Raw genomic sequence first — 111,493 nt, forward strand, 5'->3', positions numbered from 1 at the left:
GGGTGGGGCGGGGGTCGGGGTCGTGGGGGCGGCGGCCGGTGATGGGGACGCGGCGGACCAGGGCTTGCAGGGCGGCGGCGATTTCGGCGGTGGCGACGTCGGGTTGGAAGCAGGCGTCGGCGCCGCAGTGCAGGCCCAGGATGCGGTTTTCGGGAGAATCGAAGGTGGAGACGGCGACGATGCCGGCGGTGGTGTCCATGGCGCGCAGACCTGCGACGGCCATGCAAAGGTCGGTGAGTTCGGCTTCCATGACCAGCAGCGGGGTGCGGCGGGCCTGGAACAGGCGGAACAGGCCGTTGGAATCTTCGCAGCAGCGGGGCGAGAAGCCCATGCCGGCCAGGGCGTCGCTACGGCGGGTACGTTGGCGGGAATCGGGCGAGAAGACGATGAGGTCTAGTAGGTCATTCATGAATCGTTGTCGAGATCTGTGCAGCTTCAGCGCATGCATGATGCATCGGATACAACGGATTCCTAAACGTCGCTCAACACCACTTTCTGACCCGAATTCTCGGACATGGCCTCGCAAGGCCTGATTTGGCGCGGGTTTGCGGGCTATTGCGAAGATTTTGCGGCGGCCTGGGCGGGGGGCGTTTCGTTCCACCAGCCGCCGCCCAGCGCTTGCAGCAGGGCGGCGGTGTCGGCGTAGCGCGCAGCGTCGGCGGCGCTGCGCGACAGTTGGGTCTGCAGCAGCTGGCGCTGGCTGTCGAGCAGGCTCAGGTGGCTGATGCCGCCGGCCTGGTAACGGCCCTGGGCGATGCGGTCGGCGTCCGCCGCGCGGCGCCAGGCGGCGTCGTAGGCGTCGAAGGCGTGCGCATCGGTCTGCACGGCGCGCAGCGCGTCGGCAACCTGGCGGAATCCGTCCAGCACGGTCTGGCGGTAGGCGGCCTGGGCGGCGTCATAGGCGGCTTGCGCCGAACGCGTGCGGGCGCGCAGTTCACCGCCACGAAACAGCGGTTGCACCACGCCCAGCCCCAGGTTCCATACGTTGACGCCATCGGTGATATCGCCGGCCCGCGTGCGTTGCGACCCGAAGCTGGCGGTCAGGGTGAACCGGGGATACTGGTTGGCCGTGGCCACGCCGACGTCGGCCGAGGCCTGGTGCAGCAAGGCCTCGGCGGCCAGGATGTCGGGCCGCTGGCGGGTCAGCGCCGACGGCACGCCGGTGGGAATCTCGGCGGGCAGCGTCAGGTCGGCCAGGCGCAGCGGCGGGGCCTGCCAATCCGCGGGCAGTTGGCCCAGGTAGGTGGCCAGCTGGTGGGTGGCCTGGGCCAGCTGGTATTGCAGCGGCGGCAAGGTGGCCTGGGTCTGGGCCAGCAGCAGTTCCTGGTTGCGCAGATCGGCTTCGGCGATGCCGCCCGCGGCCAGGCGCTGGCGCATGATGTCCTGCTGGCGTTGCTGCGCGGCCAGCAGCTCGCGCGTGACGGCGATGCGCTCGGCCAGGTCGGCCTGGCGGATGGCCGTGGTGACCACGTTGGCGGCCAGCGTCATGCGGGCCGCCTGCCATTCGTGCGACTGGTAGTCCACCTGGGCGGCCAGGCCTTCCAGCGCGCGGCGGTTGCCGCCAAAGACGTCCAGCGTGTAGGACACGTCGATGGACGCGTTGTACAGCGTGAACGGGGCCGGTTGTTCGGTCACGGGCACGCCATAGGCCGACGGGTCGACCTTCTGGCGGGTGGCGGACAGGTTGGCATCCACGGCGGGCAGCAGGCGGCCGCCGGTCTCGGCGCTCAGGTCTTCGCCGGCCTGGCGCAGGCGGGCGCGGGCCTGGTCCAGCGTGGGGCTGGCGTCCAGCGCCTGGCGCACCAGCGCGTCCAGCGCGGGCGATTGAAACAGCTGCCACCACTGCGCGGGAATGTCGGCGGCGGTAAGGCGCGGCTGCGCGCCAGCGTCGGCGTCTTGCGGCGCGGCGTAGGCCGACACGGCGGGCGCGGCGGGGCGGCTGAAATCGGGGCCGACGGCGCAGCCGGGCAGCAGGGCGCAGGCGGCCAGCGCCGCGGCGCGGCGGGCGAGGGGCAGGCGAGGGCGGGGGCAGGACATGGCGGCCTTCAATCCAGGGTGCGGCGGTAGAACTTCACGGCGGCGGTCATGACGATGACGGTGAACAGCAGCATGGGCCAGATAGTGGGCCACAGGTCCCACCAGCCGTTGCCCTTGAGCAGGATGCCGCGGATCAGCCGGTTGAAGTGGGTCAGCGGCAGCAGGTTGCCCAGGTACTGCGCCCATTGGGGCATGCCCAGGAACGGGAACATGAAGCCGGACAGCAGCATGTTGGGCAGGAAATAGAACATCGTCAGCTGCATGGCCTGCAACTGGTTCTGCGCCAGCGACGACAGCGTGATGCCCACGGTCAGGTTGGCGGCCACGAAGATCAGCGCGCCCAGGTACACCGTCAACAGGCTGCCCAGGAACGGCACATGGAAGACGAAATACGCGGCCAGCAGGATGATGGTGGCCTGGATCAGGCCGATGGCGATATACGGCACGATCTTGCCGGTCATGACCTCCAGCGGCCGCACCGGCATGGCCAGCAGGTTTTCCATGGTGCCGCGTTCCCGCTCGCGCGTCATGGCCAAGCCGGTCATCATCACCAATGTCATGGTCAGGATCACGCCCATCAGGCCGGGCACGGTGTTGTATTGCGAGATCTGCTCTTCGTTGTAGAGCTGGTGCACCCGCACGTCGAACGGCGGCTGGCCGCCCGCCAGATGCGCCAGCGGACCGGTCAGGTCCTTTTGCGCCACGGCCTGCGCCAGCTGGTTGGCCGAGCCGATCGCCAGGCCGGTCGCCATGGGGTCGGTGGCGTCGGCCTCGATCAGCAGCGCCGGGCGCTCGCCGCGCAAGAGCTTGCGGGTGAAGTCGGGCGGAATGGTCACCACGAACAGCACGCGGCCCTGCGCCAGCGCTGCGCGGCCGGCTTCTTCGTCGGCCAGTTCTTCCACGATGTTGAAGTAGTCCGACGACTTCATCGCCGCCACGAAACTGCGGGTGAACGGGCTGTGGTCCGCCACGATGACGGCGGTGGGCAGCTGCTTGGGGTTGGTGTTGATGGCGTAGCCGAACAGCGCCAGCTGCATGATGGGAATGCCCACGATCATGCCGAAGGTGATGCGGTCGCGCCGCAATTGCAGGAATTCCTTGAGCACCATGCTCCACCAGCGCGACCACGAGAAACCCTCCAGGTGGCGTCTCATGCCGGACTCGCGAAGTTGTCGGAAGAACGGTTCATCAGATAGATGAAGACGTCTTCCAGGCTGGTGTCGATGCGTTCCAGCCGCAGGTCCTGGCCGGCCACGGCGTCGTTCAGCGTGCGTTCGAGCTGCGCCGCGTCGCGCCCGCTGATGTGCAGCGCCGACCCGAAGGCCACCGTCTGGTCCACGCCCGGCGCACCGCGCAACTGCTGCGCCAGCGGCACCAGGTTGTGGCCGTGGATGGCCCAGGTGGTCAGGTGCTGTTCGGCAATGACCTCGTCGGCCGTGCCCTGGGTCAACAGCTTGCCGTAGGAAATGTAGGCCAGCTTGTGGCAGCGTTCGGCTTCGTCCATGTAGTGGGTGCTGACCAGCACCGAGATGCCGCGCGCGGCCAGCTCGTGCAGCTGTTCCCAGAAGTCGCGCCGCGCGGTCGGGTCCACGCCCGCGGTGGGTTCGTCCAGCAGCAACAGGCGCGGCTGGTGCAGCAGGCAGGCGGCCAGCGCCAGCCGCTGTTTCCAGCCGCCCGACAGCGACCCCGTCAATTGCCCGGCGCGGCTTTGCAACCCCAGGTCTTGCAGCGCACGGTCGACGGTTTCGCGGCGCTGGGGCATGCCGTACATGCGGGCCACGAAATCCAGGTTCTCGCGGATGGTCAGGTCGTCCCAGTAAGAGAACTTCTGGGTCATGTAGCCGACCTGGCGCTTGATCTGCGCGCTGTCCTTGATGATGTCGTAGCCCAGGCAGGTGCCGCTGCCCGAATCCGGCGTCAACAGGCCGCACATCAGGCGGATGCTGGTGGTCTTGCCGCTGCCATTGGGGCCCAGGAAGCCGAAGATCTCGCCTTCGCGCACTTGCAGCGACACGTCGTTGACCACGTGCTTGTCGCCGAAGTGCTTGTTCAGGCCGTGCACGTCGATGACGTAGCCGCCCGGCGCCGTGGGCGATGCGGTGGGGCCGTTCATTGCAGCGCCGCCTCGACCGGCTGGCCGGGATGCAGCCGCGTGGCGGCGTCGGGCGCGGGGCGCGCCTCGACCATGTACACCAGCTTGCCGCGGGTTTCGCGGCTGTAGATCACCGGCGGCGTGTATTCGGCCTGTGGCGAGATGTAGTCGATGCGTACCGGCACCGGGTCGCCGCAGCCATCGCAGCGCACGGTGGCGGCCTGGCCGGGTTTCAGCGCGCCGGCCACGGCCTCGGGCACGAAGAAACGCACCTTGATATTGCCCGGCGGCAACAGGCTGACGACCGGGCTGCCGGCCGGCACCCATTCCCCCACGCGGTACAGCGTGTCGAACACCAGCGCGGCGGTGGGGGCGGCCTGGCGCTTCTGGGCAAGCGTCCAGTCGGCCTGGGCCAGCGCGGCGCGGGCGGCCTCGACCTGGGCGGCCTGCGCCCGCCGTTGATCCTGGCGGCCGGGCAGGTTGGCCACGTCCAGCTGGGCGCGCAGTTCGCGCACGCGCGCCGCGTCCGACTGCGCCTGTTCACGGCTGTCGTCCAATTGCGCGCGGGCCACGCCGCCGATGCGGAACTGGGCGGTGTCGCGCGCCAACTGCGCGGCCGATCGCCGGCTGGCGGCTTCGGCCTGGGCCAGTTGGGCGCGGTTGACGTCGACTTCGGCCGGGCGCTTGCCGGTGGCGATGTCTTCCAGCTGCGCATCGGCCGCCGCCAACTGCGCGCCGGCCTGGTCGCGGGCGGCGGTTTCGCGGGTGGCTTCCAGCGCGAACAGCGGCGCGGCGGCGGCCACCTGCTGGCCGCGTTGCACTGCCAGGCTGTCCAGCCGGCCGGCCTCGGACGAGGCGATGTACAGGTACTCGCCTTCGACATAGCCCTGGTAGACCGCGTCATTGCCCTTGCCGCAGGCGGCCAGCAGCAACAGGCAAAGGGCGGCGGCGGTGGGGCGCGCAAGGCGCAAGGCAGGGTCGGTGCGCATGATCAGCGTCCTGGGGCGGGCGTGGGGGGAAGCAGGGTGTCGGCCATGGCGTCGGGCGGGGCCAGGTCGGCGGAATCGGCGGGGGCGGAATGCCTGGCGTCGGCGGGGGTGTCGGCGATGCCGGCGGTCAGCGGCGTGGTGGGCGTGAACAGCCCGCCCGTCAGCATGGCCACCGCGTGGGCCGCGATGGCCTCGTGGCCGATCGCCTGGGCGGTCGGGTCGTCCTGCCAGATGCGGCGCCACAGGCTGGATGTGGCCAGCGGCAGCAAGGTCAGCCCCAGGATCGACAGGAACACCAGCCGCGGCTCGACCCCGGGCGTGATGGCGCCGGCGCGCTGGCTGTCGGCGATCATGCCGGCAAACACCTGCAAGCGCTGCGACGGCAAGTGGCGCAGCACGCGTTCGCGCAGCTGGCCGCCTTCGTTGACCACCTCGTGCATCCACAACGCCGGCAGCCACGGCCGGTCGGCGGCGCAGCGCACCAGGCGCGAGACGATTTCGGTGATGACGGCGCGCGCGGTATCGGCCGGGCCGACCACGCGGCGGGCGGTCTGCGGCACCGGGCTCCAGACGAAGCTGATGACCGGCACCACGCGTTCCAGCACCACGGCATCCAGCAATTGGTCGCGGCTCTTGAAGTAGTAATGCAGCATGGCCGAGGTGACCCCGGCGCGCTCGGCGATGTGGGCGATGCGGGTCGCGGCCACCCCCTGGGCAGCGAACAGGTCGGTGGCAATGTCCAGCAGCTGGTCGCGGACGGCGGCGTTGTCGGGGCGGGGCGGGCGGCCCGGACGGCGGGCGGGGGCAGGCAAAGTCGGCATGCGGCAGATTTTAATTAAATATTTAATTAATTAAAAGGGGGGCGCGCGTCAGGGTTGGCGGACAGGCCGGCAGGCAACGATGGTGTAATGCCCTGAAGGCTTGCCAGCGCGGTTCGTTTTGCCGCGTTTCCCAGGGCTGGCCATGATCCGGAACAGAAGGAGCCTGCACGCCATGCCGCAATCGTCCTCCCTCAACCGCCGCGTCGTCCTGGCCGCCCGCCCGCAGGGCGAGCCTGCCGACAGCGATTTCCGCCTGGAAACCGACGCGGTGCCGCAACCCGGTCCCGGCCAGCTGCTGCTGCGCACGGTCTACCTGTCGCTCGACCCCTATATGCGCGGCCGCATGAGCGATGCGCCGTCCTACGCCGAACCCGTGAAAGTCGGCCAGCCCATGGTGGGCGGCACGGTGTCGCGGGTGGTGGCGTCCAACCACCCCGACTATCCGGTAGGCGAGTGGGTGCTGGGCCAATCAGGCTGGCAGGACTATGCCGTGTCCGACGGCACTGGCCTGCTCAAGCTGGGCCAGTCGCCCGACCGGCCGTCCTATTCGCTGGGCGTGCTGGGCATGCCGGGTTTTACCGGCTACATGGGCCTCCTGGATATCGGCCAGCCCAAGGCCGGCGAAACCGTGGTGGTGGCCGCGGCCAGCGGCGCGGTCGGCGCGGTGGTGGGCCAACTGGCCAAGATCCACGGCTGCCGCGCCGTGGGCATTGCCGGCGGCGCCGACAAGTGCCGCTATGTCGTGGACACGCTGGGCTTTGACGCCTGCATCGACCACAAGGCCCCCGATATGGCCGAACAGCTGGCGCGCGCCGTGCCGCAGGGCATCGACGTGTACTTCGAAAACGTCGGCGGCGCTGTGTTCGACGCCGTGCTGCCGCTGCTCAACCCGCGCGCCCGCGTGCCGGTGTGCGGCTTGATCTCGGCCTACAACGCCACGAGCCTGCCCGACGGTCCGGACCGCCTGCCGCTGCTGATGCGCACCATCCTCACCAAGCGCATCAAGATGCAGGGCTTCATCATCTTCAATGAATATGCGCACCGCTACGGCGAATTCCGCGAGGCCATGCAGGGCCTGTTGAAAGACGGCCGCATCCAGTACCGGGAAGACGTGGTCGACGGCCTGGAAAATGCGCCGCGCGGCCTGATGGGCCTGCTCAAGGGCGAAAACGCGGGCAAGCGCATCGTGCGCGTCGGGCCCGATGCATAGGAGCGCAACATGAATATCCTGATCGTGCTGACTTCCCACGACACGCTGGGCAACACGGGCCGCAAGACCGGCTTCTGGCTGGAAGAGTTTGCCGCGCCGTACTACGCCTTCCTGGACGCGGGCGCGACGCTGACGCTGGCCTCGCCGCAAGGCGGCCAGCCGCCGCTGGACCCCAAGAGCGACGACCCCGACGCCCAGACCGACGACACCCGCCGCTTTCGCCAGGACCCCGCCGCGCAGCAGCGCCTGGCCGCCACACGCCGCCTGGCCGAGGTGCAGGCGGCCGACTACGACGCGGTGTTCTATCCCGGCGGCCATGGGCCGCTGTGGGACCTGGCCGAAGACCCCAAGTCGGTCTCGCTGATCGAGACCATGCTGGCCGCCGGCAAGCCCGTGGCCGCGGTGTGCCATGCGCCCGGCGTGCTGCGCCACGCCAAGACCGCCGACGGCAAGCCGCTGGTCCAAGGCCGCCAGGTCACGGGCTTTTCCAACGCGGAAGAAGCGGCGGTGCAACTGACCGACGTGGTGCCTTTCCTGGTGGAAGACGAACTGGCCGCGCTGGGCGGGCTGTACACCAAAGGGCCGGACTGGCAGCCGTATGTCGTGTCCGACGGGCTCTTGATCACCGGGCAGAATCCCGCCTCGTCGGTGGGCGTGGCGCAGGCGTTGCTGGACCGCCTGAAGGCGTGATGCGCGGGCGCGTTGGCAGGCTGGCGGGATGCCCGCCGACGCCTTGTCGATGTCTGCATCGTTGTACGGCCCGATGCGCCGCGCAGGCCGCGCGCTTGTGTCAGAATTGATACTTTCTGACACAGGCGCGCGGTTCCGTTGCAACCGCGCGCGCCATGCCTAATGCCTCCAGACTTGCCCCCGCAGGACGCGTCCGCGCCTGCTGCCTGTTCCGCCGGTTCGTGTGAAGCCGCGCTGTTCGCCGCGATGCAGGCTCGCGATCTTGCCACCGGCCGTCATTGCCACCGCGTCGTCGCCCTGAGCGTGGCGCTGGCCCACGCCTGCGGCTTGCCCGAAGACGAACAACAGGCCGTTGCCGTGGCCGCCCGCCTGCACGACGTGGGCAAGATCGGCACCCCCGACCGCGTGCTGTTCTCGCCCAAGCGGCTGGAAAAAGAAGATTGGGAAATCATGAAGTCGCACGCCGCCGTCGGCGCCGACATCATCATGCATAGCGACATGCCGCAGCGCGAACGGATCGCGCTGGCCGTGCGCCATCACCACGAGCACTTCGATGGCTCAGGCTATCCCGACGGCCTGGCCGGGCACGACATTCCGCTGCATTCGCGCATCATCTCGCTGGCCGACTCCTACGATGCGCTGGGCGACGCGCGGCCCTATCACCCGGCGCGCACGCACGCCGAGATCCTGCGCATTCTGAATGTGGAAGCCGGGGCCAAGTGCGACCCGGACCTGCTGCGCGTCTTCGAGACGATGATCCAGCACAGCCCGCTGCGCGTGCCTTGACCGCAGAGGGTGAGGCGCGCGCCGCGTTGTCGGCGCGCGCGCAAGATCACTTCAGCTTGTAGTGCGCCGCCACGCCGGCCAGCGCTTGCAGCGTGCGCTGCTGCCAGGCGGCGTCGTGGCCCAGTTCTTCGGCCAGGATGCGCGCGACTTCCGGCGCGGCCATCAGGGCGGCGTCGGCGTCCAGGAACAGCGCGCGGTTGCGGCGCGCCAGCACGTCTTCGGCGCTGCGCGCCAACTCGAAACGCGCCGCGAAACGCACGTGCGCTTCGGACAGGCCGCTGCTTTTCACCAGCATGCGGTCCGCGCCGGGCAGGGCCTTGAGCGCGGGCAGGTCGCTGCCGTAGTAGCTGTCCGGCGTGCCGGCGTGTTCCTGCGAGGGCGCCAGGCCGTTCGCGCCGTGCAGCGCCAGCGATTCGGTGCGGCAGCTGGCCTGCGTCAGCAACTGATGCTGAATCGCCGTATCCACCACATCCTGCGCCATGCGGCGGTAGGTGGTCCACTTGCCGCCCGTGACCGTCACCAGCCCGGCCTGCGACACCAGGATGGTGTGCTCGCGCGACAGCGACTTGGTGGAGGCATCGCCGGTGGCCTTGACCAGCGGCCGCAGGCCCGCCCAGACGCTGGTGACATCGTCGCGCGTGGGCTTGCGGCTGAGGTAGCGCGCGGCCGTCTGCAGGATGAAATCCACGTCCTGCGCGCCGGCTTCCGGGTCCAGCGGCAGATCGTTGCGCGGTGAATCGGTGGTGCCCACGATGGTGTGGCCGTTCCAGGGCACCACGAACAGCACGCGGCCGTCGTCGGTCTTGGGAATCAAGATGGCGCGCTTGCCGGGCAGGAAGTCGTGCGGCAGCGTCAGGTGCACGCCCTGGCTGGGCGCCACCATGGTCGGCGCGTTCTTGTCTTCCATGCGGCGCACGCTGTCGACCCACACGCCGGTGGCGTTGATCACGCAGCGCGCGCGCAGCGTGAAGGTGGCCTCGCCCAGCGCGTCCTGCGCGGTCACGCCGTCGACCTTGCCGCCGGTGGTGGTCAGGCCCGTGGCGCGCACGTAGTTCACCGCCGTGCCGCCCAGGTCGAACAGGGTGCGCATCAGGCTGAGCGCCAGGCGCGCATCGTCGAACTGGCCGTCGTAGTACAGCACGCCGCCTTTCAGGCCGCGGCCGTTGACGTTTTCGGCCAGCGTGGGCGCATTGGCCAGCGTGTCGCGGCGCGACAGCCAGCGGCTGGGCGCCAGGTTCAGCTTGCCGGCCAGCATGTCGTACATCTTCAGGCCGATGCCGTAGAAGGGCTGGTCCAGCAGGTTGTAGGCCGGCACCACGAAGCCCAGCGGCCACACCAGGTGCGGCGCGTTCTGGTTGAGCAGGCCGCGTTCGTGCAGGGCCTCGCGCACCAGGCTGATGTTGCCTTGCGCCAGGTAGCGCACGCCGCCGTGGACCAGCTTGGTGGCCTTGCTGGACGTGCCCTTGGCAAAGTCGGCGGCTTCGATCAGCAGGGTGCGGTAGCCGCGGCTGGCGGCGTCGACGGCCGTGCCCAGGCCGGTGGCGCCGCCGCCGATGACGATCACGTCCCAGGCGGGCGTGTTGTCCAGTTGCGCCAGCAGGCGGTTGCGGTCGGGCGGGGTGACAGAGGCGGACGTTTGGTTCATATGCAAGGGGGCGGCTGGGCCGCTAGGTAATCAGTGCGGTGTTTCGTAGGGGCAGGGCGCCGCGTCAGGCGGCCTTGGCGGCGTTCGGTGCGGCGGCGACCTCGCAGCGCACGCCGGAATCCAGCAGCACCTGGGCCAGCGGTTCCTGCGGATGCGCGTCGGTGAAAAAGCGGTCGATCTGCGAAATGTGCGCCAGTTCCACCATGGCCTGGCGCTTGAACTTGCTGCTGTCGGCGGCCAGCCAGACCTCGCGCGATTGCTCGATGATCGTGCGCGCCACGCGCACTTCGCGAAAATCGTAGTCGCGCAGCGTGCCGTCGGCCTCGATGCCGGAAATGCCGATCAGGCCGATGTCGACCTTGAACTGGCGAATGAAGTCCATGGTGGCTTCGCCGACGATGCCGCGGTCGCGCGAGCGCACGACGCCGCCGGCCACGATGACCTCGCAATCGGGGTTGTCCGACAGGATGTCCGCCACGTGCAGGTTGTTGGTGATGACGCGCAGGCCGCGGTGGCGCAGCAGGGCGCGCGCGATGGCCTCGGTGGTGGTGCCGATGTTCAGGATCAGCGAACAGCCGTCGGGCACGGCGCGGGCCACGGCCTCGGCAATGCGTTGCTTGCCGGCCGCGTGCAGCCCCTGGCGCTTGCGGTAGGCGATGTTCTCGATGGTCGACGCTTCGATGCGCACGCCGCCATGAAAGCGCGACAGCAGGCCGGCTTCGGACAGGATGTTGACGTCGCGCCGCACGGTCTGCAGCGTGACGTCAAAGCGTTTGGCAAGCTCTTCGATCGTGGCCGAGCCTTGGGCTCGCACCATTTCGATCAAGGCGCTTTGTCTAGGATTCAGTGTCATGTTCGCATCATAAAACAACAAAAGCGAAAAATAATGACGCACTGCAAGATTGTTTTTTGTTCGCTTCTTCGGTAAAACGCACAAAAAACGAAAGCGATCTGAAAGATAAACCTGAAACGGCGCGTTCTTGCGCGCCGCGAGGGCCGCTGTACCCAAGTATCGATGCCCGATTGAGTAATCGGGGACGTATAAGAGGTAGGAGACCAGATGCAGCTGACCTTGGACAGGATAGGTTTGCGAGCCGGCTCGCAGACGCACCTGTATCCGATGACCCTGGCCCCGGTGCCGGGCGCCATGACCGTTTTGCTGGGGGCCACCCTGGCGGGCAAGACATCGCTGATGCGCATCATGGCCGGGCTGGACCGGCCTACCGAAGGCACGGTGCTGGCCGACGGCCGCGACGTGACCGGGGTGCCGGTGCGCCAGCGCAATGTCGCCATGGTCTACCAGCAATTCATCAACTATCCGTCCATGACGGTGTTCGACAACATCGCCTCGCCGCTCAAGCTGCGCGGCGAAGCGGGCATCGCCGACAAGGTCGGCGCCATGGCGGCGCGGCTGCACATCGATCACCTGCTGGCGCGCTATCCGTCGGAACTGTCCGGCGGCCAGCAGCAGCGGGTGGCCCTGGCCCGGGCCCTGGCCAAGAACGCGCCGCTGATCCTGCTGGACGAACCCCTGGTCAACCTGGACTACAAGCTGCGCGAAGAACTGCGCGACGAGCTGTCAGCCTTGTTCGCGCAGGGCCGTTCCACCGTGGTCTATGCCACCACCGAACCGGGCGAAGCCCTGTTGCTGGGCGGCCACACCGCGGTGCTCGATGCCGGCGAACTGTTGCAATACGGCCCCACGGCCGAGGTCTTTCACCGGCCCAATTCCATCCGCGTGGCGCGAGCGTTCAGCGATCCGCCCATGAATCTGTTCGCCGCGCACCGTAACGAACAGGGCTTTGCGTTGCAGGGCGGCATCACCGTGAACCGGCATCTGCCGCCCGGCACGGGCGCAGACCTGACCGCCGGCCTGCGCGCCGGGGCGCTGGACGTGACCCCGCGCCCCGGCCACATCGGCCTGGACGGCGTGGTCAAGCTGGCCGAGATCTCAGGGTCCGACACCTTCGTGCATGCCCGCACGGCGGCCGGCGACGTGGTCGCGCAGTTGCCCGGCGTGCATCGCTACACGCTGGACCAGCCGCTGACGCTGTATTTCGACCCGGCGCAGACCTACGCCTTTGGCGCCGACGGCATCTTGCTGGCCGCGCCCGCGCGCCGCACCGCGACAGGGGCCGACTGATGGCGCAGATCGAGCTGGACCTCTCTCATTCCTACGTCGCCCACCCCCAGGCCGACGAGGACTATGCGCTGCTGCCGCTGAAATTCACCTTCCGCGACGGCGGTGCCTACGCCTTGCTGGGCCCGTCGGGCTGCGGCAAGACCACCTTGCTCAATTGCGTATCGGGCCTTTTGCGCCCGTCGCACGGTCGCATCCTGTTCGACGGCCAGGACGTCACCGGCAAGACGCCGCAGGCGCGCAACATTGCCCAGGTGTTCCAGTTTCCGGTGGTGTACGACACCATGACGGTCGCCGAGAACCTGGCTTTTCCGCTGCGCAACCGCGGCGTGCCGCCCGAGCGCATCCGCGAACGCGTCGGCCGCATCGCCGAAATGCTGGAGATGTCGCACGTGCTGAATCGCCGCGCCAGCGGCCTGACCGCCGACGCCAAGCAGAAGATCTCGCTGGGCCGCGGCCTGGTGCGCAACGACGTGTCGGCCATTCTGTTCGACGAACCGCTCACCGTCATCGACCCCCAGCTCAAATGGGAACTGCGTAGAAAGCTCAAGGAAATCCACCACGAGTTCAAGCTCACGCTGATCTACGTCACGCATGACCAGACCGAGGCGCTGACCTTTGCCGACCAGGTGATGGTGATGGCGCGCGGCCGCGCCGTGCAGGTGGGCAGCGCCGATGACCTATTCGAACGCCCCGCGCATACCTTCGTGGGCCACTTCATCGGTTCGCCCGGCATGAACTTCCTGCCCGCGCAGTGGCGCGATGGCGCGCTGCGGGTGGGGCAATGCCGCGTCGATGGCGTATCCGATGCCCTGGCGGCCAGGCTGGCTCACGCCGGCCCGGTCAAGCTGGGCGTGCGCCCCGAATACCTGCGCCTGACCGACGCCCAGGCGCCCGGCGCCTTGCCGGTACGGGTGGACAGGGTGCAGGACGTGGGCACCTACACGCTGCTGGTGGCCGACTTCGAAGGCACGCCGCTGCGGGCCCGCCTGGGCGCCGACCTTCCCGCCATCGCGCCCGGCGCCACGGTCTGGCTGTCGGCCCTGAATCCGCACACGTGCTTCTATCGCGACGAGGAACTGATCCGATGAAACCGATCAATCACCGGGCCTGGTTCCTGGTTCTGCCCGTGGTGCTGTGCGTGGCGTTTTCGGCCATTCTGCCGCTGATGACCATCGTCAATTACTCGGTGCAGGACATCATCTCGCCCGAGCGCCGCGTGTTCGTCGGCACCGAATGGTTCGCCGCCGTGCTGCAGGACGAAGAACTGCACGGCGCGCTGTTTCGCCAGATCGGCTTTTCGCTGGCCGTGCTGGCCATCGAGATTCCGCTGGGCATCCTGCTGGCGCTGTCGATGCCGGCCAGCGGCTGGCGGGCGTCGGCGGTGCTGGTCATCATCGCGCTGTCGCTGCTGATTCCCTGGAACGTCGTGGGCACCATCTGGCAGGTGTTCGGCCGCACCGACATCGGCCTGCTGGGCGCGACGCTGTCGTGGCTGGGCGTGGACTACAACTACACCGGCAATGACGTCGACGCCTGGGTCACCGTGCTGGTGATGGACGTGTGGCACTGGACGCCCCTGGTGGCGCTGCTGTGCTATGCGGGCCTGCGCGCCATTCCCGACGCCTACTACCAGGCCGCCCGCATCGACGGCGCTTCGCGCCTGGCCGTGTTCCGCTTCATCCAGCTGCCCAAGATGCGCGGCGTGCTGATGATCGCGGTGCTGCTGCGCTTCATGGACAGCTTCATGATCTACACCGAACCCTTCGTCCTGACCGGCGGCGGGCCGGGCAACGCCACCACCTTCCTGTCGCAATACCTGACGCAGAAGGCCGTGGGCCAGTTCGACCTGGGGCCGGCCGCGGCGTTCTCGATCATCTACTTCCTGATCATCCTGCTCTTGTGCTTCATCCTCTACAACTGGATGCAGCGCGCCGGCACCACCGGCGGCTTTGACGAGGAGCGTGCCAATGCGTGACCTATCCACCTGGTGGCGCGGCGCCTTCCTGGCGCTGTATCTGGTGTTCGCCATCCTGCCGCTGTACTGGATGCTGAACATGTCGTTCAAGACCAATACTGAAATCGTCAGCACGCTGACGCTGTGGCCGCGGGATTTCACGCTGGAGCACTACCGCACCATCTTCACCGATCCGGCCTGGTATTCCGGCTACATCAACTCGCTGATCTACGTGGTCATCAACACGGTCATTTCGCTGGCCGTGGCGCTGCCCGCCGCCTACGCGTTCTCGCGCTATCGCTTCATCGGCGACAAGCACGTGTTCTTCTGGCTCTTGACCAACCGCATGACGCCGCCGGCCGTGTTCCTGCTGCCGTTCTTCCAGCTGTACAGCTCGTTCGGGCTGATGGACACCCACCTGGCCGTTGCCCTGGCGCACCTGGTATTCAACGTGCCGCTGGCCGTGTGGATCCTGGAAGGCTTCATGTCCGGCGTGCCGCGCGAAATCGACGAAACCGCGTATGTCGACGGCTACTCGTTCCCGCGCTTTTTCCTGACGATCTTCCTGCCGCTGATCAAGTCCGGCGTCGGGGTGGCGGCGTTCTTCTGCTTCATGTTCAGCTGGGTCGAACTGCTGCTGGCCCGCACGCTCACGTCCGTCAACGCCAAGCCTATCGTCGCCACCATGACCCGAACCGTCTCGGCATCAGGCATGGACTGGGGTGTGCTGGCGGCGGCGGGCGTGCTGACCATCGTGCCCGGCGGCATCGTCATCTGGTTCGTGCGGCACTACATCGCGAAGGGCTTCGCGATGGGCCGCGTCTAGGGGAGGGCGCACATGTTCAGCTGGATGGTATGGACCACCCCGGTCGCCGTGTTCTTCTCGTGCATCGTCCTGATGCTGATCGGCATGACGGTCTGGGAACTGAAGGCGCCCACGGTCGAGCGCAAGGGCTTTCTGCCCCTGCGCACCACCCGCGGCGACCGCCTGTTCATCGGCTTGATGGCCGCGGCCTGGCTCAACCTGGCGTTCCTGGGTTTCGGCCAGAAGGCGGTGGAATGGTTTTCGCTGGATGAGCCGCCATCAGTGTGGATCAGCTTCGTGCTGTCCATGCTGCTGCTGGCGTTCATCATGAGAAAAGGCTGAAAGGGGCAACAGAACCCCGCGCGACATCAGCGGTTTGGAAGGACTATCGGCCAGCGTCTTCCCCGGCCAGCGGTCCGCAGCACGATACGGGAAGACTTATCGAGGAGACAGGTCATGAAATTGCGCATGCACGCCATGGCGGCCGCCATCGCCCTGATCGGTACGTCAGGAGCCTGGGCCGGCGAGCCGGAAGCGAAAAAGTGGGTCGATTCGGAATTCCAGCCGTCGTCCCTGTCCAAAGACCAGCAGATGGCCGAGATGAAGTGGTTCATCGAAACCGCTGCCAAGCTCAAGGCCAAGGGCGTCACCGAAATCAACGTGGTGTCCGAAACCATCACCACGCATGAATACGAGTCCAAGACCCTGGCAAAGGCCTTCACGGAAATCACCGGCATCAAGGTCAACCACGACCTGATCCAGGAAGGCGACGTGGTCGAGAAGCTGCAGACCTCGATGCAGTCCGGCAAATCCATCTACGACGGCTGGATCTCTGATTCCGACCTGATCGGCACCCACTACCGCTACGGCGCCATCTTGCCGCTGTCCGACTACATGGCCGGCGCCGGCAAGGAATGGACCAACCCGGGCCTGGACCTGAAGGACTTCATCGGCACCAAGTTCACCACCGCGCCGGACGGCAAGCTGTACCAGCTGCCCGACCAGCAATTCGCCAACGTCTACTGGTTCCGCGCCGACTGGTTCGCCCGGCAAGACCTGAAAGACAAGTTCAAGGCCAAGTACGGCTACGACCTGGGCGTGCCCACCAACTGGTCCGCCTACGAAGACATCGCCGACTTCTTCTCCAACGACGTCAAGGAAATCGACGGCAAGAAGGTCTATGGCCACATGGACTACGGCAAGAAAGACCCGTCGCTGGGCTGGCGCTTCACCGACGCGTGGCTGTCCATGGCCGGCGCCGCCGACAAGGGCCTGCCCAACGGCCTGCCAGTGGACGAATGGGGCATCCGCGTCGCCGACGACAAGTGCACCCCCGTGGGCGCGTCAGTCGCGCGCGGCGGCGCCACCAACAGCCCGGCCGCCGTCTACGCGCTGACCAAGTACGTCGACTGGATGAAGAAGTACGCGCCGCAGCAGGCCATGGGCATGACCTTCTCGGAATCTGGCCCCGTGCCCGCGCAAGGCCAGATCGCCCAGCAGATCTTCTGGTACACGGCCTTTACCGCCGACATGACCAAGAAGGGCCTGCCGGTCGTCAACGAAGACGGCACCCCCAAGTGGCGCATGGCCCCGTCGCCGTATGGCCCGTACTGGAAGGACGGCATGCAGAACGGCTACCAGGACGTCGGCTCGTGGACCTTCTTCAAGTCCACCAACCCCGACAAGATGGCCGCCGCCTGGCTGTACGCCCAGTTCGTCACGTCCAAGTCGGTCTCGCTCAAGAAGTCCATCACCGGCCTGACCTTCATTCGCGACAGCGACATCCACAGCGACTACTTCACCAAGAACGCGGCCAACTACGGCGGCCTGATCGAGTTCTACCGCAGCCCGGCACGCGTGGCCTGGACCCCCACCGGCAACAACGTGCCCGACTACCCCAAGCTGGCCCAGCTATGGTGGAAGAACGTCGCCACCGCTGTCACGGGCGAGAAGACCCCGCAGGCCGCCATGGACAACCTGGCCAATGAAATGGACCAGGTCATGGCCCGCCTGGAACGCGCCGGCATGGCCCAATGCGCGCCCAAGTTGAACGCCAAGGGCGATCCGAACAAGTGGCTGTCGGATCAACACGCGCCGTGGAAGAAGCTGGGCAATGAAAAGCCCAAGGGCGAGACGGTGGCTTATGAAAAGCTGCTGGAAGCCTGGAAGGAGGGCAAGGTGCGGTAGTGGGCCTATTCCTCGGTTAATCAAAGAAAACGCCACGGACTCGTGGCGTTTTCTTTGGTCGGAAATTACTGCTTGTATGTCGGCGGAGGGATGCAGACATGCGGATTAGCTTTTGTAATATGAAAAATATTACAAAATGTATGTTATTGTTTTTATTTTATATATTTTATTGGAAACGAAATGCCATTGCCGGAAGCCCTACAGGGCGAGCGCTGGACTGAAGATATTGCGCGAAAAATATTGCCTTTACTCGTCTGGTGTGCCGAGAACGAGAAGACAATTACCTACGGGCAATTGGACGAGGAACTGCAAAGAAGAGGTTGGGGACATCATGTCAACGTCGTGGTGTATGGGCATCCGGCAGGTGCCATTGGCGACGCAATGATAGAAACTGAACAAGAAACGGGTGTTAAACATCCGCCGATTAATGCGTTGATAGTCAATGCAAAGTCCGGCATACCTGGGAGTGGCTGCGACTACTACATTACTAATCATCTTCGTGGCATACCGAAACGTGGCCTCAGCGACAGTGATAGACAAACCATGGCGTGGGAGACGTTTGAGGAAGTATGGCGTTTTGATGGATGGCGCGATGTATTGAAAAGATATGGTCTGAAGCCTATTGTCGACGCAATTCCGGCGCTCGAGGATGTTGAGACTTCCGATCGAGAGCCAACCAAATCAGGATGGTCCAGTGAGCCGGAGAGCGAGGCTCATAGAAAATTAAAAGAATGGGTGGCTGATCATCCTGAAGTATTGGCTTCAAAAATAGAATTTCAGCGAGGAGAGACTGAGTGGCTGTTCGCTTCAGGTGATCGCGTGGATGTGTTGTTCCAGCATGGTGAGGGTTGCATTGCTGTTGAAGTCAAATCCGAAATATCTAATGATGCAGATTTGGAACGCGGAATTTATCAATGCGTAAAGTACCGAGCGTTACTGCGAGCCGAGCTGAAAATTAAAGGGTTGGTGCCGAATGGGCGCTCCGTCTTGGTGACGTCGAAAACGGTGCCAGCCGCATTGCAGGAGGACGCCGATAACCTTGGGGTGTCGATTATTTTTGTATCGAAGGACAGCTTGAAAATCTAATAGGTTTGGGGGCGATAATGCGTCCCTATTTTTTGTGCTACAGGTCAGGACGTGCCGTTTTTCCATCAAGAAGCTTCCTCTAGCGAGCCTATAGCTGACCTTTCAAAAACGTAATCTCCCTATCCGCTTTCTGTCTGCATCGCCTTCCTAGAATGAATTCCGTGCAGTACCCAACGTGATTCTTAGGAGTGTGAAGCATGCAGATTCTTCGTAAAACCGCTTTGTTCCTGGCCCTGGCGACGGGCGTGTCGGGCGCCGCGCTGGCGCAGCCGGTGGCATCGGCCGGGGCGCCGGCCACGGCGTTGACCAGTCCGTATGGCCAGTCGTTGACCCGCGCCGAAGTGCTGGCCGATCTGGCGCTGTGGAAGCGGGCCGGGGTGGACCGGTTCTGGCGCGGCGAGGCCACGCCGGATATCTACAGCCCGGAATACAAGGCCGCGTTCTCGGAATATGTGCGGCTGCGCACGGGGCCGGATTACCAGGCCGAGGTGCAGCGCCAGACCGACGCGCGCCGCTAGCCGCGAGAGGGCCTGGACGTGAGCCACATCCTGCTCACTGGCATGCCCGAGTCCGGCGACAGGCTGCAATTTGCGGACCTGGAGCTGGACCTGCTGCGCTTTCGGGCGTGGCGCGACGGCCAGGCGCTGCTGTTGACGCCCAAGGAATTCGGGCTGCTGGCCTTGCTGATGGGCAGCCCGGGCGCGGTGTTCACCAGCTGGCAGCTGGCCGAGCAGGTCTGGAAGACCAAGGCGCATGTCCACGGGCCACAGCACGTCAAGTGCCAGGCGGTGGCCATCGCCATGCGGCGGTTGCGCAAGAAGGTCGATGGCGGCTGCCGGCCGCGGCTGCTGCACGTGATCCGCGGCGGCAGCTTCATGCTGGCCGCCGGGCCGCTGTGACGGCGCGCGTCCGGCCCAGGTCGCGCGGCAGCCACCCGCCTGGTTATGGGGCCAGCTCATCGGCATCTTGGCAGGCCACGCCGCCTTCGGCTATATTCCTGCCAATGGAGATGGTGTTCCTCCTTTAACCACCGCGCCTTGCGCGGTTGATGACGCCTACAGAAACCTGACCAACGTCGGGGCTGTAGGCGTTCGCATTTTTGGCCTCTTTTTTGGCTTCATCTGCGGCTTCTGTTCAGCCTTGAACCATTGGTCAGCCCGAGTCCTTTCGAGCCATGACCCATGCCGCGATTTCCCCGTGTAGAACCCTTTGAACTCTTGCCCTACGCCGGCAAGTGGTTCGCGATTGCGTCCCTGGTCGGCGCGCTGGCCGGCTGCGCGTCGGCGATCTTCCTGGTTGCCCTGGACCTGGCCACCGGTTGGCGGCAAACCCACGCCTGGGTGATCTGGCTGCTGCCGGTGGCCGGCTTTGCGGTGGGCTACGTGTACCACCGGCTGGGCAAGTCGGTGGATGCCGGCAACAACCTCATCATCGATGAGATTCATGACCCCAAGAAGGTCGTGCCGCTGCGCATGGTGCCGCTGGTGCTGGGCGGCACGGTCGTGTCGCATCTGTTCGGTGCGTCGGTCGGGCGCGAAGGCACCGCGGTGCAGATGGGCGGCGCGCTGGCGGACCAGCTGACGCGCCTGCTCCGGCTGGAACGCGAAGACCGCCGGGTGTTGCTGATGTCGGGCATCAGCGCCGGCTTTTCGTCGGTGTTCGGCACGCCCCTGGCCGGCGCGGTGTTCGGGCTGGAGGTGCTGGCCATCGGCCGCATGCGCTACGACGCGCTGTTTCCCTGCCTGGTCGCCAGCATCGTGGCCGACCAGGTCTGCCTGGCCTGGGGCATTCACCACACGGCGTATGCGATCGGCGCGATCGCCCCCGTGGGCGTGGCCAGCGTGGCGGCGGTGTTTGCGGCGGGCATCGTATTTGGCCTGGTCGGCATGTTGTTTGCGGCGGCCGTGCACAAGCTGGCGGCCGCGGTCAGGCAGGCCATCGCCTACGCGCCGCTGCGCCCGGTGGCGGGCGGCGTCGTCATCGCGACGGCGGTGTGGGCACTGGACGCCTACCGCTACATCGGGCTGGGCATTCCCGACATCGTGCGTTCGTTTCAGGCGCCGATGGCGCCGTGGGACTTCCTGGGCAAGTTCGCCTTTACCGTAGCCTCGCTGGGCACGGGCTTCAAGGGCGGGGAAGTCACGCCACTGTTCTACATCGGCGCCACGCTGGGCAATGCGCTGGCGCCGCTCTTGCACATGCCGTTCGCGATGATGGCCGGTATCGGCTTCGTGGCGGTGTTTGCCGGCGCGGCCAACACACCGATCGCGACCACGCTGATGGCCATGGAACTGTTCGGCGCCGACATCGGCCCGCTGGCGGCCATCGGCTGCGTCACGGCCTATCTGTTTTCCGGGCACGCCGGCATCTACCGGGCCCAGCGTGTCGGCCATCGCAAGCATCACCGGCAAGGGCAGGGCGGCGGTTCGGCCGACTTATCCTTGTCAGACCCGCCGCCGGGCGTTCACGCTGTCGCCGCCAAGGCGGCATCGGCCCGGCCACTTTCGCGCCATCAACAGGAGAAGCGCACATGACCAAGATCATCCTGGCCCGCCATGGCCACGTCGACTGGATTTCACCGGAACGGTTCCGGGGCCGGGCAGAGGTGCCGCTGTCCGATCTGGGGCAGCGCCAGGCCCGTGCGTTGGGCGCACGCGTCGCCAAGTCGTGGCGGCCTGATGCCCTGTACACCAGCCCGCTGTCGCGCTGCGTGCGCACGGGCGCCGAAATCGCCAGCGCAACGGGTGCCAGCGCCGGCATTCTCGACGCCTTGGCCGACACCGATTACGGCGAATGGCAGGGGCTGACCCACGAAGAGGTGCGCGCCCGCTGGCCCGAGCAGCATCGGCTATGGCGGCAAGCGCCCGACCTGGCGGCGATTCCGGGTGGCGAGACGCTGGCTGGCGTGCTGGCGCGAGGCATCGGCGTGCTGCAGTACGTGATGCAGGCGCACGCCGGGCAGACCGTGGTGCTGGTGGGGCACGACAGCATCAACCGCATCCTGCTGTTGCAGGCGCTGGGGCTGCCCTTGTCGCGCTACTGGCGCATCAAGCAGCAGCCGTGCTGCGTCAATGAAATCGACATCGACGGCGAGACCTTCACGCTGCATCGGCTGAACGAGACCCTGCATACCGAGGGCATCGTGTAGCGGCCAGGGTGGCGTGGCCGTTCGGGATCAGGCGTGCTCGGCGCTGGCCTGCGGGGTCTCGCGGGCCGCCAACGCCGCCAGCGTGTCGGCCTGCCAGGCGAATTCGATGGTGAATGCGTCCGGGTCCGAGATTGCTCCGTAACCGCCCTGGCCGTACACGGCGGCGTAGGCGGCGTATTCCGCGGCGCGCAGCGCCTTGCCGGCCAGCGCGGCGGCGACGGCGTATGTCGCGGAGACGGCAGCATGGCCGCAGCCGTCAATGGAGGTCGAGCCGGGGTGATGGTTGGCCAGTTGCGCGGCCAGGGCAGAGGCGTCGGCCAATTGCACGTCGGTGGCGGCGCCCGCGAGATAGCGGCCCAGCGTCGCCAGGCAGGCGATGGCCTGCGGGTCTTCCAGCAGGTGTTCGACCCGCTGCGTACAGGCGTGGGCGAAGGCCAGGCGCAGGGGCGCGTGGGCGGGGGCGTCCAGGTCCAGCTGGCTGGCCAGGCGTTCCAGGGCGATGTTCATGGTGAGGCTCCTTGCAGGCGGGCAGGGCGGCGGGGGGCTGTCAGGCTTTGTCAAAAGCGCGGCGATGCAGACGGCGTGTTGATGTCGACGCCTCATTTTTACGCCGCTACCCGCTACAGGTGAAATGAAATAAATTCGCTGATTGATGAGAAAAATCGCTCAGAACCGCGACCGCGGTAACGGTATGCCATCGACCGCTTGCCCATGATGCCCTGCGGTATGCTGTGCGCTTTTCCCGCCTGCCGCCGCGGCCATTTGCTCCATGTTCAAGCGCACGCCCGCCACCACCGCCGCCATTGTCGAAGGCCGCATCGAGCAGATGCGTGTCGCCGTGCCGCTTGTCCGAGGCAACGTCCATATCGTGGTGAATGGGGTGTCGGTGTTTGGCGCCTTCGAGAGCGCCGCCGACATTCGTACGTTGCGGGGCCTGCAGGAGCAAGGCGTGCCCGTACGCGTCGGCGTGCTGGATGGCCCGCAGTCGCTGCGGCACTTTTCTTGGCTATCCGCCGCGCAAGGTCCGGGCATCCCGCCGCGCTACTACGTGGACCTGCGGCGCCGCGCCTGGCGCAGCATCGGCATCAGCACCGCGCTGGCGGCCGCGTTGATCGGGGGCTGCTTCCTGCTGGACCTGGGGTCCTTCGTGCAGGTGCTGATGCTGGTGGTGGCGTTGACGGTGGCGCTGTTCGCGCTGATCCTGGCGGGCAGTTCCCTATACGGCCTGTGGGACAACCGCCTGCACCGGCCGGCCATCTTGCAGAGCGAGGCGGGGTATCGCCAGCAACAGGGCAGGCCGGTCTCGCTGGGTGCCGCCGTTTCCGCCGCCGTTTCCGCCGCCGCCTCGGCGCTGCAGGCAGACAAGCAACGGCTTGCCGAACCGCAGGTCAGTGAACGACTCGTCGCCGATGCATCGCCCGAGATCCTCCATGTACACGGCGTATTGACGTCCTTGACTCACGAGGCGCGGCCCGGGACGCGGCACCGTCCCAGCGCCGGCGTCTACCGCTTTCAGGTCGGCCGTCAGCCCTACGCCTTGCATGTCGGCGAAGACCTGGGCAACGTCCAGCCTTTCCTGGCCGAGGGCGACCGCGTCGAATTGGCCGCCTACGCCGGCGAGATTCCCGGCGCAGGGCCGCACCGGCTGGTCTACGGCCTGCGCAATCGCGAAGATGACCGCGTCTATGTCTGTCATCGGCACTTTCGCGGTGCCCATACCCGGATCGGCCCGGTCGGCGTCGGCTTGAGTCAGCGCGTGCCGATGCTGGCGCTGCTGGGCAGCCTGCTGCTGGTCACCTGGCTGGTGGTCGTGGGCTTTCTTCATTTCGGCGGATCGCCGCAAGAGCATGCCGACCTGCCGGAGCTGGCGGCATTCCTGTTCGCGATCCTGCTGTTCGTCTGGGCCTGCTTCGCGGTGCCGCTGCTGTATCTGGACACGCGCTGGCGCCTGGGGCGTCCGACGCGGCGTCAGCGTATTCTGGAGCGCATCTACCGTACGCTGGATCTGGGTACGCCGTTCGCGCCCAAGGTGCGCATCGAAGAAGTGTAGTGACCGGTCACCGCCGTGTCAGCACAGGGCCGATGGCAGCGGATATAGTTGGCAGTTCCATTGACCCCACAGGTGTTTCGATGAAAAGCCATTACCCCACGTTCTGCGACGGCGCGGCGCCCGGTCTCGTGCACAAGCTGGGCGGCTTGCCGTGGGGGCTGCCCATCGCACACTGGCCGATATGCCGGGAATGCGGCCGGGCCATGAGCTTTCTGGCGCAAGCCCCGGGGCAATCGGCCGAGGCCAATGCGCCCGACCTGGATATCCCCGCGGGCGAAGTCCTGTTCGCCTTCAAGTGCGAATGGGACAGCATTTGCAGCTTCTGGGAAAGCGACGGCGGCGCCAATGCCGTCTTCAGCCTGCCGCGCGCCGCGCTGGGCGATGCCCCCACGGCCCCGCCCGAACACGCCGAAGACGGCTTGCCCGAACTGATCCCGGAATTGGGCATTGCCCGCTGGCGCATCGACGACGATGGCGCCCCGCCCGAACTGGAAGCGGATTTCTACGACTACGGTCGCCACGACGACCTGCCCGACGACATCGCGCATCCCCATGACTGGGCCACCGAGTGGCGCACCAAGTACAACGGCGTACCGTACTGGACCGCCAACGGCGCACAGGGCGTGCCGCCAGGGCGCCTGCTGTTGCAGATCGACAATTGCGTGCCGATGCAAGACGGCGGTTACCAGGAAGTCGCCAACTTCTGCTCGGACGGCACGGCCTTTGTCTTCGTCGACGCGACGCAGACGCCGCCCGTGTATTCGCTGCTGATCAATCGCTGAGGGCCGGGCAGGCGTTGCCGCTCCGTCCCGACTTCCCGGAACCTGAACATGTCCCACCCCGCTGCCGATGACGTGATTGCGCTGTATCAGGACCATGCCGCCGCGTTCGAGACACTGCGCCGCGCGCATGCCTTGATCGAACGGGCCTGGCTGGCGGACTTTCTTAGTCTGATGCCGGCGGGCGCCGCGCCACGGGTGCTGGACCTGGGTTGCGGCGCCGGCACCCCGATCGCACGGCACCTGATCGAGCAGGGCTGCCGCATCACGGGGGTGGATACGTCACAGCCGCTGCTGGATATCGCCCAGGCGACGTTTCCCGAACATCGCTGGATTGCCGCCGACATGCGGCAGTTTTCGTGTCCCGACACGTTCCAGGGCGTGATTGCCTGGCACAGCTTTTTCCATCTGACCCCCGACGACCAGCGGCCGATGTTCGCCCGGTTTCGCCGCCTGGCCGCACCGGGCGCGGCCTTGATGTTCACCAGCGGCCCCGCGCAGGGGCACGCCATCGGCCAGTTCGAAGGCCGGCCGCTTTACCACGGCAGCCTGGACCCGGCCGAGTATCGCCAACTGCTGGCCGACAATGGCTTTGATGTCGTGCGGCATGTGGCAAACGATCCGACCTGCGGCGGCGCGACGATCTGGCTGGCGCGGCAGGTTGATCGCCACGGATAGGAGCAACCCGATGACGGATGCGCCCTTGTTGGACCCGGTGCTGTTGCGCCGCCTGCTGCGCGCCAAAGACCGGATGGACGCGGCGTCGCATCAGGCGTGGCCCATCAACCGGCTGGCCGAGGTCAGCGGCGTGTCAGAAGCCTATTTCGCCCGTTCCTTCAAGCGCGCCTTCGGCCTGCCACCGCACCGCTACCTGCTGACGCGCCGCATCGAGCAGGCCACCGCCTTGTTGCGCGACACCGACCTGCCGATTACCGACATCGCGTTCGCCACCGGTTGGGAAAGCCTGGGCACATTTGGCCGCATTTTCCGCGACGTGACCGGCCGCACCCCCAGCGACCTGCGCGCCGAGGTCCGGGCCGGCATGGCCGAGCTGGACCAGGTTCCCGCCTGCGTCGTGAAGGCGGTGCTGCGTCCCGATCTCACCATGGCAGTTTTGGAGAAGCGCCGCCGCCTGGCCAGCAATACAGTGCGGTCTTTACCCAAGGAGCAATCATGAGCGAAGGCATCAATACTGCAGGCATCTACGTCGACGACCAGGACGAAGCGCTGAAATTCTATGTCGACAAGCTGGGGTTTCGCGTCCACACCGACGTGCGTAACGGCCCGTACCGCTGGCTGACCGTCCAGCACCCGGACCAGCCGTCGTTTCAGCTGGGCCTGCTGCGTCCGGGCCCGCCCGTTCACGACGAGGCCACCGCGCAAACCCTGCGGGCCATGGTCGCCAAGGGCGCCATGCCCACGCTGGTGCTGTCGGTGGCCGATTGCCGCGCCAGCTATGCCAAGTACAAGGCGTTGGGCGTGGAGTTCACCGAGGAACCGACAGAGCGGTATGGCAGCGTGGATGCGGGGTTTCGGGACCCGGCAGGCAATGGCTGGAAGATGATTCAGGCCCGGGGGTAGCTGTACGTGAGGGGATATCTGGAGGGCTAGCCAAGCAAAATTCGTTAGAAAATATATCCAATCATTTGCGAAATCGGAGTTGATGGCAAAAGCCCATTAACCCGATTATTTCTTGACGGATCAGCTAAATCCGGTTTCTGCACTCTATTGTTGTGACAATGGCCGTTCGGGCTACTCACTGCGCGCCCGGGCTCAAGACAACCACGCCTTTGGCAGTGTCAAAGAGACGCGCCGCATTTTACGCACACCGATGGCGGCAGCATTTCTCTAGGCCATTCTTTGGTCGTATGAACATTTCGTGCGTGTCACACGACACGACAGATCAATATAAAAAATCCATTTTGCACGCCTATCCGCCGCCTGTGGCTGCTAGCGCAGGGCTGGCCGCGGGCCTCAAGCTTCTCGGGGGGAGGGGGCGTTGCGCCTTTTGATCTGAAGACGCACTTGGACTATACCGAAACGTAGTGGGCTGGGCGTTACACCTACCATCTGACCACCTCATATAGCAGGGCGGAGCCGGAAAACTTGTCCGATACGCAAATCACTTAGTACAAGAGGGAGCCCAATGAAGCGGCCGAAGTGTTGGTCTATCTCGTCAAGCGCGATCTCAACGGTGAACTACCGGCTGCCGATAAGCGCGTGAGCTTCGGCAGTAGGAACTTGATCGGCTAGACGGTTCGGCATATACACTATGCCCGAAGAGCAACTCCTCCGTGATTCGCAAGTAGTTGAACGAACCGATGATTGACTGATGACCCTTGTTCCCGGATTGATCACTTTCACTGTATTTGGAGTGCGACGTATTGCAAAGAGCCAAATAAATGTGATGGCTTTGTATTGAAACCCGAATTTTAATTATCTCGAATTTGAGAAAATCGCTCTTGAGTGAAAGGCCGGTTGATGGTCGAGATGATTGAGAATTCATAAGTAGAGCAGTTCTCTCGAACCGTTGTTGGTAGTGAAAACCAAGCTCTTGAGAAATGGAATGCTAGAAATTAAGTGTTCCCTGGGTATAAGAATAAGTCATTGGATGGTTGTTTTTGGGGGGGGGTGAATGGGATAAATATTCGCGTAATAAGTGGCCATGCCTAAATAATGATATTCTTGGTGAATGGGCTTTGAATCCGCGTATTTTCGAGGGGCGTTTTTGAGGCCCAGGATATCAAAGTGACGCTATTGCAATGTTTGAAATTTTTCGAAATTGGAAATTTGATGTCGGGAAATTGAAAACAACACGTTTATGGCATATATCTCTATCTATGTAGGTCGACTAATGCTTTTTGATCTGTACGTGTGAACTGCGCAGGAGATGGCTAGTCCGAAATTGTTTGTAAATAAATAATTTATGAATATTTCCGGGGTAGTTGTTTTTTAAATAAAAAATTATAATTTGATTGGTTTATAAATAAAATGAAATTAATCGATAGCACCAAATGTGGTTCATTGGGAGTTCATTTTTTTTATGTCACTCTTATTTTGGGGGTGTCGGTTATTCTATTGGCTACTGTGAAGTTTACCGAGCAGCCAAAATTTACTGATTATTTAAGTACTGCGGCCACAATAACTTCGCTCGTTCTTGGGTTGTTGGCGATCATATATGCGTTTGTTTCTAATGATTCTCTGTCGAGAACAACTGGGGCACTAGTTAATTCAGTCGATCAGTCGAAAGAGGCCGCCTCGAAGCTGACGACTGTTTTACAGACTGTGGATGGTGTGGCGAACGAGTCAGCGGAAAGTAGTAAATCACTTTCGGGTCTTGTGGAAAGCTTGACCCTCGAGATATCGGAGTTATCGAAAACGGCAAGATCTTTGCAGGAGTCGACGCAGAGTATGGCATCGATACTTCCCAGCATTCCTGAGGAAATAGGCGCATTGGGAAAAAGATTTGATGAATTTTCTGCATCGAGTGGAGCTGGCCAATTACGCAATGAGGAAAAGAATGTAGTAAGTGAGGGCGCTCAGGCCGAGATTGCTACCTCTCTAATGGCACGTTCTTCGCCGTGGGGATATTTGGTTATGTATGCTTGTTTTTTATCCAAAAAAACTGGAAAACCTTTTGAGTTCTCGGCTCAGGTTTTTGGTAATGAAAAAGTTGATTATTTTTTTGGTTTTTTTGTTTGTCTCAGTTCTTGCGGGTTGATTGGATATAAGAGTGTTAAGCCGGAAGGCGGCGGGCGACGCGCGGTGGTCGTGGGGCGTCATCCTGAAATATTTTCTCAGGCTAAAGAAAGATTTCTTGTCAAGTCGAAGGCTGTGAGTAGTGATGCTGCGGTGGCTCAGTGGTTGGGTATGCTTGAGAAGTTGGAAAAATCTTTCGAATAAATTATTTTATATAATATTATTTTTATAATATATAAAGATACTTCGATTATTGGTGCCCGTTGCTGATGTCATTTTTAATGCACTTAATGAAAAAAAGCGCGCCCCGGTCCCCCGGCAGCGCGCGTCGACGCGCCATCCCTCCCTTCGCGGAGTCTGGCGTCATCAAATCAGCCTTCGCCATCAACAGCCTGTTATGACTTGCCGCCCCTAGAACCGGTGCCGGATGCCCATGTTGACTTCGGTGGCCTTGGCGTTGTCCAGGAATGCCCAGTTCGTCGTATACGACGCGACGGCATACAAGTCCGTGCGTTTGGACAGGTTGTAGTTGTAGCCCAGGCTGTAGGTGTTGCTGGCCGAATCTCCGCCGGTCAGCTGCTTGCTGTTGGCATCGGCCCGCTGCCACGACGCGAATGCGCCGCCGGATTTGCCCACGGGCGCGGCCACGGCCAGCATGTAGGAATTGGACCGGAAGCCCTTGGCGAATGCGTACGACGGCGTGCCGGTGAATGTGCCGATGCTGCCGCCGTTGGGCAGGCTCTTGCCGGCGAACCAGCCGTCGGTGATGCGGTTGTAGGCCAGCGCGACTTTGAAGACCTCGAAGTCGTACGAGCCGCCGACGATGTACGAGCGCGGCGTGGCGTCGACCTGGTTCTGGCTGAGCTGGTTGGATGCGTTGAGCTGGTCGTAGGTGGCAAAGCCCATGAGCGGGCCGTTGTCGTAGCGCAGCCCGGCCGTGATGGCGCGGGTGTTGTCGGCGGTGGCGAAGCCGGTCTGCGCGGTGCGGCGGTCGTCGGCGTTGAAGGCGTAGCCGACGGCGGCCTTGAAGCCGCCCAGGGATGGGGTTTCATAGACGACCAGGTTGTCGTAGCGCACGTAGTAGGCCGAGCTGAAGCCCAGGCCAGCGCCGGTGCTGAGCTGGTTGAAGCCGCCGCCGAACGACGACCCGAACATGCCCGAGAAGTAGCGCGCGGCCACGTTGTACTGGCGGCCCAGGCGGATTTCGCCCCACTCGGCGCTGCCCAGGCCGACGGTGGCTTCGCGGCCGAACAGGCGATTGTTCTGCAGCGAGCTGCCGTTGCGGCTGTCAAAGCCGGATTCCAGCTGGAACACGGCGTACAGGCCGTCGCCCAGGTCTTCCTTGCCGCGCAGGCCCCAGCGCGAGCCGGCGGTGGTGCCGGTGGTGGACCCGATGCGACTGTTGTCGATGCTGGTGCGGCGACCGGTGGCGGGGTCGGTGTAGGTGCCGTCGACGTTGGCGTAGCCGATGCCGGTGTCGATCAGGCCGTACAGCGTGACCGACGATTGCGCGGACGCCGCGCCGGACAGGGCGGTGGCGGCCGCGGCGACGAAGAGTTTTTTCATGAAGAGCTCCGGAGGCGGAAAGCAGGAAAGAAGCGGATGCGCCACGCAGACGGAAGGCTTGACGTCCTGCCGCGTGGCGAATCAAAGTCTGACCGCCGCGGACCGACAGTTCGCGAACATTAAAATGACAATTCCGATCGCGGCCCGTCTCACAGCGGGTCATGGTTTTCTGCTAGATCCTTCATCCAGACTCGTCGCCCCTATGTCCGCCGCAGCCGCTTTCGTTCATTCCCTTCGCCTCTGCCTGGCCCTGTTGCTGGCATCTGCCGGCGCTGCCCAGGCCGCGGGCTTTCAGCGCCTGAACCTGCCCATGGACATGAACGGGCCGGCCTTGCAGGGTGGCATCTGGTATCCCTGCGCGGCGCCGGCCGGCCAGGTCAAGATCGGCCGCGTCGAGATGGCGGCCACGCTGGACTGCCCGATGACCGAGGGCGCCAAGCCGCTGATCGTGATGTCGCACGGGTCGGCCGGATCATTCATTGGCCATCACGACACCGCGGTGGCGCTGGCGGACGCGGGCTTCGTGGTGGCGGCCATCAACCATGTGGGCGACAACGCGCTGGACAAGTCGCGCCAGGGGTATCTGTCGATCTTCTCGACCCGCCCGCGCGAAATGCGGCGGCTGATCGACTACCTGACCGGCGCCTGGCCGGGCAAGGCGCAACTGGATGGCCGGGTGGGGTTCTTCGGGTTCTCGCGGGGCGGCTATACGGGGCTGGTGCTGGCGGGGGCCGTGCCCGATTTCAAGCAGGGGCTGAGTCTTTGCGCGGGCGAACCGGGGCTGCCGATGTGCCGCGATATCCGCGACGGCAAGATTGCCGCGCAGCCGTATGTGCGCGATGAACGGATCCGCGCGGCGGTCATCGCGGACCCCCTCAATGCGTTCACGGCGGACACGCTCAAAGCGGTGTCGATTCCGGTGCAGTTATGGGCGTCGGCGCAAGGCGGCGATGGCGTCACGCCGGCCAGTGTGGATGCCGTGCGCGCGGGTTTGCCGCAGGCCGAGTTTCATCGGGTCGACGGCGCGGGGCATTTCGCCTTCCTGGCGCCTTGCTCGGCGGGGCAGGCCGAGGCCATGCCCGCGATCTGCGCCGATGCGCCCGGGTTCGACCGGGCGGCATGGCATCGTGAATTCAACGCGAAGGTGATCGCGTTCTTTCAGTCGGTACTGCGCTGACGCGAAGCGCGTCAGCGCGCCGGCCCCTGGCGGCGAGCCTGCTGCGCCGCCCGCTGCCGGGCCGCGGCCCGCGGGCCGTCGCGCTGGGTGACGTAATTGCGATAGTGCTGGAAATCCTTGCCGGCCAGCGCCAGGTACAGGCCGGTGGCGACCATGAAGCTGCTGAACACATAGACCTTCAGCCAATAGCCGATGGGTAAGTCCAGCAGCGAGATGCCCAGGTACATGTTCATGATGCCAAAGCCAAGCAGCACCAGCATCAGCAGCCAACGCGCCCATTCGCTACCGCGGTACAGCCAGATCAGCAAGGCCGCCGGCACGATCATCTTCTGCAAGACCGAGAAATCGCCCTGCAGCAAGGGCATGAACTGGTAGCTGGACGAGGCCACCGTGCCGCCCAGCGCGATGAACCAGAAGCGCTGGCTGGTGGGTGCGCGGCGCCGGGGCGTGCGACGGGATTCGCTATCGTTCTGAAGCATCGGGTCTCCTTGGCGAAGCGGCCAGTGTAGCGTGCGTGGCGCGCATGGCACGGGTAGACTGGCACCTGGCTTTTTTTCCGGAGCGCCGCCTTGGCTACCTCGTTGCGCCGATACACCGAGCTTCCCTATCTGATCGATTTTCTCCAGTCCGGCGAACTGGCACTGCTCAATCCGAAGGCGTGGGATGATCGCAACGATTCGTTCTACATCGAGGAATATGCGCGGGCCAAGCGCTTGCAGGGCATCTACGCCTTGTGCCTGGCCGAGGCGTCCGAAACCTACCATCACTGGCGCGTGTTCTCGCACGGCAGCGGCGGGGTCTGCATCGAATTCGACAAGGAAAAGCTGGTGGCGCAGGTGGCCGGTGTGCCCGATATGCGTGCCGAGACCGTGCAATACCGCACCATCAAGTCGCTGCGCGAGCAGCCGCCGGCCGACGCTGACCTGCCGTTTCTCAAACGCCACGCCTTTCGCGACGAAAAGGAATTCCGCCTGTTCGTGTGCCGCAAGACGCGCGACACGCCGGTGCTGCGGGTACCGGTGGAACTGGCGGCCATCAAGCGCGTCACCCTTAGCCCATGGCTGCCGGCCACGGTGTGCGACCAGGTCAAGAAGGTGCTCAAGGCCATCAAGGGCTGCGAGAAGCTGCGCGTGTTCCGGTCCACCCTGGTGGATAACGAAGACTGGAAGAAATTCGCCAGTGCGGGCCGCAAGGAGCCGGCATGACGGACATGCGGGCGGATGGCCTGATGTCGCCCTTTGAAATCGTAGAGGCATTCCAGCAACGAGGCTGGAAGAACAACGACCCCATGGGCCAGGTGCTGCGGCTGCGGCAGGAAGATCCCCTGGCTCTGGGCGAGCTGGTCCGATTGTTCCTGGACCGCGGCCTGGAACACGCCACCTTCATCGACGCTGCGCTGGACCTGATGGACGACGTCACGCAGGCCGACGTGCTGCGCCAGGCCTGGCAGCGGTCCCGGCGTGGCGAGACAGGCAGCGGCTTGTCCGAAGTGCTGGACTGCGCCGCGGCGCAATGGCCCGAGGTTTTCGCCGACGATTGGGATCATCTGCTCGCGGCCGCGCACCAGGGGCAGGGCGGCCCGCGCTTTGGCGTGGACCTGGCCTGGCGTGCGCTGGATGCCGACACGGCCCGCGCGTGGCTGGCGGATGTCGGTCCGCAGGCCGAAGACGGGTCATTGGAATACCTGAAGGCCCGCGCCGTGCTGCATTCGCGCCATCCGGATCTGGTGCTGCAGGCCTGGCGGCGCGTGTTCGCGCCGCAGGATGAATCCAACGGCATCTATTGGCTGATGGCGGTGGGCTATGCCGAGGACAACGGGCAGGCCCGGGCGCTGCATGGCGAACAGCCGCTGCACATTCGTTTCAGCGCGGCTCAGCGCAAATCGATGCTGGCTTCTCAGGCGGCCTGGCGGCGCGATATCCAGCGCCTGCATCCGACGTGGGGGGCCGTGAACGCTGCGCCGCCCGTCGCGGTTGTCGCGTCAGCCGCCGGGCACGTATCACAGGCCGAAGCGCCCGCGGTCGCCGCCGGCCGCATGGGCGGCACCCTGACCGCCACTTGTGGCCTGTGCCACGGCCCGCTGCACCGCCTGCTGGCCTTGCCGCAACCGGCGCAAGCCGGCATCGATTGCGCGACGCCTTTGGAATTGGCCACCTGCCTGTCGTGCCAAGGCTGGGAGGCGGATGCCGAAGTGCTGTTCTTTCTGCACGACGGTCAGGGCGCGCCGCAGGCGCATCCATCGCAGCGCCGGGACGACCCGCTTGTACCCGAGTTTCCGACCGGGCCGTTGCTGGAAGCGGACGTGACGCTGTTCCAGGCGCCCAAGCGCTGGACCTGGCAGGACTGGGGCGATTCCAACGGGCGCCAGAACCTGAGCCGCGTGGGCGGCCCGCCCAGCTGGGTGCAGCAGGGCGAATACCCGCCGTGTCCCGATTGCGACACCCGCATGGCGTTTGCGATGCAGCTGGATTCTGACCTGCCGCAGGAAGGCGGCGGCGAATGGTCGTGGGGCAGCGGCGGCTGCAACTACACCTTCTGGTGCGCGGATTGCCGCGTCAGCGGGCATCTTTGGCAGTGCACCTGAGCGGGCGCTGGGCGGCCCGATAACAACAACGCTGCCGCCAGACGCCTCTGCCTGACCCTTTGTCAGCCCAGGCTGCGCAGCGCGGCGCGCACCAGCGAATTGTGCACGCCGCCGCCCGCCATGACGCCCGAAGCGCTGGCAAGCGTAGCGTTGGCCATCGGCAAGGTGGCGTCCCCCGCCGCGAACACGCCCGGCACCGTCGTCTGCTTGAAGTCATCGACCCGCAGGTAAGGCCCCATCGGTCCTTCATCGAAGGCGCAGCCCAGCTGCATGGCCAGCGGGCTGGCCATGTGGACGCGCGCGGCCACGAAAATCGCATTGATCAGCAGGCGGCGGCCATCGGCCAACTGCACCGCGTCGATCTGCGGCGCCTGGCCCAGCAGGCCCACCACGGGCGTGCGTTCGATACGCACGCCGCGCGCCGCCAGCAGCGCCGCCTGTTCGGCGTCGGGTTCGAATTCGCCTTGCGTGAAATACGTGGTGGGGCCCCAGTCGGGCAGCAGCGCGGCCTGGTGGGCCGACAGCGGATGCGCCGCCAGCACGCCCAGCGGGCGGTCAGCCACTTCGTAGCCATGGCAGTAGGGGCAATGCAGCACCGTCTGGCCCCAGCGTTCCTGCAGGCCGGGCAGGGCCGGCAGTTCGTCTCGCATGCCGGTCGCCAGGACCAGACGGGACGCGTGCAGCACGCGGCCGTCATCCATCGTGACCAGGAAGCGCCCGGCCGATTCCTCGGCAAGGGTGGCGGTGCCATCGACGAAATCCACCGTGCCGTAGGCGGCCAGTTGATGGCGGCCGATGCGCACGATCTCGGCGGGCGATTTGCCGTCCAGGCCCAGGAAACCATGCGAATGCGCGGCGTAGCGGTTGCGCGGCAGGCCGGCGTCCACCAGCGCGATGCGGCGGCGGGCGCGGGCCAGTTGCATGGCGGCGGACAGGCCGGCGAAGCTGCCGCCGACGATGACGGCGTCGTAGCGCGGGGGCTGGATTTCCAGTTGCATGGCTTTCTCGATACTTTAAAAGTTGCATGATACGGCGGACTTTGCTTTTCACGCAACTTATAATGTTTCGATCAAAGGCCCAGGAACCTTCCCCGATGCGTAGCGACAACCGCCTGTCACGCATGCTGCACGTGCTGATCCACATGGCCGAGCACGATGCGCCGCTGACCTCCGAGACCATCGGCAAGATGCTCAATACCAACCCCGTGGTGGTGCGCCGGATGATGTCCGGCCTGCGCGAGCACGGCTACGTGCAGTCCGAAAAAGGCCATGGCGGCGGCTGGGTGCTGACGCGCAAGCTGGCCGACCTGACGCTGCTGGACGTCTACCAGGCGCTGGGCGAGCCGCCCATCTTCGCGCTGGGGCTGGCCGACAGCGAACCCGAATGCCTGGTCGAACAGGCGGTGAACGCCGGGCTGGAAGGCGCGCTGGTCGAATCGCGCCGCCTGCTTCTCGAACGTTTTGCGACGATCAGCATCGACCAGCTGGCGCGCGACTTCCAGGAACGCCTGAAGCAGCACCCGGAATGCGATCGGCGCCTGCCCGGCCATCACCCGGACGGCAAGCAGCACTGCGGCTAGGGCGCGATCAACCCCCGCACCACATCGGCCAGCGTCACCTGGCCCTTCAAGATGCTGTCGCGCGGGCCTGCGAAGTCGATCCAGCCTTCGTTGAAGCCATCGAGCATCTGAATGCGCGGCATCGGCTCTTTCATGCCCTGGGCGGTGAACAGAGCGCCCCAGGTTTCACGCGGCACGGCCTGCACCGACACGGGCGTGCCCAGCGCGTCGGCAAAGGCGCGGCCGGCATCGTTCGGGCTGATGCGCTGCGGGCCTTCCAGCTCGACCACGCGCAGGCCCGTCCAGGTGTCTTGCAGCAACTGCGCGGCGATGCGGCCGACGTCGGCGGTTGCCACCATCGGAATGGCGCGGTCCAGCGGTTGCAGGAAGGATGCGATCAGGCCGTCATCGCGCGCCGACGCCACGTCCCACGCGAAGTTCTCCATGAACCAGCCCGGCCGCAGAAAGGTCATGGGCACGGGCAGGCGCCGCAGCGCCTGTTCCATCAGCGTGCGCTGGGTCAGCAGGTTCTGCTGCGTCGATTGCGCGCCGATGGTCGACAGGCACACGACCTGGCGCGGCTGCCCCAGCGCGATGGCCGAGGCCACCGCGTCGATGGCGGCGCGCGCTTCGGGAAAGCCGGGCGCGGGGTCGAATTGGGGCGGCGGCAGGATGAACGCGCCGTCCACGTTTTCGAAGGCGCGGGCCAACGCCGCCGCGTCGGTCATGTCGGCGATGGCGATGTCGCAGCCGCGGGCGGCCCAGGCGGCAGCGTTGGCAGGGTTGCGCAGCACGGCGCGCACGGGCAGGCCTGCTTGCAGCAGGGTCTCGGCGACAACGCCGCCGACCTTGCCGCTGATTCCGGTAATGGCATACATGAGGGGTTCTCCAGACACTGGCGCGATGCGGATCGATCACGCCGGGGCAAATCGTAGTGCTCGGCCTTTGTTGAGAGAATGGCAATTCAGTCATAACATTGATGACTTCAGATCAGGAGTCTCGAACATGGCGCTGGATGGCCGGGTATTGGCAAACATCGGCGTGCTGACCGCCGTGGTGGAAAGCGGCAGCTTTGCGCGCGCCGCCGAGGCGCTGGGCATCACCGCGTCCGGGGTCAGCCGGGCGGTGGGGCGGCTGGAGGCCGGCGTGGGCGTGCGCCTGCTGGATCGCACCACCCGGGCCGTGGCGCTGACGGACGAGGGCCGCCGGCTGTACGAGCAGATCAATCCGCTGGTGGCGGGCATCGGCGAGGCCATCGCCACCGCCGGCGGTGCGTCGGCGGCGGTCAAGGGGCGCTTGCGCGTCAATGTAGACGCGTTCTTTGCCCGCCTGATCCTGGCCCCGCACCTGGCGCGCTTCCTGGAACGCCACCCGGACCTGACGCTGGACCTGGCCACGCGCGAACAACTGGGCGACCTGGTGTCCGACGGTTTCGACATCGCGGTGCGCTTCGGCGAACCGCCGTCGTCATCGCTGGTGTCCCGCAAGCTGCTCGATACGCGTTCGGTGACGGTGGCGGCGCCGTCGTACTTGCGCAAGCATGGCGTGCCCGCGACGCCGGCCGACCTGGCGCGCCACGCCTGCATCCAGATGCGCAGCACCATGACCGGCCAACTGCTGGAATGGAACTACCGCAAGAAAGGCCGGACCACGCGCGTGGAAACGTCGGGGCCGCTGCACCTGACCGACGGCTGGACGATGCTGGGCGCCTGCCTGGGCGGCGCGGGCATCGCCCGTTTCAAGGCCAGTGGCGTCCAGGCCCTGATTCGCCAGGGCAAGCTGGTCGAGCTGCTGCCCGACTACGTCGGCGACCGCTATGCGCTGTACGCGCTGTATCCGTCGCGCCATTTGCCGGCGGCCAAGGTGCGGGCTTTCATCGATTTCGTCAGCAGCATCCTGGACGATCCGGCGGGCTAGCAGGGGCGAGGGGCGGGCCGTCTGAAGGGGGGGGTAGCAGCGGGCGCAGATAGCCGCCGCCGGTGTATTCTCGCAATCGTGCCGCGCCCGCATCCCGGACGGCAGGCCCGCGCAAGAAAACACGGGCGGCGCCCACCCGCGCCAGCCCGGAACTGCCCGCACAGGAGACAACCATGCTATTGACCGAAGAACAGCTCAGCGTCCAGGACATGGCGCGCCGTTTCGCCCAGGAACGCCTGGCGCCCCAGTCCGAACGCTGGGACCGCGACCACCACTATCCGGCTGACGCCATTGCCGAGATGGCCCAGCTGGGTTTCTTCGGCATGCTGGTGCCCGAGGAATGGGACGGCAACGCCAGCGGCTACCTGTCGTACGCGGTGGCGCTGGAGGAAATCGCGGCCGGCAACGGCGCCTGCTCCACGATCATGAGCGTGCACAATTCGGTGGCCTGCATGCCGATCCTGAAATACGGCACCGACACGCAGAAAGACCAGTTCCTGCGGCCCCTGGCCACCGGCCAGCACATCGGCGGCTTTGCGCTGACCGAGCCGCAGGCCGGATCGGACGCCAGCAGCCTGCGCACGCGCGCGGTGCGCGACGGCGATCACTACGTCATCAACGGCGCCAAGCAATTCATCACCTCGGGCCGCACGGGCCAGACCGTGATCGTGTTCGCCGTGACCGACCCGCAGGCCGGCAAGCGCGGCATTTCGGCGTTCATCGTGCCCACCGATACGCCGGGCTACCAGGTGGTGCGGGTGGAAGACAAGCTGGGCCAGCATCTGTCGGATACCTGCCAGATTGCGTTTGAAGACATGCGCATTCCGGCCGCATGGCGCCTGGGCGACGAGGGCGAGGGCTACAAGATCGCGCTGTCGAACCTGGAGGGCGGCCGCATCGGCATCGCCTCGCAATCGGTGGGCATGGCGCGCGCGGCGTTCGAATGCGCGCGTGACTACGCCCGCGATCGCCAGGCGTTCGGCAAGCCCATCATGGAACACCAGGCGGTGTCGTTCCGCCTGGCCGACATGGCCACCCAGATTCACGCGGCCCGCCAGATGGTGCTGCACGCCGCGGCGCTGCGCGAGGCCGGTCGGCCAGCGCTGACCGAAGCGTCGATGGCCAAGCTGTTTGCGTCGGAAATGGCCGAAAAGGTGTGTTCGGCCGCGATCCAGACGCTGGGCGGCTATGGCTACCTGGCCGACTTTCCGGTGGAACGCATCTACCGTGACGTGCGGGTGTGCCAGATCTATGAGGGCACCAGCGACATCCAGCGCCTGGTGATCGCGCGGGCCCTGTAAAGGGTCAATCCAGCAAGGCCTGCACCGCCGCTTGCGCCTCGGGCGCCAGCGGCTGCTCACGCTGCAATAGCGCGATCTTGTCCTTGAATTCCTTGACCACGTCGGGCCGGATCTGCTTCATGGCGCGCACGGTCTGCGCCAGCAGCAGCCGGGCATTGACGCTGTGCGGGAAATCCAGGCACTGGCGCAGATTGCCGTCGAGGATCTCGCGTTCGCCGTTCAGGTGGCCGGGGTGCTTGTCGTCGGCGCCGTTGCAGCGCACGGCCAGCAGTTGCTCCAGCCGCAGCAGGTAGCGCGGGAAGGCCGCGCCGTCGGGCACCGTGTAATTGCGGGGCGCATTGCTGGGAGTCTGCGCCGTGGCGCGGGCCACCAGCGCCACCAGGTCTTCGGTCAGGCGCTGAAGGGCGGCCGTGGGGTCGGCCATGGGAAAACGGGCGCTCAAGGTGCCGACGCATTCCTCGTCATCCGTGCGCAGCACGCGCACCTGGGCCTGCCAGGGCTCGGTAGTGGTGACGAGGTGCGAGATCACCACGAAGTCGCTCTGGGCCTCGCATTGCTGGGCGTAGCGGATGGCATCGGCGTCGTCCCAGGCCACGCCGCTGAGCACGAAGCCCGGTTCGGGTTCCGTCAGCCACGGCACCAGGGTCTGCGTGCGCAGGCCGCAGCGCAGTGCCAATTGCTCGTTCAAGTACAGCGGCAGCGCGCGGCTCAGGCGGCCGGTGGCGTCGGCCAGCTGGCGTTCGGCGTGGTCGGGCGCGGCGTCGACTTCGGCCGAGCCGCCCAGGAATGACACCAGCGGACGATTCGGCGCAATCGGGTCGAACAGCGCGGCGGCGGGCGATTCGGGCGCGAGCCACACCGGGCCGCGGCCCAGCAGCATGGCAAAGCGCATTTCGGTGGATTCGGGCACGCTGCCATCGCCCAGCGCGGCGCGGGCCAGTTCGGTGTCCCAGTACGCCAGGTTTTCCTGCCAGTCGGGACGCTGCTGCGCGTAGAGCTGGTCGAGAATGCGGCGGGCGTCGTCGTACTGGCCCAGTTCGGCGTGGGCGCGGATCAGGTTGTTGCCGACCATGACGCCATGCGCCGCCGCGTCAAAGCGCGGTCCGGCCAGTTGCAGAATCGGTTCGATGGCGCCGGCGTTGCCCAGGTCGGCACTGAGCTGCATCAGCAGGCCGGCGGGCGTGGGCGTGCCGGCGCGGGCCAGGGCCTCGCGGTACAGCGCCAGCGCGCCGGCCAGGTTGTGCGCGCCCAGTTCGGCGTGCGCCAGCCACAGCTGCGCGCGCCAGCTGCCGGGCAGCGCCGCGACCTTGCGCATGGCGGTCACGCCGGCCACGTCGCCGCCGTATTCGCGGTGAATGGCCTCGTACCAGCCCAGGCCGTTTTCCTGGTTGGGGTCCCGTTCCAGCGCGCGCCACAGGGTGTCGCGGGCGCGGGCCTCGTCGCCGCGTTCGTCGTGGATCTTGGCCAGGTTGGTCAGGGTGACACCGGTTTCGCCGTGCTGCTGCATGTAGGCCAGCAGCAGGCGTTCGCTGTCGTCCAGCCGGCCGGTCTTCATGTAGACGATGGCCAGGAGCACCGCGGCGCGCTCGGCGGCGGGTTCCAGGGCGACCAGGCGTTCGGCCGGCTTGAGCATTTCATCGACGAAGCCATCGCCCAGCGACTGGATGATCAGGCTGGCCAGCGAATCGGCATCGTCCCAGTGGCGTTCGATGGCGCCGGCCAACACGTTGTCGCGCCATTGCTCGCGGGTCACGAAGATCTCGCGGCCGTAGGCGTCGTAGGCGCGGATCAGGTTGGAAGTGTCGTCGGCGTCGGGGGTGTCTTGGGGGTTCATGCGGGTGTCCGGTGATCTGGACACCCACTATACCTATACCCGAATCACCAGGCGTAACGCGCCGTCAGGTTCACGGACCGGCCGTAGCCGTAATAGCACCAGGTGATGCTGTTGCACGCCGTGATGTATTCCTTGTCGAACAGGTTGTTCACGGTCAGCAGCAGGCGCCAGTTGCCGCGGGTGTAGTGCGCCTGCGCGTCCACCAGCGTGTTCGAGCCGCTCTTCCATTGGTTGGCCGAATCGCCGTAGCTGCTGCCCGTGTAGCGCACGCCGCCGCCCAGGCCGAAGCCCGGCGCGATGTCCTGCGGGAAGCGGTAGTCCACCCACAACGCCGCCTGGTGGCGCGGCTGCGACTGGACCTGCTTGCCGACGGTGGCCGGGTCGGTGGATTGCTCGACCTTGGCATCGGTGAACGTGTAGCTGCCGATCACGGTGACGCCGGTGGTGACCTGGGCGCGGGCTTCGAGCTCGACGCCGCGCGAGCGGATTTTGCCCTGCTGGATTTCGTAGCCGAACACCGGCGCGTTCACGTCGGTGACCAGCACGTTCTTCTGGCGCAGGTCGAACACCGCCACGGTGTACAGCGATTCGCTGTTGGGCGGACGGTACTTGATGCCCGCTTCCACCTGCGACCCGGTCACGGGCACGAACGGCGTGCCCGAATAGGTGCGGCCGATGGCCGGTTCGAACGAGGTGGCGTACGAGATGTACGGCGACAGGCCGGATTCGAACAGGTAGTTCAGGCCCGCGCGGCCGGACCACTTGAGGTCCTGCTGGCTGCTGCGGGTGTTGGCCAGCTTGTCGTCGGTCTTGGTGTCGACCCAGTCGTGGCGGCCCGAGAACGTGCCGACCCAGCCGCCCCAGCGAACCTGGTCCTGCAGGTACACGCCCATCTGCTCCTGCACTTGCAGCGTGTGCTGGGTGTCGGCGGGCTTGGTGATGGGCTGGGTGCCGTAGACGGGGTTGAAGGCGTCCAGCGTGGGCGCGTCAAAGCCCATGCCCACGGCGTAGTCGTTGCGCGACCGCTTGTAGTCAAAGCCCGCCAGCAGGGTGTGCGACAGCGGGCCGGTGTCCAGCTTGTATTCGGCCTGGTTGTCGATGGCGAACATGCGCGAGTCTTCGCGCGGGGTGTAGGTGTAGCGGTTCAGCGTGGTCAGGCTGCCGGGGGCAAAGCCCAGCAGGCCGACCGACGGGTGGTTCACGTCGGCCCAGTTCATGCGGGCGTTCTGGCGCAGGGTCAGCTGCGAATTGACGCGGTGCGCGAACAGGTAGCCGATGGACTGGGTGTTCTTCTCGTAGCGGTCAAAGCCGGGTTCGCCGCCGTAGAAGCTGGGGCCGATCTTGCCGTTGGGGTTGGGCAGCAGGGTGCCCTGGGCGGGCAGGAAGCCGCCCCAGCCGCGCGAGCGCGCGCCTTGCAGCATCGCCAGCACGGTCAGGCTGGTGTCGGCGGTGGGGTTCCAGGTCAGGGACGGGGCCAGCAGGTAGCGGCGGTCGTAGCCGTAGTCGCTGGGTGTGCCGCTGTCGCGCGCCAGGCCCACCACGCGGTACAGCACCTTGCCGTCTTCGGTCAGCGGGCCGGTGAAGTCGCCGGTCAGTTCCTTGCGGTCGTCGGTGCCGTAGGACAGGCCCAGTTCACGCGCGGCCTCGGCCTGTGGGCGCTTGCTGACGGCGTTGATGAAGCCGCTGGGCGGCAGCGCGCCGTACATGACCGACGACGGGCCTTTCAGGACCTCGATGCGTTCGAGCGCATAGGGTTCGTAGCGGGTGTTGGCGGTCCAGGCGCCGGCAGGTAGCGGCAGGCCGTCCAGGTACTTGGCGGGGGCGAAGCCGCGCACGCGGATCCAGTCGCCGCGCGGGTCCTGGCCGTAGGCGGCGGCCACCACGCCCGAGGTGTAGCGCAGCGATTCGTCGATGCCGGTGGCGCCTTGCAGTTCGATCTGTTCGCGCGTGACCACCGAGACGGACTGCGGCGTTTCCAGCAGGTCGCTGTCGGTCTTGATGCCGGTGGACGTGCGCCGGGCCACCGCGCCGTAGACGGGGCTGGTGGCGGTTTCTTCGCTGCCGGTGACGGTGATCTGGTCCATCTGCTGCACCGGCGCGGCGGCATCGCGCGAGATCACCACGGCGCCGCCGTCGATGCGCGCCGACAGGCCGCTGCCCGCCAGCACCCGGTCAAAGGCCTCGCGCACCGTCAGGTTGCCGGACACGGCGGGGGCCGTCAGCCCCTGCACCAGGTCGCCGCCCACGATCAGGTCCAGGCCGGCCTGGCGCGCCACGGCGTTCAGCGACTGGCCCAGCGGCTGGGCCGACAGCGCGGTCTGGATGCGCACGTCGCCCGCTGGGGACTGGGCGTGCGCGGCGGGGCCGGCCAGGCCCAGGCAGAGCGCCAGGGTCAGGGGCGCGAGAGTAAACCGGGGGTGTTGCATGCAAGTCCTCGTCAGAGCATGAGAATGGGTACATTTCTCATGTAGACGCGGCAGCCGAAAAAAACCCTAGGTCCGGCGCGCATCATCGGACCGATTCGATGACGGCGGGGCTATCGCGGGTGTCGACCCGCAGGGGCAGGGCCTGCGGCAGGATGCGGTAGAAGCTGGCCAGGTTGCGGCTGTCGAAGCTGCCGGTCAGCCGCAGGGCGGCCACGCGCGGGTCGTTCAGCGCCGGCACGGGGTGGCCGTAGCGGCCGAATTCGGCCAGCGCCTGGGCCAGGGTGGCGTTGTCGAAGGTCAGCCGATGGTCCAGCCAGGGCGCGACGGCGGCGGCGTCGATCGGCGCAATGCGCCCCGGCATGCCGGCGGCGTTGATGGCCAGGCGCTGCCCCGCGGTCAGGTCGGCGGTGTAGCGACGGCTGTCGGGCAGCCAGAACTGCCACCAACTGGCCGGGTGGGCCGGCGCCACGCGCACATGGCCGGCGGCCACGTCCACCTGCACGCCGGGATAGCCGGGCACCGCCGGGGTGTGGCGCACGTTGAAACGGGTGCCCACGACCGTCACGCGCACGTCGCCGGTCACCACGTCGAACGGCCGCTGCGCATCGCCATGCACCTGGAACATGGCCTGGCCCTCGGCCATCGTCACCTCGCGGCGGTGCGGATAGAACGCCACGTCGATTCGGGTGGACGAATCCAGGGTCAGGCGGCTGCCGTCGGGCAGCGCGATTTCCTGCTGCTCGCCGGGCGCGGTGGCGTACTGGGCGCGGTATTGCGGGGCGGCGGGAACCAGGGCAAACAGGGCAATGGCCAGGGCGGCACAGGCGGCCAGCAGCGCGGGGGCGAATTGCCAGAAGCGGCGGCGCGGAGGCGTGGGGCGTCGAGGCTGGGCGTGGGCGGCAGGCGCGGCGTCCATCGCGCGCAAGCGGGCGAGCGCCGTGTCGGGCAGGGCATCGAGCCCGTTCCAGTCGGCGTCCCAACGGGCATAGGCGTCGGCGTGGCGCGGGGATTCGGCCAGCCAGGCCTGAAAGGCGGCCTGCATGGCGGCGTCGGGCTGGTCTTTGCGGCGCACCAGCCAGTCCAGCGCGGCGGCATCGACCGCGGCGTCCTGGTCGGGGGTGGACTCGGGCATCGGGTTCATGGCTGCAACGATTCCTGGCGGACGTCCGGCGCGGCGCCGGCGCGGGCATCCCAATCGGACTTGCCGCGGCGGCAGGCCTGCATCGCCAGCTTGATGTGCTGTTCGACCATCTTGCGCGAGATGCCCATCTGGTCGGCGATCTCGGTGTGCGACAACCCGTCGAAACGATGCAGCACGAAGGCCTGGCGGCAGCGCGGGGGCAGGGCGGCGATCACGGCCAGCATGGCGTCGACCGCCTGGGCCGACATGGCGGCCGTTTCGGGTTGGCAGGCCGCGGGCGCGGCGATATCGTCCAGGCCGGTGTCATCGGCATCGGGGTCATGCGGCTGGGCCTGGCCGCGCACCACGTTGCGGCGGTGCTGGTCGGTCAAGAGATTGCGCGCGGTGCGGTAGAGCAGGGCGCGCGGTTCCAGCAGTTCGCGTTCGCCTTGCTGGGCCGACAGCACGCGGGCGTAGGTTTCCTGCACGGCATCCGCTGCCGCATCCGAATTCCTGATGGCTCGGTTGCAGAAGTTCAGCAGTTCGCGGTAGTAGCGCTCCAGCACGGCAAGTCAGACGGATCGGGTCGGGCAAGCCATGGGCCAGGAGATTCCGGCAGGCGCATCGCTTCAGTGGGTTGTAATGAGAATTGATACTCATTATTACACAACCCGGCCAATCAGGCAGGCGTGCGTTGCAAGGCGCGGGCGGCGCGGCGACGGCGCAGCCACAGGGTGTAGATCACGACATTGCCCACCACCAGCAGGGCGGCCAGCACCATCTGGATGTTGCGCGTCAGGCCGTCCGGGTAGATCACGGCCAGGATGTAGTGTTCGATGAAGCCGCCGCCATAGCCTTCCTGGCCGGCCTGCTGGCGCAGCGACACTTCCAGCGGCGTCAGCGGGCAGATCCAGCCCATGCCGATGACCATCGCGCCCCAGGCCAGCGCGGGCAGGTGCAGGTAGGCCAGGCGCCAGCGCCACAGCGCCAGCAGCCCGCCGAACACGACGAAGGCCACGAACAGGCCGTGCAGCACCAGCACCGCGTCGGCCAACAGGCGATAGATCATGCGAGGCAACTCCAGGTTCAAGCACCGGGCGCCGGCCAGGGCGGCCGGGCGCGGATCAGGGCTTCAGGTCGCGCAGCAGCTTGGCCAGTTCGGGTGCCGTCATCAGCGACACGCCCTGGGCGCGGGCATATTGCAGGGCGTTGTCCGACACGTCGCCCAAGGCGATGTAGATGGCTTCGCGCGCGCCGCGTTTGTCCCGCACGGCCTGCAGTTCGCGCAGCGGCTCGACGCCGGTGCGGGCGGCCTTCCAGCGCTTGGCGCTGACCAGGGCCACGTGGCCATCCTTGCTGAGGGCGAAGTCGGCCCCCGGCGCGTTCAGCCGTTCGACCTCGCAGCCGTCGCGGCGAAAGCCCGCTTCGACGACCGCGGCGAATTCGGTCCAGGACATGGCCGCGGTGGCTTGCGCCACGGCCTCGACCCGGGCGCCCGACGGGGCGCGCAACTGCTTGTAGGCCGCCATGATGGCAATGACCGCGAACGGCACGGCCGCAAACACGCCCATGGCCGCGTACTCCAGCGGCAGGGCGGCGAAACCGCCCACGGCCAGCACCAGGGCTACCCCGGCGCTCATCCACCACGGCGAGCGCAACAGCACCGCGAAGATGGAATTCTGCGACATCTTGAGCTTCATGCTTCGCGCACCACGATGCGGACGTCGCCACAGGTGACGATCTGGCCGGGGCGGATCTTGGCCGTCTTGCGGCTTTCGACCACGCCGCCGACGCTGACGTGGCCATCGGCCACCAGCATCTTGCCGGCGCCGCCGCTGTCGCACACGCCGGTGGCTTTCAGCAGCTGGTTCACTTCGATATAGGGGCTGCCTTCGGCAAGCGTGAATTCAATGATGGGCATGTCGCGAACAAACAGTGGAAAGAGAAAACGGGCCGATCAGCCCTGGCTGCCGGGCGGGTTGCCACCGGGGGGATTGGCGCGGGCGTCGCCTGTATTGGGGGCGGCCGGGGGCGCGACCGGCGCCGTCGGGACTACGCCCGCCAGGTCGACCGGGGCCGTCCGGACATTGCCGGATTCGGCGCGCGCCATCCAGGCGATCAGCGACGAGCGCATGGCTTCTTCGACCGACATCTGGATGGGCTGCACCCATTCCTGCGGCACGAACACGGTGTAGCCGCCGATCATATAGCCCATGGGCAGGTACACCGCCACGCGGTCGCCCTGGGTGAAGCCTTCGGGCAGGCCGTCCAGGTTGCGCCGTGTGATCAGGCCCACCAATTCCAGCTGCTGGCCGGGAATGCGCAGCACCACCACCTGCTGCGCGGTGCTCTTGGAACCGGGCGAGAAGTAATCGGCAAAGCTCTTGAGCGACGAATAGATGCTCTTGACCACGGGCAGGTTGGTGAACGGCATTTCCACCAGCAGCAGCACACGCTTGACGCGCTCTTTGGACACCAGGTAACCGATCGCCAGGATGCCCAGGATGCCCAGCAACAGGCCCAGCCCCGGGAAATAGAAGCCGCCGATGAACGGACGCAGGAACGTCAGCGCCACCGCTTCCGTCCATGCCAGGAAGATATAGAGCACGTAGATGGTCAGGGCCAGCGGCAGGACGGTGATCAGGCCGCGGAAGAAGTATTTGTAAAGACGCGTCATAGTCGAGAAAAAGCAAGAAAATCGGGGGCGGTCCATGCCGGGCTGGAACCAGAACGGCCGCCAGCATAGCAGCCGACGGCGCGGGCGCCGGTAACAAGGCGCGGGAAGCGTTACCGGTCGACGGGCAGGTACAGGGTCTCCTTGATTTCCTCCATCACCACATAGCTGCGCGATTCCGCCGAGGCGGGCAGGCGCTTGAGGATTTCACCAAGCAGACGCCGGTATTCGTTCATTTCGGTCAGGCGGGCCTTGACCAGGTAGTCGAAGTCGCCCGACACCAGGTGGCATTCCATGACCTCGGGCACATACAGCAGTTCTTTTTTCACCTTGTCGAACACGTCGCCCGACTTGGCGGACAGCTTGATTTCCAGGAACACCAGCAGGTTCTTGCCGAGCGCGGCCGGATTGACGCGCGCATGGTAACCGGTGATGACGCCTTCGCGTTCCATGCGCTTGACCCGGTCCGAGCAGGGGGTGGCCGACAGGCTGACCCGCTCGGCCAATTCGGTGACCGACATGCGGCCTTCCCGCTGCAGGATATCCAGGATTTTCAGGTCGATACGGTCCAGGTCGCGCATTTCACTTTTGGGTGGCAAAAAAGCGGGGGTGTCCGAGAAAAAGCACTGCCAAAGAAAAATAATCAGTGTTTTTCACTGCGATGAGGCTCATAGACTACCGAAATTCCTGACCAAAACCAAACTTCGGAAAGAATCATGCATGTGATCGTCCTCGGCAGCGGCGTCATCGGCACCACGACCGCCTACTATCTGGCCCGCCAGGGCGCCAAGGTGACGGTGCTGGATCGCCAGCCCGGCGCCGCCCAGGAAACCAGCTACGCCAATGCCGGCCAGGTCTCGCCGGGCTATTCGACGCCCTGGGCCGCGCCCGGCATTCCGCTCAAGGCGATCAAGTGGCTGTTCAAGAAGCACGCGCCCCTGGCGATCCGCCTGGACGGCAGCCTGTACCAGCTGAAATGGATGGCGGCCATGCTGGCCAACTGTTCGGCCGAGCGCTACGCCGTCAACAAGGAACGCATGCTGCGCCTGGCTGAATATAGCCGCGACTGCCTGCGCGAACTGCGCATCGACACCGGCATCCACTACGAAGAACGCACCCGCGGCACGCTGCAGCTGTTCCGTACCGATGCCCAGATGGAAGCCGCGCGCCGCGACATCGCCGTGCTCGAAGAAGTCGGCGTGCCCTACGAACTGCTGGACCGCAACCGCCTGGTCAGCGCCGAACCGGCGCTGGCGCGCTCGCTGCACAAGCTGGCCGGCGGGCTGCGCCTGCCCAATGACGAAACCGGCGATTGCCGTCTGTTCACCACCCGCCTGGCCGACATGGCCGCAGCCCTGGGCGTGGACTTCCGCTACAACCAGCCGGTGGCCGGCCTGACCACGGCCGGCGGGCAGGTGACCGGCGTGCGCGTCGGCGACCAGGTGCTGACCGCCGACCGTTATGTCGCCGCCTTCGGCAGCTACACCCGCGGCTTCCTGGAACCGCTGGGGCTGGACCTGCCGGTGTACCCGGTCAAGGGCTATTCGCTGACCATTCCCATGAAGGACGAGGCCGCCGCACCGGTGTCCACCATCCTGGACGAAACCTACAAGATCGCCGTCACGCGTTTCGAGAACCGCATCCGCGTGGGCGGCATGGCCGAATTGTCGGGCTTTGACCTGCGCCTGAAAGACGCGCGCCGCAAGACGCTGGAACTGGTCGTCAACGACCTGTTCCCCGGCAGCGGCGACGTGCCCCGCGCCGAATTCTGGACCGGCCTGCGGCCCATGACGCCGGACAGCACGCCCGTCGTCGGCCCCACCCGCTACGGCAACCTGTTCCTGAACACCGGCCACGGCACCCTGGGTTGGACCATGGCCTGCGGCTCGGGCAAGCTGGTGGCCGACCAGGTCATGGGCCAGCGTCCGCAGATCCGCACCGACGGCCTGGACCTGTCGCGCTACGACCGCCACACGGCGGCCCACCGGCCGCTGGTGCTGGACGGCAAGGGCGCCTGACGCCCGCCGGTTTTCCGCTTTTTCCGGCCGCCGGCCATAAGCCGGCGCCTCAATGGCCCGCTCGGCGCAAAATGCCGGCCGGGCCATTGTTCTTTGGCGGGCCGCCGGCCTCTACAATCCGAGCATGACTCATTTCCTGCATACCGCCGATTGGCAGATCGGCCGTCAGTACGGCCAGTTCGAGACCGACGATGCCGCCTTGCTGGCCGAGGCCCGTTTCGATGTCGTGGCCCGCATCGCCGCGCTGGCCGCCGAGCGCCAGGTGGACGCGGTGCTGGTGGCCGGCGATGTCTTCGACACGCAGGGCGTGTCCGATCGCACCATCCGCCGCCTGTTCGCCGCGCTGGCCGCCTACAGCGGGCCGTGGGTCATGATTGCCGGCAACCACGACGCCGCGCTGGCCGACAGCGTCTGGAGCCGCGCCGCGCAACTGGACTGCATTCCCCCCAACGTGCACGTGCCGCTGCGTCCGGGCGTGGTGGACCTGCCCGCGCAGAACCTGGCCGTGCTGGCCGCGCCGCTGACCCAGCGGCACACCTATGACGACGTGACGCAGGCCTTCGACGCCATGGACACCGAGCCGGGCCGCCTGCGCATCGGCCTGGCGCACGGCAGCGTGGCGGGCCGGCTGCCCGACACCATCGACGCCACCAACCCCATCGCACCCGACCGCGCCGCCCGTGCGCGGCTGGACTACCTGGCCCTGGGCGACTGGCACGGCTGCCTGGCCATCGACGAACGCACCTGGTATGCCGGCACGCCCGAACAGGATCGCTTTCGCGGCAACGAGCCGGGCTATGCGCTGGACGTGCGCATCGCGGCGCCGGGGGCGGTGCCTGTGGTGGAACGCGTGGCCACCGGCAAGTACCGCTGGTCGGCCTGGACCGAAACGCTCAGCCTGCCCACCGATGCCCAGGCATTGGCGCAGCGCCTGGCGGGCCTGCGGGCCGAAGACGTGCTGCGCCTGGAATTGCAGGGCCACGTCAACGTGCCCACCTGGGAAGCGCTGCAACGGGCGGTAGACCAGGCCGCCGCCCAGGCGCGCGCCGTGCTGCCGGACTTCTCTGGCCTGCTGCTCGAGCCCGACGAGGCCGACCTGGCGCAACTGGGCGCCAGCGGCTACGTGGGCGAAGTGGCAACGCAATTGCAGGCGATGCAGGCCGACCCGGAACAGGCGGCCGTTGCCAGCGAGGCGTTGCGCTTGCTGCTGCGGTTCCAGCGCGACGGGGTAGCGGGCAGTGCCGCGCCCCGGGACGCCGCCGGCCGTGACGCTGCAACCCAGGGGAGCCTGCAATGAAGCTCTCGCGCATCGCCCTGGAAGAATTCCGCAAGTTCCGCCAGCCCCTGGTGCTGGACGGTCTGCAAGACGGCCTGAACCTGTTCGTCGGCCCCAACGAGGCCGGCAAAAGCACGGTGGCCGCCGCCATTCGCGCGGCGTTCCTGGAACGCTACAGCACCCGCACCGTGGCCGACCTGGCGCCGCGCGGCGAATCCGGCGCGCGCCCTAGCGTGGAACTGGCGTTCGCCCATGCGGGCCACGACTATTTCTTGAAAAAGCAGTTCCTGTCGCGCGCCCGCTGCGAATTGCTGATCGACAATGGCGCCCAGCGCCTGGAAGGCGAAGAGGCCGAGAACGCGCTGGCCGCCTTGCTGGGCTTTGAATTGGCCACGCGCGGGCAGAGCAAGCCCGACCTGGCTGGCGTGCCCGGGCTGCTGTGGATCCAGCAGGGCGACGGCCAGAACCTGCAAGCGGCCGCGGGCCATGCCGGCGGCCACCTGCGCGAGGCGTTGACGCAGCTGTCGGGCGAACTGGCCTCGGGCGATGGCGACCGGCTGTACGAACGCGTGGCCGCCGAACGCGCCGCGCTGCTCGATGCGCGCAACGGCCGCCCCAAGGGCATCTACAAGGACGCCGAAGACGCCCTGGCCAGCGCCCAGGCCGAGCGCGACACCTGCGCGGCCGCCAAGGCCCAGCTGGACGCCGACGTCGACCGCCTGGCCAGCCTGCGCGCCGAGCACGCGCGCGCCGATGCGGGCCAGCCCTGGAAAGACTTCGAGGCCCGCGCCGCCGATGCCCGGGCTCGCCTGGCGGCGGTCGCCAAAGAGCGCGAAGCTTTCGACGGCCTGCAACGCGAACAGCGTCAGGCCGCGCAGACGCTGGCGGTGCTGCAAGAGCAGGTGCGCCGCGATCAGCAGGACGAGGCCGATCTGCGCGCCCTGACAGACGAAGCCGCCGCCGCGCGCGCCCGCGTGCAGGACGCCCAAGAGCCGCTGGCCCGCGCCCGCAAGCAGCGCGACACGCATGCCGCCGCGGCCGAACAGGCCCGCCAGCGTGTCGCTGCAGTCCAGGCCGTGGCTGACCGGCACGACCTGGAACACCAGCTGCAACAGCTGGACCGCGACGTCGAACGGCTGGACGGCGCGCTGAAAGAAGCCACCACCTTGATCGAACAAGGCTCGGCCCTGAAGGCCGAAGCCGTGCGCATCGAGATCGCCGATGCCGACATCCAGGCGCTGCGCAAAAGCGAACGCGCCCTGGGCGACCTGCAATTGCAGCAACAGGCCATCGCCACGCGCGTGGCCTACACGTTCGAACCCGGGCACCAGGCGCGGCTGGACGGCGCGGCGCTGTCGGGCAACGGGGAAGTGCTGCTGACCAGCGCGGCCGAGCTTGATCTGCCCGGCGTGGGCCGCCTGCGCATCGAACCGGGCGGCAAGGACCTGCCGGCGCTGATGCGCGAGCTGGCCGACGCGCGCGCCGCCAGCGCCGCGCTGCTGTCGCGCCTGGGCGTGGCCACTGCCGCCGATGCCGAAGAACGCCACGCCCGCAGCACCGCCTTGCAGCGCGAGCTGGACGCCATGCGCAAGACCCTGGCCATTCATGCGCCCAAGGGCATCGACGTGTTGCGTGGCCAACGTGACGACGCCTTGGCCCGCCGCAGCGCCTTGCGCGAGCGGCTGGCGGCGCTGCCGCCCGCGGCCGACGCAGGCGATGTTGACCTGCCCGCCGCGCGCCAGGCGCTGCGCGATGCCGAGAGCAGCGCAGCCCAGGCGACAGAAGCGCTCGCAGCAGCCCAGCGTGCGCTGGACGCCGACAGCGCGCGTGCCCAATTGCTGGAAACCCAGGCCGCGGCACGCGGCGCCGATCTGCAATCGCCCGAACGCGCGGCGCAGCGCCAGGCCCGCGCCGGCCGGCTGGCCGAGGCGCGCAGCGGCCACGACCTGCTCGAACAGCGCCTGCAAGCCGCGCAGGCGGCGCTGGCAGCGCTGCGCCCCGAGCTGCTGGAACAGGATGCGCTGCGGTTTGAAAAGTCCGCGGCAATCGAGCGCGATGCGCAGCACAAGCGCCATAGCGACATCCAGCAACTGCTGGGCAAGCTGGAGCAGGCCGGCGCGCAGGGCCTGGGCGAACGGCTGTCCGAGGCGCAAGCCGCCTGCGAACGCTTGCAACGCCGCCGCGATGAATTCCTGCGCCGCGCGCAGGCGCTGGACCTTTTGTCTACCTTGCTGGCCGGCAAGCGCGATGCCGCTACCCAACGCCTGCAAGCCCCGCTGGCGCGCCGCCTGGGCCACTACCTGGGCCTGCTGTTTCCGGATTCCGCGCTGCGGCTGGACGACGCGCTGCTGCCTGCCGCCTTGCAACGCGCCGGCGCGGAAGACCCGCTGGATGCGCTCAGCTTCGGCACCCGCGAACAGCTGGGCATCCTGGCGCGCTTTGCCTACGCCGACCTGCTGCGCGAGGCGGGGCGGCCGACCCTGCTGGTGCTGGACGACGCGCTGGTGCATACCGACGACGCCCGCCGCGACCTGATGAAGCGCGCGCTGTTCGATGCCGCGACGCGCCATCAGGTGCTGATGTTCACCTGCCATGGCGACGCCTGGCGCGACCTGGGCGTAGAGCAGCGGCGCATCGGCGCGATGGAGACCCCGTGAAAGCCCGACAGCAGATCATCGACGGCTTCGACAGCCTCAGCCCGCGGCTGCAAGTGGCCGCGCGCTTTGTCATCGACCATCCCAACGAAGTCGTCATCGGCTCGATGCGCACGCTGGCCGAACGCGCGGGCGTGCCGCCCGCCACGCTGGTGCGGCTGGCGCAGCAGTTGGGCTATGGCGGTTGGCCCGAATTGAAGTCGGCGTTTGCCGGCGATCTGGGGCTGAACGGGCAAGGCTACGGCGAACGCGCCCGCAGCCTCGCCCAGCGCAGCCGCCGGCCGGACTTGCTGGATGACCTGTTCCGCGCACAGCAGGCGGCGCTGGCCGCCACCGCCGAGCAATGCCTGCCGTCGCTCAAGGCCGCTGCCAAGCTGCTCAAGCAGGCGCGCCAGGTGCACGTGGCGGGCTTTCGCGCCAGTTTTTCCATCGCCCATTCGCTCGTCTACGGCTACCGGTTGTTCCGCAACAGCGTGCACCTGGTCGACGGCCTGGGCGGCAATCTGCAGATGCGGTTGCGCGCCATCGAACCGCGCGACGTGGTGGTCGCCATCAGCTTTGCGCCGTATTCCAGCGAAAGCCTGGCGGTGGCGGATGCGGCGCGCGCCGCGGGGGCATCGCTGATCGCGCTGACCGACAGCGACGCCTCGCCGCTTGCGCGCGCGGCGCAGGTGACGGTGCTGTATTCCGTGGCTGGCGCCTCGTTCTTCCCGTCGGTCACCGCGGCCATGGGCGTGACCGAAGCGCTGCTGGGCTTGCTCGTTGCCGAGGGCGGCGACGACGTGGTGGCGCGCCTGAAGCGCAACGAACAGGACCTGGTGGAATCCGGCGCCTATCTGCCGTTGGGTACGCGCTATTGACCGTTGCCCGTGCAAACCCGGGATTGCGCCGGGAGGGTGCCTTTGTTAAGGTGTTTTGAAACAAACGTTTCTTATAAATAAATATAGATTCGTTTGTTTCTTTCCGCTGAAGCCACTTTGCCAAAGCCACTTTGCTGAAGCCCATTCCGCTGCAACCAAGGACACACCCAACATGAACAAGCCCTGGCGCGTTGCCATCGCAGGGTTCCATATCGAATCGGTCAGCTTCCTGCCGATCGAGGCCACCAAGGCGGATTTCGACGCCGTTGCGCTGCGCGGTGCGCACATCCTGACCGAACTGCGCGGCACCAACACGGTGATCGGCGGTTTCATCCAGGTCTGCGAGGCCCAGGGCATCGAGATGGTCCCGCTGGTGCACTCCGCGCTGGGCGCGGTGGGGCCCGCGTCGGACGAGGCCGTGGCCTGCTACGCCGATGAGATCGCGCAGGGCGTGCGGCAGCACGCCGACTCGCTCGATGGCGTGCTGCTGTTCCTGCATGGCGCCTGCTGGGCGCCGTCGTACCCCGACCCCGAACGCCATTTCCTGCGGCTTGTGCGCCAGGCCCTGGGCCCGGACAAGCCGCTGATGGTGGCGTTCGACTATCACGGCAACCTGGACGCCGACACGCTCGAGGGCGTCACCGCGCCGTTCGCCTACCGCCGTTCGCCCCACACCGATACCGGCGAAACCGGCGCGCGCGCGGCCGATTGCCTGGCGCGCACGCTGCGCGGCGAGATCGCGCCGGTGTGGGCCATCGCCAAACCCGACGTGCTGGTGCCCAGCATCTTCAGCGCCACCGCCTTGCAGCCGCTCGCGGGCATCATCGACGCCGGCAAGCAGCGGGACGCGGCCTGCGCCGGCTACAGCGATACGTCCGTCATGGCGGGCTTTTCCTATGCCGACGCGCACAACACGGGTTTTTCGGTGCTGTGTGTGCGCGACGCCGACCGCGCGGGCGCGCAGGCTGCGGCCGATGCACTGGCTGGGCAGATCCACGCGCAACGCCATGCCTTGTATCGGCCATTGCCGGTGTACGAGATCGACGCGGCGGTCGACCAGGTGCTGGCGCAATTGCGCCGCGAACCGGCCGCCGGCCGGCCTTACGTGTTGCTCGAGCATGCCGACCGCATGAACGATTCAACCTACCTGCTGGACGCGTTGCTGCAGCGGGGCGTGACGCGCGCGGCGGTGCCCTTCATCTGGGACGCAGCCGCCGCGCAGCAAGCGGCCCAGGCCGGCGCGGGCCAATGCATCCGGATGCGGCTGGGCGCGCACAGCTCGGACAAGGCCGGCCCCAAGCTCGAGGTCGACGCCCGCGTGCTGTGGGCCGGGCCGAAGCAGTACCGGGTATCGGGCGACTACATGCGCGGCATGCCGGTGGACCTGGGCGTCAGCGCCTTGCTGGACGTGAACGGCATCTCGGTCAGCGTGGTCAGCCATTTCGCGTTCGCGGTCGACGGCGACGCCTTCACGCAGTTCGGCCTGCGGCCCGAGGATTTCGACATCATCGTGCTGCGTTCCAAAACCCATTTCCGCGCCTTCTACGAACCCCTGGCGCGCGACATCCTCATCGTCGACACGCCCGACTATGGCGTGGCGGACCTGCGCAAGTTGCCGTACCGGCATGTCGACGTCACGCGCGCCTTTCCGTTTGTGGATGTGCCTCACGCGGGCGCGTTCCCGGCAGGCGATGCGCCAGCCGCCAGCGCCGGCCCGGCTTGACGGCAGCCGGCCGCGCCGGTAGCCTGTGCGGGTTCCTTCTCGAACGTCTATCGATCCCCATGCCCGACGTCACGCTTCTCGCCGATTCCGCTTTCGCTGCCCATGCAGCGGCTGCCGGCGCGCGTGCCCGCCGTTGGCATGCGGCATCGCCTCCTGTCTTTTCTCCTGTCGTCTGCACGGTCGTTTCGCCGCCGCAGTCGCCGCCCAGGGCTGTCCGGCCGGTCTTTGTCCGGCCCATGGCATCGCCGCCGGTGGCGCCGCCGCGCGCCGTCGTGACGGGTGTATCGGGCGCTTATCCGCCGGTTGCTCCGGTTGCGCCTGTAACTCCCGTCGTCGGCTGATCGCCGCAGACTTCCCGCTCCCGCCTCGTTGCCCGTTTCATCCGCGCTGATGCGCCGACGCCTGTGCGTCCGCCGCGCGCCTGACGGTGCCTGGCCCGCTTGTGCCTCTTGACTCGTAAGTCCGGACTCGTGCGTCCTGACCTATGCGTCCTGAAGCGCCTGCCGGCCGCGGGAGCCTGTTCCCTTCCTGACAGGTAGAACCCTTCATGTCTTTCAATCGCAATACGTGGACCGCCTATGGGTCCACCACCTTGTTCGTGCTGCTGTGGAGCGGCGGCGCGATCTTCGCCAAGTGGGGCCTGGCGCATGCCTCGGCCTTCGGCTTCCTGCTGGCGCGCTTCATCCTGGCCCTGGCCGTGCTGGGCGTGCTGGTGCGGCTGCGGCGCGGGGCGCTGCTGCCCGCGCCGGGCACGCGCGGCATCGTCGCGCTGACGGGCCTCTTGTTGATCGGCAGCTACTCCATCTGCTATCTGCTGGCGCTGGACTACGGCATCACGCCGGGCGTGTTGGCCACGCTGCTGGGCGCGCAGCCCATCCTGACCCTGGCGCTGATGGAACGGCGCTATCCGCCCGCGCGGCTGGCGGGCTTGTTCCTGGCGCTGTGCGGCCTGGTGATGGTGGTGTACCAGAGCATCGGCATGGCGCGCTTTTCGGTGGCCGGCATGGTGTTCGCGTTTGCCGCGCTGGCCAGCATGACGGCCGGCGCGATCCTGCAAAAGCGCGTGCGCCAGGCGCCGATGGACGTCATGCCGCTGCAGTACGCCGTCAGCCTGGCGCTGTGCCTGCTGTTCGTGCCGTTCCAGCCGATCCGCGTGGAATGGAACATCGGCTTCATCGTGCCGCTGCTGTGGATGGGCCTGGTGATCTCGGTGGGCGCGACGCTGCTGTTCTACCGCATGATCCAGGCGGGCAACCTCGTCAACGTCACCAGCCTGTTCTACCTGGTGCCGGCCGGCACGGCGGCGCTGGACTACCTGGTGCTGGGCAACCGCCTGTCCGCGCTGAGCCTGGCGGGCATGGCAGCGATCCTGCTGGGATTGATGCTGGTGCTGCGCACGCCCGCGGCGGCTCGGCCTGCGGGCTGAGGTAGCGTGCGGCGCGGTGTCGTCGGACGACATCGCGCCGCGTTTGTCTGCATTCGGCAGGGTCCGGCGCCGCGCGCAAGAGGGCGCGTTACGCGTGTTCGGCCTGTTCCTGGCCGGCCCAGTGGCCGCTGACCAGCTGGGCAGGCCGCTCGCAGGCTTGAACCCGCGCGCACACGGACCATGCATCGAGCCGCACGTTCAGCCCGGCATATACGCCATGGCCGGCACCGGCTTCGATCCGCCCCTCGGCGCACACGCCTTCGCCTGCGCGGATCGAGCCTTCCGCACAGATATCCTCGCCCGCGATCAAGCCCCAGCCCGTGGCCAGGTGGCCGCCGCAGCGAATGGTGGCGCCGGCCTGGATGCCGCTGGCCGCGTCGATGTCCTTGCCCGCCTGCACGTCGCCGCCGGCCTTGATGCCCTGGCCGCATTTCAGGGCGCCTTGCACCTGGATGTCCTGGCCGGCCCGCAGGTGGCCTGTCACGGCCAGGTCCTGCCCGGCGCAGATGTCCCACTTGGCGCGCAGGTTGCCGCGGCAATCCAGCGCCGTCGCAACCTCGATGCCCCATTCGGCCGACACGTCGCCGCCCGCGCGCAGATCGCCCGCGCTGGCGATGTTGCCGCCAGCCACGATGTTTTCGCCCGCCACGATCGATTCCCCGGCCCGGATGCCGCCGCCGGTGACGATGCTGCGTCCGGCGCGCACCACGCTGTCCACCGTGATGCCCATGCGCACTTCCAGCGTGCCGGCAAAGACGATGGCGGTGGCGTCCAGCGTGTCCAGTTTGAGCACCGCGTCGGTCGGGCCGAACTGATCCAGCAGCCAGCAGGCGTCGCCCACGCGCCCGTCGGCCACCAGGGCATCCAGGACGGCCTGGTAGTCCCCCTGTCCGTTGTGGTCCCGCAGGAACCATTTGTAGCCCCCGGCGCAGGGGTTCTTGGCTTTGACGAATTTCTTGGTGAGTTGCATGGCGCTAAATGGCGATCAAGGCGTGACGCCGCCGCCGGACAAGGCCGGCAGGCGGAGTGGAAACGTGGCCAGGCGCCCGGCCAGATGGCAGGGCGGTCGTGCCGGACGGCATTCGGCCAAGGGGCGAGAACCGTCAGGCGGTCAGGCGTACCCAGGGCCGGCGGCAGGCCGGTGGCTTAGAGAGAAAGGGAAGGGCGAAGCCGGCCGATCAGCCGGGCTTGGAGCGCGCGTAGGCGGAACGCGCGGCGACTTCCTGCGAGCTCAACAAGGTCGAGCGCAGGGCGCAGAGGGCGCAGGCAGCGGATGAGAGAAGAGAGAATTCAGTTCGCACGGGGCGAATGGTAGCAGAGGGGCGCACGCCCCTCTGCCATTCGCTTAATTCGTGGATTGAATGTTGCGTTCCTTGGCAATCCGCTGACGCAGCTCCAATTCACGCTTGATCTGCGCCGCGTATTCCGCAGGCGTATTGCCGTCCACCAGCGAACCGCCGTCGGCCAGGCGCTGGATGATCTTCGGGTCCTTCAGCGCCTTGACGGTGGCGTCGTGGATGCGATCGATCACGGCCTGGGGCGTGCCGGCGGGGGCGACCAGGCCGTACCAGGCCATGTTGTCCATTTCCGGCAGGCCGCCTTCCTTGAACGTGGGCACGTCCGGCAGGGTGGGCAGGCGGCTGGGCGCGGCCACGGCCAGGGCTCGCAGCTTGCCGGCCTGGATATGGGGCATGGACGAGGGCAGGTTGTCGAACTGGGCGTTGACCTGGCCGGCGATCACGTCGTTCAGGGCCGGGCCCGAACCGCGGTAGGGCACGTGCACCATGTCGGTCTGGGTCAGCGACTTGAACAGTTCGCCGTCCAGGTGGCCGATGCCGCCCGCGCCCGACGAGGCATAGCTGTACTTGCCCGGGTTGGCCTTGAGCAGGGCGACGAACTCGGTCAACGTCTTGGCCGGCACCGCGGGGTTCACCGTCAGCACGTTGGGCACGTTCACCATATTGGTGATGGGCGCGAAGTCCTTGAGCGGGTTGTACGGGTTCTTGGGGTTGGTGGCCGGGTTGGTGGCCATGGTGCTGACGGTGGCCACGCCCAGCGTGTAGCCGTCGGGGGTGGAGCGCGCCAGGGCGTCCGCGCCGATCGAGCCGCCGCCGCCGCCGCGGTTTTCCACGACCACGGCCTGGCCAAGCTCGCGGCCCAGGCCTTCGGCCACGACGCGCGCGACGATGTCGGTGGTGCCGCCGGCCGCGAATGGCACGATCAGGCGGATGGGCCGATTGGGGTAGGCATCGGCGGCCTGTACGGCGGAACTAAAGCAGACGCCTGCGATGGCGGCGGCCAGGACGGCCTTGGCTTGGGACAGCACGGTCAAGAGTCTTCTCCATATTTTTTGAAATCCGACCCGGCCGGCTTCGATGGCCGGCGTCGGTGAAGCGCGCCTGGCTCGGATTCTGGCCAGGCCGACACGTCGTGGGCGCCATTGCACACAGTTCCAGTCAGTGGGTCAATCGGGATTCCCCCACCCAATGTGGGGGTATTTATCCCGGCTTGCCAGGTCGCCGAAAATAGGGGCCGAAGCCGGAAAAAACGTATGCTGACAATAACTTGAACGCTATCGGGGTCAGAACGCATGCGCAATGATTGCGCAGCGATCGTGCTGTCTTTAGCCCGGTACACGCATAAATCGCTGCATAACTTACAAGAATCTGATATTTTTCGGATGAGATTCTTGGCCGGTCTTGCAAGAAAGCTATTGCGTTTGTTTCTGTCTGCGCCGTTCAATGGGCGTTGGTTGATGTCCCCACGGGGCAACGTGTAGTGCAGCGACGCACCGGGCCAGGGTTCCGTCCGTTTTTCAATCCCCGGTCTGTTTCGTCTCTCGCTGCTTGCGCTGGCGGGAGGGGGCCCGGACATTCTCGGAACGCCATGTCGCTGATACTGATCCTCGCTCTGCCGTTTGCCGGCAGCCTGTGCGCCGCGCTGCTGCCTTCCAATGCCCGCAATGCCGAGGCCTGGTTGGCGGGCATCATCGCCCTGACGTGCGCGGTTCTGGTGGGCAGCCTCTATCCTCAAGTCGCCAACGGCGGCGTCATCCGCGTGGACATGCCCTGGGCGCCCGCGCTGGGGCTGCAGTTCTCGCTGCGCATGGACGGTTACGCCTGGCTGTTCGCCCTGATCGTCTCCGGCATGGGCGCGCTGGTGGTGCTGTATGCGCGCTACTACATGTCGCCGGAAGACCCGGTGCCGCGCTTTTTCTCGTTTTTCCAGGCTTTCATGGCCGCCATGCTGGGCGTGGTGCTGTCGGGCAACCTGATCCAGCTGGTCATGTTCTGGGAAATGACCAGCCTGGCTTCGTTCATGCTGATCGCCTATTGGCATCACCGGCTGGACGCCCGCCGCGGCGCGCGCATGGCGCTGACGGTCACGGGCGCGGGCGGGCTCTGTCTGCTGGCCGGCGTGCTCATCCTGGGCCATATCGTCGGCAGCTACGACATGGACCGCGTGCTGGCCTCGGGCGACCTGGTGCGCGCCGATCCCTGGTATCCGGCCGTGCTGGTGCTGGTGGCGCTGGGCGCGCTGACCAAGAGCGCGCAGTTCCCGTTCCATTTCTGGCTGCCCAACGCCATGGCCGCGCCCACGCCGGTGTCGGCCTACCTGCACTCGGCCACCATGGTGAAGGCCGGGGTGTTCCTGCTGGCGCGCTTCTGGCCGGTGCTGGCCGGCACCGACGAATGGTTCTGGATCATCGGCGGCGCGGGCCTCATCACCCTGGTGCTGGGCGGCTACGCGGCCATTTTCCAGCAGGACATGAAAGGGGTGCTGGCGTATTCCACCATCAGCCACCTGGGCCTGATCACGCTGCTGCTGGGCCTGAACAGCTCGCTGGCGCTGGTGGCGGCGGTGTTCCACATGGTCAACCACGCCACCTTCAAGGCCTCGCTCTTCATGGCGGCCGGCATTGTCGATCACGAAACCGGCACCCGCGACCTGAACCGCCTGTCGGGCCTGTACAAGGCCATGCCGATCACGGCGACCTTGGCGATGGTGGCGGCGGCGTCCATGGCCGGGGTGCCGCTGCTCAACGGTTTCATCTCCAAGGAAATGTTCTTCGCCGAGACCACCTTCGTCAGCGGCGACTGGGTCACCCGCATGGGGCTGCCGCTGGCGGCCACGGTGGCGGGGGCCTTCAGCGTGGCGTATTCGCTGCGCTTCATCCTGCAAGTGTTCTTCGGCCCGCCGGCCACCGACCTGCCGCGCGCCCCGCACGAGCCGCCGCGCTGGATGCTGTTTCCCAGCGCATTGCTGGTGCTGATCTGCCTGCTGGTCGGCATCCTGCCGGGCGTGACCCTGGGCCCGTTCCTGGCCACCGCCGCGCAAAGCATCCTGGGCAACGACATGCCCGAGTACAGCCTGTCGGTCTGGCACGGCGTGAACCTGCCGCTGGTCATGAGCTTCGTGGCCATGACCTCGGGCGTGGTGCTGTACCTGGCGCTGCGCGCGCACCAGCGCGCCAACCCGGGCCGCGTGCCGTTCATCTACCGGCTCGATGGCCGCCGGTCGTTCGAGACGCTGCTGGACGGCTCCAGCGTGGCAGCCGCCTGGCTGCTGCGCTGGCTGGCCTCGTCGCGCCTGCAGGTGCAGATGCTGCTGATCGTGCTGGGCACGCTGTTCGTGGCCTGGCTGCCGCTGCGGGCAGGGGGCTGGCTGGAAGGCACCGGCCGCATGGCGGATGTCGACCCGGCCTTTGCACTGCTGTGGCTGGTCGGCTGCGTCTGCGCCGTGGCCGCCGCCTACCAGGCCAAGTATCACCGCCTGGCATCGCTGGCCCTGGCCGGCGGCGCGGGCCTGGTCACCTGCCTGACCTTCGTCTGGTTCTCGGCGCCCGACCTGGCGCTGACGCAGCTGTCGGTGGAAGTCGTGACGCTGGTGCTGTTGCTGCTGGGCCTGCGCTGGCTGCCGCGCCGTATCGAGCAGGACGAGGACGAAGGCCTGGGCGCCACGCTGCGGGCGCGCGGCCGGCGCTTGCGCGACTTGCTGATGGCCACCGCCGCCGGCACCGGCATGGCCGCGCTGGCCTACGCGGTGCTGGTGCGCCCGCAAGGCGACACCATTTCGTCCTATTTCGTTGACCGGGCGCTGCCCGATGGCGGCGGCACCAACGTGGTCAACGTGATCCTGGTCGATTTCCGCGGCTTCGATACCTTTGGCGAAATCACGGTGCTGGGCATCGTGGCCCTGACGGTCTACGCGCTGCTGCGCCGCTTCCGGCCCGCCGCCGAAAGCGCCGACCTGCCGCGCCAGCAGATCGACCAGGACGGCCCCGTGCCGGCCGCGCCCGACATCAAGGCCCTCGTGCCCAAGGGCTCGATGATGGTGCCCACCGTACTGGTGCGCCTGCTGCTGCCCACGGCCGCGCTGATCTCGGTGTATTTCCTGCTGCGCGGCCACAACCAGCCGGGCGGCGGCTTCGTCGGCGGCCTCATCTTCGCCACCGCCGTGATCCTGCAATACATGGTGGGCGGGGTGTACTGGGTGGAATCGCGCAGCCGCCTGAACCCGCAGAACTGGATCGGCATCGGCCTGCTGTTCGCCGGCACCGCCGCGGTCACGGCCTGGCTGGCCTACAAACCGTTCCTGGCCGCGCTGGCCTGGGACATCGCTTTGCCGCTGGTGGGCCACGTGCACCTGTCCAGCGTGCTGCTCTTCGACCTGGGCGTCTACATGCTGGTGGTCGGGTCCACCGTGCTGGTGCTGGTGGCGCTGGCTCACCAATCGCTGCGCGCGCAACGCAAGGCGGCCGCCGAAAGCCAGGCAGCCGCACAAACGGGGGAAGCCTGATGGAATTGATTTACGCCGTCGCGATCGGCGTCTTGGCGGGCTCGGGCGTCTGGCTGCTGCTGCGGCCACGGACGTTCCAGTTCATCATGGGCCTGTCGCTGGTCTCCTACGCGGTCAACCTGTTCATTTTCGGCATGGGCCGCCTCAAGTCGGGCCGCCCGCCGGTGGTGGACCCGGCCATGATCAATGATCCTTCCTGGCACGCCGATCCGCTGCCGCAGGCGCTGGTGCTGACGGCTATCGTCATCGGTTTCGCCACCACCGCGCTGTTCCTGGTGGTGCTGCTGGCCTCGCGCGGCTTGACGGGCACTGACCACGTCGATGGACGGGAGTCCCAATCTTGAGTTTCTGGCTTCAACATCTTCCTGTATTGCCCATCATCACGCCGCTGCTGGCCGGCGCCGCGATGCTGCTGCTGGCCGATACCAGCCGGTACACGCGCGGCGCCATCGCGACGGTCTCCACGCTGGCCCAACTGGTCTGGGCCATTGCGCTGCTGGCCGTGGCCGGCGGCGCGGTGCCGGGCGTCTGGCCCGACGGCGTCGGCGTCTACCTGGTGGGCGACTGGCCCGCGCCGTTCGGCATCGTGCTGGTGGTCGACCGCCTGGCCGCCGTCATGCTGACGCTGACCGCGGTGCTGGGCCTGGCCACGCTCACGTATTCGCTGGCCCGCTGGGACCGCGCGGGCGTGCATTTCCATTCGCTGTTCCAGTTCCTCCTGATGGGCCTGAACGGCGCCTTCCTGACCGGCGACCTGTTCAATCTGTTCGTGTTCTTCGAGGTCCTGCTGGCGGCGTCCTACGGCCTGCTGCTGCATGGCTCGGGCGTGGCGCGCGTCAGCGCCGGCCTGCAGTACATCGCGGTCAACCTGGTCGCGTCGTTCCTGTTGCTGATCAGCATTGCGCTGATCTACGGCGTGACCGGCACGCTCAACATGGCTGACCTGGCCCTGCGCGCGGGCCACCTGACCGGCGCCGACCGCATGCTGTTCGAGGCCGGCGCCGCGATTCTGGGCGTGGCCTTCCTGGTCAAGGCCGGGGCGTGGCCGCTGAACTTCTGGCTGGTCAAGGGCTATGGCTCGGCCAGCGCGCCGATCGCGGCCATGTTCTCGATCATGACCAAGGTCGGCATCTACGCGCTGCTGCGCATCGGCTCGCTGCTGCTGCCTACCGGTGCGCCGGCCGCCTTCAGCCTGGACTGGATGTTCGCCGCCGGCCTGGCCACGCTGCTGTTCGGCGGCCTGGGCCTGCTCGCCACCCAGCAGCTGGAAAAGATGGTGGGGTACTGCGTCATCGTCTCGGCCGGCACGCTGCTGACCGCGCTGGGCATGCCCGGCGTGACGCTGACCGGGCCAGCGCTGTTCTACCTGATCAGCTCGGTGCTGACCACGGGCGCGTTCTTCCTCTTGGCCGAACTGATCGAACGCACGCGCAGCTTCGGCGCCAACGTGCTGGCGGTCACGCTGGACGCCTTCGATCTGGATGACCCCACCTCGGTCAACCGGTCCGACGACGTGGTGGGCGTGGCCATTCCGGCCGCCATGGCGTTCCTGGGCCTGGCCTTCATCTGTTGCGCCTTGCTCGTGACCGGGCTGCCGCCGCTGTCGGGCTTCGTGGCCAAGTTCTCGCTGCTGTCGGCCGCGGTGTCGGCCGCCAACGAATCGGCGCCGCCCATGGACGCCTGGATCCTCGTGGCAGCGGTGCTGGTGTCCGGCCTGGCCGGGCTGATCGGCCTGGGCCGTACCGGCATCCGCGTGTTCTGGGCCAGCGACGACCGCAGCACGCCGCGCCTGCGCGTGATCGAAGCGGGGCCGGTTGCCATCTTGCTGCTGCTCTGCGTGGGCCTGGCGGCCGGCGCGGGCCCGGTGTCGGCCTACCTGGACGACGCCGCCCGCTCGCTGGACCAACCCACCCGCTACATCGAAGCCGTCATGTCTGCGCAGACGGTGCGCGCCACCCCGGGAGGAAGCTGATGCGCCGCCTTTACTTCCTTTTCCTGCCCGTCTTCCTGTTCGTCCTGTGGCTGGTGCTGAACGAAAGCCTGTCGGCCGGACAGATCGCCCTGGGCATCGCCCTGGCGCTGTGGTTCACCTGGGCGGCTTCGCGCCTGCGCCCCTTGCGCGCCAAGCCGCGGCGCCTGTGGAAGGTGATTCCGCTGTTCCTGCACGTCACGCTGGACATCATCAAGTCCAACATCGCGGTGGCCAAGCTCATCCTGAACCCGCGGCGCAATGATTTTTCGCCCGGCTTCATCATGATTCCGCTGACCATGCGCGAGCCCCACGGCCTGGCCATGCTGGCCTGCATCGTGACCTACACGCCGGGCACCGTGTGGGTCGACCTGACCGACGACCATCGTCTCAAGCTGCACGTGCTGGACCTGCAGAACGAAGACGACTGGATCCGCCTGGTGCAAGACCGCTACGAGCGCCCCTTGATGGAGATCTTCGAATGAACGCCATACTGATGAACAACGTCCTGTACCTGGCGGCGTCCTTTGCCCTGGTGTGCTTCGCGCTGGGCATGGTGTTCGCCGCCATCCGCCTGTTGCGCGGCCCCACCGCGCAAGACCGCGTGCTGGCGCTGGACACGCTGTACATCAACGGCATGCTGACGATGCTGGTTTTCGGCATCCGTTCGGGCACGTCGGTGTACTTCGACATCGCGCTCTTGATCGCGCTGTTCGGCTTTGTCGGGTCCACCGCCATGGCCCGCTTCCTGTTGCGCGGCGAGGTGATCGAGCCATGATCGAAACCCCCATCCCCCTGTGGGCAAGCATTCCGGCCAGCATTCTCCTGGTGCTGGGCGGCCTGCTGGCCTTGACCGGCTCGGCGGGCCTGTTGCGGTTCCGCTCGTTCTACGCCCGCATCCATGCGCCGACGCTGGGCAACACCCTGGGTTGCGGCAGCGTGCTGGCCGCGTCCATCCTGGTGTTTTCGTCGATGGCGGGGCGGCCGGTGTTTCACGAAGTGATCATCACGCTGCTGCTGGTGGTGTCTTCGCCGGTGACGGCAATGCTGCTGATGCGCGCGGCTACCTACCGTAATCGCCTGACCCGCGCGGATGCCGATCTGGACGCGCGCTGATTTTGCGTCGCAGCATCTGATACGTCGGCTTACGATTGCACGTTGCCTGACATGTCCCCTTTGAGGCATCGTGGGATAGTTGTATCAAGCAAACGGTGGCGGGTCTTTCGAGGCCGCACCGTTCGGGTTCAATCTCTTTAAGGAGCTGACCATGAATGTACGTCCCATGCATACCAAACGCCTTGCGGCATCCCTTTGCGCGGCGGGCCTGATGCTGGCCGCCGGAGCGGTCCAGGCGGCCGACCCGATCGGCCGCGCGGGCATCCAGGCGCAATACGAACAGGATGTGGCGGCTTGCAAGAACGGCAGCACTGGCCAGGACCGTGCCGCGTGCATGCGCGAAGCCGGCGCGGCGCGCCAGGAAGCCAACCGCAAGCAGCTCAGCGATGGCACCACCGAGCAGCACCAGCAGAACATGATCGACCGCTGCAACCGCCTGCCGGCCGATTCCCGCCAGGACTGCATCACTGGCATGACGCAACCCACCCAGGTGCGCGGCAGCGTGCAGGGCGGCGGCGTACTGCGTGAAACCGTGATCCAGGTGCCGGCCAATACCGTGCCGCCGGCGCCGCCGGCCCCGGGCATGGCGCCGGCTCCCGGCATGGCCCCCGCCCCGGGCATGGCCCCGCCGCCGCCCGCGCCGATGCGCTGATGAAGACAGCCTGACCGGCTCATAACGGTCTCATGGCATCCCCTTGAGGGCGACAGCCGCCACATTCAGGCAAAATGGCGGCTGTCGCCCTTACTTACGCATATCCATGTCCGACGTCATCGCCCTGATTTTCGACTTCGACGACACGCTGGCCTCGGACAGCACGTCCGGTTTCCTGGACAGCATCGGGGTGGACACGGCGTCCTTCTGGAAAGACCAGGTGGATCCGCTGCTGTCCAAGCAGGACTGGGACCCCGTTCCCGCCTACCTCTACCAGATGATCCAGCTGTCCCGCGAGGGCAAGCACGGCCTGATCACGCAGCAACGCCTGCAGGAGTGGGGCGCGCGGCTCGAACTGCACGACGGCGTCACCACGCTGTTCCAGCGCCTGCGCGCGGCCGTGCGGGCCGAGCAGCCGCAGGTGCAGCTTGAGTTCTACCTGATTTCCAGCGGCATCGGCGACGTGGTGCGGTCCACGCCCATTGCGCACGAATTCACCGAAATCTGGGCCTCGGAATTCGTCTACGGCGACGACGGCGGCATCACGTTTCCGCGCCGCATCGTCAGCTTCACCGACAAGACGCGCTACCTGTTCCACATTCAAAAGGGCATCATCGGCCGCGATTTTCGCAACAAGCCGTTCGAGGTCAACCGCAAGGTGCCCGAAGACCGCTTGCGCGTGCCGTTCGACCAGATGGTGTTCGTGGGCGACGGCTATACCGACATTCCGTGTTTCTCGCTGATCCGCCGCGCCGGCGGTTTCGCCTTTGGCGTGTGGGACCCGAAGCACCGCGACAAGCGCAGCCGCGCCTGGGGCTTCATCGAAGAAGGGCGGGTGTCGAACCTGAACCAGGCCCGCTACGACGAAAACGCCGAACTCTACCAATGGCTCGAAGAAGCGGTCACCAGCCTGGCTGGCCGCATCGCGCTGAAATCGCGGGTGTACCGTGGTTGATCCGCTTGCCATGGCGGCCGAGCCGCCCTGGACCGCACAGGACGCCCGCTACATGACGCAGGCGCTGGAACTGGCACAGTCCGCCTACGACATCGGTGAAGTGCCGGTGGGCGCGCTGGTGGTCTCGGCCCAGGGCGACATCCTGGGTCAGGGCTACAACCGCACCATCATCGACCACGACCCCACGGCGCACGCCGAAATCGTCGCCTTGCGCAGCGCGGCGCGCGCGCTGGAAAACTATCGCCTGCCCGGCATCACCGTGTATGTCACGCTGGAACCCTGCGTCATGTGCATCGGCGCGATGCTGCATGCCCGGCTGGCGCGGGTGGTGTTCGGCGCCTACGACCCCAAGACGGGCGCCTGCGGCAGCGTGCTGGACGTGGGCTCGGTGCCCAAACTCAATCATCACACTTCAGTCACCGGCGGCGTGCTGGCCGAACCCTGCGGCGACCTGCTGCGCCGGTTCTTCCGCGAACGCCGCGCCAAGGAATCCATCGCATGAGCAACACCCACGATCACGACCACGAGTGCGGCGACGCCTGCGGCCACGATCACAGCCACGATCACCGCCACAACGTCCCCGACGCCCGCGGCATCTACCTGATCTCGCCATCGTCGGCCGTGCGCGACCCGCACACCGTCGAACTGGCGCGCGAACGCCTTGCGCAGCAGGGCTTCAAGACCGCGCTGGACCGCACCGCGCTGGCCGAGCACCAGCGCTTTGCCGGCACCGATGCCCAGCGCCTGGCCAGCCTGACGCGCGCCGCCAAGCAGAAGCTGCCCATCGTCATGGTGACCCGCGGCGGCTACGGCATGGGCCGGCTGCTGCACGCCATCGACTGGAAGGCCATGGCCGACAGCGGCAAGCGCTTTGTCGGCATGAGCGACTTCACCGCCTTCAACCTGGCGCTGCTGGCCCAGACCGGCGCGGTCAGCTACACCGGCGCCACGGCCATCTATGATTTCGGCGGCAAGAAGGTCGACGACCTGACCGAAGCGCTGTTCGGCGAAGTCATGCGCGGCGAACTGGAAATCCTCAGTTTCGAAACCCAGGACGCCGATCCGGTCGATTGCCGCGGCATCCTGTGGGGCGGCAACCTGGCCATGCTGGCGTCCCTGATCGGTACGCCCTACATGCCGAAGATCCGCGGCGGCATCCTGTTCCTGGAAGACGTGGCCGAGCACCCGTACCGCATCGAACGCATGCTGATCCAGCTGTGGCAGGCGGGCATCCTGGGCAAGCAGAAGGCCATCGTGCTGGGCCGCTTCTCGGACTACAAGCTGGCGCCGCACGACAAGGGCTACGACCTGCACGAAGTGGTGGCGTGGCTGCGCAAGACGGTCAAGGTACCGGTGATCACCGGCCTGCCTTACGGCCACGTGGCCACCAAGGCGACCCTGCCGATCGGCCAGAAGGTGGGCATCGCCACCGAAGACGGCCTGGCCCACCTGGTGCTGGACGAACACCACCATTGAGGCGAACCGGGCACGGCGCCCGGCCCGTCACTTCACTTCTTGAACAGCTTGTCGACCAGCGACTGCGCCTTCTGTTCGCCGCGGCGCTTGGCCTCGGCTTGCTCGGCGGGGCTTTGCGCCGCCTTGCTGCACGCGCTGGCGTGCGTGGGAAAGCGCGAGCCGCATTCCTGCGCCAGCTTGCGCGCACGGTCCCAGCTGTCGGCCTGTCCGTAGAAGCGGATGGCCTCCGGCCAGGCCAGCGCCGCATCCTTGAAGTAGTCGAATCCCTGGTTCATCACCGTCGTGGCCGGGCCGCGCTGGCCGGCGCCCAGCAGCGTGTTGGCGCGCAAGACATAGATCTGCCAGGCGCGGTCGCCTTCGGACTGCAGGTTGCGGTCCAGCAAGGCGCTGGCGCGCGCGCCGGGCTTGCCGGATTCGCCTTGCGCCAGGCTCAGCGTCAGCAAGGGCAGGGCGTGCTGGGCGGTGGGGCCGGACGCGCCCTGCGCCGCAAGCTTGCGGGCCTGGGCAAAGTCCTGCGCCTGCAAGGCTTGCTGGGCCGCATTGACCGCCTGGTAATTCTTCAGGGTGGCGGCGCTGCGGCGTTGCGCACGGGCCTTGTCCCAGGGCGCGGTCGTGGCCGCGGGCCGCGGCTTGCCGGCCATCAGCGGCGTGACCTGGGCCGTCAGCGACGTCAGCCGGGCCTCGGTGCTGGGGTGGCTGACCGTGAGCTTTTTCCAGAAGTCGTCCAGGCCATTGCGCAGGTCTTCGCCCGCCGCGGCCATGCCGGCGTTCAGCGAGGCTTGCATGTCGGTCAGCGGCGCGAGGGTGTTGCCCTTGGCGGCGGCCTGCTTGCGGGTGTCCTGCGCGGCCGCCTGCTTGACCTGTTCGACCATGCGCTTGCGCGAGGCTTCCTGCAGTGTGGCGTTGTCGGCCTCCCAGGTGGCCTGCCGTTCCAGGAAAGCCTTGAAGCCCTGCGTGTACGAGTAGCCCAGCCGCAGGCTGACGGTGGCGCCGAAGCGGTCGGCGTTTTCTTCCTGCTGGCGGCTCCAGGCGGGAATCAGCACGTCTTTGCCCAGCGTGTACGAGGCAATCACGCTGTCGACCGGGCTCCAGCCGGCAGCGCTGCCGGCTTTCTGCGCCAGCGCGACGCCCACCGCGGCCAGCGTGGCGACCTGGTCGGTGGTGGCGTTGGCGGATTCCAGCTGGTGGTAGTCCAGGTAGACATGGCCGAATTCGTGGGACAGGATCGCGACGATCTCGTCTTCGGATTCGGCCGACTGCAGCCAGCCGATAGACAGATAGATGTTGCCCGCGCCGGTGCTCTGGGCATCCAGGGCCGGCAAGGCGGTGATGTAGACGCGGCCGGGCCAGTCGGGCACGCCCGCGGCATCCTTGATGCGGCCCAGCAGGCCGTTCAGGTAGGCCTGCATGTCGGGCATGGACACCAGGCCCATCTGCGCGGCGCGTTGGTTGCGCGCATCGCGTTCGGCATCCGGCCACTGGCGGCCCGTGGGCGGCGGCGGCAGTTCGCCGGTCTTGACGGAAAACGTGCTGCCGCCGGGCAGGTTGGCGCAGCCGGCCAGGGCCAGCGCCAACGTCAGGGGGGCGAGCCGCAAGGCGTGTGGGGTACGCATCGGCATGTCAGCGGCAGGCGTTCTCGCCCGCGCCGGCGGTGGACCCCGTGGGGCCGGGCACGCGCTTGATCACGGGTCCGCATTGGGCCGCGGAATTGCGCGACACGCGCACCTGCATGCTGTCCACCCAATAGTCGCCGCCGTCCACCTTGACGCGGTAGAACTCTTCGCGGGTTTCCAGCACGGGCCAGGGCATGCCTTGCCCGTCGGACTTGGCCGCGGGGGTCGTGCCGCCCGGCTGGGCATAGAGCGGCAGGGGCTTGATGCTGGCGCCGACGATCTGGTCGGCCGCGACGGCCGGCGTGGCAGAGACAGCCAGCACCGCCGCGGTGGCGGCGATCAGGGAGGAAAGCGAGGTCATGCGGGGCTACTCCTGGTGAAGTTTGGCGGAAGGTTCCTGCTGGGGGGCGGGCGGGGGCGCAGCGGGCCGGTCCCCGGGTTTGCCGATAAGAAATTCGGTGATCTTGTTGGTCCAGCCCAGCCAGTGCGCGGCCAGGGCCAGGATCGCCAGGTCGACGATGGGCAGCGTGCCGACATCCACATAGGCCTGGGCGATCAGCACGATGAGCATGACGGCCAGCGACGACAGCAGGATGGTGCCGAGCTTGCGCAGTGCCAGGGCCAGCACGATCACGAGCTTGCCGCCGGCTTTGCGGGCGAGCCAGCGGCGCGAGGCTCGATCCGCCGCCACGCGGGCCAGCAGGCGGGCGCGCGCCGAAAGGCTTGGCGCCGCAGCCAGCGCCGCGAGCGGGGCCGGCAGGAGGGCAGCGGCGCCATCCGGGTTCGTTGCTTCGAAGTTCCACTGCGTCGGCGCCACCAGCCACTGTCTGGCGCGGGCGCTGCGTTCGCGCAGGCGCCGGGCCAGCCACTGGGCCAGCCAATGCAGGAAATGCGCGGCCATCACGACCGGAATGCCCAGCAGCCACAGGATGTTCGGCCAGATATCCCATTCCACCGCGCGCTTGTAGCGGTCCTGGTAGGTCAGCAGGTTGTCCAGCGCCATGGCATGCATGAACACGCCGGGAATGACGTCATGCACGGGCGACAGCACCGTGTCGTTGAAGCCGCTCAGCGCGCCGCCGATCATGACGTAGCGACCTCGAAGCAGGTCGTCCAGCCGAGCCTGGTCGGCGTCCGCGGCCCGCAGTTCGGACAAGGCCAGCGTGCGGGTGTAGGGGCACACCGGCATGTCCGCATCGGCCTGGCCCAGCAGTTTGCGCAGGTAGGCAGGCAGCATTTCGCCGATGCCGCCACGGGCCAGGCGGCAGTCGGGCGTGAAGCGGCGCTGGTCCAGGTTGTTCACGCCCCAGGTCAGGGCCATGGCGTCGCGCGTCCGGGGCAGGGTGATGCCTGCCGCGTCCTGCGCGATGGCCAGGGCGGCGCTGCGCGTGTCGGGGTCGGACCAGAGCGGATAGCTCCAGACCAGCCGGTCGACCTTGCTGGGCGCATAACGCACATCCACGAGCGTGAAACAAGGCGCTTGCCCGACCGGGTTGGCCAGCCCTGACCGCACCCGCAGCGCGCCGTCTGCGCCGGGCAGGGCCGCCAGGAACACCGGCACGCCCGCGTCGCGCAGCTCGCACAGGGCCGACATCAGCTCGGGCAGCGTCGGGTCGTCGCGCTCGCGGTCGAAGGTGATGTCCAGGAACAGGGCCCGGGGTTGGTGGATCAGGCCGATATTGCGCAGCCAGCGGGCATGCGTGCGGTAGGGCACGGGCCAGGCGCCTTTTTGCGGATCCAGCGAATCGTCATCGATCAGCACGACGGTGGTGTCGTTGCGGTGCGCGGGGCTGTAGTAGCCGCCCACCAGCCGGGCCTGCAGGCGCGCCACGGCGTAGGTCAGCAGGTCGGAACTGGGCGCCAGCCGGGGCGTGGCCCAGAGCATGACGATCGCGACGAGCGCGGCGATGACGAGTGACCGGAAATAGAACCTGACGTTTCCGGCGGACGAGGGGGTATCGGTCACGTAGCGGGGAAGGTGGGATCAGCCGGCATGGCCCGCCAGGCAGGCCATGCGATTTTTCGTTGCAATGGTACCCCATTTAATACAAATATTTACGTTAAGACAACAAATGGTACGGGGACGGATGCGGTGGAGCGATGCCGCGAAGGCCGCGGTACGACGCCGGTCGGCCGGGCTTGGTACACTATCGGGTTTCGCCGGATGCGTCCCTGGACGCCCGCGACCTTCGCAACTCACTCCTCCCCCAGCCAAAACCACCGTGATATCCACCGCCAATCTCACCATCCAGTTCGGTCCCAAGCCCCTTTTCGAGAACGTCAGCGTCAAGTTCGGGGAAGGCAACCGCTACGGGCTGATCGGGGCCAACGGGTCCGGCAAGTCCACGTTCATGAAGATCATCGGCGGCGACCTGGAGTCGTCGGCGGGCAACGTGTCGCTGGAACCCGGCGTGCGCCTGGGCAAGCTGCGCCAGGACCAGTTCGCCTTCGAAGACCTGCGCGTGCTGGACGTGGTCATGATGGGCCACACCGAGATGTGGGCCGCGATGTCCGAGCGTGACGCCATCTACGCGAATCCGGAAGCCACCGAAGACGACTACATGCGCGCGGCCGACCTTGAAGCCAAGTTCGCCGAGTACGACGGCTACACCGCCGAAGCCCGCGCCGGCGAGCTGCTGCTGGGCCTGGAAATCGCCGTCGACCAGCACAACCTGCCGATGCGCGAAGTGGCGCCGGGCTGGAAGCTGCGCGTGCTGCTGGCGCAGGCGCTGTTCTCGAATCCCGACGTGCTGCTGCTGGACGAACCGACCAACAACCTGGACATCAACACGATCCGCTGGCTGGAAAACGTGCTCAACGGCTACCAGAGCACGATGATCATCATCAGCCACGATCGTCACTTCCTGAACCAGGTGTGCACCCACATGGCCGACGTGGATTACGGTGAAATCCGCATTTACCCGGGCAACTACGACGACTACATGCTGGCCTCGACCCAGGCCCGCGAACGCCTGGTGTCCAACAACGCCAAGGCCAAGGAACGCGTGGCCGAACTGCAGGACTTCGTGCGCCGCTTTGCCGCCAACAAGTCCAAGTCGCGCCAGGCTACCTCGCGCCTGAAGCAGATCGACCGCATCAAGGCCGAGCAGGTCGTGGTCAAGCCGTCGTCGCGCCAGAACCCGTACATCCGCTTCGAGCAGAACAAGGTCATGCACCGCCTGGCCGTCACCGTCGAAAACCTGACCAAGGCCTACGACGCGCCCGTGATCCGCAACTTCTCGGCCATGGTCGATGCCGGCGAAAAGATCGCCATCATCGGCGCCAACGGCGTGGGCAAGACCACCTTGCTGCGTCTCCTGGCCACCGAACTGGCGCCGGATTCGGGCACCGTGAAATGGTCCGACAACGCCGACCTGGGCTACATGGCCCAGGACGTGTCCGACCAGTTCCAGCAAACCGACATCAACCTGCTGGACTGGATGGGCGACCACCGCCAGCCGGGCGACGACGACCAGTCGATCCGCTCGGTGCTGGGCCGCTTGCTGTTCTCGGCCGACGACCTGCCCAAGGCGCCCAAGGTGCTGTCGGGCGGCGAAAAGAACCGCATGACCTTCGGCCGCCTGATGCTGGGCCGGCACAACGTCATGCTGCTCGACGAACCGACCAACCACCTGGACATGGAATCGATCGAGTCGCTGCAGTTCGCACTGGAAAAGTACGAAGGCACCCTGGTGTTCGTGTCGCACGACCGTGAATTCGTGTCGGGCCTGGCCACCCGCGTGATCGAAATCCTGCCCACGGGCGAGATCGTCGACTACCGCGGCGGCTACGAAGACTACCTGTCCTCGCGCGGCATCGAGGCCTGATGGCCGGCGTCTGACGCGCGGGCTGGCGGCATCCGGCCCGCTTTTCAGACTTATTCCTGTATTTCCCTGGCGGCAGGCTGAACTTCGTTCAGCCTGCCGCAATCCTGCTGGGCTATCATTCGGGTAAACCCTGGCATCTCTGTCGCGCCAGGCTCCACTCCGGTAGCCATGTCTCCCACACCCCACACTACGCCCGACGGCGCGCCGATCGGGACGTTCGCATTGACCTCGCGCATTGTCGCGATCGCCTTCTTCACCTTCATCTGCTATCTCGCCATCGGCCTGCCGCTGGCCGTGCTGCCCGGCTATGTGCATGGGCAACTGGGCTACGGTTCGGTGCTGGCCGGGCTGGCGATCAGCGTGCAGTACGTGGCCACGCTGCTCAGCCGGTCGCACGCGGGCCGCATGGCCGATACGGTGGGGCCCAAGCAGACCGTCGTCATCGGCATGGCCGCCTGCGCGGCCAGCGGCGTGTTCCTGCTCCTGGCCTATGCGTTCGAGCGCAGCGCCTGGCTCAGCCTGTCCGCCATCATCGTCAGCCGCCTGGCGCTGGGTTTTGGCGAAAGCTGGGTGGGCACGGGGTCTGCCACCTGGGCCATTGCGCGGGTCGGCCCGCTGCACACCGCGCGGGTGATTTCCTGGAACGGCATCTGCACCTACGGCGGCCTGGCGCTGGGAGCGCCGCTGGGCGTGTACCTGGAAACCGAATGGAGCATGGGTGCCCTGGGCGGGGCCGTGCTGCTGCTGGGTCTGGCCGGGCTGGGGCTGGCGGTGGCGCGGGCGCCGGTGGCCATCGTGGGCGGGCACCGCATGGCGTTCAAGAGCGTGGTGCTGCGGGTGTTTCCGCACGGCATGGCGCTGGGCCTGGGGTCGGTGGGCTTTGGCACGCTGGCCGCCTTCGTGGCGCTGTACTACGCCAGTTTCTCCTGGGAAGGCGCGGCCCACGCGCTCAGCGCATTCGGCTGCGCCTTCATCGGGGTGCGGTTGCTATTCGCCGGCACCATCACGCGGTTCGGCGGCTTCCGGGTCGCGCAGGTGTCTTTCCTGGTCGAAGCCATGGGCCTGGCGCTGCTGTGGCTGGCCCCCAATCCCACCGCGGCCCTGGTGGGCGCGGCCCTGACCGGTTGCGGTTTCGCGCTGGTGTTTCCGGCCATCGGCGTCGAAGCCGTGGCACGGGTGCCTGCCGGCAGCCGCGGCGCGGCGCTGGGCGCGTATTCCGCCTTCCTGGACCTGGCGCTGGGCGCCACCGGCCCGGTGGCGGGCTACATCTCGGGCGGCTTCGGCTATCCGGCCATCTTCCTGGCCGCGGCGGTGGCGGTGCTGCTGGGCTTCGTGATTGCGTATGGTTTGCAGCGCCACGCCAGCCGGGCCCAGGCGGCGGCCTAGGCGCCCCGTCTGCGCCGCTCGCCCTTATTCATATAACTGAAAGTCTTAAAGACATTCAATATTGATCGTTGGAGTTCATATAACGAATTGTTAGATTAGGCCCGTTCCCCACGCGCGCACGATTCGTTCCATGAACCTGACCTTCGATCACGTCCACAAGCACTTCGGCGACCTGCCGGTCGTGGATGGCTTTTCCAGCGAATTCAAGACCGGCGAGCTGGTCGCGCTGGTCGGCCCGTCGGGTTGCGGCAAGTCCACCTTGCTGCACCTGGCCGCCGGCCTGGAAAAGCCCACGCAAGGGCAGGTGCTGGCCGACGGCAAACCCGTGACCGGCCCGCATCCCAGCCGCACGCTGGTGTTCCAGGAACACGCGCTGTACCCCTGGTTGACGCTGGAAGACAACGTCGCGCTGGCCCTGGAATTCCAGAACACCCCCAAGAAACGCGCCCGCCAAGCCGCGCGCGAGTGGCTGGCGCGCGTCAGCCTGGCGGGTTTCGAACACTATTACCCCCACCAGGTGTCTGGCGGCATGCGCCAGCGCGCGGCCTTGGCGCGCGCCTTCATCGCGCAGCCGCAGACCATGCTGATGGACGAACCCTTTGGCGCGCTGGATGCGCTGACGCGGCTGGCCTTGCAGGACGTGCTGCGCCAGCTGATCGCCCAGGAAAAGCCCACCGTGCTGCTGGTCACCCACGACGTCGACGAAGCGCTGTTCCTGGCCGATCGCATCGTGGTGTTCAGCCCGCGTCCGGCCCGGGTGCTGCGCGAATTCAACCTGGCCCACCGCACCAAGACCCACGACCTGTCGGACCTGGCCGCTGAAAAGCGCGAGATCCTGCGGCTGCTGGGCATTGCGGTCGATGGCTCGGCGGCGCACGCCGACCTGGCGCTGGCGGCCTGATCCCTTTCTATTTTCCGGTTTTGCGGACGGCGCCTGGCGGCGCCGGCCATCCCTGATTCCCTGGAGTATTTCCCATGAAATTCAAGCAATGGCTGTCCCTGCCGCTCGCCGCGGCGCTGTTGGCCGCGGCCCCCGCCATGGCCGCCGAGAAGTTCCGCGTCGGCTATCTGCGCGTGATGGATGATGCGCAGGCGATCGTGGCGCAAGAGGGCGGCTTCTACAAGAAGGCCGGCCTGGATTCCGAGCTGATCGAATTCAAGTCGGGCACCGACCTCATCAAGGCCATCGTCGGCGGCCAGCTCGATATCGGCGTGCTGGGCTTCACCAACGCGGTCGCGTGGGCGTCCAAGGGCGCGGACCTGAAGGTGGTGGGCGGCGCGCAGCAGGGCTACCACTCGCTGATCGTGCGCGACGATTCGGGCATCAAGGACATCGCCGGCCTGAAGGGCAAGACGCTGGCTTCGCAAGCCGAAGGCAGCACCGCCGACGTGGTGCTCAAGGGCGTGGTGCTCAAGCAGGGCAACCTGGGCGCCGACGACGTCAACGTGATGGGCGTGAGCCCCGCGGTGGCGGTGCAGTCGCTGGTCGGCAAGCGTGTCGACGCCGCGTTCCTGTTCGAACCCTATGACCGCATTGCGCAGCTGGTGGCGCCGGTCAAGCAGATCTACGAAGTGGGCCAGGCCTGGCCGTTCCCGTGCATGGTGGTGATCACCTCGGGCGAAACGCTGGCCAAGCGCCGAGACGACGTCTGGAAGGCGCTGGACGCGCAGAACCAGGCCATCGCGCTGTTGCAGAAGGAACCCGCGCAGGCCTCCAAGCTGATCGCGTCGTACTTCATCGCCGAGCCTACGCTCAAGACGCTGCATCGCGGCGAACTGCCGCGCGAAACCGTCATTGCCGAAGCCATCAGCACCCAGGTGTTCACGCCCAAGCTGACCGACAAGGACACGCGCCGCATGCAGGAAATCGCCGACATCCTGCAGGCCCAGGGTTCGCTCAAGACGCGTGACGGCAAGCCGTACGACGTTTCCAGCATCGTCGACCTGTCCTGGCAAGAGGCTCGCAAGCTTTGAGCGCATCCACTCGTGTCACCGGCGCCCGCAAGCATCTGGCGGGCGTGCTGGGCGTCGTCTTCATCCTGGCGCTATGGCAGCTGGCCGCCTTTGCCTTGCCCGATTTCCTGATGCCGGGCGTGCCGGCCGTGGTGCGGCGGCTGGTTGAAGACCTGGGCAAGTCCTCGTTCCACCAAAGCCTGATGGGCACGCTGGGCCGGCTGGGCGCGGGCTATGGCCTGGCGCTGGCCGCGGGCATCGGCTTCGGCCTGGTGGCCGCGGTGCTGTTCTTCTTTCGTGAAGTGCTGCGCAGCGCCATCGTCATCCTGCAATCGATTCCGTCGATTGCGTGGGTGCCGCTGTTCCTGATCGTGATGGGCTTTGGCAACACCCCCATCATCGTGGTGGTGGCGTTGTCGGCGTTCTTCCCGGCCGCGCTCAGTGTCATGAACGCCACCGAATCGGTGCAGCGCGTGCACGTGTCGGCCGCCCGTGTCATGGGCGCCACGCCGTGGGGCCTGGTCAAGCGGGTCTATCTACCGGCCGTGATGCCCGAACTGATCACCGGCGCGCAACTGGCGTTCGGCAATGCCTGGCGCGCGCTGATCTCGGCCGAAATGCTGATCGGCTTCGGCAAGGGCCTGGGCCGTTCGCTGGCGTATTCGGGCGAAATCGCCGACATGACCGGCGTCATGACCAACATCCTGGTCATTGCCGTGCTGGCCGCGGTGATCGACCAGTTCGTGCTCGAGCGCCTGAAGCACCGGTTGCTGCGCTACCAATACGTGTGAGGGCAGGGATGACGCGCCGCTTTCCCCTGGCACTGCTGGCCGCCGGTCTGGTGGCTTGCGTCACCGCCGCCGCCGGCACCACGGCGGCTGACGGCCTGGCATCGGCACGCCAGCGCGGCGAACTGGTCGTGGGCGTGCCGTACCTGGCGCCCGCGCCGGTGGCCGGCGCCAAGATCCGCACGCCGGACGGGCTCGACATCGCCATGGCGGAAAAGCTGGCGCAGGACCTGGGCCTGCCGTTCAGCCTGCGCCAGGTGGCGCCGGCCGATGCCGCGCGCCTGCTGGCCGCGGGCGATGTCGACGTGGTGCTGGCCGACCGCAGCCAGCCTGCGGAGAACCCCTTGCCCGCGGGCGTGGCAGCGTTGCCCACGGGCTATGCCGCGCGCCCCAAGGCCGTCATCCGCAGCGATACCGCCATGCGCCAGCCGTCGGATGCGCGCGGGCGCAGCGTCTGCATGGCCGAGGCCGCCGTGGGGGCGCAGGCCCTGGCCCAAGGTTGGGGCGCCGTGGTGCGCACCTATCGCGTGCCATCCGATGCGTTGGTGGCCGTGCGCGAAGGCAGCTGCGACATCGGCCTGGTCGACGATGCGGTGTGGGAACCGCTGATGCGCTTTCCCGAATGGAAGAAATTCTCGGCCACGCTGGCCGCCGACGGTGCGCGCCACGAGCGTGTCTGGCTGCTGCCCGCCGCCGACACGGCGGCGCAGGCCTGGCTGGGCGAACGCATGCGCGAGTGGTCGCGCGCCGGCGCCTGGAAGGCGCTGCCCGCCAAGTGGGCGCGCGACGTGGCGTTCGACGTCTACCTGGATCAGGAAGTGGCCGACTGCCACGGCTGACATTGTGCCGGCCAGCGCCGGTCCGGCGCCCGCCAGCACTTACAATGCCGGGCTATGACGTACACGCTGACCGCCGCCTGTTCCCACCAGGAAGACATCAAGAAAAGCCGCTTTGCCGCCCACGCCGCACCTGTTGCCAGCGTCGACGAGGCCATGCACTTTTTCGCGGCGCACAGCGACCCCGAGGCCACCCACAACTGCTGGGCCTACCGCATTGGGCAGGAATACCGCTTCAATGACGATGGCGAACCGGGCGGCACCGCGGGCCGGCCGATCCTGCAAGCCATCGAAGGGCAGGACATGGACCGCGTGGCGGTGCTGGTGGTGCGCTGGTTCGGCGGGGTCAAGCTGGGGGCGGGCGGCCTGGTGCGCGCCTACGGCGGCTGCGCCGCCAATTGCCTGCGCAACGGTCCGCGCACCGAAGTGGTGGACCTGGCCACCATCGCATGCCATTGCGGCTTTGCCGAACTTCCGCTGCTGAAGTCGCGGCTGGCACAGGCCGGCGCATCGATACAGCAGGAAGACTTCACGCAGGACGGCGTGACGCTGCGTTTCACGGTGCCGCGCGGGGCGGTGGCCGAACTGGAAAGCACGGCCGCCAACATCACGCGTGGCCGCGCGGCGTGGGAAGTATTGCGCTGAATGCCGGGCTGAATGCGTCCAGGTGAAATGCAACAAGGGCCCTGGCGGGCCCTTGTGCTTTACGCGTCCTGGCTGTCTTGCGCCGCGGCGATTTCCTGGTGGACCTTTTCCATGTCCACTTCCTTGATCTTGGCCAGCAGCTCGTTGAGCTGTCCGCCCGACAAGGCGCCCGGTTGCGAGAACAAGAGGACCTTTTCACGGAAGACCATCAGCGTCGGGATCGAGCGGATGCCCAGCGCGCCGGCCAGTTCCTGTTCGACGTCGGTGTTCACTTTGGCGAACGTCACGTCCGGATGCTCGGTGGCGGCTTGCTCGAAGACGGGCGCGAACCCGCGGCACGGGCCGCACCAGGGCGCCCAGAAGTCCACGATCAGGGTGCCGTCCGGCGTAATGGCTTCCTGGAAGCTGTCTTTGGTGAGTTCAACAATACTCATTTTGGAATCCTTGCCGCTGGCGCGGCGCAAAAAAGTCGGTGTCAGAGATCCGGGGGTTGCCTGCCCCGGAGCTGATTCGGCGACGCGGTCTTGCCGGTACCCGCAAGCCCATAGTAGAGCGGGGACCGGTTGCGTCGCAATGGTTGGCGTCAGGCTTTGATCGACGCGACGATCTCGAACGAACGCAGGCGGTCGGCAATATCGTAGAAGTCGGACACGATCATGACTTCATCGGCTTCGGTTTCGGCAACCAGGGCTTCGAGCCTGCGCTTGACGGTTTCGGGGCCGCCCACGATGGCCGCGCCCAGACGTTGATTGACCGCCTCGCGCTCCCATTCGTTCCACAGCCCGTCCATGCTGTCCACCGGCGGCTGCAACTGCAAGCGGTGGCCGCGCACCAGCGACAGGAACTTGAGCTGCTGCGTGGTGGCCTGGCGCCGGGCGGCTTCGTCGGTTTCGGCAGCCACCACCGGCACGCCGATCATGGCGTAGGGGCGGGCCAGCGTTTCCGACGGCTTGAACAGGTGGCGATACAGCCGCATTGCGGCCATGCCTTCCGGCGAAAAGTGGCCGGCGAACGAGAATGGCAGGCCGAGTTCTGCGGCCAGGCGGGCGCTGAAATCGCTGGAGCCCAGCAGCCAGATGGGAATGTCCAGGCCTTCGCCGGGAATGGCGCGCACCGGTTGGCCGGGCCGCGACGCGGCCAGGAAACCGCGCAATTCCTCGACCAGCGCCGGAAATTCCAGGCCGCTGCGCGGACCGCGGCGCAGCGCATGCTGCGTGGCGCCGTCGCTGCCGGGCGCGCGGCCCAGGCCCAGGTCAATGCGGCCGGGGTACAGGGTTTCGAGCGTGCCGAATTGTTCGGCGATGATGAGCGGCGCATGGTTGGGCAGCATCACGCCGCCCGAGCCCACGCGCAGCGTCTTCGTGTGCGAAGCGATATGGCCGATCAGCACCGCCGTGGCGCTGCTGGCCACGCCGTTGATGTTGTGGTGCTCGGCCAGCCAGAAGCGCTTGTAGCCCAGACGTTCGACGTGCTGCGCCACCGCGACGCTGTTGCGGAAGGCGTCGGCGGCATCGCGGCCTTGCACGATCGGGGCCAGGTCCAGCACCGAAAAGGGAATGCGGGCCAGGGTGCTCATGCGCGACGCTCGGCGCAGAAGGCGGAACAGGAAGAAACCATCGGATAGCGGCGCAAAGTTGACTCCATAGTCCTATATACATGGGGAGTGTATCGGCGATTTCAACCGTGTCCGCCAGCAACCATGCGGATGGGCGGGTTGATAGCGGGCGTCAATGGCGGCGATTGTTTCGCCAGGCGGACAGGCAGGGCAGCCGTACCGGTATAGTGGTCACTCCCTCGTCCCTGGCGCCTTTTTCGGACACGTTTCATGAGCCGCAACCCGCGCACCGCCCCTCGCGATCAGGACGACCCGCCCCCCGTCGCCGGCCTGACCGGCACCTACCGCGAGGCCCCGCCTTCAGCCCCGTTGCGGGCGCATTTCCTGTGCGCCTGGTCGAGCGAACTGGCGCCTGGGCAGGGCGGCGATGTGGCCGTGCTGCCCGACGGCTGCGTGGATATCCTCTGGGCGGGCGGTCAGTTGAGCGTGGTCGGCCCGGATGTGGTGGCCGCCAGGCCGCAGCTGGCGCCTGGCGCGCGGGTGCTGGGGTTGCGCTTTCAGCCCGGCGCCGCCCGCGGCTGGCTAGGCGTGCCGCTGTCTGAACTGGTGGGCAGCCGAGTGGGGCTGGATGCGTTGTGGGGCGATGGCCGCGCAGGCCGCCTGGCGCGGCGCCTGCAGGATGCGGCCACGCCGGATGCGCAGATGGGCGCGTTGCAGCAAGGCCTGATGCTTGAGGCGAGGGCGCAACAGGCACCATCGGTACACGCCGCGGCGCTGTTTCGCGGCTTCGCGGCGGCGTCCGAACCGTCCGGGGGCCGCGTCGGCGGCTGGCTGGAACTCAGCGAACGCAGCCTGCGCCGCCTCAGCCTGGATCACTTTGGCTATGGACCCAAGATGCTGGAACGCATCCTGCGCTTGCAACGCTTTCTCGGCCTGTTGCGGCAAGCGCCGGGCGCGGGCCTGGCCGCGCTAGCCGCCGAGGCCCGGTATGCGGATCAGGCTCACCTTAGCCGCGAAATCCAGGCGCTATGCGGCATGACGCCGTCGCAATTGCGGGCGCAAGCGGGCGGCTAGCGGGGCATCAGGCGGGTGATCGGGGCGATCGGGGCATGGCCGTTTTGTTCAAGACGCGGCGCGCCATTTCGAGGATCATCCGGGTTCCCCTCATTTTCCGCAGGAGACCCGCATGAGCGCCGCCGGCAAGAACCATCAGATCGACAACATCGAATTCAACGTCGCCGACATCGCGCGCAGCAAGCGCTTTTACGGCGATGCGTTTGGCTGGACGTTCACCGACTACGGCCCGACCTACACCGAGTTCACCGATGGCCGCCTGACCGGCGGCTTCACCACGGGCGAGCCCGTGCGCCCCGGTGGCCCGCTGGTGATTCTGTACGCCGACGACCTGGCCGATGCGCAGCGGCGCGTCGAGGCGGCGGGCGGCCGCATCAGCCGCGAGGTGTTCGGCTTTCCTGGCGGGCGCCGGTTCCAGTTCACCGACCTCGACGGCTACGAGCTGGCCGTCTGGACCGCCGCGTCATAACGCCGAACGCGTTGCGGCCTTCGGCTTTGGCCTGCCTGGGGCGGCCGTTGTGTTCTGCTTCAGGCGGCCTTTCGCCGCCGCCTTGAGCAAGCGCTGGAAGTTGGGGCATTGCGCGTGATTGGGGGCGGGGCACTGCGCGGCATGGCGCAGCCCCTGGCTCATCGCCCGCAGGCGCTTGATGGTGGCGTCGATGTCGTCGGCCTTGGCCAGCAGCACCTGCCTGTCGACCTGCACCACGCCGCCGGGCGACAGCATCGCCCGGATTTCCTCCAGCGACAGGCCGCCGGCCTGGCCCAGGGCGATCAGCGCCAACTGGTCCAGCACGTCCGGCGCAAAGCGCCGCCGCTGGCCGGCCGGGCTGGTCGCCGAGATCAGGCCCTGCTTTTCGTAGTAACGCAGCGCAGAGGCCGCCATGCCCGTGCGCCGGGCGACTTCGGAAATGTCCATGTCTTACCCATTGACTTGAAGTTGACTTCAACTTCTATCATGCCTGCACGAGTTGGCTTCATCAACGGAAAAGGAATGGGCATGGCAGGGATGGACGAGGTTGTGAAGGTGATTCTGGTCGGCGTCGGCGCAACGGCCGTCATGGACGTGTGGTCGATGATCCAGAAGGGCCTGGGCATGCCCACGCTCAATTACGCGTTGGTCGGGCGGTGGGCGGGGCATCTGCCCCGGGGCCGGTTCACGCATGCCAGCATCGGCCGGGCCGAGCCGATCACGGGCGAAGCGCCGCTGGGCTGGGCCATTCACTACGCGGTGGGTATCGCATTCGCGGCGTTGCTGGTGGGCATTTTCGGGGTGCAATGGCTGGCGGTGCCCACCGTCTTGCCGGCCCTGCTCGTGGGCATCGTGACGGTGGCGGTTCCGCTGTTTGTCATGCAGCCGGCCTTGGGCGCGGGATTCGCGTCGTCGCGCACGCCGACGCCGCTGAAGAACTGCCTGCGCAGCGTGGCCACGCATGCGGTGTTCGGGCTGGGCATGTATTGGGCCGCCCTCTTGCTCAACCGCGTATGGGCCTGATCGGCGCGCCATGAAAAAGCCGCCGCGGCCCTGCGTCGGGCCGCGGCGGCTGTTATCGGCGCTACGTGCTTATTCCGGGAAGAACGCGTAGCGGATCACGAACAGGATCGCCACCAGCCAGGTCGCCGGATGCACGTCGCGCACGCGGCCCGTGGCCGTCTTGAGCACCACGTAGCTGATGAAACCGAAGGCGATGCCGTTGGCGATGGAGTACGTGAACGGCATGACCAGCGCAGTCAGCGCGGCCGGTGTGGCTTCGCAGACGTCGTTCCAGTCGATGTCGATCAGTTCGCGCATCATCAGGCCGGCTACGTAGAGCAGGGCGGGTGCGGTGGCGTAGGCGGGCACGGCGCCGGCCAGCGGCGAAATGAACAGCGCGGCCAGGAACAGCAGGGCCACGACCAGGGCGGTCAGGCCGGTGCGGCCGCCAGCCTGCACGCCCGAGGCGCTTTCGACGTAGGCGGTGGTGCTGCTGGTGCCCAGCATCGAGCCGGCCACGATCGCGGTGCTGTCGGCAAACAGGGCGCGGCCCAGGCGGTTGGGGCGGCCTTCGGGCATCAGGCCCGCACGCTTGGCCACGCCGACCAGCGTGCCGGTGGCGTCGAACACTTCGACCAGCACGAACACCAGGATGACGTGCACGAAACCGGTGTGCAGCGCGCCCAGGATGTCCATCTTGAACAGCGTCGGCGCCAGGCTGGGCGGCGCGGCGAAGATGCCCTTGAACTCGTTGTGGCCCAGCGCCATGGACAGCACGGTGACCACCAGGATGCCGATCAGGATCGCGCCGCGCACGCGCAGCGCGTCCAGCGAGGCGATGATGAAAAAGCCCAGGATGGCGAACAGCGGCCCCGGCGCGGTCAGGTCACCCAGGGTGACCTTGGTGGCGGGGTGCGCCACCACGATGCCGGCGCTGGACAGCGCGATAATGGCCAGGAACAGCCCGATGCCCGCGGCGATGGCGCTGCGCAGCGAATGCGGAATGCCCTTGACCAGCCAGACCCGGATGCCGGAGATGGTCAGGATCAGGAAGATCACGCCCGAGATGAACACGGCGCCCAGCGCCTGTTCCCAGGTGTAGCCCATGGTCTTGACCACGGTGAACGCGAAGAACGCATTCAGGCCCATGCCGGGCGCCATGCCGATCGGCCAGTTGGCGATCAGCGCCATCACCAGCGAACCCAGCGCGGCGGCCAGGCAGGTGGCCACGAACACGGCGCTGCGGTCCATGCCGGTGGACGACAGGATGTCCGGGTTCACGAAGATGATGTACGACATGGTCAGGAATGTCGTCAGGCCGGCCACGATTTCGGTTCTCGCGGTCGTGCCGTGTTCACGCAGCTTGAATAGCTTCTCCAGCATTCTTATCCCCAGGGTGCTTGCAGGCTCAGGTTGTCGGGTGAGGGCGTGGGCGCCCTCGAATATTTGTAAACGGGCGTATTTTCGCATCAGTTGTAAACTCTGCCGCCATGATTATTCTCGGCTTTGAAAGTTCCTGCGATGAAACGGGCGTCGCAGCCGTCTGTACGGAACGCGGCCTGCTCGCGCATGCCCTGCACACCCAGATCGCCATGCACCAGGAATACGGGGGCGTGGTGCCTGAACTCGCCTCCCGCGACCACATCCGCCGCGTGGTCCCGCTGACCCGCCAGGTGCTGGAAGAGGCCGGCCTGGCCATGTCCGACATCGACGCGGTGGCCTATACCGCCGGCCCGGGCCTGGCCGGCGCGCTGCTGGTGGGCGCCAGCGTGGCGCAGTCGTTCGCCTGGTCGCGGCACTTGCCCGCCATTCCCATCCATCACCTGGAAGGCCACCTGCTGTCGCCGATGCTGGCCGACCCGCGGCCCGAATTCCCCTTCGTGGCGCTGCTGGTGTCCGGCGGCCATACGCAGCTGATGCGGGTCGACGGGGTGGGGCGCTATGAATTGCTGGGCGAAACCCTGGACGATGCTGCGGGCGAGGCCTTCGACAAGTCGGCCAAGCTGATGGGCCTGGGTTACCCCGGCGGCCCCGCGCTGGCCCGCCTGGCCGCCAGCGGCGACGCCAGCCGTTTCGACCTGCCGCGGCCCATGCTGCATAGCGGCGACCTGGATTTCAGCTTCAGCGGCCTGAAGACCGCCGTGCTGACCCGGGTGAAGGCGGCCGAGCAGCAGACCGGTGCGCTGGACGACCAGACCCGCGCCGACCTGGCCGCGGCCACCCAGGCCGCCATCGTGGACGTGCTGGCCGCCAAGTCGATTCGCGCCTTGAAACAGACCGGACTGCGCCGGTTGGTGGTGGCAGGTGGCGTGGGCGCCAACCAGTTGCTGCGCGCCAAGCTGGCCGCGGCGCTCAAGCCCCTGAAAGCGCAGGCCTATTTCCCGCCGCTGGCGTTGTGTACCGACAACGGCGCGATGATCGCCTTCGCGGCGGCCGAACGGGTCAAGGCGGGGCTGGTGACGCTGGACCCGGATGCGCATTCGTTCACGATCCGGCCGCGCTGGGACCTGGCGGACATCGCCTGAAGCGAGTGGTGGGGAAGGCGACGGCCTGTCAGGACGGCCTGTCAGGACGGCCGGCTAGGGGCGCCTGTCAGGACGACAGGCTGGGACGCCCGCTCAGGGGCGTCCGGATGTCACGACTTACTTTTTCTTGCCGCCGCCGATGCGGCTTTCCGTGCCCTGCACCAGGCGCGTGATGTTGGCGCGGTGACGGTAGAACAACAGCACGCCAATGACCGCCAGCGCCACGCCCAGGGCGGGCTGGGCGTACCAGGCCATGCCCGAGCCGAACACGTAATAGACCGGGGCGAAAAAGGCCGCCACCAGCGAGGCCAGCGACGAATAGCGGAAGAAGATGGCAATGATCAGCCAGGTGGCCGCGGTGGCGACCGCCAGCCAGGGCTGGATCGCGACCAGCACGCCCAGGGCAGTGGCCACGCCCTTGCCGCCCTTGAACCCCAGGAAAATCGGGTACAGATGGCCCAGGAAGGCCGCCACGACGACGGCCGCCAGCGGCCAGGGCGCAATGCCAGGCGCCAGCTTCTCGGCCAACCACACGGCGAACCAGCCCTTGGCCGCGTCACCCAGCAACGTCAGCGCGGCGGCAGTCTTGTTGCCCGTACGCAGCACATTGGTGGCGCCCGGGTTCTTCGAACCGTAGCTGCGGGGGTCCTGCAGCCCCATGAGCTTGCTGACCACCACGGCGAAGGGCACGGAGCCGATCAGGTAGGCCAGCAGGATGAGCGCCGCGGTGAACGCCAGGGAGGGTTCGGTGATCGCCATAGGGGGTGAGTGTCCGTTGTCGTTGTGATGTTGTGGATCTTGATGGCTGCGGATTCTACCTCGCCGGCTGGCCGGGCCGGATTCGGGTTATCGATGGGGCAAAGCGGGACAGATTGGCGCGGGGCCATCCGGGCGACGCCTGCGGACGGTACAATCCAGCCGGTTCACCCGCGTTTTATTTTCTTTCGGATGCACAATGCGAATTCTGGTTTCGAACGATGATGGTTATTCGGCCCCCGGCCTAGAGGCGCTGGTCGCGGCGCTGCAGGGCCTGGGCGACCTCACCGTCGTCGCGCCCGAGACCAACCACAGCGGCGCGTCCAATTCCCTGACGCTGAACCGTCCGCTGTCGGTGCGCACGGCCTCCAACGGCTTCATCGCCGTCAACGGCACCCCGTCCGACTGCGTCCACGTGGCCCTGACCGGCCTGATGGACACCCGCCCCGACCTGGTCGTGTCCGGCATCAACAACGGTGCCAACATGGGCGATGACACCCTCTATTCGGGCACCGTGGCCGCCGCCAGTGAAGGCTACCTGTTCGGCATCCCGTCCATCGCCTTCTCCCTGGCCGAAAAAGGCTGGGAACACATCGAATCGGCCGCCCGCGCCGCCCGCCTGGTGGTCGAACGCCACCTGGCGCAGCCCCTGGCCGCGCCGGTGCTGCTGAACGTCAACATTCCCAGCCGCCGCTTTGACGACATGCATGGCTTTCAGGTCACGCGCCTGGGCAAGCGCCATCCGTCGCAGCCGGTGGTGCGCACCACCACGCCGTACGGCGATCCGGTTTACTGGATCGGTCCGGTGGGGCAGGCCGCCGATGCCACGCCGGGTACCGACTTTCATGCGGTGGCGCAGGGCATGGTGTCGGTCACGCCGCTGCGGCTCGACCTGACCCAGCACAGCCAGCTTGACGAGATCCGGACCTGGGCGGAGCCGCTATGCGTCGACGCATAAGCCAGCCGGACGTCTCGCAGGCGGTGCCCGGGCGGCCCAGCCCGGTCCGCTATGACTCCGGCCGGCTCAGCCCGGGCGTCACGCCCGCCAACAGCAACACCCGGGTGTCGGCCGCCACCCTGCAAAGCCAGGCCAAGACGCCCACGCCCGCATCCGGCGGCAATCTCGGCCTGAATTCCGACCGCCTGCGCCAGGCCATGGTGCAGCGCCTGCGCAGCCAGGGGGCCACCGACGAACGCGTGCTCAATGCCATGGCGGCCGTGCCGCGCCACCTGTTCGTCGACGAAGCGCTGGCCAGCCGCGCCTACGAAGACGCGGCGCTGCCTATCGGCCATTCGCAAACCATATCGCAGCCCTGGGTGGTGGCCCGCATGATCGCCGCCATCTGCGAAGACCGCACGCCCACCCGCGTGTTGGAAGTCGGCGCCGGCTGCGGCTACCAGGCCGCGGTGCTGGCGCAGTTCGTGCGCGAGGTCCATTCGATCGAACGCATCCGCGGACTCTACGAGCTGGCGCGCGAGCATCTGCGCGCCTTGCGGCTCACCACGCGCATCCGCCTGATCTATGGCGACGGCATGCTGGGCCTGCCCGGCGTGGCGCCGTTCGATGCTATCGTTGTGGCTGCCGCTGGCCTGACCATCCCGCAAGCGTTGCTCTCGCAGCTCGCGCCGGGGGGGCGCCTGATCGCTCCCGAAGGGGGCTCGAACCAGCGCCTGGTGCTCATCGAACGCACCGGCGCGGCCAGCTGGAAACGTACTGAATTAGAGGCCGTGCGCTTTGTGCCGCTACGTGCCGGAATACAATCTTGAGCAAACAGGAGAAACGTATGCTCAACGGGCAGTTGCAACTGACCGATCTGACCATGGGCGTGTCCATGACGCGCCTGCGCCGCCCGATTTTCGTGGCCGGTGTTCTCAGCCTGGCCATCCTGGCCGGCTGCGCATCAAAAGGTACTCGCGCCCCGGTCGTCGACCTTGCTGGCGGCCAGCCGTCCGCCTCGGCGCAACCCGGCGGCAGCTATGTCGTCAAGCCGGGCGACACCCTCTACAAGATCGCCCGCGCCAACAACGTGGACATCGAAAGCGTCAAGCGCTGGAACAACCTCAGCGACCCCAACCAGATTTCGGTCGGGCAGGTGCTGAAGATGTCCGGCGGTTCGGGTGGCGTGGCGCAACCCGCGCCCATCGCCAGCGCCAAGGCGCAGCCGCGTCCGCTGGACCAGCCGGCCGATACGTCCGGCACCGCCGTGGCCTCGTTGCCGCCGCCCACGCCGGCTGCCACCACGCCCACTGAGACCAAGCCTGTTGCGCGCGCGGCCGATGCCAGCGTCATCAACTGGGCCTGGCCGGCCGGCGGCCAGATCATGCAGGGCTTCAACAACAACAGCAAAGGCATCGACATCGCCGGCGCGCTGGGCGACCCGGTCACCGCTGCGGCGGATGGCAAGGTCATGTACAGCGGCAACGGTGTGCGCGGCCTGGGCAACCTGATCATCGTGAACCACCAGAATGGCTTCATCACGGCCTATGCGCACAACCGCACGCTGCTCGTGAAGACCGGCCAGGACGTCAAGCGCGGCGCCAAGATCGCCGAAATCGGCCAAAGCGATACCACGTCGCCGCGCCTGCATTTCGAGATCCGCCGCCAGGGCACGCCCGTGGACCCGATGCAGTACCTGCCCACCAAATGACGCCCACCCTGGTTTTCGACCTTGAAACCATTCCCGATGCGGATGGCCTGCGCAAGCTGAACGGCTGGGGCGCCGACGTGCCCGACCAGGAAGTCGTCGAACGCGCGCTCACGGCTCGCCGTGAGGCCGTGGGCCACGACTTCCTGCCGCTGCATCTGCACAAGGTCGCGGTGGTGGGCTGCGTATTTCGCGACGACCAGGGCTTTCGCGTCAAGACGCTGGGCCAGGCCGACGACCCCGAGGCCGCCTTGCTGGCGGGTTTTTTCAAGACCATCGAACGCTACACGCCCAAGCTGGTCAGCTGGAACGGTTCGGGCTTTGACCTGCCGGTGCTGCATTACCGCAGCCTGATCCAGGGCGTGCCCGCGCCGCGCTATTGGGACATGGGCGAAGAAGACCGCGATTTCAAGTTCAACAACTACATCTCGCGCTATCACAATCGCCACCTGGACCTGATGGACGTGCTGGCCAAGTACAACGGCCGCGCCAACGCGCCGCTCGACGAACTGGCCAAGCTGTGCGGCTTTCCCGGCAAGCTGGGCATGGACGGCAGCAAGGTCTGGGAAGCCTGGAGCAGCGGCCGCGCCGACGAAGTGCGCGCCTATTGCGAAACCGACGTGGTCAACACCTGGCTGGTGTATTGCCGCTTTCGTTTCCTGCGCGGCGAGCTTGACCGCACCGCCTACGACGCCGAGATCGCGCTGGTGCGCGACACGCTGTCGGCCAGCGATGCGCCGCACTGGAAGGAATACCTGGCGGCATGGGACGCCAGCTGAATTGCACGTTCGCGCTGCACGACAACGGAGCCCGCGGGCTCCGTTTGCACGTCTGGACAGACGCAATCGACTGAAACATAGCTTGCGCAGGCGAAACCCGGATGAAACCGGGCGGATCGCACAATGGCCTCGCTTTCTTCACTTTCAGGAGACCTACATGTCCCGATTCGCTATCCGCTCCAACTTGGCTGCTCTGGCCATGGTCGCCGCCTCGGGCGGTTTGCTGGCCGGCACCGTGATGGCGGCTCCGCCTGCCGATGGCGGGCCCGCTGCGATGCACGAAGGCCGCCACGGTGGCGGTTTCCACAAGGGCATGCGCGACGGCCTGTGGATCCCGGGCCTGGGCCCCGTGTCCAAGGCGCAGGTCGACCAGCTCAAGCTGGACGACAAGCAGCAAGCCCTGCTCAAGACGGCGCAAGACGGCCAACGCGGCCTGCGCGACGCCATGCGCACGTCGGGCGGCCAACGCCACGACCTGCTCAAGGCGCAGCTGGACGCCGGCAAGCTCGACCCGCATGCCCTGGTCGACCAGACCGACAAGTCGCGCGAACAATTCGGTTCGCAGGCCAAGCAGGTGCGCGACCAATGGCTGGCCGTGTGGGATAGCCTGAACGACGCCCAGCGCGCTCAGGTGACCCAGCTGGTCAAGGAACGCCAGGCCAAGATGCAGGAACGCCATGCCAAGATGGAAGGCCGTCATGGCAAGGGCCCGGCCAACGCCCCGGGCGCGGTGCCCCCGCCGCCGCCCGCGCCTCCCGCTGCCAACTAAGTGCAGCCAACCCGGCGCTGCTGACACCACCCCCGCGGCGCTCGCCGCCGGGTGCACAGCGCCCGGCCATCCTCTGAACGAGGATGCGGTTCCCACCCCCGGCCTGCCGAGCGCATGCCGGGGTTTCTTTTTGCCCGCGGGTTGGCCTGGCCCGCAGGCCCCACTTTGATGCACGGCTGCCTGCGAGCGCGCCACGACGCACCAGCGCGGTGCGCGCGCCATGCGCTTTCAGCGCGCCGCCAGCCTTTCGACACGCAATTGAAACCTGGCACGGACCTTGCTTGAAGGAAAGAGACCCGGTTACCCGCCGTTGCAAGACCGGTCTGACGGATGCGTCTCTGGCCATCCTCCTCCTCGTTAAATCCGATCAGGACACCGCACCATGAAGAAGACGTTGCTAGCCTTGCCCGCTGTGCTTGCCGCTTGTTTTGCTGCGACGGCGCAGGCCGAACCTACCGACCTGGGCGGCGGTTTTTCGCTCAGCGGCAATGCCACGATCGCCAGCGACTACCGTTTCCGCGGCTATTCGCAGACGGACTTCCGTCCGGCCGCGCAACTGGGCATCGACCTGACCCACAGTTCCGGCTTCTATCTGGGCAACTGGAACTCGAATGTGTCCAACTTCGTCTTCACCGACGGCAACCTGGAAATGGACTTCTACGGCGGCTGGAAGGGCGACGTGGGCGGCGGCTTCACGCTGGATGCCGGCGTGCTGCACTACTACTACCCGGGTTCCAGCTCGCCCAAGGGCGGCAACTACAACAACACCGACCTGTACCTGGCCGGCACCTACGCCAACTACACCCTCAAGTACTCGTACACGCCCAGCGACTTCTTCAGCACGCCGGACAGCAAGGGCACCTGGTACCTGGACGGCACCGCCAACTTCGACCTGGGCGACGGCTGGGGCCTGGTCGGCCACGTCGGCTACCAGAAGCTGAAGAACCAGGTGAACATGGACGGCGATTCCATCAGCGGCTACGTCGACTACAAGCTGGGCGTCACCAAGGACCTGAAGGGCTGGGTACTGGGCCTGGCGGCGGTGGGCGCCAGCAAGGACAACTGGCTGCCGACCAAGTACGGCCATCCGTCGGGCCGCCTGGGGGCGGTGTTCTCGGTGTCGCGCTCGTTCTGATTTCCCATCTATCCGTGGCGGCGCCCTGACCGGCGCCGGCTTTGGGGGGCTTGATGGAGACTGCCTGATGGGCCGTCTCCGGCAAGTCCCCCCTTTTTTTGATTCCTTTTACAATGCCGGGTTGCGTGTAAATCTGGACTGCGTGAGATGTCTGACGTTTTGAGTATCGAATCCCTGGATCTGGAAGCCCGGGGCATTGCCCGCCGCGATGGCAAAGTCATATTCGTGGAAGGCGCCTTGCCGGGCGAGCAGGTCACGGCGGTCACCGTGCGCCGCAAGCCGTCCTATGAGATCGCGCGCGTGGACGAAGTGCGCCGGCCGTCGTCGCAGCGGGTGGTGCCGCGTTGCCCCCACTTCGGCGTCTGTGGCGGCTGTGCCATGCAGCACCTGGAACCCAGCACCCAGGTGGCGATCAAGCAGCGTTCGCTGGAAGACACCTTCTGGCACGTGGGCAAGCTGCGCCCGGCGCGCATCCTGGCGCCGCTGCAAGGCCCGACCTGGGGCTACCGCTACCGCGCCCGCCTGTCGGTGCGCGTGGTGCCCAAGAAAGGCGGCGTGCTGGTGGGCTTTCACGAACGCAAGAGCAGCTACGTGGCCGACATGCGCGAATGCCATGTGCTGCCGCGCCACGTCAGCGACCTGCTGATGCCGCTGCGCGCCATGATCGCGTCGATGTCCGCACCCGACCGCCTGCCCCAGGTGGAAGTGTCGCTGGGCGACGGCGTCACCGCGCTGGTGCTGCGCCATCTGCTGCCCCTGACCGACAACGACATCGCCGTGCTGCGCGCCTTTGCCGACCAGCACAACGTGCAATGGTGGCTGCAGCCCAAGGGGCCGGACACCGTGCACCCGCTGGTGCGCGAACACGGCGACGCGCTGGCCTACACCATGCCGGAATTCGGCCTGCGCATGCCGTACCGGCCCACCGACTTCACGCAGGTCAACCACGCCATCAACCGCGCCATGGTGTCGCGCGCGCTCAAGCTGCTGGACGTGCAGCCCACCGACCGCGTGGCCGACCTGTTCTGCGGCCTGGGCAACTTCACGCTGCCGCTGGCCACCCAGGCCCGCGAAGCCGTGGGCGTGGAAGGCAGCAAGGCGCTGACCGACCGGGCCTTCGATGCCGCCGCGCGCCACGGCCTGGCCGATCGCACCAGCTTCTCGACCCTGAACTTGTTCGAAGTCGACGCGCACTGGCTGCGCAGCCTGGGGTTCTTTGACCGCATGCTGATCGATCCGCCGCGCGAAGGCGCCCATGCCGTGTCGCAGGCTCTGGCGCAACTGACGCCGGAAGAGCGGCCGCGCCGCATCGTCTACGTGTCCTGTAACCCGGCCACGCTGGCGCGCGATGCGTCTATTCTGGTGCACGAGGGTGGCTACCTGCTCAAGAGCGCGGGCGTCATCAACATGTTCCCGCACACCGGGCATGTGGAGTCCATCGCGGTGTTCGAATCGCTGGATGCCGCGGGCGTGTTGCAGGTGCAGGAAAACGCGCGCTTGCGCGCCATCCAGCAGGCGGCCGAGACGATGGCGGCGGAAGCCGAAAAGGCTGCTGCTGCCGCCGAAAAGAAGGTGGCCAAGCAGGCCGCCACCGACGCGTACCATGCGCGCGTCGCGGCCGAGGCTGAAGCCGCTCAGGCCGCAGCGCCCCAAGTCGAACTGGGCCAGACCGAAATGGCCCAGACCGAAATGGTCCAGACCGAAGTGGCCCAGACCGAAGTGGCCCAGACCGAGCCCACCCGGCCGGATCAGGCCTGATGTGAAAAAGGCGGCCCTTCGGGGCCGCCTTGTTTTGTGGCCGCGCTTTTGCAACGCCGGCCATGTCCACCGAAAACGCCGCTATCCGACCTGGCGCGGCCCGCCCAGATTCTCCAGGATCGGGCAGTCAGGCCGGTCATCGCCATGGCAATGCTGCGCCAGGTGCTTGAGCGTGGCCGCCATGTCGCGCAGGGCGCAGGCCTTGCGTTCCAGTTCCTCGACGTGTTCCAGCGCAATGCGTTTTACGTCGGCGCTGGCGCGGCTGCGGTCTTTCCACAGGGCCAGCAGCCCGTTCATCTGCTCGACCGAGAATCCCAGGTCGCGCGCCCGGCGCACGAAGCGCAGCGTGTGCAGGTCGTTCTCGCTATAGACGCGGTAGCCCGAATCCTTGCGCAGCGCCGGGCTGATCAGGCCAATGCTTTCGTAGTAGCGGATCATCTTGGCCGAGATGCCCGACGCTTGCGCGGCTTGTCCGATGTTCATGGAATGGCCTCTTTGAAGGGATAGGGGTCAGTGGGCCGCGCGCGGCCGAAAGGCTTTGAGCCGCAGCGCGTTGCCCAGCACGAACACGCTGGACAGCGCCATCGCGCCGGCCGCGAAAATGGGCGACAACGACAGCCCGAAGGCCGGATACAGCGCGCCCGCCGCCAACGGAATCAGCGCGGCGTTGTAGGCAAAGGCCCAGAACAGGTTCTGGCGAATGTTGGCCAGCGTCGCGCGGCTGAGCGCGATGGCGTTGGGCACGCCGTGCAGGTCGTCGGCCATCAGCACCACCGAAGCGGCTTCGATGGCGACGTCGGTGCCCGTGCCGATGGCAATGCCGGTATCGGCCGCGGCCAGGGCAGGGGCATCGTTGATGCCATCGCCCACGAAGGCCACCTTGCGACCGCCCGCCCGCAGCGCGGTGATCGCCTCGACCTTGCCGTCGGGCAGGACCTCGGCGCGCACTTCATCGATGCCCAGTTGCCGCGCCACGGCCTGCGCCGTGTGGCGGTTGTCGCCGGTGATCATGGCCGTCTTCAGGCCCTGCGCATGCAAGGCGGCAATGGCGTCCACGGCCGACGGCTTGATGGGGTCGGTCACGGCGATCATGGCGGCGGCCTGGCCGTCGATGGCCACATAGATGGGCGTCTTGCCTTCATTGCCCCAGCTTTCGGCGCGCTGGCCAAAGGCGCTGACGTCCACGCCGCGCTCGGCCATGAGGCGAGCGGCGCCGGCCAGCACGCGCTTGCCGGCCACGGTAGCCTCGACACCCGCGCCGGTGATGGCGGCAAAGCCGTCGGCGGGCAGCAGCGCCAGCTTGCGTTCGGCCGCCGCATCGACAATGGCCAGTGCAATCGGGTGCTCGGACCGCGCCTGCACCGACGCGACCCACAGCAGCACGTCTTCGCCGCGGTAGCCGGCGGCCGGTTCAAGTTCGGTCAGGGTGGGCTTGCCCAGCGTCAGCGTGCCGGTCTTGTCGAAGGCCACCACGTTGACGTCGCGCAGCGTCTGCAAGGCGTCGCCCTGGCGGAACAGCACGCCCATTTCGGCGGCGCGGCCCGTGCCCACCATGATGGACGTGGGTGTGGCCAGGCCCATGGCGCAAGGGCAGGCGATGATCAGCACGGCCACCGCGTTGACCAGCGCATGCGACAGGGCCGGCGTCGGGCCCAGGAAGAACCAGGCCAGGAAGGTCAGCAACGCGGCCGCCATCACGGCCGGCACGAACCAGGCAGTGACCTGGTCGACCAGCGCCTGGATCGGCAGGCGCGCGCCCTGGGCCGCTTCGACCATGCGGATGATGCGGGCCAGCATGGTGTCCGCGCCGGTGTGGGTGACGCGCAGCGTGAAGCTGCCGGACGTATTGAGCGTGCCGCCGGTGGCCTGCATGCCCGGTTGCTTTTCGACGGGCACCGGTTCGCCGGTCAGCATCGATTCGTCGACATACGAACTGCCTTCGATGATTTCGCCGTCCAGCGGAATCTTTTCGCCGGGGCGCACCAGCACGAGGTCGCCACGGCGCACCTGTTCGATCTCGACGTCCTGCGGCTGGCCATCGCGCAGCACGCGCGCGGTGCGCGGCTGCAGGCCGATCAGCCGCTTGATGGCGGCGCCGGTCTTGCCCTTGGCGCGGGCTTCCAGCGTGCGGCCCAGCAAGATCAGCGTGACGATGACGGCGGCGGCCTCGTAATAGACGTTGCGGGCGGCTTCGGGCAGCCAGTCGGGCGCAAAGGTGGCCACGACGGAATAGCCCCACGCGGCACCTGCGCCCAGCGCCACCAGCGAATTCATTTCCGGGGCGCGGCGCCACAGCGCGGTCAGGCCCTTGCTGAAGAAGTGGCGGCCCGGCCAGGCCAGCACGGCCGTGGTCAGCACGAATTGCAGCAGCCAGCTGTTCTGCTGGCCGATGGTGCCCAGCACCCAGTGGTGCAGGGCGGGAATCAGGTGCGAGCCCATTTCCAGCACGAACACGGGCAACGTCAGCACCAGCGCGGCAATGAAGGCATGCTGCAGGCGCCGCGCTTCGGCGTCGCGGGCTTCGGATTGGCGTTCGGCGTGATCGTCCTGGGCCACGATGGGGCGGGCCTCGTAGCCCATCTTCACGACGGCCTCGACCAGGGCGTCGGGTTGGGCGGCCTGCGGGTCATAGGCGACCAGGGCGCGCTCGGTGGCCAGGTTGACCTGGGCCTGGGCCACGCCCGGCACGCGGGTCAAGGCCTTTTCCACGCGCTTCACGCAGGACGCGCAGGTCATGCCTTCGATGGCAAGTTCCAGCTCGACGGATGGGGCAGGGATGGCAGCGCTCATGGCAGTCTCGGTGGGGAGTGAATCCACAGTGTCATCCTTCCTATGATGGGAAGGTCAAGGTTTATTCTACGCTTGACCTTCCTATAATGGGAAGGTTTAAGCTGGGTTCAAGCTTGCGCGAAGCCATCCGCGCAGCCAACCTGAAATGGAGAACAGCATGAGCATCGAATTCCAAGTCCCCGACATGACCTGCGGCCATTGCGTCAAGACCATTACCGGCGCCGTCAATGCGGCGGTGCCGGGCGCCACGGTCGCCGTGGACCTGCCCACCCATCGCGTGACGGTCAGCGGCACGGACCAGGCCGACAAGGTCGAGGCCGCCATCCGCGACGCCGGCTACGAGCCGCAACGCGTTTGAGGCCTGCCTGCCGCCAGAAGGTATGATAGAAAACTTCTGGCGGCAGTTATTTCGTAATTGCTAAAATCTATCGATCAAGTAAATTTATTAAATTTGAATAGTTAATAGATCAGATTTATCATTCTTTCCATGGTGGTTAAACAAACCCCGCTACCCAAGGAGAGATTGAATGCTGCAAAACCGTGAAGGCCAACGTGTTCCCAACGTAACGTTCCCCGTCCGTGAGGGCAACACCTGGAAAAAGCTCACGTCCGACGACCTGTTCAAGAACAAGACGGTCGTGGTCTTTTCGCTTCCCGGCGCGTTCACGCCGACCTGCTCGTCCACCCACCTGCCGCGCTACAACGAACTGGCTCCGGCCTTCTTCGAAGCCGGCGTCGACAGCATCGTCTGCGTGTCCGTCAACGACACCTTCGTCATGAACGAATGGGCCAAGGACCAGGAATCGGCCAACATCACGCTGCTGCCCGACGGCAACGGTGAATTCACCGAAGGTATGGGCATGCTGGTCGACAAGAGCGACCTGGGCTTCGGCAAGCGCAGCTGGCGCTATTCCATGCTGGTCAAGGACGGCGTGGTCCAGAAGATGTTCATTGAGCCGGAAAAGGAAGGCGACCCGTTTGAAGTGTCGGACGCCGACACCATGCTGGCGCACTTCGCCCCGTCGGCCAAGAAGCCCGACCAGGTGGTCGTGTTCTCCAAGCCGGGCTGCCCGTTCTGCGTCGAAGCCAAGGCGCTGCTGGACAGCAAGGGCTACGCCCCGATCGAGATCCCGCTGGAAAACAAGGTCCGCGGTCGTGTGATCGGCGCCGTGTCCGGCAAGGGCACCGCTCCCCAGGTGTTCATCAACGGCGCGCTGATCGGCGGCCTGGAAGACCTGAAGGCGCACTTCGCCTAAATCAGTCTGATTGCTGGCGGGGAAGCGGCACCATGCCGCTTCCCGCCGCCGGACCGCCCTGCGCGGTCCGGCGCGCCGGTTTCCCTTGTTTCGCATCTTCGAGCGGCCTCTTTTTGGGGCAGCGGGACGGCGTTCGTCCCGAGGGTGCGCAACAAGGCGGAATCCGCCTTTGAAACCATTGCTCCACGTGACAACCGGGGGACCTGATAGATGAAGACTCTGCACACCGATATCGCCGTTCTTGGCGCCGGCACCGCCGGCCTGGCCGCCTACCGCGCCGCGAAGGCCGCGGGCAAGCGCGCGCTGCTGATCGAAGGCGGCCCCTATGGCACCACCTGCGCCCGCGTCGGCTGCATGCCGTCCAAGCTGCTGATCGCCGCGGCCGAAGCGGCCCACAACGCCGCTCACACCGAGCCGTTCGGCGTGCAGGTGCAGGGCGAGATCGCCGTGGACGGCGTGGCCGTGATGGACCGCGTCAAGCGCGAACGCGACCGCTTCGTCGGCTTCGTGCTGGAAGGCGTCGAGAACATTCCTGCCGAAGACAAGATTCGCGGCTACGCCCGTTTCGTGTCCGACACGGTGCTGCGGGTGGACGAGCATACCGAGATCCACGCTTCCCGCGTGGTGATCGCAACGGGTTCCCGGCCGGCGGTGCCGCCGCCGTTCCGCGGGCTGGGTGATCGCCTGGTCTTGAACGATGACGTGTTCGCCTGGGACGATCTGCCGCGCCGCGTGGCCGTATTCGGCCCGGGGGTGATCGGGCTGGAACTGGGCCAGGCGCTGGCACGGCTGGGCGTGGAGGTGCGCGTGTTCGGCGTCAGCGGCAGCCTGGGCGGCATCAGCGACCCGCAAGTACGCCACAGCGCCCGCAAGATCTTCCAGCGCGAGTTCTACCTGGACCCGGATGCCCGGGTGCTGGAAACGCAGCGCGTGGGCGACGAGGTGGAAGTGCGCTACGTGGCGCTGGACAACAGCGAGCGCACCGAGCGTTTCGATTACGCGCTGGTGGCCACCGGCCGCCGTCCGAACGTGGACGGCCTGGGGCTGGAGAACACCTCGCTGCAACTGAACGCGCAGGGCGTGCCGCTGTTCGACCGTGACACGATGCAGGCGGGCGACTCGGCCATCTTCATCGCCGGTGATGCCAACGCCGACGCGCCGCTGCTGCACGAAGCCGCCGACGAGGGCCGCATCGCAGGCGAGAACGCGGCCCGTTATCCCGAAGTGCGCCAGGGCTTGCGCCGAGCGCCGCTGGCGGTGGTGTTCTCGGACCCGCAGATCGCGCTGGCGGGGCAGGGCCATGGCCGCCTGACCCCGGGCACGTTCGTGACGGGCGAGGTGGATTTCAGCGACCAGGGCCGTTCGCGGGTGATGCTGAAGAACCGCGGGCTGCTGCATGTGTATGCGGATATCGCGACGGGCCGCTTCCTGGGTGCGGAAATGGTGGGTCCCAGCGCCGAGCACATCGGCCATCTGCTGGCCTGGGCCGTACAGCAGGAACTGACGGTGGCGCGCATGCTGGAAATGCCGTTCTACCATCCCGTCATCGAGGAAGGCCTGCGCACGGCGCTGCGCGATGCCGCGGCCAAGCTGGCGCGTGCGCAGGAAGCGCTGCGCCAGGTGGAAGCGGAAAGCGCCACGGCGTAAGGCCGGGGTGGGGGGGGCCGCTCCGCGGCCCAACGCCCGCCGCTGTCGGCGAGCCAACCCGCCAGGCCATCACGTCTGTGAAGTTCCAAAAGGGGCTGCCTTCGGGCAGCCCTTTTCACGTTGCCGGCTTCTTGTCAGGCCTGGATATTTTATAGATAATCTATAAAAATCACCTTAGCCATCCCCATGACTACGCCTGAAATCATCCTGGACGGTGCCCATCTGTGCGCCGACGACGTTGTTGCCATCGCGCGGTCCGGCGCCCAGGTGGCCCTGGCAGACAGCGCCCGCGCCGCCCTCGGCGCCACGCGGGAATACATCGAGACGAACTGGCTCAACGACGCGGCGCCTCTGATGTACGCCTTCAATACCGGGGTGGGCGCGCTCAAGAGCCAGCGCATCGCGCCGGATGAAATCGCCACCTTCCAGGCGAGCCTGGTGCGGTCTCATTCCGCCGGCACGGGCGAACCGATGCCGCAAGAAGTCGTGCGCGCGATGATGGCGCTGCGCGTGAACGCCTTTGCCAGCAACCATTCCGGCGTGCGCGTCGCGATCGTCGACCGGCTCATCGCCATGCTCAATGCGGGCATCACGCCCGTCATCGCGTCCAAAGGCAGCGTCGGCGCCAGCGGCGACCTGGCGCCGTTGGCGTTGATGAGCGGGGCCATGATGGGCCTGCCGCAATCGCGGGTGGCCTACCGGGGCGAGGTGATGCCGGCCGCACGGGCCTTCGAACTGGCAGGGCTGGCGCCCACGATCGATGTGCAGGCCAAGGACGCGACGGCGCTGATCAACGGCGCGACGGCCTCGCTGGCGTATGCGGTGCTGGCGGCCAGCGACGCGCGCCAGCTGCTGACCAGCGCGACCATTTCCATGGTGTTGTCGCTGGAAGCCTTGCGCGGCGAACTGTCGTGCTTCGAGGCCCGGGTGATGCAGGCCCGCCCGCATCGTGGCCAGCGCGACGTGGCGGCCGCGATCCGCCAATTGGTGGCCGGCAGCCTGCGCTGCACGGAACCAGCCCGCCAGATACGCCTGCGCGGCACGCCGGGGCTGGACCCGGCGCTGGCGGGCACGCCGCACGAACCGCCGCTGGCCCCGCGTATCCAGGACGTGTATTCGCTGCGTTGCGTGCCGCAGGTCCATGGGCCGGTGCTCGAGGCGCTGGACTATATCGATGGCATTCTTGCCACCGAGATGAACAGCGCCACCGACAATCCGCTCATCTTCCCGGAAGACGAAGGCTATGCCATTGTTTCGGGCGGCCACTTTCATGGCCAATACATTGCCCAGGCGATGGACCTGCTGGCCTTGGCGGTGACGGACCTGTCGGCGATCTGCGACCGCCGCAGCGCGCGGCTGGTGGACCCGGCCTGCAACTTCGGGCTGCCGGGCAACCTGATTGCCGAACGGCCCGGGATCAACACAGGGTTTTCGGTCGTGCAGAGCCTGGGCACGGGCCTGGTGCTGGAAAACGTGGGCCTGTGCGGGCCGGCCAGCGCCACCAGCCTGCCGGCCAAGGGCAACACCGAAGATCACATCAGCAATTCGTGCTTCGCGGCGCGACGCACGCGCACGGTGGTCGAGAACGCCCAGGCGGTGGTCACGGTGGAAATGCTGCTGGCCGCGCAGGCGCTGGACCTGGCCGAGCCGGATCTGCGCGCCTATCCCGTAGGCCAGGGCACGGCCGCGGCCTGGTCCGCGATCCGCGCCGTCGTGCCGGCCATGCTGGGCGATGACCGCTGGGTGCACGACGACATCGCGCTGCTGCAATCGCGGGTGGCGGACGGCAGCCTGGCTGCCGCCGTGCAGTCGGCCTGCGGGCCGCTATGGTCTGCGCAGGGGGCGGCATGACACCGGTGGCTGGCGCGGCATCGCGCGACGATGACGACACCTTGCCCGGGCGCATCGCGCGCACGCTGGTCGAACGCATCATCACGGGAAAATTGCGTCCCGGCGAACGGGTGGGGCAGGACGCCCTGGCGGCAGAATTCGGCGCCAGCCACGTGCCGGTCCGGGAAGCCTTCCGCCGGGTCGAGGCGCGCGGCCTGCTGGTCAGCGAGCCGCGCAAGGGCGTGCGTGTCAGTGCGCTGGACGAGGCCTCGGTGCTTGAAATCACCCGCATGCGCGGCGCGCTGGAATCCCTGGCGCTACGCTATGCGATACCGGCGATGACCGCCGACGATATCGGGCTGGCGCAGGCCGCGATCCAGGCAGGCGAACAGGCAAAGGACATGCAGCAATGGGAGGCCGCGAACCGTGCCTTTCACGAAGCCCTGTACCGGCCCTGCGCGATGCCCCGCCTGCTGGCCAGCATCGACATGCTGCATGAATCGCGCGAGCGCTACATGCACGTGACTGCGGCGTGCGTGGACTGGGACCCCGGCTCGCAACGCGAGCACCAGCAACTGCTGGCGGCGGTAACCAAGCGCGATGTCGAGCGGGCCTGCCGCCTGCTAGAGGCGCACATCGCCGAGGCGGGCGAGATCCTGGTGCAGGGGCTGGAAAAATGGCGCGCCACGGTGGCCGGGCCCGGCTGATGCGGGTCGGCGCCGTGGCGGCATGGCGCGGGAATCAGTCGTCAGACTGTTTCTTGGGCACCGGGAACGGGTTTTCGCGGTATTGCAGCGTGAAGCTGGCGCGGTCGTCCTGGGCCAGTTCACGGGCCAGGTAGGGCATGGCTTGCTTGAGGGCGTCGTGCAGCGTCCAGGGCGGGTTGACCAGGAACATGCCGCTGCCATGCAGGCCGTAGCCGTCGATGGTGGCCTTCTTGACGGTCAGGGTGGCATGCAGCCAGCTCTTGACCTTCAGGTTCTCGAAGTGGCGCGCCATTTCGCTGGCTTCGCGCCGCTGCACCAGCGGATACCAGACGGCAAAGGTGCCGGTGGCAAAGCGCTTGATGCATTCCTTGACGGTGATCAGGGTGCGGCGGTAGTCGTTCTTGTCTTCGTAGGAAGGGTCGATCAGGACCATGCCGCGGCGCGTGGGCGGCGGCAGCAGGGCCTTGACGCCTTCGAAGCCGTCGTCGCCGTAGATGGTGGTCTGGCGCTGGGCGGTGCGGCCCTGGTGTTCGAGGTTGACGACCAATGCGTCGATCTCGGTGGGGTGCATTTCGAACAGGCGCAGGCGATCGGACGGGCGCAGGGCATCCAGGGTAAGCCAGGGCGACCCGGGGTAGCGCTTCAGGCGGCCGTTGGTGTTGAACGCGCGGATGCGGGCGACGTAGTCGGCCAACAGGGGCGGCAGGTCGTCGCGTTCCCAGAGGCGGCCGATGCCGTCTGCGAATTCGGACGTCTTGGCGGCCCAGTCGCTGTCCAGGCTGTAGAGGCCGGCGCCGGCATGGGTGTCGACGACCCAGTACGGCGCATCCTTGCGATTGAAGTAGTCCAGGGTGTGGACCAGGATGGCGTGCTTGAGAACGTCGGCGTGATTGCCGGCGTGGAAGGCGTGGCGATAACTGAACACGGGGCGGGCGCCTTAAGCGGAAGCGGCCGGCGCGATGGCGGCCAGTTCGTCGGTGAAGATGCCGTCGATGCCCCAGTCGAGCAGCAGCTGGGCGCGCGCGGGGTCGTTGACGGTCCAGGCGGCGATGCGGTAGCCGGCGGCGTGCACGGCGTCGATCAGTTCGCGGGTGGCGTCTTTCTGGTTGATGTTCAGGGCGACGCAGTCGTACTTGACCAGGCGGTCGAGCCAATCGGCGGGCACTTTTTCAACGAGCAGGGCGCGCGGCAGTTCGGGGGCGACTTCCAGGGCGGCCTGCAGGGCTTCTTCGGCAAACGAAGACAGCAGCGGCGGCACGGCGGCGTCTTTCCACAGTTCGCGGGCGGCCAGGGCGACGGCGGCGCCGGTCTCGGCTTCGCGGCCGGGGCAGGGCTTGATTTCGACGTTGCTGGCAATGCCGTTGGCGACGGTGTAGCGAGCGACGGCGGCGAAGGTGGGCAGGGGCTCGCCGGCATAGCGGGCGGAATGCCAGCTGCCGAAGTCGAGCTGGGCGAGTTCGCTGAAGGTCTTGGCGGCGGCGGGGCCGTGGCCGTTGGAGGTGCGCTCGACGTCGTCGTCGTGCATGAGGACAAGGATGTTGTCGCTGCTGAGCTTGACGTCGTATTCGAAGATGGTGAAGCCGTGGTCGGCGCCTGTGCGCATGGCGGCCAGGGTGTTCTCCGGCGCCAGGCGGCCGCCGCCGCGGTGGGCGATATGACGGGAATAGGGCCAGGTGGGGAGTTTTGCTGTCATTTCTTTTGTTGCTTTATCGGTGCTTTTGGATAGGTTGCAAGGATACTCCTTCTTTAGGGGGGAGTTATTGGGGGTTGGGGGTGGTTTGGGTTCTTTTGGCGCGGCGTCGGGGCGGTGGGGCCGGGGCGGGGCTACGCGGCTTGTCCGGCGCGCGGGCGCCGGACAGCGCGTGCTCATCCTCGTCGTCGCCTGCGGCGACTCCTACGGATTCCGCCGCGCGCGCCGCTACACGCCCCGCCCCGGCCCCACCGCCCCGACGCCGCTCGCGTTGGTGATTAATCACCTGTGTTTGGGGCGGGTGGTTTGCTTGGGCTTCGTGGGGGGGCAAAACTTTGGGGGGGAAGAGGTGGATTGCGCCCGTCCAGGACGGGCCGCCCTGCGCGGCCGTCGTGGACATACGCTGCTGGTGATGCAGCGGTTGATGGCTTTGTTGTTGTGGTGGCTCTACTTCAGTGGGGCCTTGTCTTGTGAGATGTCCATGATCATGCGGGCGGCCAGGTAGAGGCGCGGGACGATGGAGTTGATCTGGATGTATTCGGCGTCGTTGGAGTGGGCGCCGAAGCCGGACAGGCCCATGCCTTCGATCACGGGGCCGCGGGCCTTGAGGGCGGCGAAGGCGGCGTCGGTGCCGCCGCCGCTGGCGCGGTCGATGACTTTCATGGGCAGGTCGAGTTCTTTGTAGATGGCGACGCCGTGGTTGGCCAGGGCGCGGGACGCGGGGGTGGCTTCCAGCGGGGGGCGGCGCACTTCGAATTTGACGGTGACCTTGGAGTCGGGCAGCAGCTTTTTCTGCACGCGTTCCTGCAGGGTGCGCGAGAGGGCGTCGAAGTCGGAGACTTTCAGGGCGCGGGCGTCGGCCTGGGCGGTGGCCTGGCCGGGGATGACGTTGCGGTTGGTGCCGGCCTGGGCGACGGTCCAGTTCAGTTTCAGGCCTTCTTCGGGTTTGGACAGCTTGTCCAGTTGCAGCAGCTGGTGGGCGAGTTCGTAGAGGGCGTTGACGCCCCCTTCGGGGCGGGCGCCGGCGTGGGAGGTCTTGCCTTGCACGTTGAGGTAGGCCGCGCCGATGCCGCTGGTGGCCAGGGTCAGGCGGGGTTCGGTGCCGCCGCCTTCGAAGGAGAAGACGGCGTCCTGGTCGGCGCCCAGGCGGGTGATGGTGTCGCGGGCGCCGGGCGAGCTGATTTCTTCGTCGCCGTTGATGAGGACGGTGATGACGCCGTAGTCCTTGAAGTCCATTTTCTGCAACAGGGCCAGGGTGTGCAGGATGGTGGCGACGCCGTGCTTGTCGTCGGCGATGCCCAGGCCGTAGGCGCGTTCGCCGTCGATGCGAAAGGGCTGGTCGCGCAGCATGCCGTTGCGATAGACGGTATCCATGTGGGCGATCAGCATGATTTTCTTCTGGCCGTTGCCCTTGAATTCGGCGTGGACCATGGGGCCGACGTGTTCGGGGGTGTCGTCCAGGCGGAAGATGTCGGTGGGCTTGATGATGTCGACCTTGCCGCCCAGCGCCTTGAGGCGGTCGCCGATGAGGGCGGCGATGCGTTCCACGCCTTCGACGTCCTTGCTGCCCGATTCGATGTTGACCAGGTCGCGCATGGTGTCGAGCATGCCTTGCTTCTGCCCCTGGGCGGCTTCGTGCACGGCGGCGACGGGGGCGGCCAGGGCGGCATGGGCGCCACCCAGGAAGGCCAGGGCGACGGCGGCGCGCAGGATGTGGGGACGGGGGAGCGGGAACGGCATGGATGGTCACCTATGCGTAGAGGGGGATTTCACGATACGGGGGCGGGCCGGGGGCGAAAACGGGGGTTTCCCGAGTTGACGGGCGCGGGCTTCCATGGGGTCGGAAGGGGGCCGCAAGGCCGCCGCGGGCAGGCGGGCGGGGCGGCAAGAGACGCGTTAGAATCGCGCGCTGCGGGACGAATGAGAGATGCTAAAATCCGCCCGCTGACCCGGTTTGACCGGTATGGGAATAGGGCGAATGAGATTCGCCTTTTTTTATGCGTTTTCGTGCGGCCCGGGCGGAAGTCTCCTCCCGAGTGCGGCAACAGGGATTCCATGTTCGAATTTATTCGCAGCCATCGGCGCTGGATGCAGTTCATCCTGCTGCTTCTGATTGTGCCTTCCTTCTTCCTCGTCGGGATTCAAGGCTATGACAGCTTCATGCGCCGCGAGCCTGAATTGGCAACCGTCGCCGGCCAGCCGATTTCCCGCGCCGAGTTCGATCAGGCGCACCGCAACCAGCTGGAGCAATTCCGCCAACGCCTGGGCGCCCAGTTCGACCCCGCGGTGATCGATACGCCGGCACTGCGCGAAAGCCTGCTGAACCAGCTGATCAATCAACGCCTCCTGGCCAACGTGGCGGTCGACAACCGTTTCTCGGTGTCCGACGAAACGCTGCGCAACACCATCGCCGCGATCCCGGAAGTCCAGGACAACGGCCGTTTCTCGCCGGAACGCTATCGCCAGGTGCTGGCCGCGCAAGGCATGTCGCCCACGTCGTTCGAGGCCGGCCTGCGCCGCGACCTGGCCGTGGCCCGCGTGCTCGAGCCCGTCGGCCAGTCGGCCCGTGCGCCCGGTGAAGTCGTGGCCACGCTGGAAACCGCGCTGACGCAGCAACGCACGGTGCAGCTGCGCCGCTTCACGGCGGCCGATTTCCGTTCGCAAGTGACCGTCACGCCGGCTGACATCCAGACCTGGTACGACGCCAACAAGCAGCAACTGCAGATTCCCGAACAGGTGCAGGTGCAATACCTGGTGCTGGACGAAGCCGCTGCCACGCAGGGCGTGCAGGTCAAGGACGAAGACCTGGCCTCGTACTACGAGCAGAACAAGACCCGCTTTGGCCAACCCGAGCGCCGCCGTGCCAGCCACATCATGATCGAAGTGCCCGCGGGCGCCTCGGAAGATGCGCGCAAGGCCGCCCGCGCCAAGGCCGAAGACCTGGCCAAACAGGCTGCCGCCGATCCGGCCAAGTTCGCAGATCTGGCCCGCAAGAATTCGCAGGACGCCGGTTCGGCCGCCAATGGCGGCGATCTGGGCTGGCTGGCGCCGGGCATGCTGTCCGGTCCGCTGGAAAAGGCCGTGTTCGGCCAAACCAAGGACCAGGTGTCCGGCGTGGTGGAAAGCCCGTCCGGTTTTCACGTGGTCAAGGTCACCGAGATCCAGCCGGCTGCGATCAAGCCGCTGGCCGAGGTCAAGGAACAGATCACCGCCGAAGTGCGCAAGCAATTGGCCGCCATCCGCTTCTCGGAAATGGCCAGCCAGCTGAACAAGCAGGTCTACGACCAGCGCGACAGCCTGCAGCCGGCCGCCGACGCGGTGGGCCTGAAACTGCGCACCGCCTCGGGCGTCACCCGCGAAGGCCTGTTGCCCGCCGACCAGGCTGGCCCGGGTTCCGCCGTCGACAGCCCGGACGCCGCGCTGCTGGACAACCCGCGCGTGCGCCAGGTGGTGTTCTCGCCCGACGTGCTGCGTGAAAAGCAGAATTCCGGCGTGATCGAACTGTCGCCCGACACGATGCTGGCGGTGCGCGTGGCCGCGGTTGAACCCGCCCACATCCCGCCGCTGGACAAGGTCAGCGACTCCATCCGCGCCAAGCTGCTGGACGAGCGTTCCGCCGAAGCCGCCAAGAAGGCCGGCGAAGCCGCGCTGGCGGCCGACCAGGCCAGCCCGGCGGCAACACCGGAAGGCTTTGGCGGTCCGCTGGTGGTGTCGCGCCAAGACCCGAAGAACCTGCCGCGCCCGGTGCTGGATGCCGTGATGCGCCTGCCCGCGTCCAAGCTGCCGGCCTACACGGGCGTGCAGTCGGGGGCCGACTACACGCTGGTGCGCCTGGAAAAGGTCGATGCCGGGACGGTCGACGCGGCTGACAAGGAACGCCTGGCGCAGCAGTTGTCGGGCGCCTGGGGTCAGGCCGAGAACGAAGCCCTGGTGCGCATGCTGCGCGAAGAGTACAAGGTGCAGGTACTGCCGGCCGCGGGCGACGTCATCCGCGGCGACGCGTCCCAACAGGCCGCAGGCTGAGGCTTGCGCCACGCCGCGGCGTCGTGATGGCGCCGCGGGCTTGACCTGAAATTGCGCCGTCGTTGTGTCGCCGTTGCCGTGTTACTGCAACAGCGGCCGCAACACCGGCCACACGTTATCCAGCAATTGGCCCTGCGCATCCTCGTTCGGATGGATGCCGTCGGCCTGGAACATCGCCCGGTTCGTTGCAATGCCTTCCATCAGGAAGGGCACGAGCCGGGCGTTTTCGTCTTTGGCGACCGTGGGAAACACCTGGGCAAAGCGCTGGGTGTAGTCGCGGCCGTAATTCGGCGGGATCTGCATGCCCACGATGACCACCTGGGCCTCGGCCTTGCGGGCCGTTTGCGCCATGGTGCGCAGGTTCTGTTCGGTCATGTTCAGCGGCAGGCCGCGCAGGGCGTCGTTCGAGCCCAGTTCCAGCACCACCACGGCCGGCTCATGCTGGCGCAGCAGCGCGGGCAGGCGGGCGACGCCGCCGCTGGTGGTGTCGCCGCTGATGCTGGCATTCACGACCTTGTACTTCGGGTATTGTTCGGAAAGCCGGGCAGACAGCAGCGGCACCCAGCCGGTGCCGCGCTTGATGCCATATTCGGCGGCCAGGCTGTCGCCCACCACCAGCACGGTGCGCAGCGCGGAACCCTGCGCCGCGGCGGCGGTCTGAGCGTGGGCGGGCGCCAACAGGGCGCTCGCAAGGACGGACGTAAGTAGCAGACGGGGAAATAGGCGCATGGATAGCAAGAATTCGATCGAGGTGAAAGGGCTGGGCAAGCGGGTAGCCGATGCCGGCGGGACGCTGTCTATCCTGGAAGACATCGATTTTACGGTGCAGGCGGGCAGCGCCGTGGCCATCACCGGCAGTTCCGGTTCGGGCAAGTCCACCTTGTTGGGACTGCTGGCGGGCCTGGATGTTCCCAGCTCGGGCAGCGTGCGCCTGGCCGGGCAGGACCTGTTCGCGCTGGACGAGGATGGCCGGGCGCGCCTGCGTGCCAATCACGTGGGATTTGTGTTTCAGTCGTTCCAGCTGCTGCCGAACCTGACGGCGCTGGAAAACGTGATGCTGCCTTTGGAACTGGCCGGCCAGCCGGCCCGCGAGGCCGCCCAGGCCATGCTGGAACGGGTGGGGCTGGGCGCGCGGCTGCATCATTATCCGCGCACCCTGTCGGGCGGCGAGCAGCAGCGGGTGTCGCTGGCCCGCGCATTCGTGGTGCAGCCGGATCTGCTGTTCGCGGACGAACCCACCGGCAGCCTGGATGCCGCCACGGGCGTGACGGTCATCGACCTGATGTTCGACCTGCACCGGGAGCACGGCACCACCCTGGTGCTGGTGACCCATGATCCGCAGCTGGCCGCGCGCTGCGCCCGTCAGCTGGTGCTGGCGGCCGGACGCATGGTCCAGTAGGGGCCAGCGTGCGGAGCCGGCGAGCCTGATGATGGCCCGCCGGACAGTACCGCTTACTTGGCCTTGGCGACCGCCTGGTTCCAGGCGGTGACCACCGCTTCGTATTCCTTGGCCGCCGCGTCCTGGCTGACCGGGAAGATCTTGATGCTCTTGAAGTCGGGCAGGGTGGTCAGGCTGGCCACCGCGATGTCGGTGCGGGTGGGGCGGCGGAAGTTCTTCACCAGTTGCGCTTCCTGGGCTTCCTTGCTGAGCAGGCCATCGTAGAGCGCCTTGGCCGCGTCCAGGTTCTTGGCGCCCTTGATGATGAACATGCCTTCGGGCGCCAGGTAGCTGCCTTCGGACGGGTACACCAGCTTGATTTCCTTCTGGCCGCCGGCCACGTATTCCTGGGCGGCGTATTCCAGCGTCATGCCCACCGCGTATTCGCCCGCGGCCACGCCCTTGTAGGTGGTGCCCGACGAGGCCGTGACCACGGCGTTGGCGGCGATCTTGTCCAGGCCTTCCTGCCCGAACTGCTTGTACAGGCCATAGACCAGCATGTAGGCCGTGCCGCTCTTGGACGGGTCGGTGATGGCGAACTTGCCCTTCCATTGCGGCTGCATCAGGTCGGACCAGGTGGCCGGGGCCGGCAGGCCCTTCAACTGGCGTTCGTTGACCATCAGCACCATGATGTGCACGTTGGTGCCCACCCACAGGTCGTCCGGGCCGCGGAATTCGGCGGGAATCTTGTCCAGGTCGGGCGAGCGGTAGGGTTGCAGGTGCTGGCGGTAAGCGCCCAGCGTGCCGAAGCCGCCGCTCCAGAACAGGTCGCCGCGCGGGTTCTGCGCTTCGGCCTCGATGCGCTTCATCATGGTGCCCGTGCCGCCGGTGACCGGCTGCACGTTCAGCTTGGGCGACTTGGCCTTGACGGCGTCCAGCGCGGTTTCGATGGTTTCGGTGTTGTTGGACGAGTACAGGACCACGTTCTGGGCGTGCAGGGCGCCCGAGGCCAGGGTGGCGGCCAACAGGCCGGTTTGCAGGAGGTGTTTGAGGTGCATGGGTCGCCTTTGGTGGGTGCGGGTTATTTGCCGGAGAACAGCTTGATGCGGAACGCCTTGACCGACACGATGATGGGCAGCACGATCACCGTGACCAGCGCGGCGCCGTAAGCCGAAGCCATGCCCAGGCGGCCGCCGTCGACCTGCCGGAAGATGGCGATGGGCATGGTTTCCAGGCCGCCGCTGTAGGCCACGATGGACGCCGACAGCTCGGAAATCGTGGTCAGCCACATCAGGATGGCGGCCGAGATGATCGAGGCCTTCATGGCGGGCAGGATCACCTTGAAGAAGGTCATCAGCGGCGACACGCCCAGGCTGATCGAGGCCTCTTCGATGGAATCGGGAATGTTGAACAGCACGGACGAGGCGTTGCGCACCGCGAACGGCAGGCGCCGCACCGCATAGCACAGCACCATGATGCCGGACGTGCCCGCCAGCACCAGCCAGCCGGTGTTGAAGGTCTGCACCAGCGCAATGCCCAGCACCGTGCCCGAGATGGTCAGCGGCAGCACCACGATGTAGTCCAGCACCTGCGTGAAGGCGCTGCGCTTCTTGATGGTCAGGTAGCTGACCAGCACCGCGAAGGCCACGCCCGTCACGGTGGCCAGCGAGGCGAACTTCAGCGAATTCAGGATGGGTTCCGGCGCGCCGTGCAGCGCCCGCTGCATGCTGGCCAGCGACCACGAGCCCCATTGCATCACCGGCCCGCTGGTCTTGGTGAACGCGGCCACGAAGACGATGATGAGCGGCAGCATCGACACCAGGATCACCAGGCCGACGCCGCCCGTGTAGAGCAGCGCGGTCCACGAGCGCACGCGGCGTGCAGCCGGCGCGCGGCCCTGCGTCATGGTGTAGACCTTGCGTTCGACCACGCGTTTCTGGATGAACAGCACGATAGCGACGATGGCGATGGACACCACCGACATGGCGCTTTGTAGCGTGGGGCTGCCGCCCATTTCGCTGACGAAGGTGTTGTAGGTCATGACCGACAGGAGCGGCACGCGGCTGCCCAGCAGCATCGCCAGCGCGAAGTTGCCCACCACCAGCGTGAACACCACCAGCGCGTTCACCAGCACCGCGGGCAGCAGCACCGGCACCAGCACGCGCAGCTTGGTCATGAAGGGCGGCGTGCCCAGACTGAGCCCGGCCTCTTCCAGCTGGCCGTCAAAGCCGCGCAGCGCGGCCAGTACGCCCAGGTAGATGTAGGTGTAGTACACCAGCGTCATGGAGAAGACCATGCCGGTCCAGCCGTAGAACGACGGCAGTGAGATGCCCGCGTCGCCCAGCAGATTGGTCAAGATGCCGTTGTTGCCCAGGATCAGCAGCCACGACTGGCCCACGATGATCTCGGGAATCACGATGGTCAGCACCGGCAGGATGGCCACCAGGTTCTTGAG

Annotated in this window: 105 protein-coding genes, 2 pseudogenes and 1 riboswitch (1 of these 108 cut by a window edge); of the genes and pseudogenes, 67 read left to right on the plus strand and 40 right to left on the minus strand. The window is 66.9% G+C overall.

All coding sequences use genetic code 11. The features are described 5' to 3' along the window. The 6 genes and pseudogenes from U858_RS0106445 to U858_RS0106470 all read right to left on the minus strand — a co-directional run. Positions 1–409: pseudogene (locus U858_RS0106445) on the minus strand (DNA-binding response regulator); the annotation flags it as partial. Positions 410–552: 143 nt separating this feature from the next. Then, positions 553–2,037: an efflux transporter outer membrane subunit gene (locus tag U858_RS0106450; RefSeq protein ID WP_081821557.1), complete on the minus strand. Its 1,485-nt coding sequence runs from the start codon at positions 2,035–2,037 to the stop codon at positions 553–555. A gap of 8 nt (positions 2,038–2,045) precedes the next feature. Continuing rightward, the gene (locus tag U858_RS0106455) at positions 2,046–3,191 is read right to left on the minus strand and encodes an ABC transporter permease (protein ID WP_025136350.1); all 1,146 of its coding nucleotides are present in this window, start codon (positions 3,189–3,191) and stop codon (positions 2,046–2,048) included. Continuing rightward, positions 3,188–4,150 (minus strand): ABC transporter ATP-binding protein, encoded by a 963-nt coding sequence (locus U858_RS0106460; RefSeq protein ID WP_025136351.1) that lies wholly within the window; start codon positions 4,148–4,150, stop codon positions 3,188–3,190. Before U858_RS0106460 ends, U858_RS0106455 begins: the two co-directional genes overlap by 4 nt. Continuing rightward, complete coding sequence (locus U858_RS0106465) at positions 4,147–5,118, minus strand: HlyD family secretion protein (protein WP_025136352.1); 972 nt, start codon at positions 5,116–5,118, stop codon at positions 4,147–4,149. Before U858_RS0106465 ends, U858_RS0106460 begins: the two co-directional genes overlap by 4 nt. 2 nt (positions 5,119–5,120) lie before the next feature. Beyond that, positions 5,121–5,939, minus strand: coding sequence for a TetR/AcrR family transcriptional regulator (locus tag U858_RS0106470; protein WP_025136353.1), 819 nt, complete (start codon positions 5,937–5,939; stop codon positions 5,121–5,123). 172 nt (positions 5,940–6,111) lie between these two features. Between U858_RS0106470 and U858_RS0106475 the strand changes: the two genes are divergently transcribed. The 3 genes from U858_RS0106475 (at position 6,112) to U858_RS0106485 (ending at position 8,625) form a co-directional block, all read left to right on the plus strand. Next, complete coding sequence (locus tag U858_RS0106475; RefSeq protein WP_025136354.1) at positions 6,112–7,149, plus strand: NADP-dependent oxidoreductase; 1,038 nt, start codon at positions 6,112–6,114, stop codon at positions 7,147–7,149. A 9-nt stretch (positions 7,150–7,158) separates the two neighbouring features. Continuing rightward, positions 7,159–7,839 (plus strand): type 1 glutamine amidotransferase domain-containing protein, encoded by a 681-nt coding sequence (locus tag U858_RS0106480; RefSeq protein ID WP_025136355.1) that lies wholly within the window; start codon positions 7,159–7,161, stop codon positions 7,837–7,839. Positions 7,840–8,001: 162 nt separating this feature from the next. After that, positions 8,002–8,625: an HD-GYP domain-containing protein gene (locus U858_RS0106485; RefSeq protein ID WP_025136356.1), complete on the plus strand. Its 624-nt coding sequence runs from the start codon at positions 8,002–8,004 to the stop codon at positions 8,623–8,625. Positions 8,626–8,671: 46 nt separating this feature from the next. On the opposite strand, the gene U858_RS0106490 is transcribed toward U858_RS0106485, so the two are convergent. Together U858_RS0106490 and U858_RS0106495 are read right to left on the minus strand one after the other, a co-directional pair. Next, positions 8,672–10,270 carry a glycerol-3-phosphate dehydrogenase/oxidase gene (locus tag U858_RS0106490; protein WP_025136357.1) on the minus strand — a complete coding sequence of 533 codons (1,599 nt, stop codon included), beginning with the start codon at positions 10,268–10,270 and terminating at the stop codon, positions 8,672–8,674. Between the two features lie 64 nt (positions 10,271–10,334). Beyond that, entirely contained in the window at positions 10,335–11,123 is a 789-nt protein-coding gene (locus U858_RS0106495) for a DeoR/GlpR family DNA-binding transcription regulator (RefSeq protein WP_025136358.1), read from the minus strand. Between the two features lie 207 nt (positions 11,124–11,330). Between U858_RS0106495 and U858_RS0106500 the strand changes: the two genes are divergently transcribed. The 11 genes from U858_RS0106500 (at position 11,331) to U858_RS0106550 (ending at position 21,593) form a co-directional block, all read left to right on the plus strand. Beyond that, complete coding sequence (locus U858_RS0106500) at positions 11,331–12,413, plus strand: ABC transporter ATP-binding protein (RefSeq protein ID WP_025136359.1); 1,083 nt, start codon at positions 11,331–11,333, stop codon at positions 12,411–12,413. Beyond that, positions 12,413–13,501 carry an ABC transporter ATP-binding protein gene (locus tag U858_RS0106505; protein WP_025136360.1) on the plus strand — a complete coding sequence of 363 codons (1,089 nt, stop codon included), beginning with the start codon at positions 12,413–12,415 and terminating at the stop codon, positions 13,499–13,501. Before U858_RS0106500 ends, U858_RS0106505 begins: the two co-directional genes overlap by 1 nt. Continuing rightward, positions 13,498–14,388 carry a carbohydrate ABC transporter permease gene (locus U858_RS0106510; RefSeq protein ID WP_025136361.1) on the plus strand — a complete coding sequence of 297 codons (891 nt, stop codon included), beginning with the start codon at positions 13,498–13,500 and terminating at the stop codon, positions 14,386–14,388. The genes U858_RS0106505 and U858_RS0106510 overlap by 4 nt, the downstream gene beginning before the upstream one ends. Next, entirely contained in the window at positions 14,381–15,193 is an 813-nt protein-coding gene (locus U858_RS0106515) for a carbohydrate ABC transporter permease (protein ID WP_025136362.1), read from the plus strand. The genes U858_RS0106510 and U858_RS0106515 overlap by 8 nt, the downstream gene beginning before the upstream one ends. Before the next feature lie 12 nt (positions 15,194–15,205). Beyond that, a complete protein-coding gene (locus tag U858_RS0106520; protein WP_025136363.1) occupies positions 15,206–15,514 on the plus strand; it encodes a DUF2160 domain-containing protein in 309 nt (102 codons plus the stop codon). A 114-nt stretch (positions 15,515–15,628) separates the two neighbouring features. Continuing rightward, positions 15,629–17,359, plus strand: coding sequence for an ABC transporter substrate-binding protein (locus U858_RS0106525; RefSeq protein ID WP_025136364.1), 1,731 nt, complete (start codon positions 15,629–15,631; stop codon positions 17,357–17,359). A 180-nt stretch (positions 17,360–17,539) separates the two neighbouring features. Then, a complete protein-coding gene (locus U858_RS35590) occupies positions 17,540–18,445 on the plus strand; it encodes a hypothetical protein (RefSeq protein ID WP_157838780.1) in 906 nt (301 codons plus the stop codon). A 197-nt stretch (positions 18,446–18,642) separates the two neighbouring features. After that, positions 18,643–18,963, plus strand: a complete 321-nt coding sequence (locus U858_RS0106535) for a DUF4148 domain-containing protein (protein ID WP_025136365.1) — start codon at positions 18,643–18,645, stop codon at positions 18,961–18,963. Between the two features lie 18 nt (positions 18,964–18,981). Further along, a complete protein-coding gene (locus tag U858_RS0106540) occupies positions 18,982–19,344 on the plus strand; it encodes a winged helix-turn-helix domain-containing protein (RefSeq protein ID WP_025136366.1) in 363 nt (120 codons plus the stop codon). Between the two features lie 97 nt (positions 19,345–19,441). Then, positions 19,442–19,510: riboswitch (Fluoride riboswitch) on the plus strand. Positions 19,511–19,626: 116 nt separating this feature from the next. Further along, positions 19,627–20,979, plus strand: a complete 1,353-nt coding sequence (locus U858_RS0106545) for a voltage-gated chloride channel family protein (protein ID WP_025136367.1) — start codon at positions 19,627–19,629, stop codon at positions 20,977–20,979. Continuing rightward, the gene (locus U858_RS0106550; RefSeq protein ID WP_025136368.1) at positions 20,976–21,593 is read left to right on the plus strand and encodes a histidine phosphatase family protein; all 618 of its coding nucleotides are present in this window, start codon (positions 20,976–20,978) and stop codon (positions 21,591–21,593) included. Before U858_RS0106545 ends, U858_RS0106550 begins: the two co-directional genes overlap by 4 nt. A 27-nt stretch (positions 21,594–21,620) precedes the next feature. Here the strand turns inward: U858_RS0106550 and U858_RS0106555 are convergent, their stop codons facing one another. After that, positions 21,621–22,100, minus strand: coding sequence for a hypothetical protein (locus U858_RS0106555; RefSeq protein WP_025136369.1), 480 nt, complete (start codon positions 22,098–22,100; stop codon positions 21,621–21,623). A gap of 262 nt (positions 22,101–22,362) precedes the next feature. Here U858_RS0106555 and U858_RS0106560 point away from each other — a divergent pair, with 262 nt between their 5' ends. The 6 genes from U858_RS0106560 to U858_RS35595 all read left to right on the plus strand — a co-directional run bounded on the left by U858_RS0106560 (position 22,363) and on the right by U858_RS35595 (position 28,325). Continuing rightward, positions 22,363–23,643: a hypothetical protein gene (locus tag U858_RS0106560; protein ID WP_025136370.1), complete on the plus strand. Its 1,281-nt coding sequence runs from the start codon at positions 22,363–22,365 to the stop codon at positions 23,641–23,643. Positions 23,644–23,723: 80 nt separating this feature from the next. Then, positions 23,724–24,425, plus strand: a complete 702-nt coding sequence (locus U858_RS0106565; RefSeq protein ID WP_025136371.1) for a hypothetical protein — start codon at positions 23,724–23,726, stop codon at positions 24,423–24,425. 48 nt (positions 24,426–24,473) lie between these two features. Continuing rightward, the gene (locus tag U858_RS0106570) at positions 24,474–25,100 is read left to right on the plus strand and encodes a class I SAM-dependent methyltransferase (RefSeq protein ID WP_025136372.1); all 627 of its coding nucleotides are present in this window, start codon (positions 24,474–24,476) and stop codon (positions 25,098–25,100) included. Between the two features lie 10 nt (positions 25,101–25,110). Further along, on the plus strand, positions 25,111–25,599 hold the full coding sequence (locus U858_RS0106575; protein ID WP_025136373.1) for a helix-turn-helix transcriptional regulator: 489 nt from the start codon (positions 25,111–25,113) through the stop codon (positions 25,597–25,599). After that, positions 25,596–26,003, plus strand: a complete 408-nt coding sequence (locus U858_RS0106580) for a VOC family protein (RefSeq protein WP_025136374.1) — start codon at positions 25,596–25,598, stop codon at positions 26,001–26,003. The genes U858_RS0106575 and U858_RS0106580 overlap by 4 nt, the downstream gene beginning before the upstream one ends. Positions 26,004–27,413: 1,410 nt before the next feature. Next, on the plus strand, positions 27,414–28,325 hold the full coding sequence (locus U858_RS35595) for a hypothetical protein (RefSeq protein WP_157838781.1): 912 nt from the start codon (positions 27,414–27,416) through the stop codon (positions 28,323–28,325). 207 nt (positions 28,326–28,532) lie between these two features. Here U858_RS35595 and U858_RS0106585 read toward each other — a convergent pair whose 3' ends face one another. Then, a complete protein-coding gene (locus U858_RS0106585; protein ID WP_025136375.1) occupies positions 28,533–29,687 on the minus strand; it encodes a porin in 1,155 nt (384 codons plus the stop codon). A 202-nt stretch (positions 29,688–29,889) separates the two neighbouring features. Here U858_RS0106585 and U858_RS0106590 point away from each other — a divergent pair, with 202 nt between their 5' ends. Further along, on the plus strand, positions 29,890–30,864 hold the full coding sequence (locus tag U858_RS0106590; protein ID WP_025136376.1) for a dienelactone hydrolase: 975 nt from the start codon (positions 29,890–29,892) through the stop codon (positions 30,862–30,864). Positions 30,865–30,875: 11 nt separating this feature from the next. Here the strand turns inward: U858_RS0106590 and U858_RS0106595 are convergent, their stop codons facing one another. After that, positions 30,876–31,343, minus strand: a complete 468-nt coding sequence (locus U858_RS0106595; protein WP_025136377.1) for a hypothetical protein — start codon at positions 31,341–31,343, stop codon at positions 30,876–30,878. A 90-nt stretch (positions 31,344–31,433) separates the two neighbouring features. On the opposite strand from U858_RS0106595, the gene U858_RS0106600 reads away from it, so the two are divergent. Together U858_RS0106600 and U858_RS0106605 are read left to right on the plus strand one after the other, a co-directional pair. Beyond that, positions 31,434–32,069 carry a DUF2971 domain-containing protein gene (locus tag U858_RS0106600; RefSeq protein ID WP_025136378.1) on the plus strand — a complete coding sequence of 212 codons (636 nt, stop codon included), beginning with the start codon at positions 31,434–31,436 and terminating at the stop codon, positions 32,067–32,069. Then, a complete protein-coding gene (locus U858_RS0106605; RefSeq protein WP_081821559.1) occupies positions 32,066–33,448 on the plus strand; it encodes a hypothetical protein in 1,383 nt (460 codons plus the stop codon). Before U858_RS0106600 ends, U858_RS0106605 begins: the two co-directional genes overlap by 4 nt. Before the next feature lie 62 nt (positions 33,449–33,510). On the opposite strand, the gene U858_RS0106610 is transcribed toward U858_RS0106605, so the two are convergent. Continuing rightward, on the minus strand, positions 33,511–34,446 hold the full coding sequence (locus U858_RS0106610; RefSeq protein ID WP_025136380.1) for an NAD(P)/FAD-dependent oxidoreductase: 936 nt from the start codon (positions 34,444–34,446) through the stop codon (positions 33,511–33,513). Between the two features lie 95 nt (positions 34,447–34,541). Here U858_RS0106610 and U858_RS0106615 point away from each other — a divergent pair, with 95 nt between their 5' ends. Next, the gene (locus U858_RS0106615) at positions 34,542–35,027 is read left to right on the plus strand and encodes an Rrf2 family transcriptional regulator (protein WP_025136381.1); all 486 of its coding nucleotides are present in this window, start codon (positions 34,542–34,544) and stop codon (positions 35,025–35,027) included. Here the strand turns inward: U858_RS0106615 and U858_RS0106620 are convergent. Then, positions 35,024–35,884 carry an NmrA family NAD(P)-binding protein gene (locus U858_RS0106620; RefSeq protein ID WP_025136382.1) on the minus strand — a complete coding sequence of 287 codons (861 nt, stop codon included), beginning with the start codon at positions 35,882–35,884 and terminating at the stop codon, positions 35,024–35,026. The two genes, U858_RS0106615 and U858_RS0106620, sit on opposite strands and share 4 nt — an antisense overlap. 127 nt (positions 35,885–36,011) lie before the next feature. Here U858_RS0106620 and U858_RS0106625 point away from each other — a divergent pair, with 127 nt between their 5' ends. Together U858_RS0106625 and U858_RS0106630 are read left to right on the plus strand one after the other, a co-directional pair. Then, a complete protein-coding gene (locus U858_RS0106625; RefSeq protein ID WP_025136383.1) occupies positions 36,012–36,923 on the plus strand; it encodes a LysR family transcriptional regulator in 912 nt (303 codons plus the stop codon). Positions 36,924–37,096: 173 nt separating this feature from the next. Continuing rightward, a complete protein-coding gene (locus U858_RS0106630; RefSeq protein ID WP_025136384.1) occupies positions 37,097–38,224 on the plus strand; it encodes an acyl-CoA dehydrogenase family protein in 1,128 nt (375 codons plus the stop codon). 4 nt (positions 38,225–38,228) lie between these two features. Here the strand turns inward: U858_RS0106630 and U858_RS35890 are convergent, their stop codons facing one another. From U858_RS35890 to U858_RS0106675, 9 genes are all read right to left on the minus strand, one after another. Beyond that, complete coding sequence (locus U858_RS35890) at positions 38,229–40,058, minus strand: lipopolysaccharide assembly protein LapB (RefSeq protein WP_025136385.1); 1,830 nt, start codon at positions 40,056–40,058, stop codon at positions 38,229–38,231. A 44-nt stretch (positions 40,059–40,102) separates the two neighbouring features. Beyond that, entirely contained in the window at positions 40,103–42,484 is a 2,382-nt protein-coding gene (locus U858_RS0106640; protein WP_025136386.1) for a TonB-dependent siderophore receptor, read from the minus strand. 82 nt (positions 42,485–42,566) lie between these two features. Further along, positions 42,567–43,625 (minus strand): FecR domain-containing protein, encoded by a 1,059-nt coding sequence (locus tag U858_RS0106645; protein WP_025136387.1) that lies wholly within the window; start codon positions 43,623–43,625, stop codon positions 42,567–42,569. Further along, entirely contained in the window at positions 43,622–44,170 is a 549-nt protein-coding gene (locus U858_RS0106650; protein WP_025136388.1) for a sigma-70 family RNA polymerase sigma factor, read from the minus strand. Before U858_RS0106650 ends, U858_RS0106645 begins: the two co-directional genes overlap by 4 nt. Positions 44,171–44,283: 113 nt before the next feature. Beyond that, positions 44,284–44,673 (minus strand): DUF2784 domain-containing protein, encoded by a 390-nt coding sequence (locus U858_RS0106655; RefSeq protein ID WP_025136389.1) that lies wholly within the window; start codon positions 44,671–44,673, stop codon positions 44,284–44,286. Between the two features lie 55 nt (positions 44,674–44,728). Beyond that, on the minus strand, positions 44,729–45,304 hold the full coding sequence (locus tag U858_RS0106660) for a restriction endonuclease (RefSeq protein ID WP_025136390.1): 576 nt from the start codon (positions 45,302–45,304) through the stop codon (positions 44,729–44,731). Then, complete coding sequence (locus tag U858_RS0106665) at positions 45,301–45,525, minus strand: RNA-binding S4 domain-containing protein (RefSeq protein WP_025136391.1); 225 nt, start codon at positions 45,523–45,525, stop codon at positions 45,301–45,303. The genes U858_RS0106660 and U858_RS0106665 overlap by 4 nt, the downstream gene beginning before the upstream one ends. A 36-nt stretch (positions 45,526–45,561) precedes the next feature. Further along, positions 45,562–46,281, minus strand: coding sequence for a DUF502 domain-containing protein (locus tag U858_RS0106670; RefSeq protein ID WP_025136392.1), 720 nt, complete (start codon positions 46,279–46,281; stop codon positions 45,562–45,564). Between the two features lie 110 nt (positions 46,282–46,391). Then, positions 46,392–46,859 carry a winged helix-turn-helix transcriptional regulator gene (locus tag U858_RS0106675; RefSeq protein WP_025136393.1) on the minus strand — a complete coding sequence of 156 codons (468 nt, stop codon included), beginning with the start codon at positions 46,857–46,859 and terminating at the stop codon, positions 46,392–46,394. Positions 46,860–46,994: 135 nt separating this feature from the next. Here U858_RS0106675 and U858_RS0106680 point away from each other — a divergent pair, with 135 nt between their 5' ends. The 6 genes from U858_RS0106680 to U858_RS0106705 all read left to right on the plus strand — a co-directional run bounded on the left by U858_RS0106680 (position 46,995) and on the right by U858_RS0106705 (position 56,235). Continuing rightward, on the plus strand, positions 46,995–48,296 hold the full coding sequence (locus U858_RS0106680) for a D-amino acid dehydrogenase (protein ID WP_025136394.1): 1,302 nt from the start codon (positions 46,995–46,997) through the stop codon (positions 48,294–48,296). 124 nt (positions 48,297–48,420) lie between these two features. Further along, entirely contained in the window at positions 48,421–49,593 is a 1,173-nt protein-coding gene (locus tag U858_RS0106685) for a DNA repair exonuclease (protein ID WP_025136395.1), read from the plus strand. Further along, the gene (locus U858_RS0106690) at positions 49,590–52,229 is read left to right on the plus strand and encodes an AAA family ATPase (protein WP_025136396.1); all 2,640 of its coding nucleotides are present in this window, start codon (positions 49,590–49,592) and stop codon (positions 52,227–52,229) included. Before U858_RS0106685 ends, U858_RS0106690 begins: the two co-directional genes overlap by 4 nt. Continuing rightward, entirely contained in the window at positions 52,226–53,086 is an 861-nt protein-coding gene (locus U858_RS0106695; protein ID WP_025136397.1) for a MurR/RpiR family transcriptional regulator, read from the plus strand. Before U858_RS0106690 ends, U858_RS0106695 begins: the two co-directional genes overlap by 4 nt. Positions 53,087–53,258: 172 nt before the next feature. Further along, complete coding sequence (locus tag U858_RS0106700) at positions 53,259–54,809, plus strand: M81 family metallopeptidase (RefSeq protein WP_025136398.1); 1,551 nt, start codon at positions 53,259–53,261, stop codon at positions 54,807–54,809. 547 nt (positions 54,810–55,356) lie between these two features. Beyond that, positions 55,357–56,235 carry a DMT family transporter gene (locus U858_RS0106705; protein ID WP_025136399.1) on the plus strand — a complete coding sequence of 293 codons (879 nt, stop codon included), beginning with the start codon at positions 55,357–55,359 and terminating at the stop codon, positions 56,233–56,235. An 88-nt stretch (positions 56,236–56,323) separates the two neighbouring features. On the opposite strand, the gene U858_RS0106710 is transcribed toward U858_RS0106705, so the two are convergent. After that, positions 56,324–57,205, minus strand: coding sequence for a hypothetical protein (locus U858_RS0106710; RefSeq protein ID WP_025136400.1), 882 nt, complete (start codon positions 57,203–57,205; stop codon positions 56,324–56,326). A 375-nt stretch (positions 57,206–57,580) separates the two neighbouring features. Then, complete coding sequence (locus tag U858_RS0106715) at positions 57,581–58,567, minus strand: tripartite tricarboxylate transporter substrate binding protein BugE (RefSeq protein ID WP_025136401.1); 987 nt, start codon at positions 58,565–58,567, stop codon at positions 57,581–57,583. Between the two features lie 554 nt (positions 58,568–59,121). Between U858_RS0106715 and U858_RS0106720 the strand changes: the two genes are divergently transcribed. The 10 genes from U858_RS0106720 (at position 59,122) to U858_RS0106765 (ending at position 68,202) form a co-directional block, all read left to right on the plus strand. Beyond that, on the plus strand, positions 59,122–62,034 hold the full coding sequence (locus U858_RS0106720) for a monovalent cation/H+ antiporter subunit A (protein WP_025136402.1): 2,913 nt from the start codon (positions 59,122–59,124) through the stop codon (positions 62,032–62,034). After that, the gene (locus tag U858_RS0106725; protein WP_025136403.1) at positions 62,034–62,378 is read left to right on the plus strand and encodes a Na+/H+ antiporter subunit C; all 345 of its coding nucleotides are present in this window, start codon (positions 62,034–62,036) and stop codon (positions 62,376–62,378) included. The genes U858_RS0106720 and U858_RS0106725 overlap by 1 nt, the downstream gene beginning before the upstream one ends. Continuing rightward, positions 62,375–64,006 carry a monovalent cation/H+ antiporter subunit D gene (locus U858_RS0106730; protein WP_025136404.1) on the plus strand — a complete coding sequence of 544 codons (1,632 nt, stop codon included), beginning with the start codon at positions 62,375–62,377 and terminating at the stop codon, positions 64,004–64,006. Before U858_RS0106725 ends, U858_RS0106730 begins: the two co-directional genes overlap by 4 nt. Then, positions 64,006–64,488 (plus strand): Na+/H+ antiporter subunit E, encoded by a 483-nt coding sequence (locus tag U858_RS0106735; protein ID WP_029953604.1) that lies wholly within the window; start codon positions 64,006–64,008, stop codon positions 64,486–64,488. The genes U858_RS0106730 and U858_RS0106735 overlap by 1 nt, the downstream gene beginning before the upstream one ends. An 11-nt stretch (positions 64,489–64,499) precedes the next feature. Beyond that, on the plus strand, positions 64,500–64,781 hold the full coding sequence (locus U858_RS0106740) for a K+/H+ antiporter subunit F (protein WP_029953605.1): 282 nt from the start codon (positions 64,500–64,502) through the stop codon (positions 64,779–64,781). Further along, positions 64,778–65,119, plus strand: coding sequence for a monovalent cation/H(+) antiporter subunit G (mnhG, locus tag U858_RS0106745; RefSeq protein ID WP_025136406.1), 342 nt, complete (start codon positions 64,778–64,780; stop codon positions 65,117–65,119). The genes U858_RS0106740 and mnhG overlap by 4 nt, the downstream gene beginning before the upstream one ends. Positions 65,120–65,270: 151 nt before the next feature. Then, the gene (locus tag U858_RS0106750; RefSeq protein WP_029953606.1) at positions 65,271–65,771 is read left to right on the plus strand and encodes a hypothetical protein; all 501 of its coding nucleotides are present in this window, start codon (positions 65,271–65,273) and stop codon (positions 65,769–65,771) included. A 106-nt stretch (positions 65,772–65,877) separates the two neighbouring features. Further along, entirely contained in the window at positions 65,878–66,726 is an 849-nt protein-coding gene (locus U858_RS0106755) for an HAD family hydrolase (RefSeq protein WP_025136408.1), read from the plus strand. 10 nt (positions 66,727–66,736) lie between these two features. Beyond that, positions 66,737–67,228: a tRNA adenosine(34) deaminase TadA gene (tadA, locus tag U858_RS0106760; RefSeq protein WP_029953607.1), complete on the plus strand. Its 492-nt coding sequence runs from the start codon at positions 66,737–66,739 to the stop codon at positions 67,226–67,228. After that, a complete protein-coding gene (locus U858_RS0106765; protein WP_025136410.1) occupies positions 67,225–68,202 on the plus strand; it encodes an LD-carboxypeptidase in 978 nt (325 codons plus the stop codon). The genes tadA and U858_RS0106765 overlap by 4 nt, the downstream gene beginning before the upstream one ends. Before the next feature lie 32 nt (positions 68,203–68,234). Here the strand turns inward: U858_RS0106765 and U858_RS0106770 are convergent, their stop codons facing one another. Genes U858_RS0106770 through U858_RS0106780 form a run of 3 tightly spaced genes read right to left on the minus strand, consistent with a single transcriptional unit; the run spans position 68,235 to position 71,781 of the window. After that, complete coding sequence (locus U858_RS0106770) at positions 68,235–69,815, minus strand: M48 family metalloprotease (RefSeq protein WP_232786503.1); 1,581 nt, start codon at positions 69,813–69,815, stop codon at positions 68,235–68,237. 7 nt (positions 69,816–69,822) lie between these two features. Further along, positions 69,823–70,176, minus strand: a complete 354-nt coding sequence (locus tag U858_RS0106775; RefSeq protein WP_025136412.1) for a hypothetical protein — start codon at positions 70,174–70,176, stop codon at positions 69,823–69,825. Positions 70,177–70,182: 6 nt separating this feature from the next. Further along, a complete protein-coding gene (locus U858_RS0106780; RefSeq protein ID WP_157838782.1) occupies positions 70,183–71,781 on the minus strand; it encodes a CHASE2 domain-containing protein in 1,599 nt (532 codons plus the stop codon). Between the two features lie 256 nt (positions 71,782–72,037). On the opposite strand from U858_RS0106780, the gene U858_RS0106785 reads away from it, so the two are divergent. The 7 genes from U858_RS0106785 to U858_RS0106815 all read left to right on the plus strand — a co-directional run bounded on the left by U858_RS0106785 (position 72,038) and on the right by U858_RS0106815 (position 79,250). Further along, on the plus strand, positions 72,038–73,642 hold the full coding sequence (locus U858_RS0106785; protein ID WP_025136414.1) for an ABC-F family ATPase: 1,605 nt from the start codon (positions 72,038–72,040) through the stop codon (positions 73,640–73,642). Between the two features lie 168 nt (positions 73,643–73,810). Beyond that, entirely contained in the window at positions 73,811–75,028 is a 1,218-nt protein-coding gene (locus U858_RS0106790) for an MFS transporter (RefSeq protein WP_025136415.1), read from the plus strand. A 130-nt stretch (positions 75,029–75,158) separates the two neighbouring features. Beyond that, a complete protein-coding gene (locus U858_RS0106795; RefSeq protein ID WP_025136416.1) occupies positions 75,159–75,929 on the plus strand; it encodes an ABC transporter ATP-binding protein in 771 nt (256 codons plus the stop codon). 74 nt (positions 75,930–76,003) lie between these two features. After that, entirely contained in the window at positions 76,004–77,002 is a 999-nt protein-coding gene (locus U858_RS0106800; protein ID WP_025136417.1) for an ABC transporter substrate-binding protein, read from the plus strand. Continuing rightward, entirely contained in the window at positions 76,999–77,772 is a 774-nt protein-coding gene (locus tag U858_RS0106805; RefSeq protein ID WP_025136418.1) for an ABC transporter permease, read from the plus strand. Before U858_RS0106800 ends, U858_RS0106805 begins: the two co-directional genes overlap by 4 nt. An 8-nt stretch (positions 77,773–77,780) precedes the next feature. Continuing rightward, positions 77,781–78,608: a transporter substrate-binding domain-containing protein gene (locus U858_RS0106810; protein WP_025136419.1), complete on the plus strand. Its 828-nt coding sequence runs from the start codon at positions 77,781–77,783 to the stop codon at positions 78,606–78,608. A gap of 54 nt (positions 78,609–78,662) precedes the next feature. After that, the gene (locus U858_RS0106815; protein ID WP_025136420.1) at positions 78,663–79,250 is read left to right on the plus strand and encodes a YigZ family protein; all 588 of its coding nucleotides are present in this window, start codon (positions 78,663–78,665) and stop codon (positions 79,248–79,250) included. 59 nt (positions 79,251–79,309) lie between these two features. Here the strand turns inward: U858_RS0106815 and U858_RS0106820 are convergent, their stop codons facing one another. Both U858_RS0106820 and U858_RS0106825 read right to left on the minus strand, forming a co-directional pair. Then, the gene (locus tag U858_RS0106820) at positions 79,310–79,684 is read right to left on the minus strand and encodes a co-chaperone YbbN (protein WP_006388150.1); all 375 of its coding nucleotides are present in this window, start codon (positions 79,682–79,684) and stop codon (positions 79,310–79,312) included. A gap of 149 nt (positions 79,685–79,833) precedes the next feature. Then, the gene (locus U858_RS0106825) at positions 79,834–80,826 is read right to left on the minus strand and encodes an LLM class flavin-dependent oxidoreductase (protein WP_025136421.1); all 993 of its coding nucleotides are present in this window, start codon (positions 80,824–80,826) and stop codon (positions 79,834–79,836) included. 249 nt (positions 80,827–81,075) lie between these two features. Here U858_RS0106825 and U858_RS0106830 point away from each other — a divergent pair, with 249 nt between their 5' ends. Both U858_RS0106830 and U858_RS0106835 read left to right on the plus strand, forming a co-directional pair. After that, positions 81,076–81,879, plus strand: coding sequence for a helix-turn-helix domain-containing protein (locus U858_RS0106830; protein WP_025136422.1), 804 nt, complete (start codon positions 81,076–81,078; stop codon positions 81,877–81,879). Between the two features lie 112 nt (positions 81,880–81,991). Continuing rightward, the gene (locus tag U858_RS0106835) at positions 81,992–82,348 is read left to right on the plus strand and encodes a VOC family protein (protein ID WP_025136423.1); all 357 of its coding nucleotides are present in this window, start codon (positions 81,992–81,994) and stop codon (positions 82,346–82,348) included. On the opposite strand, the gene U858_RS0106840 is transcribed toward U858_RS0106835, so the two are convergent. After that, the gene (locus U858_RS0106840; protein ID WP_025136424.1) at positions 82,343–82,795 is read right to left on the minus strand and encodes a helix-turn-helix domain-containing protein; all 453 of its coding nucleotides are present in this window, start codon (positions 82,793–82,795) and stop codon (positions 82,343–82,345) included. The genes U858_RS0106835 and U858_RS0106840 overlap by 6 nt on opposite strands. Positions 82,796–82,876: 81 nt before the next feature. On the opposite strand from U858_RS0106840, the gene U858_RS0106845 reads away from it, so the two are divergent. After that, complete coding sequence (locus U858_RS0106845) at positions 82,877–83,371, plus strand: DUF2938 domain-containing protein (protein WP_025136425.1); 495 nt, start codon at positions 82,877–82,879, stop codon at positions 83,369–83,371. Between the two features lie 69 nt (positions 83,372–83,440). Here the strand turns inward: U858_RS0106845 and U858_RS0106850 are convergent, their stop codons facing one another. Beyond that, positions 83,441–84,733 (minus strand): NCS2 family permease, encoded by a 1,293-nt coding sequence (locus tag U858_RS0106850; RefSeq protein WP_025136426.1) that lies wholly within the window; start codon positions 84,731–84,733, stop codon positions 83,441–83,443. A 107-nt stretch (positions 84,734–84,840) separates the two neighbouring features. Between U858_RS0106850 and tsaD the strand changes: the two genes are divergently transcribed. Beyond that, positions 84,841–85,875, plus strand: a complete 1,035-nt coding sequence (gene tsaD / locus U858_RS0106855) for a tRNA (adenosine(37)-N6)-threonylcarbamoyltransferase complex transferase subunit TsaD (protein WP_025136427.1) — start codon at positions 84,841–84,843, stop codon at positions 85,873–85,875. 117 nt (positions 85,876–85,992) lie between these two features. On the opposite strand, the gene plsY is transcribed toward tsaD, so the two are convergent. Next, the gene (gene plsY / locus U858_RS0106860; protein WP_025136428.1) at positions 85,993–86,634 is read right to left on the minus strand and encodes a glycerol-3-phosphate 1-O-acyltransferase PlsY; all 642 of its coding nucleotides are present in this window, start codon (positions 86,632–86,634) and stop codon (positions 85,993–85,995) included. A 196-nt stretch (positions 86,635–86,830) separates the two neighbouring features. On the opposite strand from plsY, the gene surE reads away from it, so the two are divergent. From surE to rlmD, 7 genes and pseudogenes are all read left to right on the plus strand, one after another. Further along, positions 86,831–87,589 (plus strand): 5'/3'-nucleotidase SurE, encoded by a 759-nt coding sequence (gene surE, locus U858_RS0106865; protein WP_025136429.1) that lies wholly within the window; start codon positions 86,831–86,833, stop codon positions 87,587–87,589. Further along, positions 87,574–88,398, plus strand: coding sequence for a protein-L-isoaspartate(D-aspartate) O-methyltransferase (locus U858_RS0106870; RefSeq protein WP_025136430.1), 825 nt, complete (start codon positions 87,574–87,576; stop codon positions 88,396–88,398). The genes surE and U858_RS0106870 overlap by 16 nt, the downstream gene beginning before the upstream one ends. A gap of 17 nt (positions 88,399–88,415) precedes the next feature. Beyond that, the gene (locus U858_RS0106875; RefSeq protein ID WP_025136431.1) at positions 88,416–89,279 is read left to right on the plus strand and encodes a peptidoglycan DD-metalloendopeptidase family protein; all 864 of its coding nucleotides are present in this window, start codon (positions 88,416–88,418) and stop codon (positions 89,277–89,279) included. Further along, complete coding sequence (locus U858_RS0106880) at positions 89,276–90,055, plus strand: 3'-5' exonuclease (RefSeq protein WP_025136432.1); 780 nt, start codon at positions 89,276–89,278, stop codon at positions 90,053–90,055. Before U858_RS0106875 ends, U858_RS0106880 begins: the two co-directional genes overlap by 4 nt. Positions 90,056–90,212: 157 nt before the next feature. Next, positions 90,213–90,824 (plus strand): periplasmic heavy metal sensor, encoded by a 612-nt coding sequence (locus U858_RS0106885; protein WP_025136433.1) that lies wholly within the window; start codon positions 90,213–90,215, stop codon positions 90,822–90,824. 382 nt (positions 90,825–91,206) lie between these two features. After that, positions 91,207–91,959: a TorF family putative porin gene (locus U858_RS0106890; RefSeq protein WP_025136434.1), complete on the plus strand. Its 753-nt coding sequence runs from the start codon at positions 91,207–91,209 to the stop codon at positions 91,957–91,959. 147 nt (positions 91,960–92,106) lie between these two features. Then, positions 92,107–93,501: pseudogene (gene rlmD, locus U858_RS0106895) on the plus strand (23S rRNA (uracil(1939)-C(5))-methyltransferase RlmD); the annotation flags it as partial. A gap of 297 nt (positions 93,502–93,798) precedes the next feature. Here rlmD and cueR read toward each other — a convergent pair. Both cueR and U858_RS0106905 read right to left on the minus strand, forming a co-directional pair. Next, a complete protein-coding gene (gene cueR / locus U858_RS0106900; RefSeq protein WP_025136436.1) occupies positions 93,799–94,200 on the minus strand; it encodes a Cu(I)-responsive transcriptional regulator in 402 nt (133 codons plus the stop codon). Between the two features lie 27 nt (positions 94,201–94,227). Beyond that, positions 94,228–96,507: a heavy metal translocating P-type ATPase gene (locus tag U858_RS0106905; protein ID WP_025136437.1), complete on the minus strand. Its 2,280-nt coding sequence runs from the start codon at positions 96,505–96,507 to the stop codon at positions 94,228–94,230. A 157-nt stretch (positions 96,508–96,664) separates the two neighbouring features. On the opposite strand from U858_RS0106905, the gene U858_RS0106910 reads away from it, so the two are divergent. The 5 genes from U858_RS0106910 (at position 96,665) to U858_RS0106930 (ending at position 101,947) form a co-directional block, all read left to right on the plus strand. Then, on the plus strand, positions 96,665–96,865 hold the full coding sequence (locus U858_RS0106910; protein WP_025136438.1) for a heavy-metal-associated domain-containing protein: 201 nt from the start codon (positions 96,665–96,667) through the stop codon (positions 96,863–96,865). 169 nt (positions 96,866–97,034) lie between these two features. After that, the gene (locus U858_RS0106915; RefSeq protein ID WP_025136439.1) at positions 97,035–97,763 is read left to right on the plus strand and encodes a glutathione peroxidase; all 729 of its coding nucleotides are present in this window, start codon (positions 97,035–97,037) and stop codon (positions 97,761–97,763) included. Positions 97,764–97,973: 210 nt separating this feature from the next. After that, positions 97,974–99,410, plus strand: coding sequence for a dihydrolipoyl dehydrogenase (locus U858_RS0106920; protein ID WP_025136440.1), 1,437 nt, complete (start codon positions 97,974–97,976; stop codon positions 99,408–99,410). Between the two features lie 186 nt (positions 99,411–99,596). Continuing rightward, entirely contained in the window at positions 99,597–101,261 is a 1,665-nt protein-coding gene (gene hutH / locus U858_RS0106925; protein ID WP_025136441.1) for a histidine ammonia-lyase, read from the plus strand. Further along, the gene (locus U858_RS0106930) at positions 101,258–101,947 is read left to right on the plus strand and encodes a GntR family transcriptional regulator (RefSeq protein WP_029953615.1); all 690 of its coding nucleotides are present in this window, start codon (positions 101,258–101,260) and stop codon (positions 101,945–101,947) included. The genes hutH and U858_RS0106930 overlap by 4 nt, the downstream gene beginning before the upstream one ends. A gap of 34 nt (positions 101,948–101,981) precedes the next feature. Here U858_RS0106930 and U858_RS0106935 read toward each other — a convergent pair whose 3' ends face one another. From U858_RS0106935 to U858_RS0106945, 3 genes are all read right to left on the minus strand, one after another. After that, a complete protein-coding gene (locus U858_RS0106935; RefSeq protein WP_025136443.1) occupies positions 101,982–102,872 on the minus strand; it encodes a 23S rRNA (adenine(2030)-N(6))-methyltransferase RlmJ in 891 nt (296 codons plus the stop codon). A 12-nt stretch (positions 102,873–102,884) separates the two neighbouring features. Then, a complete protein-coding gene (gene ugpQ / locus U858_RS0106940; protein ID WP_025136444.1) occupies positions 102,885–103,640 on the minus strand; it encodes a glycerophosphodiester phosphodiesterase in 756 nt (251 codons plus the stop codon). A gap of 444 nt (positions 103,641–104,084) precedes the next feature. Continuing rightward, positions 104,085–105,377, minus strand: coding sequence for a M20/M25/M40 family metallo-hydrolase (locus U858_RS0106945; RefSeq protein ID WP_025136445.1), 1,293 nt, complete (start codon positions 105,375–105,377; stop codon positions 104,085–104,087). A gap of 315 nt (positions 105,378–105,692) precedes the next feature. Between U858_RS0106945 and U858_RS0106950 the strand changes: the two genes are divergently transcribed. Continuing rightward, complete coding sequence (locus tag U858_RS0106950) at positions 105,693–107,660, plus strand: SurA N-terminal domain-containing protein (RefSeq protein WP_025136446.1); 1,968 nt, start codon at positions 105,693–105,695, stop codon at positions 107,658–107,660. 81 nt (positions 107,661–107,741) lie between these two features. On the opposite strand, the gene U858_RS0106955 is transcribed toward U858_RS0106950, so the two are convergent. Continuing rightward, positions 107,742–108,389 carry an arylesterase gene (locus U858_RS0106955; RefSeq protein ID WP_025136447.1) on the minus strand — a complete coding sequence of 216 codons (648 nt, stop codon included), beginning with the start codon at positions 108,387–108,389 and terminating at the stop codon, positions 107,742–107,744. On the opposite strand from U858_RS0106955, the gene U858_RS0106960 reads away from it, so the two are divergent. After that, entirely contained in the window at positions 108,388–109,059 is a 672-nt protein-coding gene (locus U858_RS0106960) for an ABC transporter ATP-binding protein (protein WP_025136448.1), read from the plus strand. The two genes, U858_RS0106955 and U858_RS0106960, sit on opposite strands and share 2 nt — an antisense overlap. A 53-nt stretch (positions 109,060–109,112) precedes the next feature. Here the strand turns inward: U858_RS0106960 and U858_RS0106965 are convergent, their stop codons facing one another. Continuing rightward, positions 109,113–110,096, minus strand: coding sequence for an ABC transporter substrate-binding protein (locus tag U858_RS0106965; RefSeq protein ID WP_025136449.1), 984 nt, complete (start codon positions 110,094–110,096; stop codon positions 109,113–109,115). Between the two features lie 23 nt (positions 110,097–110,119). Beyond that, on the minus strand, positions 110,120–111,493 hold the 3' portion of the coding sequence (locus tag U858_RS0106970; RefSeq protein ID WP_025136450.1) for an iron ABC transporter permease. 273 nt of this gene lie beyond the right edge of the window; only the last 1,374 of its 1,647 coding nucleotides appear in the window; its start codon lies beyond the right edge, outside the window; its stop codon occupies positions 110,120–110,122.

It is taken from the genome of Achromobacter sp. DH1f (assembly GCF_000633435.1).
Lineage (GTDB): Bacteria > Pseudomonadota > Gammaproteobacteria > Burkholderiales > Burkholderiaceae_B > Achromobacter > Achromobacter deleyi.

What these genes read in the sequence shown, in the direction of transcription:
- U858_RS0106930 (WP_029953615.1), top strand. Translation starts at nt 101,258, where the DNA reads ATGACACCGGTGGCTGGCGCGGCATCGCGCGACGATGACGACACCTTG.
- mnhG (WP_025136406.1), top strand. Translation starts at nt 64,778, where the DNA reads ATGATCGAAACCCCCATCCCCCTGTGGGCAAGCATTCCGGCCAGCATT.
- U858_RS0106915 (WP_025136439.1), top strand. Translation starts at nt 97,035, where the DNA reads ATGCTGCAAAACCGTGAAGGCCAACGTGTTCCCAACGTAACGTTCCCC.
- U858_RS0106960 (WP_025136448.1), top strand. Translation starts at nt 108,388, where the DNA reads ATGGATAGCAAGAATTCGATCGAGGTGAAAGGGCTGGGCAAGCGGGTA.
- U858_RS35890 (WP_025136385.1), bottom strand. Translation starts at nt 40,058, where the DNA reads ATGAACCCCCAAGACACCCCCGACGCCGACGACACTTCCAACCTGATC.
- U858_RS0106815 (WP_025136420.1), top strand. Translation starts at nt 78,663, where the DNA reads ATGACGTACACGCTGACCGCCGCCTGTTCCCACCAGGAAGACATCAAG.
- U858_RS0106755 (WP_025136408.1), top strand. Translation starts at nt 65,878, where the DNA reads ATGTCCGACGTCATCGCCCTGATTTTCGACTTCGACGACACGCTGGCC.
- U858_RS0106905 (WP_025136437.1), bottom strand. Translation starts at nt 96,507, where the DNA reads ATGAGCGCTGCCATCCCTGCCCCATCCGTCGAGCTGGAACTTGCCATC.
- tadA (WP_029953607.1), top strand. Translation starts at nt 66,737, where the DNA reads ATGGCGGCCGAGCCGCCCTGGACCGCACAGGACGCCCGCTACATGACG.
- U858_RS0106555 (WP_025136369.1), bottom strand. Translation starts at nt 22,100, where the DNA reads ATGAACATCGCCCTGGAACGCCTGGCCAGCCAGCTGGACCTGGACGCC.
- U858_RS0106810 (WP_025136419.1), top strand. Translation starts at nt 77,781, where the DNA reads ATGACGCGCCGCTTTCCCCTGGCACTGCTGGCCGCCGGTCTGGTGGCT.
- U858_RS0106920 (WP_025136440.1), top strand. Translation starts at nt 97,974, where the DNA reads ATGAAGACTCTGCACACCGATATCGCCGTTCTTGGCGCCGGCACCGCC.
- U858_RS0106655 (WP_025136389.1), bottom strand. Translation starts at nt 44,673, where the DNA reads ATGATCTATCGCCTGTTGGCCGACGCGGTGCTGGTGCTGCACGGCCTG.
- U858_RS0106630 (WP_025136384.1), top strand. Translation starts at nt 37,097, where the DNA reads ATGCTATTGACCGAAGAACAGCTCAGCGTCCAGGACATGGCGCGCCGT.
- U858_RS0106725 (WP_025136403.1), top strand. Translation starts at nt 62,034, where the DNA reads ATGGAATTGATTTACGCCGTCGCGATCGGCGTCTTGGCGGGCTCGGGC.
- U858_RS0106720 (WP_025136402.1), top strand. Translation starts at nt 59,122, where the DNA reads ATGTCGCTGATACTGATCCTCGCTCTGCCGTTTGCCGGCAGCCTGTGC.
- U858_RS35595 (WP_157838781.1), top strand. Translation starts at nt 27,414, where the DNA reads ATGAAATTAATCGATAGCACCAAATGTGGTTCATTGGGAGTTCATTTT.
- cueR (WP_025136436.1), bottom strand. Translation starts at nt 94,200, where the DNA reads ATGAACATCGGACAAGCCGCGCAAGCGTCGGGCATCTCGGCCAAGATG.
- U858_RS0106460 (WP_025136351.1), bottom strand. Translation starts at nt 4,150, where the DNA reads ATGAACGGCCCCACCGCATCGCCCACGGCGCCGGGCGGCTACGTCATC.
- U858_RS0106500 (WP_025136359.1), top strand. Translation starts at nt 11,331, where the DNA reads ATGCAGCTGACCTTGGACAGGATAGGTTTGCGAGCCGGCTCGCAGACG.
- U858_RS0106560 (WP_025136370.1), top strand. Translation starts at nt 22,363, where the DNA reads ATGTTCAAGCGCACGCCCGCCACCACCGCCGCCATTGTCGAAGGCCGC.
- U858_RS0106680 (WP_025136394.1), top strand. Translation starts at nt 46,995, where the DNA reads ATGCATGTGATCGTCCTCGGCAGCGGCGTCATCGGCACCACGACCGCC.
- U858_RS0106775 (WP_025136412.1), bottom strand. Translation starts at nt 70,176, where the DNA reads ATGACCTCGCTTTCCTCCCTGATCGCCGCCACCGCGGCGGTGCTGGCT.
- U858_RS0106505 (WP_025136360.1), top strand. Translation starts at nt 12,413, where the DNA reads ATGGCGCAGATCGAGCTGGACCTCTCTCATTCCTACGTCGCCCACCCC.
- U858_RS0106820 (WP_006388150.1), bottom strand. Translation starts at nt 79,684, where the DNA reads ATGAGTATTGTTGAACTCACCAAAGACAGCTTCCAGGAAGCCATTACG.
- U858_RS0106690 (WP_025136396.1), top strand. Translation starts at nt 49,590, where the DNA reads ATGAAGCTCTCGCGCATCGCCCTGGAAGAATTCCGCAAGTTCCGCCAG.
- U858_RS0106575 (WP_025136373.1), top strand. Translation starts at nt 25,111, where the DNA reads ATGACGGATGCGCCCTTGTTGGACCCGGTGCTGTTGCGCCGCCTGCTG.
- U858_RS0106870 (WP_025136430.1), top strand. Translation starts at nt 87,574, where the DNA reads ATGCGTCGACGCATAAGCCAGCCGGACGTCTCGCAGGCGGTGCCCGGG.
- U858_RS0106645 (WP_025136387.1), bottom strand. Translation starts at nt 43,625, where the DNA reads ATGAACCCGATGCCCGAGTCCACCCCCGACCAGGACGCCGCGGTCGAT.
- U858_RS0106510 (WP_025136361.1), top strand. Translation starts at nt 13,498, where the DNA reads ATGAAACCGATCAATCACCGGGCCTGGTTCCTGGTTCTGCCCGTGGTG.
- surE (WP_025136429.1), top strand. Translation starts at nt 86,831, where the DNA reads ATGCGAATTCTGGTTTCGAACGATGATGGTTATTCGGCCCCCGGCCTA.
- U858_RS0106620 (WP_025136382.1), bottom strand. Translation starts at nt 35,884, where the DNA reads ATGTATGCCATTACCGGAATCAGCGGCAAGGTCGGCGGCGTTGTCGCC.
- U858_RS0106845 (WP_025136425.1), top strand. Translation starts at nt 82,877, where the DNA reads ATGGCAGGGATGGACGAGGTTGTGAAGGTGATTCTGGTCGGCGTCGGC.
- U858_RS0106880 (WP_025136432.1), top strand. Translation starts at nt 89,276, where the DNA reads ATGACGCCCACCCTGGTTTTCGACCTTGAAACCATTCCCGATGCGGAT.
- U858_RS0106455 (WP_025136350.1), bottom strand. Translation starts at nt 3,191, where the DNA reads ATGAGACGCCACCTGGAGGGTTTCTCGTGGTCGCGCTGGTGGAGCATG.
- U858_RS0106590 (WP_025136376.1), top strand. Translation starts at nt 29,890, where the DNA reads ATGTCCGCCGCAGCCGCTTTCGTTCATTCCCTTCGCCTCTGCCTGGCC.
- U858_RS0106740 (WP_029953605.1), top strand. Translation starts at nt 64,500, where the DNA reads ATGAACAACGTCCTGTACCTGGCGGCGTCCTTTGCCCTGGTGTGCTTC.
- U858_RS0106605 (WP_081821559.1), top strand. Translation starts at nt 32,066, where the DNA reads ATGACGGACATGCGGGCGGATGGCCTGATGTCGCCCTTTGAAATCGTA.
- U858_RS0106735 (WP_029953604.1), top strand. Translation starts at nt 64,006, where the DNA reads ATGCGCCGCCTTTACTTCCTTTTCCTGCCCGTCTTCCTGTTCGTCCTG.
- U858_RS0106520 (WP_025136363.1), top strand. Translation starts at nt 15,206, where the DNA reads ATGTTCAGCTGGATGGTATGGACCACCCCGGTCGCCGTGTTCTTCTCG.
- U858_RS0106570 (WP_025136372.1), top strand. Translation starts at nt 24,474, where the DNA reads ATGTCCCACCCCGCTGCCGATGACGTGATTGCGCTGTATCAGGACCAT.
- U858_RS0106710 (WP_025136400.1), bottom strand. Translation starts at nt 57,205, where the DNA reads ATGCAACTCACCAAGAAATTCGTCAAAGCCAAGAACCCCTGCGCCGGG.
- U858_RS0106950 (WP_025136446.1), top strand. Translation starts at nt 105,693, where the DNA reads ATGTTCGAATTTATTCGCAGCCATCGGCGCTGGATGCAGTTCATCCTG.
- U858_RS0106825 (WP_025136421.1), bottom strand. Translation starts at nt 80,826, where the DNA reads ATGAGCACCCTGGCCCGCATTCCCTTTTCGGTGCTGGACCTGGCCCCG.
- U858_RS0106535 (WP_025136365.1), top strand. Translation starts at nt 18,643, where the DNA reads ATGCAGATTCTTCGTAAAACCGCTTTGTTCCTGGCCCTGGCGACGGGC.
- U858_RS0106700 (WP_025136398.1), top strand. Translation starts at nt 53,259, where the DNA reads ATGAACAAGCCCTGGCGCGTTGCCATCGCAGGGTTCCATATCGAATCG.
- plsY (WP_025136428.1), bottom strand. Translation starts at nt 86,634, where the DNA reads ATGGCGATCACCGAACCCTCCCTGGCGTTCACCGCGGCGCTCATCCTG.
- U858_RS0106835 (WP_025136423.1), top strand. Translation starts at nt 81,992, where the DNA reads ATGAGCGCCGCCGGCAAGAACCATCAGATCGACAACATCGAATTCAAC.
- U858_RS0106955 (WP_025136447.1), bottom strand. Translation starts at nt 108,389, where the DNA reads ATGCGCCTATTTCCCCGTCTGCTACTTACGTCCGTCCTTGCGAGCGCC.
- U858_RS0106795 (WP_025136416.1), top strand. Translation starts at nt 75,159, where the DNA reads ATGAACCTGACCTTCGATCACGTCCACAAGCACTTCGGCGACCTGCCG.
- U858_RS0106450 (WP_081821557.1), bottom strand. Translation starts at nt 2,037, where the DNA reads ATGTCCTGCCCCCGCCCTCGCCTGCCCCTCGCCCGCCGCGCCGCGGCG.
- U858_RS0106705 (WP_025136399.1), top strand. Translation starts at nt 55,357, where the DNA reads ATGTCTTTCAATCGCAATACGTGGACCGCCTATGGGTCCACCACCTTG.
- U858_RS0106625 (WP_025136383.1), top strand. Translation starts at nt 36,012, where the DNA reads ATGGCGCTGGATGGCCGGGTATTGGCAAACATCGGCGTGCTGACCGCC.
- U858_RS35590 (WP_157838780.1), top strand. Translation starts at nt 17,540, where the DNA reads ATGCCATTGCCGGAAGCCCTACAGGGCGAGCGCTGGACTGAAGATATT.
- U858_RS0106890 (WP_025136434.1), top strand. Translation starts at nt 91,207, where the DNA reads ATGAAGAAGACGTTGCTAGCCTTGCCCGCTGTGCTTGCCGCTTGTTTT.
- U858_RS0106750 (WP_029953606.1), top strand. Translation starts at nt 65,271, where the DNA reads ATGAATGTACGTCCCATGCATACCAAACGCCTTGCGGCATCCCTTTGC.
- U858_RS0106965 (WP_025136449.1), bottom strand. Translation starts at nt 110,096, where the DNA reads ATGCACCTCAAACACCTCCTGCAAACCGGCCTGTTGGCCGCCACCCTG.
- U858_RS0106800 (WP_025136417.1), top strand. Translation starts at nt 76,004, where the DNA reads ATGAAATTCAAGCAATGGCTGTCCCTGCCGCTCGCCGCGGCGCTGTTG.
- U858_RS0106945 (WP_025136445.1), bottom strand. Translation starts at nt 105,377, where the DNA reads ATGCCGTTCCCGCTCCCCCGTCCCCACATCCTGCGCGCCGCCGTCGCC.
- U858_RS0106550 (WP_025136368.1), top strand. Translation starts at nt 20,976, where the DNA reads ATGACCAAGATCATCCTGGCCCGCCATGGCCACGTCGACTGGATTTCA.
- U858_RS0106485 (WP_025136356.1), top strand. Translation starts at nt 8,002, where the DNA reads ATGCCTCCAGACTTGCCCCCGCAGGACGCGTCCGCGCCTGCTGCCTGT.
- U858_RS0106885 (WP_025136433.1), top strand. Translation starts at nt 90,213, where the DNA reads ATGTCCCGATTCGCTATCCGCTCCAACTTGGCTGCTCTGGCCATGGTC.
- U858_RS0106685 (WP_025136395.1), top strand. Translation starts at nt 48,421, where the DNA reads ATGACTCATTTCCTGCATACCGCCGATTGGCAGATCGGCCGTCAGTAC.
- U858_RS0106565 (WP_025136371.1), top strand. Translation starts at nt 23,724, where the DNA reads ATGAAAAGCCATTACCCCACGTTCTGCGACGGCGCGGCGCCCGGTCTC.
- U858_RS0106665 (WP_025136391.1), bottom strand. Translation starts at nt 45,525, where the DNA reads ATGCCCATCATTGAATTCACGCTTGCCGAAGGCAGCCCCTATATCGAA.
- U858_RS0106840 (WP_025136424.1), bottom strand. Translation starts at nt 82,795, where the DNA reads ATGGACATTTCCGAAGTCGCCCGGCGCACGGGCATGGCGGCCTCTGCG.
- U858_RS0106770 (WP_232786503.1), bottom strand. Translation starts at nt 69,815, where the DNA reads ATGCGTACCCCACACGCCTTGCGGCTCGCCCCCCTGACGTTGGCGCTG.
- U858_RS0106515 (WP_025136362.1), top strand. Translation starts at nt 14,381, where the DNA reads ATGCGTGACCTATCCACCTGGTGGCGCGGCGCCTTCCTGGCGCTGTAT.
- hutH (WP_025136441.1), top strand. Translation starts at nt 99,597, where the DNA reads ATGACTACGCCTGAAATCATCCTGGACGGTGCCCATCTGTGCGCCGAC.
- U858_RS0106615 (WP_025136381.1), top strand. Translation starts at nt 34,542, where the DNA reads ATGCGTAGCGACAACCGCCTGTCACGCATGCTGCACGTGCTGATCCAC.
- U858_RS0106675 (WP_025136393.1), bottom strand. Translation starts at nt 46,859, where the DNA reads ATGCGCGACCTGGACCGTATCGACCTGAAAATCCTGGATATCCTGCAG.
- ugpQ (WP_025136444.1), bottom strand. Translation starts at nt 103,640, where the DNA reads ATGACAGCAAAACTCCCCACCTGGCCCTATTCCCGTCATATCGCCCAC.
- U858_RS0106480 (WP_025136355.1), top strand. Translation starts at nt 7,159, where the DNA reads ATGAATATCCTGATCGTGCTGACTTCCCACGACACGCTGGGCAACACG.
- U858_RS0106850 (WP_025136426.1), bottom strand. Translation starts at nt 84,733, where the DNA reads ATGCTGGAGAAGCTATTCAAGCTGCGTGAACACGGCACGACCGCGAGA.
- U858_RS0106490 (WP_025136357.1), bottom strand. Translation starts at nt 10,270, where the DNA reads ATGAACCAAACGTCCGCCTCTGTCACCCCGCCCGACCGCAACCGCCTG.
- U858_RS0106545 (WP_025136367.1), top strand. Translation starts at nt 19,627, where the DNA reads ATGCCGCGATTTCCCCGTGTAGAACCCTTTGAACTCTTGCCCTACGCC.
- U858_RS0106670 (WP_025136392.1), bottom strand. Translation starts at nt 46,281, where the DNA reads ATGACGCGTCTTTACAAATACTTCTTCCGCGGCCTGATCACCGTCCTG.
- U858_RS0106465 (WP_025136352.1), bottom strand. Translation starts at nt 5,118, where the DNA reads ATGCGCACCGACCCTGCCTTGCGCCTTGCGCGCCCCACCGCCGCCGCC.
- U858_RS0106790 (WP_025136415.1), top strand. Translation starts at nt 73,811, where the DNA reads ATGTCTCCCACACCCCACACTACGCCCGACGGCGCGCCGATCGGGACG.
- U858_RS0106595 (WP_025136377.1), bottom strand. Translation starts at nt 31,343, where the DNA reads ATGCTTCAGAACGATAGCGAATCCCGTCGCACGCCCCGGCGCCGCGCA.
- U858_RS0106495 (WP_025136358.1), bottom strand. Translation starts at nt 11,123, where the DNA reads ATGACACTGAATCCTAGACAAAGCGCCTTGATCGAAATGGTGCGAGCC.
- U858_RS0106580 (WP_025136374.1), top strand. Translation starts at nt 25,596, where the DNA reads ATGAGCGAAGGCATCAATACTGCAGGCATCTACGTCGACGACCAGGAC.
- U858_RS0106640 (WP_025136386.1), bottom strand. Translation starts at nt 42,484, where the DNA reads ATGCAACACCCCCGGTTTACTCTCGCGCCCCTGACCCTGGCGCTCTGC.
- U858_RS0106875 (WP_025136431.1), top strand. Translation starts at nt 88,416, where the DNA reads ATGCTCAACGGGCAGTTGCAACTGACCGATCTGACCATGGGCGTGTCC.
- U858_RS0106475 (WP_025136354.1), top strand. Translation starts at nt 6,112, where the DNA reads ATGCCGCAATCGTCCTCCCTCAACCGCCGCGTCGTCCTGGCCGCCCGC.
- U858_RS0106830 (WP_025136422.1), top strand. Translation starts at nt 81,076, where the DNA reads ATGAGCCGCAACCCGCGCACCGCCCCTCGCGATCAGGACGACCCGCCC.
- U858_RS0106585 (WP_025136375.1), bottom strand. Translation starts at nt 29,687, where the DNA reads ATGAAAAAACTCTTCGTCGCCGCGGCCGCCACCGCCCTGTCCGGCGCG.
- U858_RS0106910 (WP_025136438.1), top strand. Translation starts at nt 96,665, where the DNA reads ATGAGCATCGAATTCCAAGTCCCCGACATGACCTGCGGCCATTGCGTC.
- U858_RS0106765 (WP_025136410.1), top strand. Translation starts at nt 67,225, where the DNA reads ATGAGCAACACCCACGATCACGACCACGAGTGCGGCGACGCCTGCGGC.
- tsaD (WP_025136427.1), top strand. Translation starts at nt 84,841, where the DNA reads ATGATTATTCTCGGCTTTGAAAGTTCCTGCGATGAAACGGGCGTCGCA.
- U858_RS0106470 (WP_025136353.1), bottom strand. Translation starts at nt 5,939, where the DNA reads ATGCCGACTTTGCCTGCCCCCGCCCGCCGTCCGGGCCGCCCGCCCCGC.
- U858_RS0106610 (WP_025136380.1), bottom strand. Translation starts at nt 34,446, where the DNA reads ATGCAACTGGAAATCCAGCCCCCGCGCTACGACGCCGTCATCGTCGGC.
- U858_RS0106525 (WP_025136364.1), top strand. Translation starts at nt 15,629, where the DNA reads ATGAAATTGCGCATGCACGCCATGGCGGCCGCCATCGCCCTGATCGGT.
- U858_RS0106660 (WP_025136390.1), bottom strand. Translation starts at nt 45,304, where the DNA reads ATGAAGCTCAAGATGTCGCAGAATTCCATCTTCGCGGTGCTGTTGCGC.